Source organism: Microbacterium sp. SA156 (assembly GCF_049065455.1).
Classification (GTDB): domain Bacteria; phylum Actinomycetota; class Actinomycetes; order Actinomycetales; family Microbacteriaceae; genus Microbacterium; species Microbacterium barkeri.
This window is the reverse complement of the sequence record NZ_JBAKGU010000007.1, coordinates 1-112313: the sequence shown is the minus strand read 5'-3', so window position 1 is coordinate 112313 and position 112313 is coordinate 1. Positions and strand designations below refer to the sequence as shown.

The window sequence follows — 112313 nt, the reverse complement described above, 5'->3', positions numbered from 1 at the left end:
CGACGAGCTGCTGCGCGGGGCGCTCGCCCTCGGGCGCGAGCCATGCGGTGGCCGAGTAGTTGAGGTACGGACCGCCGTCATGGCTGAAGCTGACGCGGTGCGTGAACTCGCCCTCGTAGTGGGCATCCCCGACGCGGTAGTCGATGACGCCCGTCCCCTCCCACACTCCGATGAGCCAGGAGAGCGGGACGAGGTCGGCAGGCAGGTCGGTCGGAATCTCGATCACGAGGCTCCGCCCCGGCTCAGCGCTGGCCGCGGAAGAGGTTGACGATCACTGCGCCGGAGCAGAAGGCGATCGCGAGACTCGCGAGGCCCAGCAGGCCGACGAAGAACAGTTCGAGGGCGACGAGATCCATGGCACCACTCTAGTCCTCCCGGCGCGCCCCGGCGACCGCGCTGAGCTCAGCCGGGGACGATCGCGGCGAGCGCGAAGATCGCGGAGACGACGCCCATGATCCCGACCCCGCCGACCGCCGCGGCGGCGACCCGCGAGATGAACCCCTCGGCGCGACCGAGGCGCAGCTCCGCCGCGAAAGCGACGAGGAGGGCGGCGCCCGCGCCGACGGCGAACCATCCGAACCGATCGGCGGGCGCCACGAAGATGCCGATCGCGATCGCGACCACGCCGGCGAACGCCCAGGTCACGGCCAGGCCGACCGGGAATCTGCGCGGGACGAGGACGGGTTCGGTCACGCCCTCCATCATCGCCGATCGCGGGCCCGGACGACAGGATCCACGGTGGCGTGCCGCGCGCGCAGGCGTCTCGCCGCACTTTCGGCTGCCCCTATCATCGGAAGCACGGCGTGGCACCCGCCGCCGGCGAAAGGACCTCGCTTGGCTCAGCTCCTCGTGCTCAGCTCCGCCCCCGGCGGAGCCTCTGCGCTGCCCGCACTCGAGCTCCTCAGCCACCGCGTGCGACAGATCCCCGCGGAGGCCGCTCAGCTCGTGAACGCACCGAGCGCTGACGCGATCTTCCTCGACGCGCGCACCGACCTCGTCGGCGCGAAGGCGCTCTGCAAGATCCTGAACACGGCGGGCATCGACGCACCCCTCGTCCTCATCGTCACGGAGGGCGGCCTGACGGCCGTCTCCCCCGACTGGGGCGTCGACGACGTCATCCTCGCGACGGCCGGCCCCGCCGAAGCCGATGCGCGCATCCGCCTCGTGGTGGGGCGGCGCACCGCGGAGGAGACCTCGAGCCGCGTCCAGACCTCGGGCATCACGATCGACGAGGCCTCGTACTCGGCCAAGGTGCACGGGAAGCCGCTCGACCTCACGTACAAGGAGTTCCAGCTCCTGCACTTCTTCGCGACCCACCCCTCGCGGGTGTTCACGCGCGAGCAGCTGCTGAGCGAGGTGTGGGGCTACGACTACTTCGGCGGCACCCGCACGGTCGACGTGCACGTTCGGCGCCTGCGCGCGAAGCTCGGCGACCTCGAGCAGCTCATCGGCACCGTGCGGAACGTCGGCTATCGGTTCAACGTCTCGGAGGACGACGAGGACGCGCCGGCGCAGGGAGCGCGGAAGGCCTGACGCGCCGCCCGTTCACACGCGCGACACCCGCGGGTGCCAGGATAGGCACATGACGGATGCGCCCCTGGTCGACCCCGGCTTCGACACCGAGGACGACGACTTCGACGAGATCGTGGAAGCCCCCGATGCGAGCCTCCCCGAGCATCGCTTCATGGACCGCGAGCTCAGCTGGCTCGCGTTCAACAACCGCGTGCTCGAGCTCGCGGAGGACCCGGCGCTCCCGCTCCTCGAGCGTGCGAACTTCCTCGCGATCTTCGCGAGCAACCTCGACGAGTTCTTCATGGTCCGCGTCGCGGGCCTCAAGCGGCGCATCGTGACGGGCCTGGCCGTCCCGACGAACGTCGGAACGGCGCCCGCGAAGGTGCTCTCCAACATCTCCGAGCTCGCGCACGAGCTGCAGGCGCGCCACGCGGCCGTCTGGAACGACGACCTCAAGCCCGCGCTCTCCGAGGCCGGGATCGACTTCGTCCGCTGGGACGAGCTCACCGACAGCGAGCGCGCCGACCTCTACGAGTACTTCCAAGCGCAGGTCTTCCCCGTGCTCATGCCGCTCGCGGTCGACCCGGCTCACCCGTTCCCGTACATCTCGGGCCTCTCGCTCAACCTCGCCATCCGCATCCGCAACGCGCGCACGGGGCGCGAGGAGTTCGCGCGTCTGAAGGTGCCGCAGATGCTCCCCCGCCTCGTGCAGGTTCCCGCGAAGGACGACGCGCCCGGCAGCATCCGCTACCTCGCGCTCGAGGACCTCATCGCCGAGAACCTCGCCGACCTCTTCCCCGGGATGGAGATCCTCGACCACCACGCGTTCCGCCTCACGCGCAACGAGGACGTGACGATCGAGGAGGACGAGTCGGAGAACCTCATCCAGGCGCTCGAGGCGGAGCTGCTGCGCCGCCGGTTCGGCCCGCCCATCCGCCTCGAGATCACCGAGGACATGGACGACGTCACCCTCGACCTGCTCATCCGCGAGCTCGACATCTCTGAGCAGGAGGTCTATCGCCTCCCGTCTCCGCTCGACCTCCGGTCGCTCTTCAGCCTCGGGAAGATCGACCGGCCCGAGCTGAAGTTCAAGCCGCACCTGCCCGTGACGCCGCTCGCCTTCCAGCCCGCCGACGCGGACTCGAAGCACGCGCGCGCCGACATCTTCGGCGCCATCCGCAAGGGCGACGTGCTCGTGCACCACCCGTACGAGTCCTTCGCGACGAGCGTGCAGGCGTTCCTCGAGCAGGCCGCGCGCGACCCGCACGTGCTCGCGATCAAGCAGACGCTCTACCGCACCTCGGGCGACAGCCCCATCGTGCAGGCGCTCATCGACGCGGCCGAGGCCGGCAAGCAGGTGCTCGCGCTCGTCGAGGTCAAGGCGCGCTTCGACGAGGCCAACAACATCGAGTGGGCGCGCAAGCTCGAGAAGGCGGGCGTGCACGTCGTCTACGGCCTCGTCGGGCTCAAGACCCACTGCAAGCTCGCCCTCGTCATCCGCGAGGAGAAGGGCCTGCTGCGCCACTACACGCACGTCGGCACGGGCAACTACAACCCCAAGACGAGCCGCATCTACGAGGACCTCGGCCTCTTCACGTGCGACCCCGATGTGGGGCGCGACGTCACCCGCCTGTTCAACGAGCTGAGCGGGTACGCGATCGAGAAGAAGTTCAAGCGTCTCCTCGTCGCGCCGCTCCACCTCCGCAAGGGCCTCCTGCGGCTCATCGACCGCGAGCGCCGCAACGCGCTGGCCGGCAAGCCCGCGCACGTGCGCATCAAGGTCAACTCGATGGTCGACGAGCAGATCATCGACGCGCTCTACCGCGCGTCGCTCGCGGGCGTGCAGGTCGACGTCTGGGTCCGCGGCATCTGCAGTCTCCGCGTGGATCTGCCCGGCGTGAGCGACAACATCCGCGTCCGCAGCGTGCTCGGCCGCTACCTCGAGCACGCGCGCATCTTCGCGTTCGCGAACGACGGCGACCCCGAGGTCTACATCGGCAGCGCCGACATGATGCACCGCAACCTCGACCGCCGCGTCGAGGCCCTCGTCCGGGTCGCGAAGCCGCAGCACATCAAGGAGCTGCAGGCGTTCTTCGACCTCGGGATGGATGACGCGAGCGCGACCTGGCACCTCGGCGCCGAGGGCGTGTGGACGCGCCACCACCTCGATGAGAACGGCAAGCCGCTCGCCGACGTGCAGGATAAGACCATGGCAGCGATCCAGCGACGACGGCGTCCGCGCGCGACTCGATGACGTCAGCGCATCGACCCGTGTACGCCGCGGGGTGCGTGGTGTGGCGCGAGCTCGACGGCGAGCTCCTCGTCCTGCTCGTGCACCGCGGCAAGTACCGCGACATCTCCCTCCCGAAGGGCAAGCTCGATCCGGGAGAGATGCTCGCGGAGACCGCCGTGCGCGAGATCCACGAGGAGACGGGCCTGCGGGTGTCGCTCGGCCCTTCTGTGGGCCAGTCGGTCTACATCCAGCCGTCCGGACGCGAGAAGATCGTGCACTACTGGGCCGCCGAGGCGACGCAGGAGGCGATCCGCGCCAGCACGTTCGTGCCGAACAAGGAGATCGCCGGGCTCGAGTGGGTCACCGTCGGCGCGGCGCGCAAGCGCCTCAGCTACCCGGTCGACCAGGACATCCTCGATCGCTTCGAGCGGCTGCGCCGCGCCGCGAGCCTCCGCACGTTCCCGGTCGTCGTGCTGCGGCATGGGAAGGCCGTCGCGCGCGACGAATGGGGCGGCGAGGACGCCGCCCGTCCGCTGCAGACCCGCGGCAAGGAGCAGGCGAAAGCGATCGTCGGGGCGCTGCGCGCGTTCGGCGTCCGCAAGATCGTCTCGAGCGACGCCGAGCGGTGCGTGAAGACGGTGACGCCGCTGTCGAAGGCGATCGGCCGCCGGATCGTCGAGACACCGCTCATCAGCGAGGACGCATGGGATGCCGGCACGGCGGATGCCCGCGAGGTCGTCGGCCGCCGGGTGCGGTCGGGCAAGCCCGCCGTCATCTGCAGCCATCGGCCCGTGATCCCCGCGCTCATGCGGGAGCTGGCGCTCGCGACCGGGACCGTCCACGGGCCCCGTCTCGAGAGCGCGGCGGGCCTCGACCCCGGCGCCTTCGCGGTCGTGCACCTCTCGGCGACGAACCCCGGGGCGGGCATCGTCGCGATCGAGACGCACGCTCCCGGGGTCTGACGGCGTCTAGAATCGTCCGGTGACTCAGAAAGCGCGCCTCTACTCGGGAATGCAGCCGTCGGCCGATTCGCTCCAGATCGGCAACTACATCGGGGCTCTCCTGCAGTGGCGCGACATGCAGGACACGTACGACGCGTTCTTCTCGGTCGTCGACCTGCACGCGCTCACCCAGCCGAACGACCCGGCCGAGCTGCGCGAGAAGACCCGCCGCACGGCCGCGCAGTACATCGCGGCCGGCATCGAGCCGTCGCGGTCGACGCTGTACGTGCAGTCGCACGTGCGCGCGCACGCCGAGCTCGCCTGGATCCTCTCCACGATCACCGGCTTCGGCGAGGCCGGCCGCATGACGCAGTTCAAGGACAAGTCGCAGCGCTACGGCGCCGACGCGACGAGCGTGGGCCTCTTCACGTATCCCGTGCTCATGGCCGCCGACATCCTGCTCTACCAGACGCACGTCGTCCCGGTCGGCGACGACCAGAAGCAGCACGTCGAGCTCACGCGCGACCTCGCCGAGCGCTTCAACGCGCGCTACGGCGAGACGTTCCGCGTGCCGGAGCCGGTGATCCAGGCCGAGACGGCGCGCATCTACGACCTGCAGAACCCGTCGGCGAAGATGTCGAAGTCGGCGGAGTCGCACGCGGGCGTGCTGTGGCTGCTCGACGACGTCGACGTCACGGCCAAGAAGATCATGCGCGCCGTGACCGACAACGACGGCGTCGTCGCCTACGACCGCGAGGGCAAGCCGGGCGTCTCGAACCTCCTCACGATCTACGCGGCTCTCACCGGCCGTCAGATCCCCTCGATCGAGGACGAGTACGCCGGCCGCGGGTACGGCGACTTCAAGAAGGGCCTGCGCGACGTCGTCGTCGCCGAGTTCGAGCCGGTCCGCGCGCGGGCGCTCGAGCTGCTCGACGACCCCGCCGAGCTCGACCGCGTGCTCGCCGTCAACGCCGAGAAGGCCGCGGCCGTCGCCGACGAGACCCTGAGCACCGTGTACGACCGCGTCGGACTGCTGCGCCGTGCGTGACCCGCTGATGCTGCGGACCGCCCGCCTGACCCTCACGCCGCCGACCGAGGACGACGTCGAGGCCATCCACCTCGCCTGCCAGGACACCGAGGTGCAGCGGTGGACGAACGTGCCGTCCCCCTACACGCGGGAGGACGCCGAGCAGTTCGTCGCGCTCTGCGCCGAGCGGCGCAGCGCCGGCGAGGAGATCACCTGGGCGATCCACGACGCCGAGGGTCTCGTCGGGATGATCGGCCTGCACCGGATCGGGGACGGCTCGGCCGAGCTCGGCTACTGGATCTCCGCCGACGCGCGCGGGCGCGGCTACGGCGCCGAGGCCGGCTGCGCGGTCGTCGACTTCGCCCTCGGCCCCATGCGCCTCGAGCGGATCGAGTGGCACGCGGTCGCCGGGAACGAGCCGTCCGCCCGCCTGGCGCGCTCGCTCGGGTTCCGGTTCGAGGGCACGCGGCGCCGCGGCATCCGCGCCTCCGCCGAGCGCGAGGACGCGTGGATCGCGGGCCTCGTGGCGAGCGACGACCGCTCCCCCGTCGAATGGCCGGTGCTCGAGCCGAGGACCGCGTCGCTGTCGATCCGCCGGCGCCGTCGGCGGCCCATCCGCGTCTCCGGTCCGCGCACGGCGGCCTCGTCCGCTCTGCGCTGAGGGCTGCCGGGACACAGCGCAGGAGTACTCTCAGCCCGCGCCGCCGACGGCCGCGTGATCCCGCGTGCCGGCAGCCTCTGCGCGGACGGATCTCCTGCGTTCTGTCCCGCCGGTCCGCTCAGCGGCGAGCGCGCAGGAGCCCGCGGACCGCGGCGACGAGCACGTGCCGCTCCTCGAAGACCGTGATCGCCGTGACCCGGACGCACGCGTAGCCGCGCGCGGCGAGCGCGAGGTCGCGGCGGCGGTCCTCCAGCTGTGCCGCCCAGCTCTCGTGGAACGCCTTGCCGTCGCATTCGACGACGATCCATCCGTCGACGAGCAGGTCGACGCGGCCGACCCCGTCGATGCGCACCTGGAGGTCGATCGACCGGCCGAGCACGCGGAGCGCCAGGCGCGCGAGCGACTCGGCGCCGGATTCCGCCCGGCCGTCGATGAGCGGACGCAGCGCGGCGCAGCGCGCAGGGAGGAGCGCGAACAGCGCGTCGATCTGATCAGCGCGGATCACCCCGAGGTGGAGTGCACTGTCGATCGTGGCCACGGCGTCGCGCGGATGCTGGCAGCGCACGGCACGCGCGACCGATGCGACGGGGTCGGCGAGGAGGTCGTGGTCGGGCGCCGGGTCGTCCCGCCAGTGCACGACGACGCCGTGCACTGCCGCGAGGCGCTTCTCGCGATCCTCGGGCGATGCGAGTCGACCGCTGCGCGGATCCACCTGGATGTGCAGTCCTCCGCGCTCGCGCACGAAGACGCCCCGCTCCCGCATCGCCGAGACGCAGTCCAGTCGGCCGCCGACCCGCGCTGCCCGAAGGATGTCCTCCGACTCCCCGCGTTCGACGTACACGTCTCGCCGGACGCGCACGTACTCGCCCTCCGCGACCCTGCGCCAAATCGCCCGTCGGCTCATCCCCCGCGCGCGCAGCGCGGCGAAGGAGAACGACCTCGGCGACCTCCGCGCGTTCTTCCGCGCTTCGGCGGTGCTGCCTCCTGCCATGACGGCATCGTGCCCGCGGCGACAGCGGTGGGGAGACGCGAGAGTCGGACCTGTGGAGATCTTCACCCCAACACGCCGTCTGTGCACGACGCGTCGGCGCGGGGAGCGGGACACAACGCAGGAACTTCGCGCGCGCAGCCGCCGACGAGGCGAGGATTCTCGGGGGCCGCTGCTCGCCGCCCCGCAGAAACTCCTGCGCTCTGTCCCGGGCTACGGCCGCGCCCGGCCCGGGCCCCTACACGACGCGGTATTTGAAGCCGACGTGCGAGGCGACGAATCCGAGGCGCTCGTAGAAGCGGTGCGCCGCGACGCGCGCGGAGTCCGAGGTCAGCTGCACGAGTGCGCAGCCGAGCGCCGGCGCCGCGTCGTCGACAACCCACCGCATCATCGCCGAGCCGACGCCCGATGAGCGCAGGTCGGAGCGCACGCGAACGGCCTCGACGAGCAGCCGGGTCGCGCCGCGACGGGCCATTCCCGGGATGCGGGTGAGCTGGAGCGTCCCGATGAGGGCGCCATCGGCGGACTCCGCGACGAGCAGCGCGTTCGCGGGGTCGGCCTGGATGGCCGTGAGCGCGGCCGCGTAGGCGGGGCGGTCCTCCTCCGCGGCGACGTCGCCGCGCGCGGCGCTCACCTCGTCGTCCGCGAGCAGCGCCATGAGCGCGTCGAGATCCTCCTCGCGGGCCGCGCGCAGCGTCACCTCCCCCAGGCGGGACTCGAGGACGACGGGCAGCAGCGCGAGGTCGGCGATCACGGATCCAGTGTCGCATCGGCGTCGCCCTGTCCAGCCCGTGACGGATGTCTGTGCGCGGTGCGAGGATGGCGGCATGCCCGAGATGCCGGAGGTGGAGGGGCTCGCGCGCTATCTGCGCGAGCGCACGTCGGGGCGCACTGTCGTCAAGGCTCAGGTCGCCGCGATCGCGGCGCTCAAGACGTACGATCCTCCGATCGACGCGATCGTCGGCGCCCGCGTGCGCGACGCGCAGCGCCACGGCAAGTTCGTCGACCTCGAGCTCGAGGGCGGTCTCCACCTCGTCTTCCACCTCGCGAAGGCCGGATGGCTGCGCTGGCACGAGACGCTGCCGGCGACCGTGATCAAGCCGGGCCGCTCGCCGATCGCCCTGCGGATCGGGTTCGACGACGGCTCGGGCTTCGACCTCACCGAGGCCGGCACGAAGAAGTCGCTCGCGGTGTACGTCGTCCGCGCGATCGGCGACGTGCCCGGCATCGCGCGCCTCGGCCCCGATCCGCTGGGCGATGGCTTCGACCGCGACGCTCTCGCCGGGCTGCTGCGCGGGCGCCGCACGCAGATCAAGGGGCTCCTGCGCGATCAGTCCGTGATCGCGGGCATCGGGAACGCCTACTCCGACGAGATCCTGCATGCCGCGCGGATGTCGCCCTACGCGCTCGCGGCGAACCTCGACGACGCCGAGGTCGACCGTCTCTACGACGCGCTCCGCGCGACCCTCGCCGATGCCGTCGCGACGGCCTCGGGCAAGCCGCCGGCCGATCTCAAGGACGCGAAGCGGCGCGGGATGGCCGTGCACGCGCGATCGGGCGAGGCCTGCCCCGTCTGCGGAGACACCATCCGCAGCGTCTTCTTCGCCGACACCGACTTCCAGTACTGCCCGACGTGCCAGACGGGCGGCAAGGTCCTCGCCGACCGTCGGCTGTCGCGCCTGCTGAAATAGGGCGACGCATACGCCGCCGGGAATAACGGCGCACGGTCGCGGTTGATTATGCTGAGTGCACAGAACGTGCTCCGGGGTCGGTGAGAATCCGAACCGGCGGTGACAGTCCGCGAACCCCCGTCCTGATGGCGGGGGCCGATCCGGTGGGATTCCGGAACCGACGGTGATGCAGGCGCAGCCTGCGAGTCCGGATGAGAGGCAGCACGTGACGTCGCCCGTCGAGGGCGCCGTTCGCGAACCCCGGGGTGCCTGCAGGAGGTTCGGATGGCGTTCAGCGACGCGGAGCAGCGGGCGATGGCCCGCGCGCTCGAGCTCGCGCGCCGCGGGCCGCGCAGCCGGAACCCGCAGGTCGGCGCGGTCATCCTCTCCCCCGCCGGCGATGTGATCGCCGAGGGCTGGCACCATGGGGCCGGGACCGCGCATGCCGAGGTCGACGCGCTCTCGCACCTCGCCCCGGGCGCGGCCCGCGGCGCGACGGCGGTCGTGACGCTCGAGCCGTGCAACCACACCGGCCGCACGGGCCCCTGCTCGGAGGCCCTCATCGCCGCGGGCGTCGCGCGCGTCGTGTACGCACTGGACGACCCGGGCGATGTCGAGAGCGGAGGCGGCGATCGCCTCCGCGCCGCGGGCGTGAGCGTCGAGAGCGGCCTCATGGCGCCCGAGGCCCATGCGCTTCTCGACTCGTGGCTGACGGCGCGACGACTCGGCCGCCCCCACGTCACGATCAAGTGGGCCCAGAGCCTCGACGGCCGCGCGGCCGCGGCCGACGGCACGAGCCAGTGGATCACGGGAGCCGAGGCGCGAGCGGATGTCCATGTCCGGCGGGCGCAGGCCGATGCGATCGTCGTCGGGTCGGGCACCCTGCTCGCCGACGACCCTGCTCTCACGGCCCGCGACGGCGACGCCCTGCACCCCGCGCAGCCCGTCCCCGTCGTGATCGGCACCGCCGACATCCCCGACGGAGCGGCCATCCGCCGCCATCCGCATGAGGCGATCCACTACCGCACGCGCGATCTGCGCGCCGTTCTCGACGACCTCCACGAGCGCGGGCTCCACCGCGTGTTCGTCGAGGGCGGGCCGACGCTCGCGAGCGCGTTCCTCGCTGCGGGACTCGCCGACCGCGTCCTCGTCTATCTCGCGCCGACCCTCCTCGGCGGTCCGCGGCTCGCGCTCGGCGAGATCGGCGTCCCCACCATCTCCCGGCAGCGGCGCCTCGCCGTCGAGCAGGTCGACACTCTCGGCTCCGACCTCCTCGTCGTGGCCCGCCCGGCCCCCGAAGCCCCCGAAGGAGGCAGCTGACATGTTCACCGGCATCATCGAGGAGATCGGCCGCATCACGGCGATCGAGCCCTCCGGCGACGGCGTGCGCCTCACGCTCCACGCCCCGCGCGTGATCGAGGACGTGCACCACGGCGACTCGATCGCGGTGAGCGGCGTGTGCCTCACGGTCGTGGACTGGACGGACGAGGGCTTCACGGCAGACGTCATGAAGCAGACGCTCGACATGTCGACGCTCGACGCGGCGCGGACGGGCACCCCCGTCAACCTCGAGCGGGCGACGGCCTCGGGCGGCCGGCTCGGCGGCCACATCGTGCAGGGGCACATCGACGGCACGGGAACCGTCGTCGACGTCCGGCCCGGCGAGCAGTGGCGCGTCGTGCGCATCGCGCTCCCCGCCGAGCTCGCGCCCCTCGTCGTCGACAAGGGCTCGATCGCGGTCGACGGCGTCTCGCTCACCGTGAGCGCCGTCAGCCCCGCCCACGAGCCGACGCCGTGGTTCGAGGTGTCGCTCATCCCCGAGACGCTCGAGGCGACGACCCTCGGCGAGCGCCGCATCGGCGACGCCGTCAACCTCGAGACCGACATCCTCGCGCGCCACGTGCAGCGGCTGCTGTCCTTCGGCGCGCAGCAGGCGACCCCCGCGCCCGTCCGCGCGGCCGTCGCGACCGCCCAGCGCGAGGCCGGGACGGGTCACGAGTCGTCGTTCGCGACGTACGACGTTCCGCCCGCCGACTTCGTCATCCTCCGCTCCACCCCGGAAGGAGGCTCGCGATGAGCCTTGCCAGCCAGCTGTCGACCATCCCTGAGGCGCTCGAGGCGCTCCGGGCGGGCCGCCCCGTCCTCGTGGCCGACGACGAGAACCGCGAGAACGAGGGCGACGTCATCCTCTCGGCGCAGCTCGCGACACCCGAGTGGATCGCCTGGACCGTGCGGTACTCCTCGGGCTTCCTGTGCGCCCCCATGCCCCAGGACTGGGCCGACCGCCTCGACCTCGCGCCCATGGTGGCCGTGAACGAGGACGCGCGGTCGACCGCGTACACGGTGAGCGTCGACGCGGCCGAGGGCGTCACCACGGGCATCAGCGCGCACGATCGCGCCCGCACGGTCAACGTTCTCGCCGACCCCGAGTCGACGCCGACGAGCATCATCCGCCCCGGCCACATCCTGCCCCTGCGCGCCGTGCCCGGCGGCGTCCGCGAGCGCTCGGGCCACACCGAGGCCGCGGTCGACCTCATGCGCCTCGCGGGCCTCGCACCCGTCGGCGTGATCGGCGAGGTCGTGGCGGAGGACGGCGACATGATGCGCCTCCCCGGTCTCATCGAGCTCGGACAGCGCGAGGGGCTCCCTGTCGTCACGATCGAGCAGCTCATCGCCTACCTCGAGGAGAACGACCCGTCGGCGGAGCCCGTCACGCCGTTCCGCCGCCAGGTGAGCCTGCGCGCGGACTCCACCGTCCCGACCTCGCACGGCGTCTTCCGCTTCCTCGCGTACAAGGACCGGATCACGGGCACCGATCACCTCGCGGTCGTCAAGGGCGACCTCACCGACGACGCGCCGCTCGTGCGCGTGCACTCGGAGTGCCTCACGGGCGAGGCGTTCGGCTCGCTCAAGTGCGAGTGCGGCCCGCAGCTCGACGCCGCGCTCGACGCGATCGAGCAGGACGGCGGCGTGGTCATCTACATGCGCGGGCACGAGGGTCGCGGCATCGGCCTCATCAACAAGCTGCGCGCCTACGCGCTGCAGGAGCGCGGCCTCGACACCGTCGACGCCAACACGGCGCTCGGACTCCCCGCCGACGCGCGCGACTACGCGGCGGCCGCGGGCATCCTCGCCGATCTCGGCGTCGAGCGCATCCGCCTCCTCACGAACAACACCGACAAGGTCAGCCAGCTGCGCGCCCTCGGGCTCGAGGTCGTCGAGCAGGTGCCGCTGATCGTCGGCGTCGGACCCAACAACCACCAGTACCTCGAGACGAAGCGCGACCGGATGGGTCACGTGATCGGCGAGGAGGCGCTCGCCGCGGCGGTCGCCCAGATGCACGAAGGAGCAGAGAAGTGAGCGGCAAGGGAGCACCCGAGAAGGGCGGCATCGCGGCGGAGGGCCTGCGCGTGACGATCGTCGCGGGCACGTGGCACGACGAGATCACCGACGGGCTCATCGCAGGGGCGCAGCGCACCCTCGACGCGGCGGGCGCCGAGTCGACGCTCGTGCGCGTGGCGGGCTCGTTCGAGCTCCCGGTCGTCGCGAAGGCGGCGCTCGAGGCGGGCGCGGACGCGGTCGTCGCCCTCGGCGTCATCATCCGCGGGGGAACGCCCCACTTCGACTTCGTCTCGAACGCCGCGACGGATGGCCTCACGCGCGTCGCGCTCGACACCGGCAAGCCGGTCGGCTTCGGCGTGCTCACCCTGGACGATGAGCAGCAGGGCCTCGACCGCGCGGGCCTGCCTGGCTCGAAGGAGGACAAGGGCGCAGAGGCGGCCGACGCGGCGCTGCGCACGGCGCTCACGCTGCGCGCGCTCCGCGGCTGAGGGCGACCTTCCTTCTACATATCGTAGAAAACCCGTAGGGTGTGCTCATGGAGATCCTGCGCAGCATCGTCATCGTCATCCACCTCGTCGGCTTCGCGACGCTCTTCGGCTCGTGGCTCGTCGAGGTCGCGAACCGGCGGACGCACGTCACGCGGCTCATGCACTGGGGGCTCGCGATCGCCGGTCTCGCGGGTCTCGCTCTGGCCGCCCCGTGGGGCGTGGACGGCGACCTGAACTACGCCAAGATCGGCGTCAAGCTCGTCGTGCTCCTCGTGATCGGCGCGCTCCTCGGCATCCTCTCCGCACGGCAGAAGCGCGGCGCGCAGACGCCGCCCGCGCTGTTCTGGATGGTCGGCATCCTCACGCTCGCGAACGCGACGATCGCGGTCATCTGGTGACCGCACCCGAGCCCTCGGGCCGCTGAGCATTCCGCCCACCGGCTCCGGCATGCACGACGGCCCCTCTGCGCACCTTTCGCGCGAGGGGCCGTCGCGGTCTCCGTATTGCTGAGGGCGCGTAGACTTGACGATCGCGTCCGCGCGTCGAGACGGCCATCCAGCCGGCGACGACGCCGACGCCGTCTCCCCGGCGAGCGCCCTCCGCGCCGCCGTCTTCCCTCCGGACAGGCATCTCCATGACATCCACCGCAGCACAGAGCCCCGACGCCCCCGCCGCCGCCACGCCCGCGAACACGCGCGGCCGCGTCATCACCGCGAGCCTCGTCGGCACGACGATCGAGTTCTACGACTTCTACGCCTACGCGACGGCGGCCGTCCTCGTCTTCCCTGCTCTCTTCTTCCCGACGGGCAACGAGACCACGGCGCTGCTCGCGTCGTTCGCGACCTTCGGCGCCGCGATGCTCGCGCGCCCGGTCGGGGCGATCGTCTTCGGCCACTTCGGCGACCGGTTCGGACGCAAGGCGACCCTCGTCGCATCGCTGCTCACGATGGGCATCGCGACCTTCCTCATCGGCCTGCTGCCGACGTACCAGCTCATCGGCGCGTGGGCAGCGCTCCTCCTGCTCATCCTGCGGCTCGCGCAGGGCTTCGCGCTGGGCGGCGAGTGGTCGGGCGCCGCGCTCGTGGCGACCGAGAACGCGCCCGCCGGCAAGCGCGCCCTCTACGGGACGTTCCCCCAGCTCGGCGCGCCGATCGGCTTCATCATCGCGAACACCCTCTTCCTCGTGATCAACTTCGCCCTGCCCGGCGAGGGTGGCCTCGCATCGGAGGCGTTCCTCGCGTGGGGCTGGCGCATCCCGTTCCTCTTCTCCGCCGTCATGGTGATCATCGGCCTCTGGGTCCGCCTCAAGCTCGTCGAGTCGGACTCGTTCACGAAGGCGGAGAAGACCGGCGCGATCCAGAAGTTCCCGCTCGGCGCGACCGTCCGCACGCACTGGCGCCCGCTCATCCTGGGCACCTTCTACATGCTCGCGACGTACGTGCTCTTCTACCTCATGACGAGCTTCACGCTCGCGTACGGCACCCGCCCGGCGACCGCCCCCGAGGGCGTCGACCCCGCGACCTTCGTGCCTGGGCTCGGGTTCACGTACGTCGACTTCGTGCTCATGCAGATCATCGGCGTCGTGTTCTTCGGCCTCTGCACACTGCTCTCGGGACCGCTCGCCGACTCGGTCGGACGCCGCCGCCTCCTCATCTGGGTCACGACCGCGATCATCGTGTTCGGCCTGCTCTTCGTCGTCTTCCTCCTGCCGCAGGGCCAGGAGAAGTTCACAGGTGCGCTCGTGCAGGCGTTCCTCATCTTCGGATTCCTCCTCATGGGCATGACGTTCGGGCCCATGGGCGCGCTGCTTCCCGAGCTGTTCCCGACCAACGTGCGGTACACCGGCTCGGCCGTGTCGTACAACGTCGCGTCGATCCTCGGCGCCGCCGTGGCGCCCTCGATCGCGCTGGGTCTGTGGGCCCTCGGCGGCGGCAACCCCTGGCTCGTCGGCGTGTACCTCGCCGCGGCCGGCGTGCTCACGCTCGTCGCGCTCCTCATCGGCAAGGAGACGAAGGACGTCGACCTCGACGACGACGCGGCGGTCGCAGCGGCCTCGCGACGCTGAGCCGATGCGCGGGGCGGTTGCCTAGGCTGGCTGAGGTGCGCTCGGCGATCCCCCGCGCACCTCGGAAGGAGACCCCGTGAGCCAGACCGCCCCGCGCGCACGCCGCTCGCTCTTCGCGCGACCGCGTGCAGAGGAAGGACCGCGCGCGTCGTTCCGGCAGCTGCTGCCCTTCCTCCTGGAGCACCGCGGCGTGCTCGTCGTCGTCGCGGTGCTGAGCATCGTCGAGGCGGTCGCGACGCTCGTCCAGCCGCTCCTCATCGGGCAGGTGATCGACCGCGTCCAGGCCAGCTCGCCGCTCGGGTGGCTGCTGTGGGCGCTCGTCCTCCTCGTCCTCGCCTCGAGCGCCGTGGGCGCGTACCAGCACTACCTCCTGCAGCGCACGGGCACCGCGGTCGTCCACTCGAGCCGCCGCCGCCTCATCGCGCGCATCCTCCACCTCCCGGTGAGCGAGTTCGACGCGCGGCGCACCGGCGACCTCGTCTCGCGCGTCGGCACCGACACGACGCTGCTCTACGCCGTCCTCACCCAGGGCCTCGCCGACAGCGTGGGCAACGCCCTCCTGTTCGTCGGCGCCCTCGTGGCGATGCTCTTCATCGACCCCGTGCTGCTGCTGACGATCGTCGGCGTCATCGGCGTCTCCGGTGCGGCCGTCGGGCTCCTGTCCGGTCGCATCCGCGCCGCATCGGCCGCGCAGCAGGAGCGCGTGGGCGAGCTCTCGAGCGGCGTCGAGCGCGTGATCGGATCCATCCGCACCATCCGCGCGGCGGGAGCGACCGACCGCGAGCAGGAGTCGGTCGGCGCGATGGCGACCGCCGCGTACCACGCCGGCATCCGCGTCGCGAAGGCGTCTGCGCTCGTCGTCCCGGTCGCGGGCATCGCGATGCAGGTCTCGCTGCTCGTCGTGCTCGGCGTCGGCGGCATGCGCGTCGCATCGGGAGCGCTCACGATCGCGAGCCTCGTCACGTTCGTGATGTTCCTCTTCCTCCTCATCATGCCCCTCGCCTCGGCGTTCGGGGCCATCGCGAGCGTCGGCCAGGCGCTCGGCGCGCTCGGGCGCATCCAGGAGGTCCTCGACCTCCCCACCGAGGACGCCGACGACCGCGTCCGCGCCGACGCCGCGCCGGCGACCCCGCGCGGCGGCAGGACGGACGCGCGAGAGCAGGACCCCTCCGCGGGAATCCTCCTGCAGCGGGCGGATTCTCCTGCAGCGGATGGCACGGGCGCGACGGCAGCGGATGGCACGGGCGCGACGGCAGCGGATGGCGCGGCGCCGGCGATCGCCTTCCGCGACGTGCGCTTCGCCTACCCCGCGGCCGCGGTCGCGGCACGCGAGGAGGCGGCGCGCGAGGCGCAGCGGGCGATCGAGCGCGCGCACCTCGAGGCGGGGCCGCTCGACGAGGAGGCGGCGCAGGCGCCGAGCGAGGCCGACCGCGAGGTGCTCCGCGGCGTCTCCTTCGAGGTGCCACACGGCGCGCGCGTGGCCCTCGTCGGCCCGTCCGGCGCGGGCAAGTCGACCATCCTCTCGCTCATCGAGCGCTTCTACGACCCGACGGGCGGCGCGGTCCTCCTCGACGGCGTCGACATCCGCGACCTGGCCCGCGCCGAGCTGCGGTCGCATTTCGGATACGTCGAGCAGGACGCGCCGACGCTCGCCGGCACTCTCGCCGACAACCTCCGCCTCGCCTCGCCCGACGCGAGCGACGCCGACTGCGACCGCGTGCTGCGCGCCGTGAACCTCGGCGAGATCGTCGACCGCAGCCCTCTCGGGATCGACACCCCGGTGGGCGAGGACGGCGTCATGCTGTCCGGAGGCGAGCGCCAGCGGCTCGCGATCGCCCGCGCGCTGCTCGCGGCTCCGCCCATCCTGCTCCTCGACGAGTCGACGTCGTCCCTCGACGGCGTCAACGAGCAGAGGATGCGCGAGGCGATCGACGCGGTCGCCGAGGGGCGCACGCTCATCGTGATCGCGCACCGCCTCTCGACCGTCGTCGACAGCGACCGCATCGTCGTGCTCGATCGCGGCCGGGTGATCGGCCAGGGCACGCACTCGGAGCTCGTCGCGAGCGTGCCGCTCTACCGCGATCTCGCGAAGCACCAGCTGCTCGTGTGAATCGCCTTCCCCGATGTCGGCGGCCACGGGCAGGATGGGCGGCATGGATCTCCCCGCCCTGCGGCGAGCGCGCCTGCGCCACCACCGGCTCGTCGCTCCCGCGCGCACACCCGTCGACGCCGCCCGCCATCTGACCGCCACCCAGTCCCAGGACTTCTGGGGCGGCCGGCTGGCTCTCGCCGCACGGACGCGCGGCGCAGGGGTGTCGGCCGTCGACCGCGCCTACGACCGCGGCGCACTCGTGCGCGCGTGGACCCAGCGCGGCACGCTGCACACCGTCGCGGCCGAGGACCTCGGCTGGATGCTGTCGGTCACCGCCACGCGGATGCTGCAGGCCGACGCGAAGCGGCTGCGCGACCTGGGCATCGCCGACGACGACATCGCGCGCGCCGAGACGCTCGCCGTGGGCGCCCTGCGCGGCGGCGGCCGCCTGACCCGCGCGGAGATCGCCGCGGTCTGGGAGTCGGGCGGCATCTCGACGGCCGGTCAGCGCGGCTACCACCTCATCGTCACGCTCGCGCTCCACCGCGTCCTCGTCTGGGGCCCCGTCCTCCATCGCGACGGTGTCGAGCCGCGCGAGCAGCACCTCGTCCTCGCCGAGGAGTGGATCCGCGAGTCCGCATCGCCCGCCGACCCGCTCGCCGAGTTCTTCGCGCGCTACATCGCGGGGCACGGACCGGCCACGGCGCGCGACTTCGCCTGGTGGGCCGGGCTCCCGCTCACCACGGCACGCGCGGCCGCTGCCGCCGCGGCGGATCGGGTGAGGGTCGTCGGGGACGCCGACGAGCCGCTCTACGCGTCTCCCGCGCCGCCGCGCACCGCTCCCGACGCCGCGCGGACGTTCGCCCTGCCGACGTTCGAGGAGTTCTACATCGCCTACGCCGACCGCACCGTGACCGCATCCCCCGAGGCGCTCGCGGCCGCAGGTCCCGGCGCCAACGGCATGGTGCGGCCCCTCATCGTGCACGACGGCGAGATCGTCGGCGTGTGGAAGCCGCCCGCGATGGCGCAGCGGGCAACGGGCGACGCGCAGATCGAGCTCTTCGCCGACGCTCCGATCGACGCATCCGACGCGCGCACCGCGGTCGACCGGGCCATGGCCATCCTGCGCGCGTGAGCCGAGCATGAAGCGGCCCGCCCCGGATCGGAAGGGGGCGGGCCGCTGGGGTGCGTCACCCGGCGTGCGGTCCGGGTGGACGCGGCGGAAGGCCGTCTGTGCGGATCAGGCCTTCGCGGACTCGAGACGCTCGCGAAGAGCCGCGAGCTGCGCCCGCAGCGCGGTCGGGACGCGGTCGCCGAACGTGTCGTAGAACTCCTCGGTGAGCGCCGCCTCGGCGAGCCACGACGTCGGGTCGACCTCGAAGAGCTCCTCGAGGTCGGCTGCGGGCACATCGATGCCGTCGAGGTCGAGGTCGGCGACGACCGGCAGCAGGCCGATGGCGGACGGCACGGCCTCGACCTCGCCCTGCAGGCGACGGATGATCCAGTCGATCACGCGCGAGTTCTCGCCGAACCCGGGCCAGAGGAAGCGGCCGTCGGCGCCCTTGCGGAACCAGTTGACCTGGAAGATCCGCGGGAGCTGCTCGGCCTTGCCGCCCATCTCGAGCCAGTGCCCGAAGTAGTCGGCCATGTTGTACCCGCAGAACGGCATCATCGCGAACGGGTCGCGACGCAGCTCGCCCACGGTGCCCTCGGCCGCCGCGGTGCGCTCCGACGAGATCGTCGACCCGAGGAAGACGCCGTGCTCCCAGTCGAACGCCTCGACGACGAGCGGGACGTTCGTCGCGCGACGGCCCCCGAAGAGGATGGCATCGAGCGGCACCGCCTCCTCCCAGTCGTCCGCGATCGACGGCGCCTGATCGGCGGCCACGGTGAAGCGCGAGTTCGGGTGGGCGGCCGGGCGGCCCGCGTCGGGAGTCCAGTCCTGACCCTGCCAGTCGATGAGGTGCGCGGGCGTGTCGTCCGTGAGGCCCTCCCACCAGACGTCGCCGTCGTCGGTCAGCGCGACGTTCGTGAAGAGCACGTTGCCCCACAGCGTCTCGACCGCGGTGACGTTCGTCGACGCGCCCGTGCCGGGTGCGACCCCGAAGAACCCGGCCTCGGGGTTGATCGCGTGGAACCGGCCGTCGGCGCCGGGGCGGATCCACGTGATGTCGTCGCCGAGGGTCTCGACCTTCCATCCGGGGATGGTGGGGCGCAGCATCGCGAGGTTCGTCTTGCCGCAGGCCGACGGGAACGCCGCGGCCACGTGGTACGCGCGGCCGGCGGGGTCGATGACGCGGATGAGCAGCATGTGCTCGGCCATCCAGCCCTGGTCGCGCCCGAGCACCGAGGCGATCCGGAGCGCGAAGCACTTCTTCGCGAGGATGGCGTTGCCGCCGTAGCCCGAGCCGAACGACCAGACCTCGAGCGTGTCGGGGAAGTGCACGATGTACTTCTCGTCGTTGCACGGCCACGCGACGTCGGCCTCGCCCGGCTCGAGCGGGGCTCCGACGGTGTGCACCGTGCGCACCCAGTCGGCGCCCTCGGCGATGAGGCGCGTGACGTCGTCGCCGACGCGGGTCATGATCTCGATCGACGCGACCGCGTACGGGCTGTCAGTGACCTGCACGCCGATCTGCGAGATCGGACCGCCGACCTTGCCCATCGAGAACGGCACGACGAACATCGTGCGGCCGCGCATCGAGCCGCGGAACAGCGGGTTCAGGGTCTCGCGCATCTGCGCGGGGTCGGCCCAGTTGTTCGTGGGGCCAGCGTCCTCCTCGCGCTCCGAGCAGATGTACGTGCGCGACTCGAGGCGCGCGACGTCGCCGGGGTGCGATCGCGCGAGGAACGAGTTCGGGCGCTTCTCGGCGTCGAGCGGGATGAGCGTGCCGGAGGCCACCATGTCGGCGATGAGCGCGGCGTTCTCCTCCGCGGAGCCCGAGACCCAGTGGATGCGATCGGGCTGGGTGAGACGGGCGATCTCGTCGACCCACGCGGCGAGCTCGCGCATGCCGGCGCCGTCGTAGGCGGGCCGTGCGCCGAAGCCGGCGAGGGCGTCCGTCGTGTGAGGGGCGAGGGGTTCGGCGATTGCCATCAGAGCTCCTTGTGGGTGAGACGTGGTCGCCATGCCAGGTTCTCTCGGTTCTGCCGCTCTTTTCGGCCATCCGAAGTCGAAAGAATGATGGATCTTTAGCTATCATCAAGGAATGCCTGCGATGAGCGATCAGAAGACCGGCCTCGAGCTCAAGACCCTCGGCCACCGCATCCGCCATCACCGCGTGCAGCGGGGGCTGACGCTCGATGAGCTCGGCGCGCTCGTCGGGGTCGCCGGAAGCCAGCTGAGCCTCATCGAGAACGGCAAGCGCGAGCCGAAGCTGTCACTGCTGCAGGCCATCGCCGACGCCGTGGACACGAACGTCACCGACCTCATCTCAGGAGAGCCGCCGAACCGCAGGGCCGCCCTCGAGATCGAGCTCGAGCGGGCGCAGTCGAGCCAGGTGTTCCGCCAGCTCGGCATCCCGCCGATCAAGGTGACCAAGGGTCTCAGCGACGAGACCATCGAGTCGATCATCGGCCTGCACCGCGAGCTGCAGCGCCGTGAGAACGAGGCGATCGCCACTCCGGAGGAGGCGCGGCGCGCCAACACCGAGCTGCGCCTGCGGCAGCGCGCGGCCAACAACTACCTGCCCGAGATCGAGGAGCTCGCCGAGCGCCAGCTGCGCGCGGCCGGCCACACCTCGGGCGCCCTCAAGCACCGCACGGTGAGCATCATGGCCGAGCAGCTCGGCTTCGAGCTCATCTACGTGAACGACCTGCCCTCGTCGACGCGCTCGATCACCGACCTCGAGAACGGCCGCATCTACCTGCCCCCGGCGTCGATCCCCGGCGGCCACGGTCTCCGCTCGATGGCTCTGCAGGCCATGGCTCACCGGCTGCTCGGGCACGAGCGGCCCACCGACTACGCCGACTTCCTCCAGCAGCGGCTCGAGATCAACTACTACGCCGCGTGCTGCCTCATCCCGCAGACCGCCGCGGTGGCGTTCCTCGAGCAGGCGCGCAAGGACCGCAATCTCGCCGTCGAGGACTTTCGCGACGCGTTCGGCGTGACGCACGAGGCGGCGGGCATGCGGATGACGAACCTGCTCACGACCCACTTCGGCATGCGGCTGCACTTCCTCAGGGTGGGGAGCCAGGGCCAGGTGGAGCGCGTGTACGAGAACGACGGCCTGCCGCTGCCCGAGGATGTGACCGGCGCGATCGAGGGCCAGATCGTGTGCCGCAAGTTCGCGGCGCGCAACGCCTTCGAGCAGCAGAACCGCACGACCGAGCACTACCAGTACACCGACACCCCGGCCGGCACGTTCTGGTGCGCGACGCAGACGGGCTCGCGCAGCTCGGGCGAGTTCTCGATCACGGTCGGCGTCCCGTTCGACGACGCGAAGTGGTGGCGCGGTCGCGAGACGCAGGTGCGGGCGTCGTCGAGCTGCCCCGACGAGTCCTGCTGCCGGCGGCCGCCGAGCGTCGCGGAGTCGCCGTGGCGCGGCAAGGCGTGGCCGAGCGCGCGCGTCCACACGCACATCTTCTCGCCGCTGCCCCGCGGCGCCTTCCCGGGCGTCGACGACCTCGAGGTCTACGAGTTCCTCGACCGCCACAGCGAGCACTGACCTCCCCCCGCCCCCCTTCTGCATGTCTCACTCGCCGTGGTTTCGGCGGCCCCATTCACACGCCGGGTGAGACATGCAGAACCTGGACGGGGTCATCCCGGAGGAGGACCCTGGGATGACCCGGGTTCATCCCCCAGCGGGATGTGCGCGACGCCCCGCCGGGCGGAAGCTGGAGCAGTACCAGCCGCCGACCCGAGGAGCCGTCATGCCGGCCACCGCCATCCCCTCGCCCTCGCAGCCCCCGAGCGCACCGCGCCGCACGGGGCTCGTCGACCCCGCGTACAGCGCCCTGCGCATCGCCGCGGGCTCGCTCGTCTTCCTCGGCACGGAGTCGACCGTGTCGGTGAGCACGCTGCGCCTCGCGGGCGAGCCATCCGCCTCGTAGCCGGCGAGCGGCCTGCGTGGCAGGCTGAGGCCATGAAAGCGTGGTTCATCCGGCTCGTCTGCCTCTACCTCTTCGACGTGCTCGTGCTCGCGGTCGTCGGATGGCTCGTCCCGTTCGTCTCCGTCGGCTGGGCCGCGTGGTGGGCGGCTCTCGTGCTCGCGCTCGCGACGATCTGGCTCAAGCCGCTCCTCGCACGGATCTTCCGCGGCGCCGCGTCCTCGCTCGCGCGGAGGGCGCGCATCGGCGAGAAGCTCGTCCAGTACCTCGCGACGTTCCTCGTGCAGCTGGTCATCTGGATGCTCGTGGTCGCCCTGTCGGACGTCGACGTGCGCGGCTGGTTCTGGGGCTACGTCCTCCCGCCGCTCTATCTGCTCGTCGCATGGGTCGTGTACGACCTCATCGACGACCGCGTCGAGCGCCGGGCGACGCGGATGCTCGACGACGCCCGGGCGCGCATCAAGCGCCGCGGATGATCCTCACTCCCCCGTCAGACGGGCCTTGAGGTCCTTGCGGAGGATCTTGCCCGATGCGGACTTCGGGATCGCGTCGACGAACTCGACCCGGCGCAGCTTCTTGTAGGGCGCGACCTGGCCGTTGAGCTCGGCGAGCACGGCGTCGGCGTCGGGCTCGCCCTGCGGGACGACGAAGGCCACGGGCGCCTCGTCGCCGTCCTCGAGCGGCTCCCCCACGACCGCCGCATCCGCGACGCGGTCGCTCGCGAGCAGGAGCGCCTCGAGCTCCGCGGGCGCCACCTGGTAGCCCTTGTGCTTGATGAGCTCCTTGAGCCGATCGACGATGAACACGGCCCCGCTCGCGTCGTATGCGGCGATGTCGCCCGTGCGCAGCCATCCGTCCTCGGTGAGGCATTCGGCCGTCGCCTGCGGGTTGTCGAGGTACCCGAGCATCACCTGCGGCCCGCGCACCCACAGCTCGCCGGAGCGCGAGCGCCCCTCCTCCGGCACCTCGATCACCGCGTGCGTCTCGATGTCGACGATCTGCGCCTCGGTGCCCGGCACGGCGGGCCCGATCGACGAGAGCGGGACGCCGTCGCTCGCGCCGCGGACCATGGCGTGCGAGACGGGGCTGAGCTCGGTCATGCCGTAGCCCTGCAGCACCTCGACGCCGAGACGGTCGGCGACCGCGCGGCCGAGTCGCTCGTCGAGGGGCGCGGCTCCCGAGAAGACCGTGCGCAGGGCGCTCAGGTCGTACTGGTCGACGAGCGGGTGCTTCGCGAGGGCGACCGCGATCGGCGGGGCGATGAACGCGTAGGAGACGCGGTGGTCCTGCAGGACGCGCAGGAACTCCTCGAGATCGAACCTCGGCATCGTGACGAGCGTCGCACGCGCGCGCAGCGCGAGGTTCAGGAGCACGGTCATCCCGTAGATGTGGAAGAACGGGAGCACCGCGAGCAGGCGCTCCTGCGGCGACACGTGCAGTCGCGCGACGCACTGCTGCACGTTCGCGACGAGGTTGCGGTGCGAGAGCATGACCCCCTTGGGCAGGCCCGTCGTGCCCGACGAGAACGGGATCACGGCGACCTGGCTCCGCGCCTCCGGGGTCACGTCGGGGGCGGGATGGCCCTCGGCCAGCAGGTCGCGGAGGGTCGGGAACGCGTCCCACCCGTCGAGGACGACGATGCGCTCGGCGGGGATGCCCGTCGCCTGCGCCGCGGGCACCGAGCCGGGCGCGAGCGGCGAGACGGTCACGTGCGCGACGGCCCTGGCCATCCGCAGCTGCTTTTCGATCTCGCCCGGCGTGAAGAGCGCGTTGACCGTGGTCGCCGTCGCGCCGGCGCGAAGGATGCCGTGGAAGGCGATCGCGAAGGCCGGGGTGTTGACCGCGTGCAGCGAGACCACGTCCCCGGGGCCGATGCCGCGCGCGGCGAGCGCGCCCGCGAAGGCGTCGATCGCGTCGACGAGCGCTCCGTAGGTCAGGGTGTCGCCGGTCCGGCCGTCGATGAAGGCGACGAGGTCGCGCTCGTCGTCGCGGAGATCCGCGAACAGGAGGTCGTAGACGGGTGCGTCGGGAATGGTGAGCTCGGGCTCCGGAGCGTGCATGATGGCCTCTCGTCCCCTTCAGGGCCGCCCCTCCGACGGCCCCCTCCGGTCGCCGTCGACCGGATGCGGGGAGTCTCTCACGAAGAACCCCGGCCCGACGAGAGCGGACCGGGGTTCGTGTCGGCGGACGCGACTCAGGCGAGGGAGCGCTCGGCCGCCTCGACGACGTTCGTCATGAGCAGCGCCACGGTCATCGGGCCCACGCCGCCGGGGTTCGGCGACAGGAAGCCCGCGACCTCGGCGACGTCGGGGTGCACGTCTCCGAAGACCCGCTGCTTCCCGGTCTCGGGGTCGGTCTCGCGCGTGACGCCCACGTCGAGCACGGCCGCGCCGGGCTTGACGTCCTCCGCGCGGATGAGGTGCTTGACGCCGGCTCCCGCGACGATGACGTCGGCCTCGCGCAGGTACGGCGCCATGTCGGGCGTGCCCGTGTGCACCTGGGTGACCGTCGCGTTGACGTCGCGCCGCGTGAGGAGGAGCCCCATGGGGCGGCCGATCGTCACGCCGCGGCCGACGACCACGACGTGCTTGCCGTTCAGGTCGTACCCGTTGCGCACGAGCAGCTCGATGACGCCGCGGGGCGTGCACGGCAGCGGGGTGGCGATCGGCGCGTTCACGTTGAGCACGAGACGGCCGAGGTTCGTCGGGTGCAGGCCGTCGGCGTCCTTCGCGGGGTCGATGCGCTCGAGCACGGCGTCCGTGTCGATGTGCTTGGGCAGCGGCAGCTGGACGATGTAGCCGTGGCACGTCGGATCGGCGTTGAGCTCGTCGATCAGCGCCTCGACGTCGGCCTGGGTCGCGTCAGCCGGCAGCTCGCGCTGGATCGAGTTCATCCCGATCGCCACCGACTGCTTGTGCTTCATGCCGACGTACAGCTGCGACGCGGGGTCGGCGCCGACGAGCACGGTCGCGATGCCGGGCGTGACGCCCTTCGCCGCGAGGGCGGCGACCCGCTCCGCGAGCTCCGCCTTGATCGCGGCCGCGGCCGCCTTGCCGTCGAGAATCTGTGCGGTCATCCGTCTTCGTCTTCCCTCGTTCGTGGGTCAGAACCCGTCGAGACTAGTGCCCGTCGTCGAAGCCAGCGCGGGGAGCGCTGGCTTCGACGACCAGGGCTAGTCTCGACGGATCGGGGCGCCTCAGACGCCCGCGTAGCCCTGGCCGACCTGCTCGAGGCCGGGGTAGAGCGGGAACGCGTCGGCGAGCTTCGCGACGCGCTCGCGCAGGGCGTCGACGTCGGCGCCGGGGAGCAGCGCGAGGGCGATGATGTCGGCGACCTCGGTGAACTCGGCGTCGCCGAAGCCGCGCGTCGCGAGCGCGGGCGTGCCGATGCGGAGGCCCGACGTGACCATCGGCGGGCGGGGGTCGTTCGGGACGGCGTTGCGGTTGACCGTGATGCGGATGTCGTGCAGGAGGTCCTCCGCCTCCTTGCCGTTGATCGCGGCGTCGCGCAGGTCGACGAGCACGAGGTGCACGTCGGTGCCGCCCGAGCGGACCGCGATGCCCGCGTCCTTCACGTCCTGCTGCGAGAGGCGATCGGCGAGGATGGCCGCGCCGCGGACGGTGCGCTCCTGACGATCCTTGAACTCGGGCGTCGCGGCGAGCTTGAACGCGGTCGCCTTGGCGGCGATCACGTGCATGAGCGGGCCGCCCTGCTGACCCGGGAAGACGGCCGAGTTGATCTTCTTCGCGATGTCGGCGTCGTTCGTGAGGATGAAGCCCGAGCGGGGGCCGCCGATCGTCTTGTGCACGGTCGACGAGACGACGTGCGCGTGCGGGACGGGGCTCGGGTGGACGCCCGCGGCGACCAGGCCGGCGAAGTGCGCCATGTCGACCCAGAGGTACGCGCCCACCTCGTCGGCGATCTCGCGGAACGCGGCGAAGTCGAGCTGGCGGGGGTACGCCGACCAGCCGGCGATGATGACCTTCGGCTTGTGCTCGAGGGCGAGGCGGCGCACCTCGTCCATGTCGACGAGCGAGGTCTCGGGGTTCACGCCGTAGGCGACGATGTCGTAGAGACGGCCGGAGAAGTTGATCTTCATGCCGTGCGTGAGGTGGCCGCCGTGGTCGAGCGAGAGGCCGAGGATGGTGTCGCCGGGGCGGGCGATCGCGTGCAGCACAGCCGCGTTGGCGGTGGCGCCCGAGTGGGGCTGGACGTTCGCGAACTCGGCGCCGAACAGCTCCTTGGCGCGGGCGATCGCGAGCTCCTCGGCGACGTCGACCTCCTCGCAGCCGCCGTAGTAGCGGCGGCCCGGGTAGCCCTCGGCGTACTTGTTCGTGAGCACGGAGCCCTGCGACTGCAGCACCGAGACGGGCACGAAGTTCTCCGACGCGATCATCTCGAGGAAGCCGCGCTGGCGATCGAGCTCGCGCTGCAGCACCTCCGCGATCTCCGGGTCGACCTCGGCGAGGGGGGCGTTGAACAGCGGATCGGTCATGGCGATCTCCAGACGACAGACGAAAAGGGGTCATCGCATCGGCCCAGGCGTGCGGTCGAATGCCGTCTCGGTCGCTTCCCGGTGGTGCACCACCTCAACGCCAGTCGCGACGCGAACAGCATAGCCGACCCGAGTCGGATGGCCGCGGTCGGGTGGATGTGGGAGGGTCGGGAGCATGGGGACCGTGATCCACTCGACGCTGCTCGTCTCCGACCGCCGCGCGGAGCGCGACGGCTGGATCCGCTTCGAGGAGGGACGCGTCTCGTCTCGCGGCGACGGAGACGGATGGCGCGCCGCAACGCAGACGGGCGATGTCGTCATCGACGCGGCCGAGATCGCGGGCGACGGCGCCGTGCTCACGCCGGGGCTGATCGACCTGCACGGGCACGGCGGTGCGGGCGCCGCCCACGAGGACGGGGCGGACGCCATCCGGACGGCACGCGCTCTGCACCGGGCGCACGGCACGACGCGAGCGGTCATCTCGCTCGTGACCGCCTCCGTCGACGACCTCGAGGCGCGCGTCGCCGCCATCGGGCGCCTCGCCCAGCACGAGGACGACATCCTCGGCAGCCATCTCGAGGGGCCGTTCCTCGACCCCGGCCATCACGGCGCGCATGACCCCGAGCTCCTGCGCCACCCCGACGCCGACACGGTCGCGCGCCTGCTCGCTGCGGGCGAGATCGGCGGAGCCCAGACCATCCGGCAGATCACGATCGCCCCCGAGCTGCCCGGCGCGATCGACGCGATCCGCGCCATCTCAGCGGCGGGGGTCATCGCGGCGATCGGGCACACCGACGCCGACGCCGACGCGACCGCGGCGGGCGTCGACGCCGGTGCGACGCTCGTGACGCACGCCTTCAACGCGATGCCGGGCATCCACCACCGCCGGCCGGGGCCCATCCCGACCGCCGCGCGCGACGACCGGGTCGTGCTCGAGCTCATCGCCGACGGCGTGCACGTCGCCGACGCCGTGATGCTCATGCTGCTCCGGGCCGCGCCGGGCCGGGTCGCGCTCGTGACCGACGCGATGGCGGCGACCGGCATGGCCGACGGCGACTACGCGATCGGCGCCCTCGACGTGGTCGTCGAGCAGGGCGTCGCGACGGTGCGCGGCACCGACACCATCGCGGGCTCCACGCTCACGCAGGACGTGGCGCTCCGCCGGGTCGTCGGGCTCGGCGTCCCGCTGCCCGACGCGGTCGGGGCGCTCACGGCGACGCCCGCCAAGGTGCTGCGCCGCGACGACCTCGGCACGCTCCGCACCGGGGCGATCGCCGATGCGGTTCTGTGGAGCCGCGAGCTCGAGGTCGCGCGAGTCTGGACCGCGGGCGCCGTGCGCTGAGGCGTCCGGAGAGAGATCAGGGGCCCGGACCCCTCCCCCGAGTGTCCGAGCCCCTCGTCGCGAGCGGCGATGCCGCCTCGCGAGACCTCCGACCCGAAGCTCCCCAGCAGCTGGGCGGAACGTCCCTCACCGCATGAGACGGCGGTGGGGCGGTTTCATTACGCGACTTCCGAGAAATTTGTCGAACTCCGGATGTGACCGTGCCATCGGGCGGAAAATCCCCCGTGAATCCCTACATCGGGGTGGCGGAGCCGCCCGATCCGCGGGAGGATGTTCACCGGCCTGACGACCCGACGTCGGCCGCACGCGCACCCGCCGCCACCGATGCGACGAGGGGTGTGCCCACCGACACGGACCCGCACCTATGACCACAGACGACGAGAACCTCAGCGACGGCGAGGCGCCGGCATCGGCGACCCCCGACGCGGATCTCGTCCTCCGCACCCGCTCGGGCGACCACGACGCGTTCGGCGAGCTGTGGCGGCGCCACTACCGATCGGGCATCGTCGCCGCGCGGTCGATCACGTCGAGCCTCGACGCCGACGACCTCGTGCAGGAGTCGTACGCGAAGATCTTCCAGTCGATCCAGCGCGGCAACGGGCCGACCGGCTCGTTCCGCGCCTACCTCTTCACGACCATCCGCAATGTGGCGGCGTCGTGGGGCCGCGCGCGCACGGAGGCGACGAGCGACGCGCTCGAGGAGGTCGAGGACCCGGAGTCGACCGAGGAGGCCACGGACGAGGCGCTCGACCGCAGCCTCACCCACACCGCCTTCCGCAGCCTGCCCACGCGCTGGCAGGAGGTGCTCTGGTACACCGAGATCGAGCAGATGAAGCCCGCGGAGATCGCACCGCTGCTCGGCATGAAGGCGGCCGCCGTCTCGCAGCTCGCGTTCCGCGCCCGCGAGGGGCTGCGCGAGGCGTGGATCCAGGCGCACATCGCCTCCGTGGAGGACGGGTCCGCGCACGCCTGGACGATCGAGCGCCTCGGCGCGTACACGCGCGGCAACCTCGGATCGCGCGACCAGGCCAAGGTCGACGCGCACCTCGGCGAGTGCGCGCGCTGCGCGATCGTCGCGTCGGAGGCGAAGGAGGTCGGCAGCCGACTCGCGCTCGTGCTCCTGCCGCTCACGATCGGCGTCACCGGCACCGCCGGCTACCTCGCCTCGCTCCAGCGCGACGAGTCGGCGCTCGTGGCGCTCGCGGCCATGCCGTCGTCGGTGTACGAGGGCGCTGTGGCGGTCGCGGGCGGAGCCGTCGGCGCCGGAGCGGCGACCGGCGCGGCAGCGGATGGCGCCGCCAAGTCGGTCGGGTTCGCTGCGGCGGGCGGCGGATCAGGTGGATCCGGAGGATCGGCCGGCGGGTCGGCGTCGAGCTCCGCGTGGACGATCGGCGGACTCGTCGGCGCCGGGATCGCGGCGGCCGCGGTCGCGGGTACGGTACTCGCGGCGACGCTGACGGGCGGCTTCGCGGGATCCGCGAACGAGGCCGCGTCGGCATTCGAGGACGCGGCGCAGCCCGACGCGTCGATCGAGGCCTCCGACGAGCTGCTCGCGCAGACCCCGGCCCCCGAGGAGCCGATCGCTCCCCCGGTCGATGAGCCCGCGCCATCCGCTTCGCCGACCCCGACGCCGACGCTCACTCCGGCGCCGGCTCCCGAGCCGAGCGCCGAGCCCCAGCCGTCGGCCGAGCCTCAGCCGTCGGCCGAGCCCACGCTCGAGCCGCAGCCGACCGCCGAGCCGGAGCCGTCAGAGGCGCCGTCGCCCGAGCCGAGCGCCGAGCCCCAGCCGACGGCCGAGCCTCAGCCGACCGTCGAGCCCCAGCCGACAGCCGAGCCCACGCTCGAGCCGCAGCCGACCGCCGAGCCCGAGCCGTCAGAGGCGCCGTCGCCCGAGCCGAGCCCGTCGGAGGAGCCCGCGCCGAGCCCATCGGACGAGCCGTCGCCCGAGCCGACGCCGCAGCCGTCGGAGCCCGCACCGGAGGTCGAGAGCCCCGCGCCCATCGGCTTCGAGCGTGCGTCCGTCGTCGATGCACGCGAGCGCATCGTCCAGGTGGACGTGACCGGCGAGCCCGGTGAGCCCGTGGCCGTGACCGAGTCGAGCTCCGCGCCCGCTGCGGCCTCTGCGATGCTCCTCCTCACGGCGGCCGACGCGGATGCCCTCGCGGAGGGCGAGTTCTCTGCCGACGGCGTCGCGGAGCTCCAGTTCGCCCTCACCGCCGTCCAGGTGATGGACGACGTCACGCTCGAGATCGCCTATCGCGACGTCGAGGGCGAGTCGTTCGTCGCGTCGCTGTCGACGCTGGGCGTGCGCGATCCGCTGCTCGAGGCCGTCGAGCCCGAGCCGACTCCGACTCCGACGGTGACGCCGACCGCGAGCCCGACGCCCACGCCGGAACCGACGCCGACTGAGACGCCGGTGCCCCCGAAGCGGATCGACATCGGCGCGGCGGTCGATGTCGACAAGAACGCCGGAACCGTCGAGTTCGCCGTGACAGGCGAGGTCAGCAAGCAGGTTTCCGTGTACGTCAACGGGTCGACCTCGTCCGACGACTCGCGAACGCTCGATGCTGAGGGGAAGGCCACGCTCACCATCGCGCTCGGCCCGGGCGAGGTCCGAGACGATCTGCCGATCGAGGTGCGCTATCGGGATGGCGCCCTCGCGGGCCTCGAGGACCGCACGACGCTGGGCGAGCTGATCGATATCGAGGATGTGGCGATCGACGATCCGCTGCAGCTGAGCGCTCTAGGCGACGATGTCGACAGCACAGCGACGCTGGTCGTGAGCGGGGAACCCGACGCGCGGGTCGAGGTGTTCCTAGCGGAACGGCGGCTCGGCACAACCCAATTGGCGGGCGGGACGTCGACCATCGTCCTTCCGCTCACGCGGGAGGACGTGAGGTCCGACGTCGCCGTCGTCGCCCGCTACGCGGCAGCGCACGCCGTCGCGCCTCCGGTCGAGAACACCGTTCGCGAGCTGAACCTCAGCGGGCTCCTGGACGCGTCGCTGCAGGTTGGCACGCCGAATGTCGATCCCGAGCGTGAGAGGTTCACGGTCGTGCTCCCGCTCGTCGGCGAGCCGGGCGAGAGTGTCGTCGTCGACGTTTATGGAACTCGGACGGTCGTCCCCCTTGCGAATCCTGGTGGGAACGCCGTGTTCGCTTTCGAGCCGCAGCTCTCCGAAGACGGCCTCGCGCTGAGCGATCCGATGGCTCGGGTGACGCTTAGCTACGCCCGCCAGGAAGTGTGGGGCAATGGCGCATCGGAAACGCTTGCATCGCTCGGCGTTGAGGAACTTGTCGCTCCACCGACCCCGCTCACAATCGAGTCCGCCACGAGCGGGCTGCCCACCGACCCCTTCGACGCCGACGCACTCCTCCCTGTGACCACGACGGTTGAGATCACGGGCAGGCCATACTCCGCCGCTCGATTGATCTACTCCGGCGACGCTGTGTGGCGCGGGGTGCTCGACGGATACGGTAGGGCAACGGCGAGCTTCACGAAACCGGCGGGCGAACTTCTTCTCGATGTGGTCGCGCAGCAGGACACCATTCAGTCCGAGTACGAGGACACAGCACATGGTGACGCATCTCAGCCTGTGCGCTTGTCTTCGTTCATCTCGACTCTGACCATCCCACTCCTCTGACCCGGCTACCCTCGTCGGAGTGACGGACAATCCCTACGGGCCCGAGTGGGTGCGGCACGATGCGACCGCGGCCGACGGCATCCGACTCGCGTACTGGACCGCGGGGCAAGGCGCACCGCTCGTGCTCATCGCGGGTCAGGCGGTCGATCACCGGTCGTGGCAGATCGTGGGGCCGGGGCTCCTCCGCGATCGGCAGATCGTGATCTTCGACCACCGCGGCATCGGCGACAGCGAACTGGGCGAGGCCGAGCGCTTCACGACGCGGCTCTTCGCCGACGACATCGTGCACATCCTCGACGATGCGGGCATCGAACGAGCGGACGTCGTCGGGCATTCGATGGGCGGCCGCGTCGCGCAGTGGCTCGCGATCGACCATCCCGAGCGCGTGCGCAAGCTCGTGCTCGTCTCGACATCGGCCGGTGACGCGCACGGCCCGCGGCGTTCCGACGAAGCCGACCGCGCCATCCGCTCGCGCGACCGGAAGGAGGTCGCGTCGGTCTTCTGGGACGAGGCGCAGGACGACCTGGTGCGGCTCCTCGCCGTCGGCCGCGACCGCACCGCCCTCGCCCGGCACCACCGCGCCAGCCGCGCGCACGACACGCTCTCCGACCTGCCGCACATCACGGCCCCGACGCTCGTGCTGCACGGCGAGCTCGACGCCCTGACGCCGGTCGAGAACGCCCGAGCCCTCGACGCACGCATCCCGGGCGCGCGTCTGACCGTGATCAAGGGCGCCAAGCACGGCGTGCTGCTCGACGGCGGGATCGGGATGCAGATCGCCGACCGGTTCCTGCGCCGCCCGCTGCGCTCGGCCCTGCCGGAGGCACCGGCCGACCGGTAGCGTCGAGTCATGGTCACACCTCTTCGCATCGCCGTCACGGGCGCGGCCGGTCAGATCGGCTACAGCCTCCTCTTCCGTCTCGCGAGCGGCGGTCTCGGCGACCGCCCGGTCGAACTCCGCCTGCTCGAGGTCACGCCCGCGCTGCCGAAGGCGGAGGGCGTCGCGATGGAGCTCGTCGACTGCGCGTTCCCCCTTCTCTCCGGGATCGACATCACCGACGATGCGCGGCGCGCGTTCGACGGAGCCGACCTCGCGCTCCTCGTCGGCGCCCGCCCGCGCACGGCCGAGATGACCCGCGGCGATCTCCTCTCCGCCAACGGAGCGATCTTCACGGCCCAGGGTCAGGCGCTGAACGACGTCGCAGGCGACGACATCCGCGTGCTCATCACGGGCAACCCCGCGAACACCAACGCGCTGATCGCGCAGCGGAACGCGCCCGACATCCCGGCCGAGCGCTTCTCGGCCCTGACCCGTCTCGACCACAACCGCGCTCTCGCGCAGCTGGCGCTCAAGACGGGCGCGCCGGTGTCGGAGATCTCGCGCATGACGATCTGGGGCAACCACTCCGCGACGCAGTACGCCGACCTGTCGCACGCCGTGGTGTCAGGCCGGCCCGCGCTCGAGCTCGTCGACCGTCCGTGGGTCGAGAGCGAGTTCCTGCCGACCGTCGCGAACCGGGGCACGGCGATCATCGAGGCGCGCGGATCGTCGTCCGCAGCGTCCGCGGCGAGCGCCACGGTGGATGCCGCGCGCGACTGGCTGAACGGCACGGCCGAAGGCGACTGGACCTCGATGGCGGTCGTCTCCGACGGGTCCTACGGCGTGCCCGAGGGACTCGTGTCGTCCTTCCCCGTGCAGACGGAGAACGGCGGATGGCGGATCGTGCCCGACCTCGAGATCGACGGCTTCTCGCGCGCCCGCATCGACACGTCGGTCGCCGAGCTCGCCGACGAGCGCACGGCCGTGCGCAAGCTCGGGCTCATCCCGTCCTGAGTTGATGGTGGTTCCTCCCGAGACGAGCGGGGCGCGGCCCCCGGAGGCGGGCGGGCGCTGGCGAAGCTCCGTCCTCACCGGTCCTCGTGGCAGACGCCTGTGCCTGGAGCTCGCCGCACGCGACGACGCGGTGTGGTCGGCGCTGTTCGAGGCTGCACGTTCGCGCGACAAGGGCGAGGTCGCCCTGCGGCCCACGAGCGATCTCGCTGAAGCCATCGAGCGAACGCAGCGTTCCGGCTGGACAACGGAGGAGCTCGCGAGTGCGCTGGTCACGAGCGTCGACTCGGCAGTGTACTGGCAGCCTCCGCGGACGGAGGACGACGTCGCCGGGCTCGAAGGCGTCCGCGCCTCGCTGCGTGCAACCGCCGACGAGGTGGAACGCGCGGCACCGTCGTGGTGGTCATCGCCCCGACGGCACATCCAGTGGACGATCGACTGGCAGGATGCGGGCGGCCCTGCGCCTCCCGCACGCCCGGCCGCCGATGCACTGCGTCGCTGGCGTGCGCATGTGCTCGCCGATGAGGAGCGTGCGCGTCGAGAGCGCCCGACGGAGCTGGCCGCGCCCCTGAGCGGCGAGTGGGATTCCATTCCTCGTGATGTTCTTGCGACCACGGGCGAGATGGACGACGGCGTGCCCGCGGGCCTGCGCCTCGTCGAGGACTTCCTCGGGTTCGAAAGCGCGACGGCGATCCCCGCAATCGGCGATGGTCGGACGTACGAGATCGCGCGGGAGGAAGACTGGACCGAGCTCTGCCGCCGATACCCGCTCGACGTCACCGCGTCGCGTCGACACGACTGGTTCCGCGCCACCGGTCGCGATGGCCGCTGGCTCATCCCCGATTGGTCCCGTGTCGCGTCCGATTGGGACGCCGTGCATCTGACGGTCGAGTGCTACCTGACGTCGGCGACGCGTCCCATCGCCGTCGACGCAGAGTGGGCGAGCGTGATCGCCGGGTGGACGCCCGACGTCACCTTCTGGCTCACCGACAGCGCGAGCGTCGGGGAAGGCGGCCGCGTCGACTGGCGTGTCGACGCGGGAACGGCCCCGTACACGTGGTCGCGGATCTGACATGACGCTTCCGCTGCCCTCGCCCGCCCGACACGGGGGCGGGCAGGGCTTTCATCCTCAGCGCCGGCGGCTGTTGCCGAACAGACCCCGGATCACGCTGTTCACGAGCGTCGTCGCCGCCGATCCGATGACGCGCTCGACCACGCGGTCGCTGCTCGACCGCGTGGTGCGCCGCGTCGTCGTGCGGCTCTTGGTCGACTTCAGCAGGCGGTCGTACTCCTGCTGCGCCTTCTTCTCGATCGCGGCCTTCTGCTTCTCGTACTCGGCGTCGGCCTTCGCCTTCTCGAGTGCCTTCTCCTCGGCCTCCGCGGCCTCGGCGGCGGCGTTCATCTTCGCCGTGAGCATCTCGTACGCGGATTCGCGATCGACGGGCTCGCCGTACTTGGGCAGGAGCGTCGACGACGCGACAGCCTGCTCCACGACAGCGGCGGGCGACGCGTCCATGAGCCCCTGCGGTGCGCGCACGCGCGTCCACGCGACGGGCGTGGGCGCACCCTTCTCGCTCATGACGGTGACGATCGCCTCTCCGGTGCCGAGCTCCTGCAGCACCCGCTCGAGGTCGTAGCCCGACTTCGGATACGTCCCGACCGTCGAGCGGAGCGCCTTCGCGTCATCCGGCGTGAAGGCGCGCAGCTGGTGCTGCACGCGGGAGCCGAGCTGCGCGAGCACGTCGCCATCGACATCCTTCGGGGTCTGCGTGACGAAGAAGACGCCGACGCCCTTCGAGCGGATGAGCCGCACCGTCTGCGTGATCGCCGCGAGGAAGTCCTTCGACGCGTTCTTGAAGAGCAGGTGCGCCTCGTCGAAGAAGAACACGAGCTTGGGCTTGTCGACGTCGCCGACCTCGGGCAGCAGCTCGAAGAGCTCGGCGAGGAGGTACATGAGGAACGTCGAGAACAGCTCCGGTCGATCGGCGACGCCCGGCACCTCGAGCAGGGAGACGATGCCGCGGCCATCCTCGGCCGTCCGCAGGAAGTCCTGCACATCGAACTCGGGCTCTCCGAAGAAGACGTCGGCGCCGCCCTCGGCGAACGTGATGAGCTCGCGCAGGATGACGCCGGCAGTCGCCGACGACAAGCCGCCCAGCCCCTTGAGCTCGGCCTTACCCTCGTCGCTCGTGAGGTACTGCAGCACCGCGCGGAGGTCGGCGAGATCGACGAGCGGCAGGCCCTTCTCGTCGGCGTAGTGGAAGACGAGCCCGAGGCTCGACTCCTGCGTGTCGTTGAGACCGAGCACCTTCGACAGCAGGAGCGGCCCGAAGCCGGTCACCGTCGCGCGCACGGGCACGCCCGTGCCGATCCCGCCGAGCGCGAAGTACTCGACCGCCGCCGCCTCGGGCTTCCAGTCCTGGCCGATGCCCTTCGTGCGGGCGAGAAGCTTGTCACTCGGCTCCCCCGGCGTCGCCATGCCCGTGAGGTCGCCCTTGATGTCGGCCGCGAACACGGGCACGCCCTTCGCGGCGAGCTGCTCCGCGAGCCCCTGCAGAGTGCGGGTCTTGCCCGTTCCCGTCGCTCCGGCGACGAGGCCGTGCCGGTTGAGCATCGCGAGCGGGATCCGGATCTGCGCGTCGGCGAGCGGCTCCCCGTTCACGAGGGCGCCGATGTCGAGCGTCTCCCCCTCGAAGGCGTAGCCGTCGACGATGCGCTGCACGTCGCCCGCGTCGAGCGGCCCGTCAGACGCCGCGGGCTTCGCGGGTTCCTCGGATGGCTCGGGCTCGGGCTCCGCGGATGGCTCGGTCTCCGGCGCGGACTCGGGCTCGGGCTCCGCGGATGGCTCGGTCTCCGGCGCGGACTCGGGCTCGGGCTCCGCGGATGGCTCGTCCGCGGCGGACGGCTCGTCCGCGTCCTCGGCGGCCGGCTCGGCATCGTCCTCGGCGGCCGGCTCGGCGCCATCCGCCCCTCCGGCACGTGCCGCGGCGGCTTCTGCGGCGGCGAGCTTCGCGCGGGCCTCCGCGGCCTTGAGAGCGGCTTCGGCGGCCGCGGCCTCCGCGCGCAGTCTCTCGAGTTCGGCGGCAGCGGCGTCAGGAGCGTTCTCGGGGCTCATGGCCACAGCCTAGCCAGCGCGGGTCGCCCGACGCGGGACACGACGCAGGAACTCCCGGGGCCCGGCGCGCGCTCACCCCAGGATCACGCGGGCAGCAGGCTCCGCCTCCGACCGGACTCCTGCGCTGTGTCCCGCCCTACGACCGGGCGAGCCTCTCCGACTGCTCCCGCCGCTCGGCGATGCGGTCGCGATCTCGCAGGAGACGCGCGTTCAGCAGCGCGGCGACGATCAGCGCCGCCCCGGCCCCGACGAGCGCGCCGCCCGCGGTGTCGCTCGCCCAGTGCGCCGAGAGATACGTGCGCGCGAACGCCATCGAGAGCGTCCAGATCACCGCGACCGTGGCCATCCACCATCGCGGGAAGAGCACCCACAGGGCGAACACGACCGTGGCGGCATTGGCCACATGCCCCGACGGGAATGAACCGTGGTCGACGACGACGAGGATGTCCTCGGGGCGCTGCCGCGAGTAGAGCTGCTTGAGCAGCTGCACGAACCCCGCGCTGGCGGCAGTCGCGACGAGGAAGTACAGGGCTCCCCATCGGTGGCGCGTCGCGAGGAGGAAGGCCCCGATCCCGAGCGGGAAGACGAGGATGGCCCACCACCCTCCGCCGATCCGGTCGAGGAGGAGCGAGAACCACAGGCGGACGCCCGCATCGGCCTCAGGCAGCACGCCTGCCCACCACGTGTCGATCGGGAAGGGATCGCGGTGCAGCACCGTGGCCCAGCCGAGCAGCGCGGCCGCCGCGATGAGCCCGATCCCCCACCACAGCATGGCCCGACGCGACATCCCCATCGCCCCATTCTGCCCACGCCCGCGCCGTTCGGGCGCAGGCGTGCGGTCAGTCGGCGAGGAGGCCGAGCGAGCGCGGGCGGACGACGAGCCAGAGCGAGAGGACGGCGATGGCCGAGCAGCCGAGCATCACCGAGGCCATCGTGGTGCCCGTGATGCCGGAGGCCGCCGAGATCACGCCGACGAGCGGCGAGATGACGCCCGCGATCCCGTTGTTCGTCGCGCCGAGCACCGAGGCCGCCGTGCCGGCCGCCTCGGGGTGCCGGTCGAGCGCGAGCACCTGTGCGCAGGGGAAGGTGAAGCCGCACGTCGTCATGAAGACGAACAGCGGGATGACCACGCCCCACACGCCGAGCCCGAGCTGGTCGCCGACGATGATGCCGGCGGAGGCGAGCACGAGCACGGCGGTCGCGTACGCGAGCACCCACTGCGGCCCGAACCGCGCCGCGAGACGGGCCGCGACCTGGTTGCCGATCACGAGGCCGACCGAGTTCGAGGCGAACAGCAGGCCGTACTGCACCTCGGTGAAGCCGTACGACTGCTGGAACAGGAAGGACGACGCCGACAGGTACGAGAAGAGGCCCGAGAACGTCATCGCTCCGATCACGAGCACGCCCAGGTACACACGATCGGTGAGCACGACGCGATAGCGGTGCCACACGGACACCGTCTCGTGCGAGATGCGGTCGGAGGCGGGGCGGGTCTCGGGCAGCGCGAAGATCGCGCACAGGAGCATCACCGTGCCGTACGCGGCGAGCACGAGGAAGATCCCGTGCCAGGGCATGACCGTGAGCAGCGCTGAGCCGATGAGCGGCGCCACGACGGGCGCGACCCCCGTCACGAGCGCGAGCCGCGACAGCATGATGACGAGGCGGCGCCCGCCGAACAGGTCGCGCACCATGGCCATCGCCACCACGCCGCCCGCGGCCGCGCCCATCCCCATCAGCACTCGCGCGGCGCCGAGCAGCTCGAGCGTGGGCGCGAAGGCCGCCGCGAGGCTCGAGAGCACGTGCAGCGCGGTCACGATGAGCAGCGGAACCCGCCGGCCGAACTTGTCGCTCAGCGGACCCACGACGAGCTGGCCGAGCGCGAAGCCGATCATCGTGCCCGTGAGCGTGAGCTGGATGGCCGCGCTCGTCGTCTCGAAATCGCGCTCGAGCAGGGGGAACGCGGGCAGGTAGAGGTCGATCGTGAACGGGCCGAGCGCCGTCAGCGCGCCGAGCAGGAGGACGTACGCGAGGCGCCGGCCGCTCGAGAGCGCGTCACCGCGATGCGTGCGCGGCATCTCCCCCGCTGCCGCGCGCGCGGCATCGGGCAGCGGAATCGTCCCCGTGGGCACCGGGATGAGGCCCGTGGCGGTGGGGATGCTGCCCGTGTGCGGGTGGTGCCCGTGCTCGTCGCGCGGGGAACGGTCTTCGTGAGTCATCGTGAGCGTCGCTGCTTTCGCGGACGAGGGGTGCGGAGAAAGAAAGAAGTCCCAGACGACGCCCGGAGGATCCGCGCGAAGGGGACGCCCTCAATCCTAGGGTCGAGGGGGACGGGCAGCGCAAGGCGGAAGCCCAGGTTCCCGGCCCGATTCTCCCAGCGGCGCGCGCATTCAGCCGCATAGGATCGGAGCGTGTCGACGCAGAAGCGCCCCCAGAAGTCCAGCGGCAACCCCGCCCGCCAGGCCGAGATCGAGCAGACGGTCAAGCAGCAGCGCGAGGCCCGGCGTCAGGAGAAGCTCGCCGAGTACCAGCGGCAGCTCAAGAAGCGCCAGCGCGGGAAGCTCGTCTGGTGGACGGTCGGCACGGTCGCGGCGGTCGCCGTGATCGGTGCGATCGTCGCCTCGTTCGTCTTCACGCCGCGTCCGAATGTCGCCGAGTACGGCATCGGCGGCGACGGGGCGGAGATCGAGGGGGTCGAGACCTTCTCCAACACGAACACGCACGTCGAGGGCACCGTCGAATACGAGCAGACCCCTCCCGCGGGCGGCCCGCACAACGTGTACTGGCTGAACTGCGGCGTCTACAGCGAGCCGCAGCAGAACGAGAACGCGGTGCACTCCCTCGAGCACGGCGCGGTGTGGGTCACGTACGACCCCGAGCTCGTGAGCGACGAGGAGCTCGAGACCCTCAAGGGCTACCTGCCGTCGAGCTACGCGATCCTCTCGCCGTACCCCGACCTCGGGACGCCGGTCGCCGTGAGCGCCTGGAACGCGCAGCTCAAGGTCGACTCGGTCGACGACGAGCGCATCGCGGAGTTCTTCGAGGAGTACTGGCGCAACCAGAACGTGCCGGAGCCGGGCGCCGCGTGCACCGGCGCCATCGACGGCCCCGGCAAGCTCAGCTGAGCATGACGGAGTCCGACCGCCCGACCGCGCGCACGGGCATCCCCTGGCCGCTCGTGGTGATCGCGGTCGTGCTCGTGGCGGGCCTCGCGTTCGCGATCGGCCGCTTCACGACGTTCGACGACCTCTCCGACGCGACCGGCTCGGGCGGCGGGCCGAACGCCGCGGACGCCGGCTTCGCGCGCGACATGCAGGTGCATCATGCCCAGGCCGTCGAGATGGCGATGATCGAGTACCGCGCGACCGACGACGACGAGCTCCGCGCCCTCGCGTACGACATCGCGACGGCTCAGGCGGCGCAGCGCGGCGAGATGTACGGATGGCTCGTGGCGTGGGGCCTGCCCCAGGCGGGCGACCCGCTCATGTCATGGATGTCGGGAACCGGACACGATCACGGCGCGAGCGCGACGGCATCCGCCGAGGAGCTCGAAGCGGCGATGGGGATGGCCACGGCCGAGGAGATCGACCGGCTCGCGTCGCTCGAGGGCTCTGCTCTGGACTGCCTCTTCCTCGAGCTCATGATCCGTCACCACGCGGGCGCGATCGAGATGACGGACGCCGTCGTGGAGCTCGGCAGCGATGAGCGCGTGATCCAGACCGCGCGCAGCATGGGCCAGGGCCAGACGGCCGAGATCGCGGCCATGCAGTCGATCCAGACGCGCCTCGGCTGCACCGGCTGAGCGTCGCACCGCATGACGAAGGGCCCGCCGTGCGGCGGGCCCTTCGTCATGCGGGTCACCCCTTCGCCGAGCCCGCCAGCAGGCCGCGGACGAAGTAGCGCTGCAGGAACAGGAACACCAGCAGCGGCACGATGATCGCGATGAACGCGCCGGCGGTGAGCAGGTGCCAGTCCTGACCGCGCGACCCGGTCATCTGCGCGAGCAGCTTCGTGATCGGCGCCACGTTGCCGTCCGCGAAGATCAAGGCCACGAGCAGGTCGTTCCAGACCCACAGGAACTGGAAGATCGCGAACGACGCGATCGCCGGCATGCTCAACGGGAGCACGATGCGGAAGAAGATCTGCCCGTGCCCCGCACCGTCCACGCGGGCCGCCTCGATGACATCCGCCGGGATCTGCGCGATGAAGTTGTGCAGCAGGAAGATCGCGAGCGGCAGGCCGAAGATCGTGTGCGCGATCCACACCTGCGCGTAGCCCGACGACCCCACCGCCTGGATGACCGGGACCCCGAACAGCTCTCCGCGCGAGAACAGCTGCAGGAGCGGGATGAAGGCCATCTGGATCGGGACGATCTGCAGCGCGAACACGAGCACGAACAGCAGGTTCTTGCCGCGGAAGTCCATCCACGCGAACCCGTACGCCGCGAGCGTCGCGATGATGAGCGGGATGATCGACGCCGGGAGCGTGATCGCGAAGGAGTTCACGAACGAGCCCAGCATCGTGAGGCCGCCCGTCGAGGTGTTCAGCGCCTCGACGTAGTTGTCGAACGTCCAGCCCCAGTTCTGGAAGACCGTCCACCATCCGGTCGTCTGGATCTCCACACGCGGACGGAACGACGACACGAACACGCCGAACGTCGGGATGGTCCACAGCACCGCGATGACGAGCGCGGCAACCGTGGCCCACGGGTTCGTCAGGCGGCGCTTGGTGTCGCTCAGCGCGCGCTTCCTCGACGGCTTGCCCGCCGTCGTCACGAGCTCGGTCGCGGTCATCAGCGCACCTCCCTCTGTGCCTTGAGCTGTCGCGCGTTGTAGATGACCAGCGGGAGCACGAGCACGAACAGGATCACGGCGTACGCCGCGGACCGTCCGGCCTCGAAGCTGCGGAACTGCGAGTACATCTCGTTCGCGAGCACCGAGGTGTTGTTCGCGCCCGCGGTCATCGTGCGGACGATGTCGAAGATCTTCATGGACGCGATCGCGATCGTCGTGAGGACCACGATCAGGGAGGGCCGGATGCCCGGCACGACGACGTTCATGAAGCGCTCGTACGCGTTGGCTCCGTCGAGCTCAGCCGCCTCGAGCTGCTCGGTCGGCACGCCCTTGATCGCGGCCGACAGCACGACCATCGCGAATCCGGTGTAGATCCACACGAACACGACGATGAGGAACAGCGTGTTCCAGGGCTCCACCTGGAGGAACGGGACAGGGCTGCCGCCGAACCAGACGATGATCTGGTTGACGAAGCCGATCTGCTCCGCGTCGGCGGGCCGGGCCGTGTACATGAAGCGCCAGATGATCGACGCGCCGACGAACGAGATCGCCATCGGCAGGAACACGAGGATCTTGTAGACCTTCTCCCCGCGCGTCTTGTCGATGAAGTACGCGTAGACGAGGCCCACGACCGTCGACACGATCGGGGCGATGAGCACCCAGACGATCGTGTTCACGATCGTGCGGATGCCCTGCGGCTGCGTGAAGATCCAGATGAAGTTGTCGAGTCCGATGAAGCGCGATCCGCTCGCATTGAACATCGACTGCCCGAACGTCTGGATGACGGGGAAGACGAGGCCGACGAGCAGCAGGATCAGGGCGGGCGCGAGGAATCCGACGAGCTGGAACAGATAGCCGGCTCCCTGCTTCGACCGGTAGTCGAGCCAGAAGAACAGCAGGCCGAGGACGCCGGCCGCGATGATCGCCCACCAGTAGGACTGGAGCATCCACATCACGGCCAGGGGCAAGAGCACGCACGCGGCGAGCCGGATGTACGTGTACACCCGGCCCGCGCGCGGCGCGATCTCGATGAAGAAGAGCAGGATGCCGACCGCGAGCAGGAACACCCCGATGATGATCGGGATCTCCAGCCACGGCGAGAGCGTGCTCAGCCAGTCGAGAAACGCTTTCATGTCCGGCCGTTACTCTTCCGGCCAGCCCGATTCGATCTGCTCCAGGACGTCGTCGGTCGAGGCGCCGTTCACCCAGTCGCGCATGCCCGTCCAGAACGTGCCGGCGCCGACTGCGGAGGGCATGAGGTCGGATCCGTCGAAGCGGAACGTCGTCTCCTCGTCCTGGAGGATCTCGATGGCCGCCTTGAGGATCGGGCTCTGCGCGTTCTCAGGGTCGAGCCCGTTGTTCGCGCTGATCACGCCGCCGAGCGAGACGCGGGAGTTCGCCCACTCGGGGCTCGACAGGTACTCCTGCACCTTGACGACGTTCTCGTCGTCGCTGAACGCGCCGACGATCTCGCCGCCGCCCGTGATCATCTGGCCGGCGCCCGCGTCGACCGGGGGCAGCATGAACGCCCAGACATCGCCATCCTCGCCGACCTCGCCGCCGGCCTCGACGATGAAGCCGTCGAGGAACGACGCCTGGTGGGTCAGGAGGCAGTCGCCCGAGACGAGCGCGTTCGCGACGTCGCCGAAGGGCGTCGAGCCGATCGAGGCCACGTCGCCGAAGCCCGCGTTGACGTAGTCGGGGTTGAGGAGGATCTCAGCCGTCGCGTCGAAGGCCTCCTTGATCTGCGGGTCGGTGAAGGGGACCTCGTTCGCGACCCACTGGTCGTAGACGTCGGGGCCGGCCTGGCGCAGGACGAGGTCCTCGATCCAGTCGGTGCCCGGCCATCCGGTCGCGGCGTCGGACCCGAAGCCCGCGCACCACGGCGGCTCACCCGTCTCGTCGCGGATCTGCTGCGTGAGGTCGAGCAGGCCCTGCCAGTCGGTCGGAACCTCCCACCCGTTCTCCTCGAACACACCGGGCTGGTACCAGATCCAGCCCTTCGCGTTGGCCATGAGGGGCGCGCCGTAGATCGTGCCATCGTGCGAGGCGTAGGTCTCCCAGTCCTCCGCCCAGTACTCGCGGAGGTTCGAGACGACGCCCTCGGGCGCCTCCATGAGGTAGCCGCGGCTCGCCATGTCGGACAGCAGGCCCGGCTGCGGGAAGATCGCGAGGTCGGGCGGGTTGCCGCCCTGCGCGCGAACGGCGATCTGCGCCTCGAACTCCTGCGAGCCCTCGTACACGATGTCGATGCCGCTCTCCTCCTCCCAGTCCGCCCAGGACTGCTCGAGGAGCTCCGCTTCCGCGTCGACGATCGTGCCGTAGACCGTGACCTGGGCGTCTCCGCCGTCGCCACCGCCCCCGTCTCCGCCGCCATCCGATGCTCCGGGGCCGCTCGTGCATCCCGCGAGAGCGAGACCGGCGATCCCCAGCCCGCTCGCCGCGAGGAGGATCCGCTTGCGTCCTGCAGTCTTCATCGTCTGCTCCTATCTCGAGCATCTTCTCTGTGGAAAGGCTGTGCCCTCCAAGCTAGGAGCCATAGGAGCGCTTCCACAATCACTTGACAGTCACGGACCCGTAACGTCCGCAGACGCACGAAGGCCCCGGGACGAACCCGGGGCCTTCGCGAAGAAGCTTCGAGAAGAAGACTTACTTGAGGGTGACGGTCGCGCCGGCGCCCTCGAGGGCCTCCTTGGCCTTGTCGGCCGTCTCCTTGTTGGCGCCCTCGAGGACAGCCTTGGGAGCGCCGTCGACGACAGCCTTCGCCTCGCCGAGGCCGAGCGAGGTGAGCTCGCGGACGACCTTGATGACCTGGATCTTCTTGTCGCCGGCAGCCTCGAGGATGACGTCGAACGAGTCCTTCTCCTCCTCGGCCGGAGCGTCGCCGCCCGCAGCCGGGGCGCCAGCGGCCGCAACGGCGACCGGGGCAGCAGCGGTGACGTCGAAGGTCTCCTCGAAGGCCTTCACGAACTCGCTGAGCTCGATGAGCGTGAGCTCCTTGAACGCGTCGAGCAGCTCTTCGGTGCTGAGCTTCGCCATGATGTTTCTCCTACTTTTTCGGGGTTTCGGGGTTGCTTCCGCGCAGCCTGATCAGGCTGCGGTCTCCTGCTTCTCGCGCAGCGCCTCGACCGTGCGAACGGTCTTCGACAGCGGCGCCTGGAAGAGGGCGGCAGCCTTCGACATCGAGGCCTTCATCATGCCCGCGACCTTGGCGAGCAGGACTTCGCGGCTCTCGAGGTCAGCGAGCTTGCTGACCTCCTCAGGGCTGAGGGCGGTGCCATCGAAGTAGCCGCCCTTCACCACGAGAAGAGGGTGTGCCTTGGCGAAGGCGCGCAGACCCTTGGCGACGGCGACGGGGTCGCCGTGCACGAAGGCGACGGCCGACGGACCCTTGAGGTCGTCGTCCAGCGCCGTGATCCCCGCGTTGTTCGCGGCGATCTTGGTCAGCGTGTTCTTCACCACGGCGTACTCCGCGTCCTGACGGATCGCGTTGCGGAGCTCCTTGAGCTCGGCAACCGTCAGACCGCGGTACTCGGTGAGCAGAACGGCGGTCGAGCTCTCGAACTGCTTCGTGAGCTCGGCGACCGATGCTTCCTTCTGCGCCATGGCCACTCCTTGATTGTCCTGAGGTGCTCCACGGAGGTGGGGCACCGGCCGCGCCACCCACCCCGAACATGAGAAAGAGCTCCGGCGCAAGCGCACGGAGCTCGGTTCCCGTTCTCACGGGATTCGTTCGTGACACCTGCGCGGGCCCCTGCAGTGCAGAGCTTCGATCGTCACGTGCTTGCGCACACGGCGATGACCGGCGGTCTTCGGCTCGGACCAGCGTACCCGAACCGAGAGCCTGGACCAAATCGACGGAGCGCACCTTCCGCACCGAGTCCGCCGAACCCGCATGTCCGGTCGGGACGCCGTCAGGGGGCGGGGTTAGGGTCGAGAGGTGACCCCCGAACTCGCCGCCCGGATCGTCGCGGACTCCCGCGACAGGGTGGCCTGGCTCCGGGCGCGGTCGCAGGGCATCACCGCGACCGACATCGCGACGATCACGAGCGAGCGGGTCATCCCCCGCGCCGCCGAGCAGAAGCTGCGCGGCTCGTCGTTCGGCGGCAACGCGTACACCGACCACGGCCGGCGCCGAGAGCCCGAGATCGCCTCGTGGGTCGCCGCGACCCACGGCATCCAGCCGTCCAGCGCCCTCTTCCACGCGACGATCGAGAAGCGCCATCTCGCAACCCCAGACGGGATCGCCGTCGACCAGAGCGGCCGCATCCTGCTCGCCGAGATCAAGACGACGAACAAGACGTGGCGCACCATCCCGCGCTCGTACCTCCGCCAGGTGTGGTGGCAGCAGCACGTGCTCGGCGCCGAGCGGACGCTCTTCGCCTGGGAGGAGCACCGCGACTTCCAGCCGCTGCACGACGAGCCGAAGTGCGTGTGGATCGACCGCGACGACGCGGAGATCTCGCGGCTCGTGAAGCTCGCGACCGCCCTCATCGACGAGCTGTACCGACGCACGACGGGCAATGAGCCGCCGCGCCGGCCCGAGGCCGCCGCGACCGCGCCGCTCACTCCGCGCGAGCGCGCACTCCAGCGCTCCGCGTATCGGGCGCTGGCCCTCGCCGACTGACGCGCCGCGTCGCGCGCCCGGCTGGCGGGCATGTCTCATCCGCCCCGCCGCGCCATGTCTCACCCGGCGCCGTTATAGACGCCTCATACCGTCAGCAAGCGAGACACGCACCTCACGCCGACGCAGCATGTCTCATCCGCAGCCGCTATCGGCACCCCATACCCACACCAAGCGAGACACGCACCGGTACCGGAACCAGGCATGTCTCACCCGCCGCCGTCATCGGCACCCCATACCGGCACCAAACGAGACACGCTCCGCTCGCCCACGCCAACACCACACACGCACCGACATCCGGGAATTAGTTGCGGTTTGTCAACGTTCTCGATATCGTTGACTTTCTTCAACTTCTGCATGCCGACGCTGTCATGCCAACCCGGACACGATCGCGAAAGGTGCGTATGAGCGCGCAACCCACCCCCGCACAGGCGCCCGCGGCGCGGATGTCCCGCCGCCAGGTGCTCGAGGCCCTCTCGGGCCTCCTCCTCGCCATGTTCTGCTCCATGGTCTCCACGACCGTGGTCGGCACCTCGCTGCCCATCATCGTCCCCGCGCTCGGCGGCACCCAGGAGTCCTACACCTGGGTCGTGACGATCACCCTCCTCACCACGGCGATCTCGACCCCGATCTGGGGCAAGCTCGCCGACCTCGTCAACCGCAAGACCCTCATGCTCATCGCCCTCGCGGTCTTCGTGCTCGCGAGCGCGGGTGCCGGCATGTCCACGAGCGCCGAGATGCTCATCGCCTTCCGCGCCCTCCAGGGCCTCGGCGGCGGCGGTCTGGCCGCACTCAGCCAGGTGCTCATGGCCGACATCATCAGCCCGCGCGAGCGCGGCAAGTACATGGGCCTCTTCGCGGGCGTCATGGCTGTCGCGACGGTCGGCGGCCCGCTGCTCGGCGGCGTCATGACCGACACGATCGGATGGCGCTGGAACTTCTACGTCGGCGTCCCGCTGGGCATCATCGCGTTCGCCGTGCTCCTGCGGACGCTGCGGATCGAGCAGATCCGCGCGGCGAAGGTGCGCATCGACTACCTCGGCATCGTGCTCCTCAGCGTCTCGGCCGGTGTGCTCCTCGTCTGGATCACGAACGTGTCGGACTACGGATGGATCAGCTGGGAGACCGCATGGATGGTCGGCATCGCGCTGATCGCGGCCGTCGCGTTCGTGCTCGTCGAACTCCGCGTCGCCGAGCCGCTCATCCCCCTCACCCTCTTCCGCAACCGCACCTTCACGCTCGCGGTGCTCGCGTCGATCTCGATCGGCGTGGCGATGTTCGGCACCTCCGTCTACCTCGGCCAGTACATGCAGATCTCCCGCGGCTACGGCCCGACCGAAGCGGGTCTGCTGACGATCCCGATGGCGGCGGGCATGCTCGTGGCGTCGGCCGTCGTGGGGCAGCTCGTCACGCGCTTCGGCCGCTGGAAGAGCTACCTCGTCGTGGGCGCCGTGCTCATGATCGCGGGCACCGGCCTGCTGTCGACGCTCGCGTACGACACGTCGCTGTGGCTCGTCGGCACGTACATGTTCCTGCTCGGAGCGGGCACCGGCATGACCATGCAGAACCTCGTCCTCGTCGTGCAGAACACGTCGAAGCCGCAGGAGATCGGCGTCGCCAGCTCGGGCGTCAACTTCTTCCGCACGGTCGGCGGCACCGCCGGCGTCGCCGTCATGGGCTCGGTGCTGGCGGCGAGCATGACCCAGCAGCTGACGGATCGCGCACAGGAGATCGGCGCCGCCGTGATGAGCCTGGGCGAGCAGGGCCAGGCCATCCTCGCCCAGCTCCAGTCGGGCGCCCTCCCGGTCACGCGGGACATGCCCGAGGCCATCGCGGTCATCATCGAGGACGCCTCGGCTCAGGCGATCTCGCACGCATTCCTCATCGGCGTGCCCCTGGCCGTCCTGAGCCTCGTGGCGATCGCCTTCCTCCCGAACAAGCCCCTCACCCGGCAGAACAACATCGAGCGGATGCGCGCGCAGCGTCTCGAGGGCGATCTCGCGGTCGCGACCGCCGAGACGGGCTCCATCCCCGTGCACGTCGCAGATGACGGCGACGCGTCATCTGCGCGCAGCCGCTGAGGCGATCCGAGAGAATGATCCCGTGACCGCCGACATCGCCCAGGACGCCGCGCCCCCGCGCGGACCCGGGCTCCCGCTTGCGGGGACGACGCCCGCCGAGGGCGTCTCCCCCGAGCAGGCGGAGGCCATCAAGTCGGTCGAGGCCGAGTTCAGCGAGCTGATGACGCACGTGCGGCGCATCATCCACGAGAACGCAGACCGCGTGTCCCCCGGGCTCAACCCCGGCGCCTACAAGGTGTTCACCGCGATCGTCCGCCACGGCCCGCTCAAGGCGTCGACGCTCGTCGAGCGGATGATGCTCGACAAGGGCCAGCTGAGCCGCACCGTGAAGGACCTGCAGGATCTCGGCCTCATCGCCCGCACACCGGATCCGAGCGATCGACGGGCGCACCTCCTCGAGGCGACCCCGCTCGGCATCGCGCGCCTCGAGGAGGCCCGCTCCCACCACGAGAGCCTGCTCTACGACACCCTGCTCGCCTGGGATGTCGAGCGCGTCCGCGACCTCGCGGGCCTCCTCCACGCACTCACCAACGGGACGACGCCCGACCCGCGCTGAGCGTCAGGCTCCATTCGTGAAGGTGCAGTTCGCGCCCGCGATCAGAGGGGTCACGTCGACGTGGACGGTGGAACGTTCGGGCGAGCTCCACTCGACACCTCCCGTCGGCGTCCAGTAGGTGCGTGCATGCACGGAGAAGTCCGCGCCCAGGAGTCCGCCGAGGAGACCGGTGAGAACCGAGCGTGGGAAGGTCGTCGTGTAGATGCCATCCACGGGGCCGGTCTGCGTGAACGTCTGGGACGTGGTGCCGTCATTGATGGCCCATCGCGCTGTGGTCTGCGTCGTCGGCCCATACGGAGCCGTCGTCCGAGGCCAGCGCCACTGGACGACGAGCGTATCGGCGAGCAGGCTCACGGCAGGGTTCCGGCAGACGGTCACGGCGGTCACCTGGGGCGGCCGCAGGCGCAACGCCGTCAGCGTCGCGTTCGCATGCTCCGCGTCCGTGAAGGCCGCGTCGGTCGTCGTCGCAGCAGGCGTGAGCACGGCGACCCCGAGCGCGGCGGCGAGGGCGAGTGCGGCGATCCGCCTGCGGAGCCGGGTCATCGCGGCGACCTCCGTGCGCGGCGGCCGCGGGCGAGCGCGGCGACGCCTCCGCCCAGCAGCACGGCTCCCGCCGCAAGCAGGAGCGGTGCGGCAGATCCGCCCGTCGGCGACAGGTCGCGCTCGTCGTCCTGATCGACGAAGACCTCGTCACCGGCCGCGCGCACGTGGACCGAGACCGCCGCTTCGGCCGATTCGACGGCCGAGGGCGCCAGGCCCACGTCCAGCCGTACGAAAACGGGTTCCTCGGTGCCCGAGCTCCGCAGCCAGTCGGTGTGCCCGTCGAGCGGCAGCGCCCAGTCGGCGCGCAGGACCTCCGCCCCCTCAGGGCACTCCGCCCCCTGCCAGGCGACGCCGCACGTGGCGATATCAGCGACCAGGTCGAGCCCGCCCGTGCCGCGAACGCCGATGTCGAGCGTCCCGGGGTCGGGCGCGTCCACGGAGATCGCGAGCGTCCACGCGACGCTCTCGCCCGGCTCGAGCCGCGCCATCCGCTCCCAGTCCGCCGTTGACTCGATCCGGATGTGCTCGCCCTCGATCACCCGCGTCGTCGGAGCGGCGACGGCCGCCGTCGGCAGCGCGACGGCCGCGACGACCGCCGCGAGGCAGAGAGCTCGACGCGGGGTCATCCGGTCCCCCTACCGTCAGGCGCGGGCTCTTCCCTCGCGCGCTCGGTGCCATCCGCCCGACGGGGCCAGAAGGCCCAGCCGACGAGCAGGGCCGCCCCGATCGAGAGCCCGCCGAGCACACGCGGATCGCCGAAGGACGCGATGACCGGCGCGATCCCGGGCACGGAGAAGAGCACGATCCGCGCCGTGGTGATCGCGTACGGCGCGACGTCGTCCTGCTCGTTCGCGTCGCCGCGCATCGTGATCACGCGCTCGTCGGCGCTCGCCCCCGGGTTGATCGAGGTGATGCGGTGCGTCACGGGCAGCTGGCCCTCGCGGTCCACGGTCACGACGTCGCCCACGTCGAGCGACGCGGCCGGCACACGCTGCACCACGGCGACGGAGCCGGAGGGGATGATCGGAGCCATCGATCCCGTGCGGAACATGATGAGCGTGATGTCGAAGAGGTACGCGAGCACCACGAGCACGATGCAGACCGTGCCCGCGAGCGCCGCGAGGCTCAGGAGCACGTCGCCGAGGAAGCGCGCGGGCGTCCGCCGACGGATGCCCTGGGCCCGGCGGGCGCGGGCGTCGCGACGCGTCTGCGGAGGAGCGCTCATGCGAGGACGCTCACGAGGACGTCGCCGTGAACTGCCACGTCGGCGTCACCGAGGCTCCCTGCGCCGCGTTGGGCGCGGTCGACGGGAGCGTGACGGCGAAGCAGTAGTTGACGGTGCTCGCTCCGTTGGCAGACAGGCTCTGCGAGGACGCAGCGTCGGCACCGAGGGGCGAGCCCGACGGGATCACGGTCGCGGTCGATGCTCCGAACGTCGTCGCGTCGCACTGCGCCGCGGGAACCGTGCGGACGCCGTACGTGAGGTACTGACCGAGCCCTGTCGTGGCGTTGCTATCGGTCGCGGTGAGGAGGACGCTGCCCGCCACCGAGGGATTCACCGTGCGCACACTGAACAGCGCGTACGTCGTCGTGCCGGGCGTCATCGCGGTCGGCGCGACCTGGAAGTTCAGGACCGCGGCCGCGCCCGCACTCGCGTGCTCGGTGAAGGTCGTGCCGTTCGTCGCACCCACGATCCCGAACGTGCCCGCCGTGAGCGTCGCCGTCGTGTGCTCGGTGTCGTTCCACGCCGCCAGCGTCGCGGCGGCGCCGATGCCGAGCACGACGCCGCCTGCCAGCACCGCCCGCAGGCGGCGCCACCGCAGCGCCCGCCGCCGCGCGTCGCGCGTGGCCTTGCGCGCCACGGGACTACTCCGACGTCGCCGTGAACGACCAGGTCGCCGTCGCGTCGCCGCCCTCCTCGAGCCCCGCCCCGGCCGTCACCTCGAAGCACAGCTGCACGGCCGCACCGGGCGCCGCGTCTCCCGCGGTGAGCGCCACGTCGGCACGTGCCGTCAGCGCGTCGAGCGTCGCGCCCGATGCGACGAGCGTGCCCGTCGCGGTCGCCGCGCTGCAGGTCGCGTCGGCGGCGATCACGTACACCTCGTACGACAGGTTCGCCGCGTTCGCGCCCGTGGCCGCGACGGTGTCGGCGACGAGCGTCGCGTCGGAGGTCGTCGTGTCATCGAGCCGCACCCAGAACGGCGCGTAGACGACGTCGGTCGGCGACAGGTTCTCGGCGAGCGGCAGCGTGAAGGCGAGGGCCGCTCCGGGTGCCGTCTCGTGGTCCGCGTAGCCGTCCGTCGCGCTCGTCGTCGAGCCCTCCAGGTTGAACGCGCCGGCCCCGAAGGTCCCCGTCGCGAACTCCGAGTCGTTCCAAGCGGCCAGCGTGACGGCGGCGCCGACGCCGAGGACGAGTCCTCCGGCGAGGACGGCGAAGACCTTGCGGCGACGGGTGTCGGTCGTGCTCATGTGTGCCCCCTTGTGGTGCTGCGCGTGCGGATATCGGTATTCACGCGGTTCCAGCGTCGCACATGAAACACCGCGCGCATAGCCCTCAGACTGGGGGCCGGACACCCACGTGCGTCCGGGGGCGGGGACGACGAAGGCCCCGTCCGGAGACGGGGCCTTCGCAGGATGGGCGTGTTACGCGATCGCGTTGACGTCCAGCGGGATGCCGGGGCCGAACGTGGTCGACACGGCGCCCTTCTGGATGTAGCGGCCCTTCGAGCTCGACGGCTTGAGGCGGACGATCTCCTCGAGCGCTGCGCCGATGTTCTCGTTCAGCTGCTCGGCCGAGAACGAGGCCTTGCCGACGACGAAGTGCACGTTGGCGTGCTTGTCGACGCGGAACTCGATCTTGCCGCCCTTGATCTCCTCGACGGCCTTGGCCGTGTTGGGGGTGACGGTGCCGGTCTTCGGGTTGGGCATGAGGCCACGGGGGCCGAGCACCTTGCCGAGTCGACCGACCTGGCCCATAAGCTCCGGCACGGCGACGGCCGCGTCGAAGTCGGTCCAGCCGGCGGCGACCTTCTCGATGAGCTCGGCGCCGCCGACCTCGTCCGCACCGGCGGCGATGGCGGCCTCGGCGGCCGGGCCGTTGGCGAAGACGATGACGCGGGCGGTCTTGCCCGTGCCGTGCGGCAGGATGACCGTGCCGCGGACCATCTGGTCCGCCTTGCGCGGGTCGACCGAGAGCTTGAGCGCGACCTCGACGGTCGAGTCGAACTTCTTCGAGCCCGTCTCCTTCGCGAGCGCGACGGCCTCAGCGGGCGTGTAGAACTTGCCGGCCTCGATCTTCTCGGCGGCGGACTGGTAAGCCTTGGACTTGGTAGCCATGTTCGTTATCCCCCTCAGTCCTCGACCGTGATGCCCATGGAGCGGGCGGTGCCGGCGATGATCTTCGAGGCGGCCTCGAGGTCGTTCGCGTTGAGGTCGGGCTGCTTCGTCTTGGCGATCTCGGCGACCTGCTCCTTGGTGAGCTTCGCGACCTTGACCGTGTGCGGCGTGGACGAGCCCTTGGCGACGCCTGCCGCCTTCTTGATGAGCTCGGCTGCCGGCGGAGTCTTCAGCACGAACGTGAAGCTGCGGTCCTCGTAGACGGTGATCTCCACGGGGATGACGTTGCCGCGCTGCGACTCGGTCGCCGCGTTGTACGCCTTGCAGAACTCCATGATGTTGACGCCGTGCTGACCCAGGGCGGGTCCGATCGGCGGCGCCGGGTTGGCTGCACCGGCGTTGATCTGAAGCTTGATCAGGCCGGTCACCTTCTTCTTCGGTGCCATTTCCTCTTCCTCTCATCGAGTGGATGCCGGATGCATCCGCTCTCCCGCGCATCCGGCGGATCCGGATGGCGGTGTGTCGGCGCGCGCGAAAGCGCACGCAAACCACACAAGTCTACCGGATTCGGCGACGCCGCGCAGCACGCCCGAACGGCGAACGCCCCGCTGGCTGAGCCGACGGGGCGTTCGCGACGCGCGAAGCGGGTCAGATCTTGGTGACCTGGTCGAACGAGAGCTCGACGGGCGTCTCGCGCTCGAAGAGCGACACGAGCACCGTGAGCTTGCCGCTCTCGGGCTTGATCTCGCTGATCGAACCGGGAAGGCCGGCGAACGAGCCCTCCTTGATCGTGATCGTCTCGCCGATCTCGAAGTCGACCTCGGCCGGGATGACGCGAGCGGGGGCCGCCTGGCCCTTCTTCGACGCGCCCTTCGCGGCCTGCGCCTGCGCCTCCTTGAGCTCCGCGAGCGGCTTCAGCATGTTGAAGGCCTCTTCGAAGCGGAGGGGCGTCGGGTTGTGGGCGTTGCCCACGAAGCCCGTGACGCCCGGCGTGTGGCGCACGACCGACCAGGTGTCCTCGTTGAGCTCCATGCGCACGAGCACGTAGCCCGGGATGCGCACGCGCGTGACCATCTTGCGCTGGCCGTTCTTGATCTCGACGACGTCCTCCATCGGGACCTCGACCTGGTAGATGTCGTCCTCGACCTCGAGCGTCGACTTGCGCTGCTCGATGTTGGCCTTCACCTTGCGCTCGAAGCCCGCGTACGAGTGGATGACGTACCACTTGCCCTCGAGCGAGCGCAGCTCGCGGCGGAACGCCTCATAGGGGTCGTCCTCGGCGTCCGACTCCTCGTCGTCGGCGTCGTCGCCGACCTCGGGGCCGTCGTACGGTGCGACCTCCTCGGCGGCAGCCGCCGCGGCCTCGTCAGCCTCCTCGGCCGCGGAGTCCGTGAGGACCTCGGCAGCGGCCTCGACCTCAGCGGCCTCGTCGATGTTCAGTGCGTCGTTCACGATCGCGTCGGCCTCCGGGTCGTCGATGTCGATGTCCTCGTCAGAGTCCTCGTCGAAGTCGCCCTCGACGTGCATGGCGTTGTGCTCGGCGGACGAGCTCGAGCGCTCCTCCTCGGCGAGGACGTTGCCCTCCTGGGCCTCGTCCTCTTCGCTCGACTGCTCAGCAGCCGTCGCCAGGTCGACGTCGTCGGCATACTTCTCAGACACGTGGTTTCTCTTCCGTTCCGGACGCCGAGAGGCGTCACGCAGACTTGCTCTCTCCATTGTGGCGCGGAGAGGGCATGCGCGTCATCCGACCGGCTGGATCAGCTCGGGACGCCGAAGACCACCGTCGTGACCCACGAGAACAGGTAGTCCAGGCCGTACACGAGGGCCATCATGATCACCACGAACCCCAGCACCACGGCGGTGAACTTCAGGAGCTCCTTGCGCGTGGGAGTGACGACCTTGCGGAGCTCGGCGATCACCTGGCGGATGAAGATCACGATGCGCGCGAAGAAGCCTGCCTTCTTGCCGCCGGTCGTGCCAGCCGCCGCGACGATCTCGCCGCCCGAAGCGTCGTGGGCCATGGGTTACCTTTCGTGAGTCAGCTGTCGCTGACGCGCAGGGCGGACAGGAATCGAACCTGCAACCTGCGGTTTTGGAGACCGCTGCTCTGCCAATTGAGCTACCGCCCTAGAGATCGTGCGATCTCAGGAATGCCCCTCCCCAACTGCCGTCGTGCACGAGGCACAGCGGAAGAATGCAGAGGAGCACTGCTTCATCCAGCATACGGCATGCCGATGGGCACCGCGAACCGAGGCGCGCCGTCCGCTCAGCGCGCGTCCGCGTGCGCGCGCGGCGCGTGGGCTTCCAGGAACGCGTACACGTCGGTCGTGTCGACGCCCGGGAAGGAGCCGGTCGGGAGCGTCGCGAGCAGGGTGCGCGGCGTCCGCACGTTCGGCCACGCGCCATCCCGCCACGCGGACTCGAGCTCGGCGGGCGGACGCCGACAGCAGGTCTCGACCGCGTGCCGCGACACGCCGCGCTGGGGCGTGTCGCGCCCCACGAACCACTTCGTGTCGTCGAAGCGCACGCCGACGCTCACCGAGTGCGCGCCCTGGCTCGAATGCTCCACGCGCGCCGTGCACCAGTAGGTCCCGTTGCCCGTGTCGGTGTACTGGTAGTACGGGTTGAACCGGTCGTCGACGTCGAAGACGACGCGGCTCGTCCAGAGCCGACAGCACAGCTGCCCCTCGATCGACCCGAGGCGGTCGGTCGGGAAGTTGACGTCGTCGTTCTCGTAGGCCTTCGTGATCGTGCCCGACTCGTGCACCTTGAGGAAGTGGACGGGGATGTCGAGGTGCCGGGTCGCGAGGTTCGTGAACCGATGGGCTGCGCTCTCATACGACACCGCGTAGGCGTCCCGGAGGTCCTCGATGGAGATCGCGCGTCGCGTCTTCGCGTCGCGCAGCACGGGCACCGCGTGATCCTCCGGGATGAGCAGGGCGCCGGTCAGGTAGTTCTGCTCGACGCGCTGCCGCAGGAACTCCCGGTAGTCCGAAGGCGCCGAGTGCCCGAGCACCCGGCTGGCGAGAGCCTGCAGCACCGCCGTGCGCGGGTCGCCGCTCACCCGGTCGGAGAGGTAGAGCCGCCCGTGGCGGAGGTCGGCGACGCTGCGCGTGGTCTGCGGGAGGTCGGGCACGTAGTGGAGCGTGAAGCCGAGATGCGCCGCGATGTCGCTCGCGGCGCGCTGCGTGAGCGGCCCTCCCGGGTGGTCGATCGCCGCGAGGAGCTCGCGCGCCTTCTGCTCGAGCTCCGGGAAGTAGTTGTCCTGCCGTCGCATGAGACGGCGCAGCTCGACGTTCGCTCGGCGCGCCTCCTCGGGCGTCGCCGAGCGCTCGTCATGCAGGCGGTCGATCTCGCCGGTGAGGCGAAGGATGGCTCGGAGCACGTCGTCGGGGACGGCCTTGGGAATGCGGAAGGGCTCGATCCCGAGGGTCTGCATGCGCGGCGAGCGCAGCGCCCGCTCGAGCGCGATCTCCATGCCCGCCCGCTCGTCGAGCGCGTCGGCCTCGAGCAGCGCGTCGATGCCCACGCCGAGCGCCCTCGCGATCGTGCGCAGCATCGACAGGCGCGGCTCGCGCCGCCCGTTCTCGATCATCGAGAGCTGGCTCGGTGCGCGCCCGACCGCCGCCGCGAGCGCATCGAGCGTCATGCCCCGCTCGGCGCGGAGCTGACGGATGCGGCGCCCCACGGCGAGCGCGTCGGGCCCCTCCTCTTCGACTTCTTCTGCGGCGACCATGCGCCGATGATGCCACACGACATCCGATCTGCAGAAGATCTCGCAAAATTCTCCCGACGAACCGTCCCTGAATCGCTCGACTTTCTCGGATCGTTGTGTTCACGACAGCACGCGGCACCCGCCGCTCACCACGAGGAGCACGATGATGAGCACCCCCGAAGAGAACACGACCGCCGGTCGCCGCCCGGGCGACCAGACCCAGACGGCCGAGGAGCTCCGCCTCGAGTGGAGCGCCGACCCCCGCTGGAACGGCATCACGCGCGACTACACGGCCGAGGACGTCATCCGCCTGCGCGGCACCGTCCGCGAGGAGGCGACCCTCGCCCGCCGCGGCGCGGAGGTCCTGTGGGAGCGCCTGACCTCGGACGAGTACATCCGCGCGCTCGGAGCACTCACCGGCAACCAGGCGGTCCAGCAGGTCCGTGCAGGGCTCAAGGCGATCTACCTCTCCGGATGGCAGGTCGCGGCAGACGCCAACCTCTCCAGCCAGACCTATCCCGACCAGTCGCTCTACCCGGCGAACTCCGTTCCGGCCGTCGTGCGTCGCATCAACAACGCCCTCCTCCGCCAGGACCAGCTCGAGCACGCCGAGGGCGAGGTGACCCGCGACTGGCTCGCTCCCATCGTCGCCGACGCGGAGGCCGGTTTCGGCGGCCCGCTCAACGCCTACGAGCTGGCGCACGCGATGATCCAGGCGGGCGCCGCCGGCATCCACTGGGAGGACCAGCTCGCGAGCGAGAAGAAGTGCGGGCACCTCGGGGGCAAGGTCCTCGTGCCGACGCAGCAGCACATCCGCACGCTCAACGCCGCGCGGCTCGCGGCCGACGTCGCGGGCGTGCCGACCATCCAGATCGCGCGGACCGATGCCCTCGCAGCCGACCTCCTGACGAGCGACGTCGACGAGCGCGACCGCGCGTTCACGACCGGCGAGCGCACGGACGAGGGCTTCTACCGCGTACGCAACGGCATCGAGCCGGTGATCTCCCGCGGGCTCGCCTACGCTCCGTACGCCGACCTGCTCTGGGTCGAGACGGGGACCCCCGACATCGAGCTCGCCCGCGAGTTCGCGGCGGCGATCCACGCCGAGCACCCCGGCAAGATGCTCGCCTACAACTGCTCGCCCAGCTTCAACTGGCACCGCGCGCTGTCCGACAGCCAGATCGCGTCATTCCAGGAGGAGCTCGCCGAGCTCGGCTACCGGTTCCAGTTCATCACCCTCGCCGGCTTCCACGCCCTCAACCACTCGATGTACCAGCTCGCGCGCGGCTACGCCGAGCGCGCGATGACGGCCTACGTCGAGCTGCAGGACGCCGAGTTCGCCGCCGAGGCCGACGGCTACACCGCCACCAAGCACCAGCGCGAGGTCGGCACCGGCTACTTCGACCACGTGTCGACCGCCCTCAACCCCTCGAGCGCCACCCTCGCTCTCGTCGGCTCCACCGAGGCCGAGCAGTTCCACTGATGCCGCACCCGGCTCAGGCCATCCGCTTCTCTTCCCTTCAGGAGTCATCATGACCATCACCGACATCGCCCCGCCCGCCGCCGACGAGCGCTACCGCGCGCGCACCGCCCCGTCGATCGAGGTCGCCGGCCGCCTCCACAAGCGCTTCGAGGAGATCCTCACCCCCGAGGCGCTCGCGTTCCTCGCCCAGCTGCACGAGCTCTTCGCAGGCGCGCGCTACGACCGTCTCGCCGATCGGATGCGGCGCGGCTACGAGATCGGCAACGGCCGGGACCCGCGCTTCCGCGAGGACACCGCGCGCATCCGCGAAGACGCCTCCTGGCGCGTCGCGGGCCCCGGGCCGGGTCTCGAGGACCGACGCGTCGAGATCACCGGCCCGACCGATCCGCGCATGACGATCAACGCGCTGAACTCGGGGGCCCGCGTGTGGCTCGCCGACCAGGAGGACGCGACGAGCCCGACCTGGCGCAACGTCATCGGCGGGCAGCTGTCGCTGCGCGACGCAATCCGCGGCGACCTCTCGTACACGAGCCCGGACGGCCGCCGCTACGAGGTCACCGCCGAGCGCACGCCCACGATCGTGATGCGACCCCGCGGCTGGCACCTCGAGGAGCACCACCTGCTCTTCACCGACCGCCACGGGCGCACGATGCCCGCTTCGGGCTCGCTCGTCGACTTCGGCCTCTACGTCTTCCACAACGCCGAGCGGCTCATCGCCGACGGCGCAGGCCCCTACTTCTACCTGCCGAAGATCGAGTCGGCGGAGGAGGCGCGCCTGTGGGACCACGTCTTCTCGTTCTCGGAGCAGTACCTCGGCATCCCGCACGGCACGATCCGCGCGACCGTGCTGATCGAGACGCTGCCGGCCGCGTTCGAGATGGAGGAGATCCTCTACGAGCTGCGCGACCACTGCGCGGGGCTCAACGCGGGCCGCTGGGACTACATCTTCTCGATCATCAAGACCTACCGCGGCCGCGGATCGCGCTTCGTGCTGCCCGACCGGAACGAGGTCACGATGACGGTCGACTTCATGCGCGCCTACACCGAGCTCCTCGTGCAGACGTGCCACCGACGCGGCGCGTACGCGATCGGCGGCATGAGCGCGTTCATCCCCAACCGCAGGGACCCCGAGGCGAATGCGCGGGCGATGGAGAAGGTCGCGGCCGACAAGAAGCGCGAGGCAGCGGACGGCTTCGACGGCACCTGGGTCGCGCACCCCGATCTCATCCCCGTCGCCCAGGCGGAGTTCGACGCCGTGCTCGGAGACCGGCCGAACCAGCTCGAGCGCACCCGCGACGACGTCAGGGTGCGCGAGCGCCACCTGCTCAACCTGTGGATCGGGCGCGCGATCACCGACGAGGGCGTCCACGGGAACGTGTCCGTGGCCATCCGCTACATCGAGGCCTGGTTGCGCGGGCTCGGGGCCGTGGCGATCGACGGCCTCATGGAGGACGCGGCGACGGCCGAGATCTCGCGCTCGCAGATCTGGCAGTGGATCCGGCAGGAGCAGGTCACCGAGCAGGGCACGCCGATCACCCGCGAGTACGTGTCGGAGCTCGTCGACCGGGTGCTCGGCGAGGTCGAGCGCTCGGAGGGCGACCGCTTCGACGAGGCGGCCGAGGTCTTCCGCGACGTGGCCCTGAGCCCGACGTTCCGTGCCTTCCTCACGACGAAGGCCTACGCCGACCATCTCGTCGAGCGGGACTGACGTCCTGCGCCCGTGCGAGTCGGAGCCTCGGGCCTCCGGCTCGCACGGGCTTGACCAGGGCGAAGGAACGGCCGAGTTTTCGCCCCCTCGGCGAGCGGCGCGCCCGCGTCGCGCCGACTACGCTGGGGGCGTGACCGACCGCGCACCGCTCTCTCGCAAGCTCTCCGCCATCGCCGAATCCGCGACCCTCAAGGTCGACGCCAAGGCGAAAGCCCTGAAGGCCGAGGGCAAGCCCGTCATCTCGTATGCCGCCGGCGAGCCCGACTTCTCGACGCCGCAGTTCGTCGTGGACGCGGCGGCCGAGGCGCTCCGCAACCCGGCGAACTTCCGCTACACCCCCGCCGCGGGTCTCCTCCCGCTGCGCGAGGCGATCGCCGCGAAGACCCTCCGCGACTCGGGCCTCGAGGTGTCGCCGAGCCAGATCGTCGTGACGAACGGCGGCAAGCAGGCCGTCTACCAGGCGTTCCAGGCCGTCGTGAACCCCGGCGACGAGGTGCTCCTGCCCGCGCCGTACTGGACGACGTACCCCGAGGCCATCCGTCTCGCCGACGGCGTCCCGGTCGAGGTCTTCGCGGGAGCCGACCAGGAGTACAAGGTCACCGTCGAGCAGCTCGAGGCCGCGCGCACGGAGCGCACGACCGTCCTCGTGTTCGTTTCGCCCTCCAACCCCACCGGCTCGGTCTACACCGCCGAGGAGACCGCCGCGATCGGCCAGTGGGCGCTCGAGCACGGCATCTGGGTGATCACCGACGAGATCTACCAGAACCTCGTCTACGAGGGCACGCGCGCCGTGTCGATCGTCGAGGCCGTCCCCGAGCTCGCCGGGCAGACCCTGCTGTTGAACGGCGTCGCGAAGACGTACGCCATGACCGGATGGCGCGTGGGCTGGATGGTCGGGCCCTCCGACGCGATCAAGCTCGCCGCGAACCTCCAGTCGCACCTCACGAGCAACGTCAACAACATCGCGCAGATCGCGGCGACCACCGCACTCAGCGGACCGCAGGACGAGGTCGAGGAGTTCCGCACGGCGTTCGACCGCCGTCGCCGCCTCATCGTCTCGGAGCTCGCGAAGATCGAGGGCGTCACCGTGCCGAATCCGCTCGGGGCGTTCTACGCGTACCCCGACGTGCAGGGCCTGCTCGGCCGCGAGTGGAAGGGGCGCCGCATCGAGACGTCGCTCGAGCTCGCCGACTTCATCCTCGACGAGGCCGAGGTCGCCGTCGTGCCGGGCGAGGCCTTCGGCCCGAGCGGCTACCTGCGCCTGTCGTACGCGCTCGGCGACGACCAGCTGCTCGAGGGCGTCCAGCGCCTCCAGGAGCTCTTCGCGTAACACCCCGTCGGTCGGCCCACCACGGCCCACGAGACTAGCCCCCGTCGTCGAGACCGGCGCTCCGAGCACCGGTTTCGACCACGGGGGCTAGTTTCGATGATGTAGGGGGGCGGACGGCTACAGCTCGACACCCACGAGGACGGGCTCGGGCTGCAGCACGATGCCGAACTCCGCCGCCACGCGGCTGCGGATGAAGCGCGCGAGCTCGGCGATCTCCCCGCCGGTGGCGCCGCCGCGGTTCGTGAGCGCGAGCGCGTGCTTGGTCGACACGCCCGCGCGCGAGCGCGGCAGGCGGAAGCCCTTCTCGATGCCCGAGTGCTCGATGAGCCACGCCGCGGGCACCTTCACGTCGGCGCGCGTGCTCACCACGCGCGGCAGGGCCCCGTCGTAGGACTCGAGCGGGATGACGACGACCGGGTCGAGATCCGGCTCGACGGGCCACCGCGGGCACTCGTCGGGCAGTGTGCGCGCGACCGACTCGGGCAGGATCGGGTTCTGGAAGAACGAGCCCGCGCTGTGCGTGTCGGCGTCGGGGTCGTCGAGGACCATGCCCTTGGACGCCCGGATCGCGAGGACGTGATCGCGGATCCACGCCAGCGAGACCGCCGCGTCCTCCGCGACGCCGAGGGCGCTGCGCAGCCGCGCATCGCGGATGGGCCGCTCGCCCGTGCCGACCTGCTCGAGCTCGAGCGTGAGCGAGAGGATGACCGCCTCCCGCTCGGGCACGGACCCGTAGTGGCGCTTGAGCACCGACGTGCGCGGGCCGAGCGCGAGGTCGGCGGCCGGCACCGTCGACACCTCCCCCGTGGACGCGTCGATGAGGTCGACCTCGACGAGCGTCTGGACGATCTCCTGCCCGTAGGCGCCCACGTTCTGGATCGGCGCGGCCCCCGACGTGCCGGGGATGCCCGACATCGCCTCGATGCCCGCGAGCCCGTTCGCGACCGTCCAGGCGACGAGCTCGTCCCAGTTCTGGCCGGCCTCGACGCGCAGCCGGACGCGGCCCTCGCGTGCGCCGCCGACGACCTCGAAGCCGCGGGTGAGGATGCGGACGACCGTGCCGGGGAACGGCTCGTCCCCCATGAGCAGGTTCGACCCGCCGCCGAGGACCATCCACTCTCCGTCGTCGCTCCACACGTCGCGCAGGGCCGCGACGAGCTCGTCTCGCGTGTGCGCGTCGATCATGCGCTCGGGCGCGGCGCCGACCCGCAGGGTCGTGAGCTGCGAGAGGGGGATGGGTGCGATCTCGCTCATGCGCGGCGCACGCGCACCTGCGTCTTGCCGAGCACGGTCGTGTCGGCGTGCGTCACGGTGAGGTCGATGCGCACGGTGTCGTCGGCGATCTGCCCGACCTTCGCGACGACCGAGACGTCGGCGCCGGTCTCGGCGTCCACGACGACGGGGCGCGTGAAGCGCACGCCGTACTCGGCGATCCGGCCGGTGTCGCCGAGCCACTCCGCGATCGTGCCGACCGCGAGGCCCATCGTCAGCATGCCGTGTGCGAGTACGCCGGGCAGGCCCACCGACTGGGCGACGTCGTCACGGTAGTGGATCGGATTGAAGTCGCCGGATGCCCCGGCATAGCGCACGAGGGACTCGCGCGTGAGGTGCACGGTGCGCTCGGCGACGACCTCGCCGACGGTGAGCTCAGACATCCGCGCTCTCCTCTCCCCCGACGAGCAGGACCGACGTCGCCGTGACGACGTGGCGCCCCTCGGCGTCGACGATCTCGGCGTCGCTCGTGATCATGGCGTTCGAGCCGACCGAGCGGATGCCCGTGACGGTCAGCTGCGCCGTGAGCTCGTCGCCCGCGACGATCGGGCGCGTGTAGCGGAAGCGCTGCTCGGCGTGGATCGTCCGCTCGAGCGCGATGCCGCTGTCGGGCTCGCCCAGCAGCTGCTGCAGCGTGTGGTCCTGGACGACCATCGCGAAGGTCGGCGGCGCGACGACGTCGGCGTAGCCGAGCGCGCGCGCGGCTTCCGGGTCGCTGTGCTGCGGCGCGTCGGCGAAGACGGCGCGCGCGAACTCGCGCACCTTCTCGCGACCCACCAGATACGGGGGCGTCGGCGGGAACTCTCGTCCGACCAGTTCGGGGTTCACAGGCACCCGGCCATCCTAACGAGGCCGCCTCCAGGCGCGGTCGCTAGACTGCCGCACGTGTCCCATCGTGTGAGCCCGCGTCGCGGGCGTGAGGAGGTCGTCGGCGCCGCTCGCGCCGACGACAGAGCCTGAGCCGTCGCCGCGCCCCTGCGCGGCCCGTCGCTCCGGCGCGCCCTTCTACGGCGTGCCGTGCTCTCGCCATCCGCGCGAGACTCACCACTCCCGCGAGACCGCGACCCGCTCGCGAGACCTCCTGCACGGCAGGCGGCCTCGCCATCGGCCGGAGTCCCGCTGACACACGACGCCGCGCACGCACGCGGCCGCCTTCGAGGACATGACATGAACACCCTGACCGAGCGCGACATCCGCGCCTCCTTCGTCAACGCCTCCCGCAAGGAGGTCTCCGATCTGACCCTCCCCGTCGACTTCGCCGAGCGCGACTTCGATCGGCTCGACTACCTCGGCTGGGCCGACCCGAAGCTCCCCCGACGCGCGTACGTCGTCGCGGAGCTCGGCGGGCGCCCCGTGGGCGTGCTCCTGCGCCAGGCCGAGCAGCGCACGGGCGCCCGCGCCCTGTGCTCATGGTGCGAGGACGTGACCCTGCCGAACGACGTGCAGTTCTTCGCGGCGCGCAAGACGGGCCCCGCCGGCCGCAAGGGCGACACGATCGGCACCCTGGTGTGCGCGAACTTCGGGTGCCCCGCCGCGGTGCGGAAGCTCCCGCCCCTCGCCTACCAGGGCTTCGACCGCGAGGCGGCGCGCGACGAGCGCATCCGCCGTCTCGGCGAGCACGTCCGGGCGTTCATCCGCGCGCTCGGCGTCGAGGGCTGACGCCGCCGGGGTCACCCCTTCGCGCGCGCGGCGCGGATGGCCTTCTGGGCCATCTGCGCCGCGATCACGACGAGGAAGACGGCGAAGAGGATGTTGCCGACCTGCGGGTCGACGAGGTTCGCGACCCACGTGCCGAGCGGCGCGGTCGCGCAGGCCGCGAGGCCCACGCCGACGGCGGCGGCGACGTCGACGTTGTGCTTGCGGATGTTCGCCACGGTGCCCGAGAGCGACGTCGGGATCATCATGAGCAGCGACGTGCCCTTCGCGACGAGGTCGCTCATCCCGAAGAGCAGCATGAGGACGGGCACGACGACGATGCCGCCGCCGACGCCGATGAGCCCCGACACGATGCCGGTCACGAGGCCGAGCACGACGAGGCCCGCGCCGCTCCAGACGTCGATCTCGAGCACGGCGTCGCGCGAGGGCACGATGAGGAAGAGGCTGATCATGACGACGACGAGGAAGCCGACGAAGATCCACCGGAGCACGGGCTCCGACAGCGCGTGGAGCATCCGCACGCCGATCTGCGCGCCGAAGACGGCGCCCGCGGCGATGAGCAGCGCCGCGATCCAGTCGACGTCGCCGTTCACGGCGTAGGAGATGACGCCGACGATCGCCGTCGGGATGATCGCCGCCGACGACGTGCCCGCGCCCAGGCGCTGCGTGAAGCCGACGAGGAGCACGAGCAGCGGGACGATGACCGTGCCGCCGCCCACGCCGAAGAGCCCGGACAGGAAGCCCGCGAGCGCGCCGATCCCCACGAACGCCGCGATCGCCCCCGCGCCGCGGCGGCGCGCCTCGGTCACTGCGCCGACCCGATCGCCGACACCGCGCCATCCCTCGTCATCCGTCCGTGAGCCATCCGTCCACGCTACCAACGGCATGTTTCCGGCGATGACGCGCGGGGCGCGCGCGGCGTCAGCTCAGCGCGCGGACGAACACCGCGGAGTCGCGGGCGCTCTCGACGCGGGTGAACCCCAGGCGCGGGTAGAACGCGAGCGCGCCCGTGTTCGCGGGATCCGCGGCGAGGTGCACGCCCGGCACCCCGCGCTCGCGCAGCGCGTCGAGCAGGGTCTCGACGAGGCGCCGCCCCCACCCCTGTCCCTGCAGCTCGGGCAGCAGGTCGATGTGGAGGTGCGCGGGATGGGCGGCGAGATGCGGCTGGGCCTCGGGGCCCCGGCGATGCGCGTACCGGAGGAGGTCGGCTTCGCGCCCGGGACGATCGCCGGGGTCGGGGAACCGCGCGGCGCGCGGCGGCCACCACGTGTCGCGGAACCAGGTCTCGAAGGCGGTCGTGTCGGGCGCGCACACGATGTAGCCGGCCGCGCGCCCTCCCGACTCGACGACGAGGGCGAGATCGGGGTGGCGGTCGACGTACGGATACAGGAAGAGCTCGGGCCACAGCTCGTCGTCGCCGAGGAGGCCGGTCGCGTCGCCGCCCGCGTCGGCGGTGCGCACGCACACCTCGCCGAGGGCGGCGCGATCGGAGGGGCGGTACGGACGCATCAGCGCGGCGGATTCGCTCACGACCGCCAGGCTATCCCGCGCGGTAGCCTCGCGAGGTGCCCGTCCGCCTCGTCGCCCCGGGCGTCGCGTGGCTCGCGGCGTCCGACGCCGCCCTGCCTGCCCTGTCGTCCGCCGACGCAGAGCGCGCGGCGGCGCTGATGGCTCCGCGGCGCGCACGGTTCCTCCGCGGGCGCGCGGCCCTGCGCGCGCTGCTCGACGAGCGCGCGGTCGTCGAGCCGGCACGCTGCCCCGACTGCGGCGCGCGGCACGGTGCTCCCGAGGTGCGGGCGGATGGCGCGCGCCTCTTCGCGAGCACGTCGCACGCGGATGGCGGATCGCTCGCGGCGGTCTCCCGCCGCCGCGTGGGGGTCGACGTCGAGACGGCGAGCGCTCTGCGCGTGCCGCCGCCCGTCCCGGTGCCGCCCGGGGAGGATCCGCTGCGGCACTGGACCAGGGTCGAGGCCGTGCTCAAGGCGGATGGCCGCGGCCTGCGCGTCGATCCCGCCGCGGTCGCGCTCGCCCCGGCGGGCGACGGATGGCGCGCGGAGCTCGAGGGGGCCGTCTACGACGTGCGCGACCTCGCGATCGACGCCGCGCACGTCGCGGCGATCGCGGTGTCTCAGTCGTCCTGACGCGCTGGGCCCGCTGCGCGGCCGGACCGGCGCGGCGGCAGCTCGGGCAGCGCGCGCTCGTGCAGCCATGGAGCGAGCACGGGGTCGGCCATCCGCTCGAAGTCCGCCGACGCGGCGACCCCGTGGCGGTGGTTCGCGGTCCACGCCCGCACGAGATCGAAGAACGCCGGATCGCCGATCGTCAGACGCAGGGCGTGCAGCGCGAGCGCGCCGCGCTTGTAGACCCGGTCGTCGAACATGAGGTCGGGCCCCGGGTCGCTCAGGAGGAGGTCCTGCGGGAGCTGACGCAGCCGCGCGTGGTGCGTGCGTGCGAGCTCGTCGGCCGAGGGGCCGCCCTTCGCCTCGGACCAGATCCACTCGGCGTAGCACGCGAAGCCCTCGTTGAGCCAGATGTCGCGCCACTGCCCGACGCCCACGCTGTTGCCGAACCACTGGTGCGCGATCTCGTGGGCGACGAGGCGCTCCGATCCGCCGCGCCCGTCGATGTGATTCGCGCCGAACACGGCCATCCCCTGCGCCTCGAGCGGGATCTCCAGCTCGTCCTCGGTGACCACGAGACGGCACACCGACATCGGGTAGGGCCCGAAGGCCCGCTCGAACGTCTCGAGGATGCGCGGGACGACCGCGAGGTCCGCGTCGACGCGCGCGGCGAGTGCGGGCGGATGCACCGCGGCGACCGGGACCCCCTCGGCCGTCTCGGCGATCTGGCGGGAGACGTAGCGCCCGATCTGCACCGTGACGAGGTAGGCCGACGTCGGGGTGTCCTCCGCGAAGACGTGCGTCGTCCGCCCCGCGCGTGTCGTCGTCGACACCCGGCGCCCCGTCGCCTCGACGCGGTGGTTCTGGTCGCACGCGATCGCGATCCGGTACCGCGCCTTGTCGGCGACGCGGTCGTTGCACGGGAACCAGGTCGGCGCGCCAGTGGGCTGCGAGGCCACGAGCACGCCGTCCTCGAGCTCCTCCCAGCCGATCGGGCCCCAGGGAGACCGGCGCGGCCGCGGCGAACCCGCGTAGTCGATGCGGACGTCGAGAGGGGTCCCGGCGGGGAGCTCCTCCGACAGCGTGACGCGCACGCGGCGCTCCGACTGACGCATCTTGGCGACCTTGCGCCCGCGCACCTGCACGTTCGACGCGCGCAGCCCCACGAGGTCGAAGGACAGCACCGAGGTGTCGGCGAGCGTGACGAGGGCGATCTCGGCTCGCCCCGCGAGACGGTTCGTCGCGATGCGGTAGTCGAGGTCGACGTCGTAGCGCTCGACGCGGTACCGCGTGTCGCCGCTGCGCGGCACGTACGGGTCGGCGCCCAGGCCGGCCGTCACGAGGCGGTCGCCTGATAGGCGCGCACCTTCACGGCTCGCCACGGCCCGATCGGGTTGCCGCTCCAGCGGCTGCCGACGGGCACGGCCTCGCCGCGCATGACGAGCGAGGCAGGGCCGACCGTCGCGTGCGCGCCGATCGAGGCCGCCGGCAGGATCACGCTGTGGGGGCCGAGGGTCGCCCCCGGCTCGAGCGTCACGGTGTCCATGCTCATGATTCGATCATGGAACAGGTGGGTCTGCACGACGCACCCGCGGTTGACCGTCGCGCCGTCGCCGAGCGTGACGAGGTCGGGCTCGGGCAGCCAGTAGCTCTCGCACCACACGCCGCGGCCGATGCGCGCGCCGAGCGACCGCAGCCATGCGCCGAGCGCGGGCGTGCCCGACGCGGGCCGCGCGAACCACGGCGCAGCGAGCATCTCGACGAAGGTGTCCGAGACCTCCGTGCGCCACACGAAGCTCGACCAGAGCGGCTGCTCCCCCGCGCGGATCGGCCCGACGATGAGCCACTTGGCGGCGGTCGAGACGAGCGCGGCGACCGCCCCGGCCGCGAGCATGACGACGCCCGAGAGCAGCAGGGTGACGACCACGCCGAGCAGCTGGGCGAGCGCATAGAGGGCGAACAGCACGCCGAGCCCGAGACCGCACGTGATCACGACGGGCACGAAGCGGCACAGCTCCCACAGCGTGCGGGCGACGCGCAAACGGACGGATGGCCGGAAGGTGCGGCTCTCGTCGACCTCGGCGACGACGCGCCGGAGGCGGACGGGCGGCGACCCGAGCCAGCTGGAGCCGGCCTTGGCCTTCATGGGCGCGACCGACAGCACGGCGACGAGGCCGTCCTTGGGAACGCGGTGGCCGGCCGCCGCCATCCCCGAGTTGCCGAGGAACGCCCGCTTGCCGATCCGCGCGGGCGCGACCCTGAGCCATCCGCCGCGCAGCTCGTACGAGGCGACCATCGTGTCGTCGGCGAGGAACGCGCCGTCGTCGATCGTCGTCATCGACGGCAGGAGCAGAACCGTCGACGCCTCGACGTTGCGCCCGACCTTCGCGCCGAGAAGCCGCAGCCACACGGGCGTGAACAGGCTCGAGTAGATCGGGAAGAGCACGGTGCGCGCGGCGTCGAGGAGGCGCTCGATGCTCCAGGCCTGCCACGCCGGCACGCTGCGGATGGGATACGTGCCCTCGCGCAGGCCGATCGAGAGCAGCCGCACGAGCACGACGACCGCGCCGGCGAAGACGAGGCCCGTCACGACGACGGCCGGCACGAGGAGCGCGAACGCGGCGAGCGCGGCCTCCGCGAGGTCGTCTGCCCCGCGCATGCCGAGCGCGAGCACGAGGCCGCCCGCGGCGAACGCGACGATCGGCAGGAGCGCGAGGCCCATCGACGACAGCGCATAGAGCGCCAGGTGACGACGCGGTGCGGGCGGGCGCTCCTGCGGCCATCCCCGCGTCGCGGCGCCCGCCCGGACGGCAGGCGAGCCCGACCAGTGCTGCCCCGCGCGCACGCGGCCGAACACGGCGGATCCCGGGCCGACCTCCGCGCCCTGGCCGATCTTCGTTCCCGGAGCGAGGGTGCTGCGCGCGCCGATCGTCGCGCCGGCGCCGATGCGGATGCCGCCGATGCGGACGGTCTCGCCGTCGATCCAGTACCCCGACAGGTCGACCTCGGGCTCGATCGCGGCGCCCGAGCCGACCTCGAGCATGCCCGTCACGGGCGGCATGGTGTGGAGGTCGACGTCGCGGCCGATCTTCGCGCCGAGGGCGCGCGCGTAGTAGGTGACCCACGGCGCACCCGCGAGGCCGACCGGGTCGATCTGGTCGGTGACCTTCTCGGCGAGCCAGAGGCGCATGTGCGTCGCGCCCCCGCGGCGGTAGTCGCCCGGCCGGAGTCCCGCGAGCAGCACCCGCGCGAACAGCGCGCCCAGCGCCATCCGCCCGAACGGCGTCGCGAAGACGATGAGCCCGAGGAGCGTCCACCACCAGTCGATGACCGGGAGGGCCTCGAACCCGGGGACGAGCGACAGGAGAGTCGAGGCCGTGAGCGCGTACACGAGCCAGCGGGCGCCGGTGAGGATGAAGAGCGGGATCCCGACGAGCGACTGGGTCCACTGCGTGAGCCGGGGCGTCGGCGCGGGCGTGCTGAACCCGCCGGCGGCCTCGGGGTCGACGGTGTCGAGCGCGGCTTCGGCCATCGCGGCGAGACGCGGGTGGCTGTACACGTCGGCGACCGTGAACTCGGGCGCGGTCTCGCGGATGAGCGTGACGAGCTGCGCGGCCGCGAGCGACCCGCCGCCGAGGTCGAAGAAATCGGCGTCCGGATCGGCGACGGGGATGCCGAGCACCGCCTGCCAGTGCGCCGCGAGCCACGCGACGTCGGCGTCGAGGTCGGAGGCGTCGGGGTCGCCCGCATCCGCGAGCGGCCACGGCAGCGCGGCCTTGTCGACCTTGCCCGATGTGCGCGTCGGCAGCTCGTCGATGACGGCGAGGGTGGGGATGAGCGGCGCGGGCAGGCGCTCGGCGAGGCGCGAGCGCGCGTCGGCGCGGTCGAAGCCGGCATCGGCGACGAGGTAGCCGACGAGGATGTCGACGCCGGCCGCGGTCTTGCGGACCGCGACCGCGGCGCCGCCGACGCCCGGGAGGTCCTGGAGCGCGGCCTCGACCTCGCCCAGCTCGATGCGGCGCCCGCCCACCTTCACCTGGTCGTCGACGCGGCCCTGGAAGAGGAGCCCCTCAGGCTCGAAGCGCACCATGTCGCCCGAGCGGTACGCCCGCTCCCACCCGAGAGTCGGCATGGGCGCGTACTTCTCGGCGTCCTTGGCGGGGTCGAGGTAGCGCGCGAGGCCGACCCCGCCGATGATGAGCTCGCCGGGCTCGCCCGCCGCGACCGGGCGGCCGTCGGCGTCGACGACGGCCAGCTGCCATCCGTCGAGCGGAAGGCCGATCCGCACGGGCTCGTCGGCGCGCATGAGCGCCGCGCACGCCACGACGGTGGCCTCGGTGGGCCCGTAGGTGTTCCAGACCTCGCGGCCCTCGCCGACGAGGCGGGCGACGAGCTCGGGCGGGCAGGCCTCGCCGCCGAAGATGAGGAGGCGCACGTTCTCGATCGTGTCGGCGGGCCACAGCGCGGCGAGCGTCGGGACGGTCGAGACGGCCGTGATGCCGTGGCCGAGCAGCCACGGGCCGAGGTCGGATCCCGAGCGCACGAGCGAGCGCGGGGCGGGAACGAGACACGCCCCCGAGCGCCACGCGAGCCACATCTCCTCGCACGACGCGTCGAAGGCGACGGAGAGGCCGGCGAGCACGCGGTCGCCGGGCCCGAGCGGCTCGTCGGCGAGGAACAGGCGCGCCTCGGCGTCGACGAACGCCGCGGCCGAACGGTGCGAGACCGCGACGCCCTTCGGGGTGCCCGTCGAGCCCGAGGTGAAGATGATCCAGGCGTCGTCGTCGAGGCCGGGACGCTGGTCCTCGGCGGGCTCGGCGACCGGGGCGGGCGGGTCGGCGGGCTCGGCGACCGGGGCGGACGCATCGGTGGGCTCGAATCGCCCGCCGCCCGTGAGGACGCCGCGCACCTTCGCCTCGCCGAACACGAGGTCGGCGCGCTCCTGGGGGTCGTCCGCGTCGACGGGCACGTACGCGGCTCCCGCGGCGAGCACCGCGAGGATCGAGACGTACAGCTCCGCCGTTCCCGAGGCCATCCGCACGCCGACGCGGTCTCCGCGGCGGACCCCGTGCGTCCGCAGGCGCTGCGCGACGGCCCGCACCTGCGCGAGCAGCTCGCGGTAGCTGAGCGCTCCGTCGGCGTCCTCGATCGCGGACGCGTCGGGATGCGCCGACGCGGTCTCCTCGAGGATGTCGACGAGGGTGCGCGGGGGTGCGGCACTCTCGCCGCGATCGAGCACGGCGCTCTGCGCCGCCGCGGTGTCGGTCAACCTGTCTCCATCCGTGGCGTCGCCGGGTGCGCCGCCATCGTCGTGGGGTCAGGTTACCGATCGGTGAACGACCGCCGACCGGCGCGGGGCCGCACGACGACGGCCGGGCGCGTCGCGCCGATCAGCGCGGCAGGCGCGCGCGCAGGGAGTCGATGAGGATGGCGGCGCCGAGCTCGAAGGACCGCGCGGCGCGCGCCTCCCCGCGCACGCCGCCCTCGAGAAGGCGCCCGAGGGTGCGGGTGTCGCCCTCGGGGCGCCAGACCTCGTCGGGCGACGCGAGATCGAGGCCGAAGCCGATCGCGAAGGCGTCGATCACGGCGATGATCGTGAGGACCTCGTCCTCGGGGAAGCCCGCCTCCACGAGCACGGTCGCGAGGTCGTCGTACGACGCGATGAGGTCAGGGTTGGTGATCGTCCGATCGACGAGCAATGGGACGAGAGCCGGGAAGTCGGCGTACATGCGGCGCTGGGCGCGCAGCACCTCGAGCACGTAGTCGTCCCACGGCACGCCCTGCGGCTGCACGCGGTACGACGCGATGAGGCGCCCCCGCATGAGCTCGAGGATCGCGTCGGCGCCATTGGCGTGGTTGTAGAGCGACGAGGGCCGCACGCCGAGGCTGCGCGCGATCGCATTGACGCCGAACGGCTCCCCCGCTCGGGCCAGCGCGAGCCCCGCGTCGCCGATGATCTCGGGCGACAGCAGCGGTGTGGACGGCCTGGCCATACGCTCCCCTCTCCGCCGATCGGAGCACGATCGCCGCCCGGGGGTTTCGCGCGGCGTCTCTTCCCTGCATAATAACGAACATCGTTCGTTGACGAACACCATTCGTTAAACGGCCGAGCCGCACCACCCGATGCCGGCCCGCACATCCGCTTCCGCGCACAGCGCCGTGCCCCCTCTGGAGTTCCCATGTCAACCATCGACCTGACGAGCCGCGTGCCCCTGCGACTCCCCACCGCGACCGCGACATTCGCGATCGGCATCGCCGGCTACCTCGGCGTCAACCTCTCGCCGTACATGATCACGGCGGCCCAGTCGGGCCTCGGCATGGACGTCCTCGCGGCGAGCTGGCTCGCCACCGCGACGCTCCTGCTGACCGCCGTGACCGGCCTCGCCATCGCCCCGCTCTGCGCGGGAGCGCACCGTCGCACCGTCGCCCGCGGCGGCCTCGCGCTCGGGCTCCTCGGCTTCGGCGCAGCCGCCCTCGTGCCGGCCCTCATCCTGCCGGGGCTCCTCGCCGGCGGCGTCGGCGCGGGCGGCGCAGTCGCCGCCTCGGGGGCCGCTCTCGCGGCGTTCCGCAACCCCGATCGCGTCGCGGGCTTCAACGGGCTCGCCAACCGCGCCGTCATCACCGTCGTGCTCGCCGTGCTCCCCCTCATCGGGCTCGCGCCGATCGACGTGTTCGGCGCGCTCGCGCTCTTCTGCCTCATCGGGCTCGCGGTGTCGCTCTGGCTGCCGGCCGCGCCCGTGCTCGAGCCGCACGCCGGCGCCGCCGTCGCCGAGGCCATGCCGATCGAGATCCCGCCCACCGGCGTGGTGCGCACTTCGGTGCCGCGCTCGCGCACCGTCACGATCGCCGGCTTCGCCCTGCTCGTCACGTTCGCGCTCTGGGCCGCGAGCGAGGACTCGCTGTGGGCGATGGCGGGAGTCATGGGCGCCGAGCAGGCGGGTCTCACTCCCGAGGGCCTCGGCATCGCGCTCAGCGGAGCGACGGCGGGCGGGCTCCTCGGCTCGATCCTCCTCATGATCGTCGGCGACCGCCTCGGCCGCGCCGTGCCGCTCGCGACCCTGCTGCTCGCGGGCGCCGCCCTCAAGTTCGCCGAGGGCTTCATGGCCGACCAGACCGCGTTCATCGTCGTCTTCATCGCGTGGAACACGATCTACGCGATCGCCTTCATGTACTTCGTCTCGACCTCGGCGGCCCTCGACGCGGACGGCCGCTGGTCGGGCCCGCTCCTCGCGGTCTACCTCGTCGGCTCGGCGCTCACGCCCGTGATCGGCGCCGCCCTCGTCGGCGCGCTCGGATACCAGGGCTTCACGACCGCCCTCTCCATCGCGAGCGTCGTGCTCGCCGTCCCCGCGGGCGCGATCGCGCTCCTGTCCACGCGGCTCGAGCGAGCCGCACGCACCGCCATCCCGGAGAACGCCTGATGACCCGCACCCTCTACCGCAGCGCCCGCATCTTCACCGCCGACGAGCCCGCCTGGGCCGAGGCGCTCGTCGTCGACGGCGACACGCTCGCGTACGTCGGCGACGCCAGCGGCGCGCCCGCCGCCGATGCGACCGTCGACCTCGGCGGCCGCCTCGTCCTGCCCGGATTCACCGACGCGCACACCCACCTGCTCATGACGGGCGAGGCGCTCGGGCAGGTCGGTCTGACCGACGCCCGCACGCTCGGTGAGATCCAGAGCCGGCTCCGCGACGCGCGCCCGGGTGCCGACGGCGTGCTGCGCGGGCGCGGGTGGCTCTTCGACGCGATCCCCGGCGGCGCGCCGACCGCCGCGATGATCGACGAGGCCGTCGCCGACATCCCCGTGTACCTCGACGCGAACGACTACCACTCGTGCTGGGTCAACACCGCGGCGCTCGCCGAGCTCGGCATCACGCGGGACACGCCCGACCCCATCGGCGGCCGCATCGAGCGCGACGCCGACGGCGAGCCGACCGGACTGCTCTACGAGACCGCGGCCGTGCAGTACGCGTGGGCGCATCGCGACGCGACGGCGACCGACGCGCAGCGCGACGCCGCGGTCGAGCGCGTGATCGGGGCGTACCTCGCGACCGGAGTCACCGGGGTCGTCGACATGGCGTTCGACGACTTCGGGCTCGAGGCGTTCCGACGCGCGGCTGAGCGGCGCGGCGGCACGCTGCCGATCCGCGTGGCCGCGCACTGGTTCGTGACGAACACGGGCGACGATGCGGAGAACGTCGCGCAGGTCGCCCGCGCCGCCGAGCTCGCTGCCGCGACGGCGTCGCCGTGGCTCCGGGTCATCGGCATCAAGCTCATCCTGGACGGCACGATCGACGCGTGCACGGCGGCCATGGGCCATCCGTACGCCGACGGCACGAACGCCGAGCCGATCTGGCCGGCCGAGCGGCTCGGGCCCGTGGTCGATGCGGCGGATGCCGCGGGGCTGCAGATCGCCATGCACGCGATCGGCGACCGCGCGAGCACGATGGCACTCGACGCGATCGAGCACGCGATCGCCGCGAACGGGGAGCGTCCGCGACGCCACCGCATCGAGCATCTCGAGTACGCGGCGCCCGGCACGGCCGAGCGGATGGCGCGCCTCGGCGTCACGGCGTCGATGCAGCCGGTTCACGCGGATCCCGCCATCTTCGCCAACTGGGCGGCTCAGCTCGACGACGAGCGCGTCGAGCGCGCCTTCGCCTGGCCCGAGTACGAGGACGCGGGTGCCCTTCTCGCCTTCTCGACGGACGCGCCGACGGCGCCGCACGCGTCGCTCGCGAACATGTACGTCGCCACGACGCGCGCGTCGGCGCTCGACGCGTCGGTGCCGGCCGTGCACCCGCAGTTCGCGCTGCCGCTCGACCGCTCGATCGTCCACGCGACGCGCGACACGGCGGCGTCGATCGGCGACGGCGGATGGCGTGGGCGCCTCGTGCTGGGAGCCGCGGCCGACTTCGCGGTGCTCGACACGGACCCCTTCGCCGCCGGGCCGGAGGCGCTCCTCTCCGCGCGCGTCGTCACGACCGTCGTCGCGGGCCGCATCGCATACGAGGCCTGACCCACCACCCTCTCTGCATGTCTCACTCGGCGCGGGATACGCCTCGGCATTCCCGCGGCGAGTGAGACATGCAAGCCTTCCGGTGAGACGTGCAGGCGTGCGAGCGGGACGCGCGGGGTCGTTCAGCGGACGCCGAGCATGGCCTCGGCGGCGCGGAGCAGCAGCTCGGCGCGCTCTGCCGCGCCGCCCCACCGCACGAGGGCCTGCGCGTTGAGGCCGTCGATCATCCCAAGGAGCTGCCAGGCCGCTGCAGACGGGTCCTCGACGCGGAACGACCCATCGGCCGCTCCCGCCTCGATCACCTCGCGCAGCAGGCGCGCCCACGCGTCCATCTGCTCGCGCACCGCTGCGGCGAGCGGATCGCTGCGGCGTCCGAGCGCCCACGCCTCGACCCACACCGCCGTGACGTCGTCGCGCGTCCCGCTGAGGAGGGTCTCGATGAGGGCGCGCAGCGCATCCCGCGGGGCCTCCCCCGCGACGAGCTGGGCGACCTCGGCGAGCTCGTCGCCCACGATGCCGGCGAAGGTCGTCGCGACGAGCTCCTCCATGGCCGGCGCGTAGTGCGCGACGAGCGCAGGGGTCACGGATGCCCGAGCGGCGATCGCGCGGAGCGTCACGGCATGCAGCCCATCGGCCAGGGCGATCGCGCGCGCCGCCGCGGCGATCTCGGCGCGGCGCTCGGCGGGCGCGCGGCGCGGCGCACGTCGGCGAGGGGGCGCCGCTTCGCTTGACATGTCCCTCACCCTAGCGCCAGAATCAGGTTATTGATCACACGATCAATACACGAGAGGATCGATGATGACCTGGCGGATGCCCGCAGAGACGGATCGGCACGAGCGCACCTGGATGGCGTTCCCCCGAGAGGGATTCACCCTCGGCGACACCGACGCCGAGCGCGAGGCCGGCTACGCGGCGTGGAGCGCGGTCGCGCACGCCGTCGCAGAGTTCGAGCCCGTCACGATGGTCGTCGACCCGAGCGAGGTCGCGCGCGCCCGCCGCATGCTCTCGTCGCACATCGAGCTCCTCGAGGCGCCCCTCGACGAGTTCTGGATGCGCGACGTCGGCCCGACCTTCGTCGTCGACGACACGCGCCCGGGCGCCCTCGGCGCCGTCGACTGGACCTTCAACGGGTGGGGCGCGCCCGCGTGGGCGGAATGGCGCCTGTCGGCGCAGCTCGGACGCATCGTGGGCCGCGCCGCGGGCGCGGAGATCGTCAGCTCGGCGCTCGTGAACGAGGGCGGCGGCATCCACGTCGACGGCGAGGGCACCGTGCTCGCGACGGAGACCGTGCAGCTCGACCCGCGTCGCAACCCGTACGCCGACAAGGAGCGCGTCGAGGCCGAGTTCGCCCGCACGATCGGTGCGGCGAAGGTCGTCTGGCTGCCGCGCGGGCTCACGCGCGACTACGACGAGTTCGGCACCAACGGCCACGTCGACATCGTCGCGACGCTGACCTCCCCCGGCGTCCTCCTGCTCCACGATCAGCGCGACCCCGACCATCCCGACCACGCCGTGACGCGCGAGCTGCGCGCGCATCTCGCCCAGCAGACCGATGCGGCGGGCCGCGCCTTCGAGATCGTCGATCTGCCCGCGCCCGCGACGCTGCGCGACGACGAGGGCTTCGTCGACTGGAGCTACGTCAACCACCTCGTCGTGAACGACGGGGTCATCGCGTGCGGATTCGGCGAGGACGAGGCGGATGGCCGCGCGCGCGACATCCTCGCGGAGGTCTACCCGGGCCGCACCGTCAAGACGGTCGACGCCCGCGAGATCTTCGCGCGCGGCGGCGGCATCCACTGCATCACGCAGCAGCAGCCGTCGGTGGGGGCGCTCTGATGATCGACGTGCTCGAGGCGTCCATCGCCGACCTCCAGCAGGCGCTCGCGCAGGGCCGCGCGACCGCGGTCGAGCTCGTCGAGGCCTACCTCGCCCGCATCGACGCCTTCGACGCCCCCGGCACCGCGACCGCGCTCAATGCGGTCGTCGTGCGGAACCCCGATGCCCGCGACGAGGCACGCGCGTCCGACGCCCGTCGCGCGGCCGGCCGCCTCCTCGGTCCGCTGGACGGCATCCCGTACACGGCCAAAGACAGCTACCTCGTGAAGGGCCTCACGGCCGCGTCGGGCAGCCCGGCCTTCGCCGATCTCGTCGCCCAGCGCGACGCGTTCACGATCGAGCGGCTGCGCGCATCCGGCGCGATCTGCCTCGGTCTCACGAACATGCCCCCGATGGCCAACGGCGGCATGCAGCGCGGCCTCTACGGTCGCGCTGAGAGCCCGTACAGCGCCGAGTACCTCACGTCGGCGTTCGGGTCGGGCTCGTCGAACGGGTCGGGCACGGCGACTGCCGCGAGCTTCGCGGCGTTCGGCCTCGGCGAGGAGACGTGGTCGAGCGGGCGCGCGCCCGCATCGTGCAACGCGCTGTGCGCGTACACGCCCTCGCGCGGCGTCATCTCGGTGCGCGGCAACTGGCCGCTCGTGCCGACCATGGACGTCGTCGTGCCGCACACGCGCACGATGGCCGACCTGCTCGCGGTGCTCGACGTCGTCGTCGCCGACGACCCCGAGACGTGCGGCGACTTCTGGCGCGTGCAGCCGTGGGTGCGGATCCCCGCGGCGTCCGCCATCCGCCCCGCCTCCTACCCGGCGCTCGCCGACGGCGCCTCGCTGCGGGGCAAGCGCCTCGGCGTGCCGCGCATGTACATCAACGCCGATCCGGACGCCGGCACGTCGGACGACCCCGGCATCGGCGGCCCCACCGGGCGCCGCATCAGCACGCGCGAGTCCGTCATGGAGCTGTGGCGGGCCGCGCGCGCCGACCTCGAGGCGGCCGGAGCGACCGTCGTGGAGGTGGACTTCCCGCTCGTGTCGAACTACGAGGGCGACCGGCCCGGTGCGCCGAAGATCACGACGCGCGGGCTCGTCACGCCCGCGTACCTCCACCGCGAGATCGTCGACCTGTCTGCGTGGGCGTGGGACGACTTCCTGCGCGCGAACGGAGATCCGGTCATCCCGTCGCTCGACGTGGTCGACGGCGCGCAGATCTTCCCGCATCCCGCGGGCGCGCTGCCCGACCGCTACACGGGCTTCGACGACGACATCGCGTCGTACCCCGCGCACGTCCGCGAGCACCCGGTGGCTTCGATGACGGACATCCCCGAGCTCGAGAGCGGCGTGCGCGGCCTCGAGGAGACCCGCCGCGTCGACCTCGAGCAGTGGATGGACGACCTCGGACTCGACGCCGTCGTCTTCCCCGCGATGGCCGACGTCGGCCGCGCGGACATGGACGTGAACCCGGAGTCCGCCGACCTCGGCTGGCGCAACGGCGTGTGGGTCGCGAACGGCAACCTCGCCATCCGCCACTTCGGCGTGCCGACCGTGACCGTTCCGATGGGCACGATGTCGGACATCGGGATGCCCGTGGGCCTCACCTTCGCCGGCCGCGCGTACGACGACGCGGCGCTCCTCGCGCTCGGCGCCGCGTTCGAGGCGACGGGCGCGCGCCGCACGATGCCGCCGCGGACGCCCGCGCTCTGACGCGGCGCTGACGCGCGAGAGCCCCGGATGGCCGTGGTGGCCATCCGGGGCTCTCGCGTTTCCGGCGGGGGGCAGCCGCGGGGCGGATCCGCCCGCCCGACCCGGCTCAGCCCACCCGGATGAGCTTCTTGTTGACGAACTCGTCGGCCGCGAGGAGGCCGAGCTCGCGCGAGGTGCCGCTGCGCTTGACGCCGCCGAAGGGCAGCTCGGCGCTGTCGGCGAGCACGATGTTGATGTACACCATGCCGGCCTCGATGCGGTCGGCCACGCGCTGCGCCTGCTCGGCGTCGGTCGTGAACACGTACGAGCCGAGGCCGAACGGGGTGTCGTTCGCGAGACGCACGGCCTCGTCCTCATCGGCGACCCGGTACACGACGCCCGCGGGGCCGAAGAGCTCCTCGCGGTAGACGTCCATCTCGGGCGTCACGTCGGTGAGCACGGTGCCGGGGAAGTACGCGCCGTCGCGCTTGCCGCCCACGACGAGGCGCGCGCCCTGCTCGACGGCGCGGTCGATCTGCTCCTGGAGGCGCTCCGCGGCGGCGAGCGACGAGAGCGGCCCGAGGACCGTGTCCTCCTCGAGCGGGTGGCCGACCTTCGCGGCCTCCATGGCGGAGGAGAACTTCGACAGGAACTCGTCGTACAGGCCGTCGACGACGATGAACCGCTTGGCGCCGTTGCAGGCCTGGCCGTTGTTGTCGAGGCGCGCGTCGACCGCGGCCTGCACGACCGCGTCGAGGTCGTCGGCCGAGAGCACGATGAACGGGTCCGACCCGCCGAGCTCGAGAGCCACCTTCTTGAGGTGCTGGCCCGCGAGCGCGGCGACGGCGGAGCCCGCACGCTCCGAGCCGGTCACCGAGACGCCCTGGACGCGCGGGTCGGCGATGATCGTCGCCGCCTGCTCGTTCGTCGCGTACACGTTGACGTAGGCGCCCTCGGGCAGGCCCGCGTCGCGGAAGATCTCCTCGAGCGCGGCCGCCGACTCGGGACACTGCGGGGCGTGCTTGAGGATGATCGCGTTCCCGATCACGAGGTTCGGGCCCGCGAACCGCGCGACCTGGTAGGTCGGGAAGTTCCACGGCATGATCCCGAACAGCACGCCGAGCGGGGCGCGGCGGATGACCGCGCTCCCCTCGCCGAGGATGTCGATCGGCTGGTCGCGTGTGATCGCCTCGGCGTTGTCGGCGTAGTAGTCGATGATGTCGGCCGAGAAGTCGACCTCGCCGAGCGCGGCCTCGAGCGGCTTGCCCATCTCGCGCACGATCGTCGCGGCGAGGGCGTCGCGGCGCTCGCGGTGCAGGGCGGCGGCACGGCGGACGGCCGCGGCCCGGTCGGCGACCGAGAGCGCCGCCCAGGCGCGGGCGCCCTCGCTCGCGCGGGCGATCGCGTCCTGGATCTGCGCGTCCGTGAAGGTGTCGTACTCGGCGACGGTCTCGCCCGTTGCGGGATCGACGACGGCGTAGTCGCTCATGATGTTCCTCTCGTGGCGTTCAGTCGTTGGGGATGAGGGTGTACTTCGTCGACAGGTACTCGTGGATGCCCTCGAGCCCGCCCTCGCGTCCGACGCCGGACTGCTTGACGCCGCCGAACGGAGCGGCCGCGTTCGAGACGACGCCGGCGTTGAGACCCATCATGCCGGTCTCGAGGCGGTCGATCATCCGGTGGCCGCGAGCCAGGTCCTGCGTGTAGACGTACGACACGAGGCCGTACTCGGTGTCGTTCGCGAGGCGGACCGCCTCGTCCTCGTCGGCGAAGGTCGCGATCGCGAGGACGGGTCCGAAGATCTCCTCGCGCAGGATGGCGCTGCCTGCGGTGACTCCGGTGAGCACCGTGGGCGCGTAGAACGTCCCGGGGCCGTCGAGCTTCTCGCCGCCCGTGAGCACCGTGGCGCCGCGGTCGGTCGCGTCCGTCACGAGCTCGTCGGCCTTCGCGACCGCGTCGGCGTCGATGAGCGGGCCGATGGCCACGCCGTCCTCGGTGCCGCGGCCGATCCGCATCGCCTGGACGCGCTCGGTGACCTTGGCCGCGAAGGCGTCGGCGATGGACTCGTGCACGATGAAGCGGTTGGCCGCGGTGCACGCCTGCCCGATGTTGCGGAACTTCGCCGCGAGGGCGCCCTCCACGGCCTTGTCGAGATCGGCGTCCTCGAAGACGACGAACGGCGCGTTGCCGCCGAGTTCCATCGACACGCGCAGCACGCCCTCTGCGGCCTGCGCGATGAGCTGGCGGCCGACCTCGGTCGAGCCCGTGAAGGACAGCTTGCGCAGACGCGGGTCGGAGATGATCGGCGCCGAGACGCGACGCGACGACGCCGACGTGACGACGTTCACGACGCCCGCGGGCACGCCGGCCTCGACGAGGAGCTGCGTGAAGAACAGCGTCGTGAGGGGCGTGAGCTGCGGGGGCTTGATGACGACCGTGCAGCCGGCGGCGAGCGCGGGCGCGATCTTGCGCGTGGCCATCGCGAACGGGAAGTTCCACGGGGTGATGAAGAACGAGGGGCCGACGGGGCGCTGCGACACGACCATCCGGCCGGTGCCCTCCGGGTTCAGGCCGTAGCGGCCCGTGATGCGCACCGCTTCCTCGCTGAACCAGCGCAGGAACTCGCCGCCGTAGACGACCTCGCCGCGCGCCTCGGCGAGCGGCTTGCCCATCTCGAGCGTCATGAGGAGGGCGATGTCCTCCTTGCGCTCCTGCACGAGCTCCCAGGCGCGGCGCAGGATGTCGCTGCGCGTGCGGGGCGCGGTGGCCGCCCAGGCGTCCTGCGCGGCGACCGCGGCGTCGAGGGCGCGCGTGCCGTCCTCGGCGGTCGCGTCCGCGACGCGGGCGATCACCTCGTTCGTCGAGGGGTCGTGGACGTCGAAGGTCGCGCCCTCGGGGGCGTCGACCCACTCGCCACCGATGAACAGACGGGTCGGCACCGAGGCCAGCAGGGCGCTCTCGCGGTCGTTCGTCATGTCGGTTCCTTCCGGGTGAATGGTCGGTGAGGTCGGTTCAGCGGCGGGTGCCGCGGAGGCTGGGCGGCGCGTCCATGGTCAGCACGCTGCCGCGGAAGAACGCGGGCTCGCGCGCCGCCTGCCACAGCATCAGCGCGATGCCGATGACGATGACGGCGATGCCGAGGATGAAGACGAGGCCGATGCCGCCGATCTGCGAGCCGCTTCCGTAGGCCGGGTCCATCGTGTCGATGAGCGTCGTCACGAAGAGGATGGCCAGGATGATCCCGCCGACGAGCGGGAACAGCAGCATGAAGAAGACGTTCCGCACGGAGTCGAACCACTGCCGGCGGAAGTACCAGACGCACGCGAAGGCGGTCAGCCCGTAGTAGAAGCAGATGAGCATGCCGAGCGCGAGGATGGTGTCCCACAGGGTGTTCTCGCTCACGAAGCGCATCACGGCGTAGAACACGCTCGTCACGATCGCCGCGACGATCGTCGAGTATCCGGGGCTGAAGAACCGCGGGTGCACGGAGCCGAACTTCTTCGGGAGCGCTCCGTAGTGGCCCATGGCGAGCATCGTGCGGGTGGGCGACGCGAACGTGGCCTGCAGCGACGACGCCGAGCTCGTGAGCACCGCGAGCGAGACGAGGAAGCCCAGCGAGCCCATGATCGGGTTCGACAGCGCGAAGAACACGTTCTCCTGGATGTCGGGGTTGCCGAGGCCGAGCTCGCCGTCGCCGACGCCCGCGAACATCACCATGCCGATGCCGAGGATGAGGTACAGGAACACGACCACGAGCACGACGACGGTGGCGGCGCGGCCCGGGGTCTTCTCGGGGTTCTTCGTCTCCTCGTTCATCGTGAGGACGAGGTCCCATCCCCAGAAGATGAAGATCGACAGCGACAGGCCGGCGACGGCCGCGCTGAACGAGGGGACGGCGAACGGGTTGAACCAGTTCGGGTCGAACGGCGTCGGGTCGAACGCGTCACCCGACGCGGCGCGCGTGATCGCCGTGATCGCGAACACCACGAGCACGACGACCTGGAAGCCCACGAGCACGTACTGGAGGCGCTGCGACGTCTGCAGGTCGCGGTACGACACCCACGTCGCCGCGAGCACGAACAGGAGGCAGACGCCCACGTTGATGAACGGGTTCCGCGTCAGCTCCGCGATCTCGGCGTTGCCCGTGATCTGGCTGATCAGGAGGAAGAGGAAGTCGACCGCGATGCCCGCGAGGTTCGACAGGACGAGGATGGTCGCGGCGATCAGGCCCCACCCGGCCATCCAGCCGATCCACGGACCGAAGGCGCGCGTCGCCCACGTGAACGAGGTGCCCGAGTCGGGCATGACGCGGTTGAGCTCGCGGTAGCCGAAGGCGACGAGGAGCATCGGGATGAAGCCCACGATGATGATCGCGGGCACCTGCGTGCCGACCTCGGAGGCGGTCGGGCCGATGGCGGCCGTGAACGTGTAGGCGGGCGCCACGGTGGAGACACCGAGGACGACAGCGCCGATCAGCCCGAGCGTGCCGGCGCTCAGGCCCTTGCTCGAGATGCCGGTGGTGACGGGATCAGACACGACGGTGTGCGGGTTCTGGCTCATGCGCTCAGGATTCTTCAGGCGCGCGGGTGCGCGAGACGACGATCATCGGGACGGGCAGCTCGTGCAGCATCTTCGCTGCGGTCGAGCCGAGGAACAGGAAGCGGGGGCGTGCGAGACGGCTCGAGCCGACGAACACAACCTCGCCCGGCTGCCAGGCGAGGCGGGTGACGGCGTCCTCGATCGAGTCGCCCTCGGCGACGACGACGTCGACGGGCACATCGGCCGGGAGCTCAGCGCGCGCGGCCTCGAGAACGGTGTCGGCGTGCGAAGCGCCGACGACGCGGATGGCGGACGTCTGCACGCCGGCGGGGAGGTCCACGGTGACGAGCGAGACGAGACGCAGGGGCACGCGAGCCGCCGCGGCGAGCGCTGCGGCATCCTCGAGGAGGACGTCGGCGCCCGGGCGCGTGCCGATCGCCACCGTCACGCGGTCGAGCGGCGCCGTCACGTCGACGGACCCCGCCGGCGCGAGGACGACGGGGATGTCGGACGAGTGCAGCAGCTCGTTCGCCACGGACCCGAGGCGGTGGCGGCCGCGGAGGCCGCCGTCGGCGGCGCCGACGACGATGTGCGACGCGCGGAACTCGCGCGCGGCGGCGAGGAGGCCCTCCCCGAAGGACTCGGCCGTGCGCACGTGCGCACGGTGGTCGAGGCCTTCGGGGAGCGAGGCGGCCGCGTCGCGCAGCCACTCGCGCGCCTGCGCGCGGACGTACTCGTCGTAGGACGCGTCGGGCGGCGTCAGGGCGTTGCGGCCCTCGGCCGGCAGCACCATGACGATCTCGACGCTCGCGCCGGTCGCGGCGGCGAGACGGCCCGCGAGCGCGACGGCATCCGCGCCCGCGGGGGTGGCGGTGTAGCCGACGACCAGCGCCGCGGTCATGAGCGGGACCGCTCGATGATGTCGGCGGCGGCGATGCGGCCCATGCGGATCGCTCCGTCCACGTGCTGGTAGCCGAGACCCGCGAGGTCGCTGCAGGCGAAGTGGATCGGGCCGACGGGCGCCGACTGGTCCTTGCCGTAGCGGTGCAGGCCGCCGAGGTCGAAGCTCGCCGCGTACGCGCCGCGCGTCCACTCCTCGGAGCCCCAGTCGCTCTCGTAGTACACGACGGGGTTCTTCGCCTCGGGACCGTAGTAGTGCGAGATCGACTCGAGGATGCGCTCCTTGCGCTCCTCGGCCGAGAGCTCGAACACGCCGTCGGCGTTCTTGTCGGACACGAAGCCCACGAGGGTGCCGCGCTCGTCGCCGTGGTTGGTGTTGTCGTACGCCTCGTGGCACAGCTCGTACGGGCTGAAGGCGGTCGCCGAGAGGCCCTGCTCGCGCCAGAACGGCCGGTCATACACGGCGTGCACCTTGATGACGAAGCCCATCGACAGGTGCTGGTGCAGCTGGTGCTGACGGCGCGGCAGCGCGGGCACGAACGAGATGCGGTCGTAGAGGACCGGCGCGTGCGCGAGGATCGCGTACTTGGCGCGGACGGTGATGCCGTCGGCCTCCGCGATGACGCCGTCGGCGCCCCACCGGAGCGTGCGGACGGGCGCGTTCAGGTGCACGTCGTCGCCGAGGCGCTCGGCGAGCAGCTGCGGCACCTGCTGCAGGCCGCCCACCACGCGCTTGTCGAGGATGAAGTCGGCGTCGACGAGGTTCGAGAAGCTCCCGGCGCTCGCCGCCATGTGCAGGGCCTGCAGAGCCGAGAACGCGTGGGCGGGCTTGGTGAGCATCGCGCCCGCGATGAAGAGCGCGATGTTGTCGCGCGCCTCCTGGTCGTCGGTCTCGCGCGCGAGCCAGCCCTCGAACGAGATCGTGTCGAGCGCCTCGGCGTCGGGGTGCTCCCACGGGCGCGCGGGGTCGATCTCGGCCGTCAGGCGGTCGAGCTTCTCGATGAGCTCGACCATGACCTTCTCGGTCTCGGGCGCGACGGGGAAGATCTCGCCCGTGAAGCGGGTGAGCTTGCCGTCGGCGTCGACGTAGACGCTCTCGCCCTCGCGATAGCGGCTGTAGGTCTCGAGACCGAGCTCGGCGATCGTCTCCTTGAGCGCGTCCTGGTCGGGCGACACCCACTGGCCGCCGATCTCGAGCATCGCCCCGTCGACGACGTCGGTCCACAGCCGGCCGCCGACGCGGTCGCGCGCCTCGAGCACGGCGACCGACAGACCGGCCTTCTTCAGCTCGTTCGCCGCCGTCGTGCCGGCCGCTCCCGCGCCCACGATGACGACGTCGCGTGTGATCTCCGTCATGTCGTTCTCCTTCTTCCGGTCGTCCGTCAGGCCGCGGCCAGCGCGTCGGCGACGACGCCGAGACCCTCGGCGAGCAGCGCGTCGTCGATCGAGAGCGGGGGCAGGAACCGGATGACGTTGCCGTAGGTTCCGCAGGTCAGGACGATGACGCCCTGCGCGATGGCCGCCTTCGCCACCGCGGCGGTGAGCGCCGCGTCGGGCTCGCCCGTCTCGGCGTTAACGAACTCGACCGCGATCATCGCGCCCAGGCCGCGGACGTCGCCGATGCGCGCGTCGCCCGCCTGCAGCTCGGTGAAGCGGCCCTTGATGAGGTCGCCGATCTCCCGCGCACGGGAGATGAGGTCGTCGTTCTCGAACACGTCGATCGCCGCGAGCGCGGCCGCGCACGCGATGGGGTTGCCGCCGTAGGTGCCCCCGAGCCCGCCCGCGTGCGAGGCGTCCATGATCTCGGCGCGTCCCGTGACGGCGGCCAGCGGCAGGCCGGCCGCGATGCCCTTGGCGGTCGTGATGAGGTCGGGGACGATGCCGAAGTGCTCGCTCGCGAACATCGCGCCCGTGCGGCCGAAGCCGGTCTGCACCTCGTCGGCGATGAAGACGACGCCGTTCGAGCGGCACCAGTCGACGATCGCGGGGAGGAACCCGTCGGCCGGGACGATGAAGCCGCCCTCGCCCTGGATGGGCTCGATGATGACGGCCGCGAGGTTGTCGGCGCCGATCTGCTTCTCGATCTGCGAGATCGCGCGCTTCGCGGCCTCGGCGCCGGACAGGCCGTCGCGGTAGGGGTACGACAGCGGGGCGCGGTACACCTCGGGCGCGAACGGGCCGAAGCCGCTCTTGTAGGGCATCGACTTCGCCGTGAGCGCCATCGTGAGGTTCGTGCGGCCGTGGTAGCCGTGGTCGAACGCGACGACGGCCTGGCGCCCCGTGTGCTTGCGCGCGATCTTGACCGCGTTCTCGACGGCCTCGGCGCCGGAGTTGAACAGCGCGGACTTCTTCGCGTGGTCGCCCGGGGTGAGGCGATTGAGCGCCTCGGCGACGGCGACGTACGACTCGTACGGCGAGACCATGAAGCAGGTGTGCGTGAAGGCGGCGACCTGGGCCTGCACGGCCTCGACGACCTTGGGGTGCGCGTTGCCCACCGTCGTCACGGCGATGCCGGAGCCGAGATCGATGAGCGAGTTGCCGTCGGCGTCGACGACGACGCCGCCGCCGGCCGCGACGGCCGAGATGGGCGCGGTGTGGCCGACGCCCGCGGCGACCGCATCGGCCTTGCGCGCGAGCAGCTCCTGCGAGCGCGGGCCGGGGATCGAGGTGACGAGGCGGCGCTCCTGAGGCAGGGCCGGGCCGCCCACAGCGGTGGCGAGGGTAGAGGTGGTCATGCCGCGAGCGTACGACCGGGCCCGAAGTCGCTGCATTCGCCGTGCGGTACAGAATCGATGCATTCGCTATACGCTCTGTACACGATGTCTCAGCCCGCACCATCCGCCCCCACGCTCCGCGCCCTGCTCTCGCGCGGCGACCTCGCCCTGCGCCTCGCGTCCGCGTCGCACGGCGCGCTCGAGCAGCCCATCCGCTGGGTGCACAGCTCGGATCTGGCGGACCCGACGCCCTTCCTCGCGGAGGAGATGGTGCTCCTCACGACCGGGACGCAGTTCTCCGGAGACGACGCCGCGCAGTACGAGGAGTACGTCCGCCGGCTCGCGCATCGAGGCGTCGTCGCACTCGGGTTCGGCACCGAGGTCGCCCGCACCGGCATCCCCGAAGCGCTCTCGGCCGCGTGCGAGGCGCACGGCGTGCCGCTGTTCGAGGTGCCCTACCGCACGCCCTTCATCGCGGTCGCGCGCGCGGTCGCCGAGGCGATCGCCGCCGGAGCATACGCTCGGCGCACCTGGGCGCTGTCGGCGCAGCGGGCGGTCGCCCTCGCCGCCCTGCGGCGGGATGGCCTCGGCTCGGCGATCTCCGAGCTCTCGCGGCAGCTGGGCGCATGGGTGGGACTGTTCGACTCTGCGGCGGCCCCCGTGCGCGCCTCGGCGCCGCTCGAGACCGCGCTGGCCGAGCGCGTGCAGCAGGAGTGCGAGACGATGCTCGCGCGCGGGGCGAGCGCTGCCGCGGTGATCCGCGTCGGCGGCCGCTCGTTCACGCTCCAGACGCTCGGACCGGGCGGCACGCTGCGAGGCGTGCTCGTCATCGGGGCCGAGGCGCTCGACGAGGAGGCTCGCAGCGTCGTCACGGCGGTCGTCGCGATGACGGGGTTCGCGCTCGAGCAGAACGAGGCCCTCGCGCGTGCCCGCGGCACGCTCCGCGCGGGCGTCGTGCGGGCGCTCCTCACCGGCGACACCGCGCTCGCGGGGGAGATCGGCGATGCCGCGTGGGGCGGCCTGCCGGCCGACCCGGTCGTCGTCGCGGTCACCGATGAAGCGCCGGATGCCCTCGCCGCGTTCCTCGAGCTGCGCGCGGGCCGCGAGCAGGGGAGCTTCTTCTTCGGGAGCGACCCCGAGGGCGGGATCGCTCTCGTCCACACGGCGGATGCCCCGCTCGCGCTCGACGAGCTCGCCGAGCGCTTCGACGTCGCGGTCGGGGTTTCGGAGCCCGGCCCCCTCGCGTCCTTCGCGGCGTCGCTCGACGAGGCGCGCATCGCGCGCGATCGAGGCGAGGGCGTCACGCGCTTCGCCGATGTCGCATCCGCCGGGGTGCTGAGCACCCTCTCCCCCGAGGCCGCGAACGTGGCGCGCACGGTCCTGTCCCCCATCGTGCGACATGACGATGTGCACGGCACCGCCATCCTCGACACGCTGCGGATCTGGCTCCTGCACGATGCGCGCTACGACGACGCCGCCCGGGCGCTCGGCGTGCACCGTCACACCGTGCGCACCCGCATCCGCCTCGCCGAGCGGCTGCTCGAGCGCGACCTCCAGTCGTTCGCGGCGCGCGCCGAGATCTGGGTCGCGCTGCTCGCGGCGCGCTGACGCTAGGGTGGCGGGATGCTGAGGCGGATGTCGACCACGCGCCTGGCAGCGCTCTCGCTCGTCCTGCTCGCGGTCGGCATCGCGCTCGTCGTCGCGGCGGGCGGTCCGCCGCGACTGCTGGGTGCCGTGCTCGCGCTCGTCGGGCTCGCGGGGCTCATCACGCTCGCCCTCCGGCTCATCGAGCGCCTCGGCTCGCGCGGCGACTGAGACGAGGCGCGCTCGAGGGCGCTTCACCGGGTCAGGCTCAGCGTGCCACCGGGTCCGTTCCGGACACGCCGAAGCCCTCGACCTCCCGGAGAGTCGGCCCCGCTTCCCAGTCGCCCGGAGTCGTGCAGGCCAGCGCCCCGCAGACGTTGGCCCTCGCCAGGCGAGCGGGGGCGTCCATCCCCGCGAGCAGCGCGCTGAGGTAGCCCGCGACGAAGGCGTCCCCTGCGCCGACCGTGTCGACGACGTCGACCGCGTGTCCGCGTGCCTCGACGCGCCCCTCGGGAGAGAGCAGTGTCGCGCCCTCGGCCCCGCGCTTGACGACCACCTCGCCGACGCCCCCAGCGCGAAGTCGGCCCGCACAGCTCTCCGCGTCGCCGCCGACGGCGAGGAGCATGAGCTCGTCCTCACCCCCGAATACGAGGTCCGCACGCTCGGCGATCGACCGCAGGACCGGACCGGCGGTCTCGGGCGGCGCAAGCGCTGACCTGTAGTTGACGTCGAAGGACACCGTCACACCGGCGTCCCGCGCACGGTCGATCGCGGCCAGGAAAGCCTCCCGCGCCGTCGCGGAGATCAGCGCAGTGATGCCCGAGACGTGCAGGAGCGCGGCCTCCTCGATCCATCCCGCCGGGAGGTCTGCGGGAGCGAGGCGGGAGCCTGCGGATCCCGCGCGGTAATAGCGCACGACCGTCGAGGTCGACGACGGCCGCTCCTTCACCATGAGCCCGGTGGGTGCGCCGTCGTCCACGACGGCGCGCACGTCCACGCCCTCCGCGCGGATCTCGCGCACGACCCGCTCGCCGAGCGCGTCGTCGCCGACGCGCCCGAGCCACGACGCATCGACGCCGAGGCGCCGGAGGCCGATCGCGACATTGCTCTCGGCGCCCCCGATGCCGCACGAGAGGTCGGAGAGGTGCCGCAGCGACCCGAGCTCGCGCGTGCGCATGAGCGCCATGGTCTCGCCCAGCGTCACCACGCGAGGAGCGCCGGCTCTCATCGTGCTGCCTCGGCGCAGGCCGTCACGAAGGCCTCCGCTCGAGCGCGGAGCGCTCCGAGATCCCCTCCGCGCAGCGCGTCGCCGAGAAGCGGACCGCCGACGCTCACGGCGACGGCGCCCGCCCGCAGCCACGCGGCCGCGCTGTCTCGGTCGACGCCTCCCGACGGCACGACCTGCATGTCGGGGAACGGCCCACGGAGGTCCTTGACGTATCCCGCGCCCACCTGGCCCGCGGGGAAGATCTTCACGGCCGAGGCCCCCGCGGACCAGGAGCTCTCGAGCTCGGTCGGCGTGAGCCCGCCGGGCACGAAAGGAACCCTGACGCGCGCTGCCTCCGCCAGGAGAGCGCTCGACGTGATCGGGGTGACGATGTAATCGGCCCCCGCTTCCGCCGCCCGCCGCAGCTGCTCGCGGTCGACGACCGTGCCGACGCCGAGGTCGGCGACGTCTCCGTAGCGCTCCCGCAGGGCCGGGAGTCGCTCGATCGTGCCTGGCGTCGTGAGCGTGAGCTCGACGCTGCGGACGCCCGCGCCGAGGAGCACGTCCAGCACGCGGTCGTACTCCTCGGCAGCCGATGCACGCATCACGACGATGAGGCGGGCTGCGGCGGTGCGCGACGGGAGCGGAATCCTCTGGTCACCAGTCATGAACGGTTCCGTCCGTGAGACGGTTCACGGGCAGATACGCCTTCGTGTACGGGAAGGCCGACGCCGCCTCCTCGTCGAGCTCGACGCCCAGCCCGGGAGCCTCGCCCGGGTGCAGGAAGCCGCCGTCGAGCGTGAACGACGTCTGGAAGACCTCGAGCGTCTCGGCGTTGTGCGGCATGTACTCCTGGATCCCGAAGTTGTGGATGGCGAGGTCCAGGTGGAGCGCCGCGGCCATCCCGACGGGCGAGATGTCGGTGGGCCCGTGGATGCCCGAGCGGATGCCGTAGATCGCTGCGAAGTCGAGGAGCTTCTTCATCGCGGTGATGCCGCCGGTGTGCGTCACCGCCGAGCGCACGTAGTCGATCAGGCGCTCGGTGACGAGGGTCTGGTAGTCGTGCACGGAGTTGAACACCTCGCCGATCGCGAGGGGCGTCGTGGAGTGCTGACGGACGAGGCGCAGCGCGGTCTGGTCCTCGCCCGGCGTGCAGTCCTCGAGCCAGAAGAGCTTGTACGGCTCGATGTCCTTCGCGAATCGCGCGGCCTCGATCGGTGACATGCGATGGTGGCCGTCGTGCAGGATCCGCAGGCCGGATCCGAAATCGGAGCGGATGCGCTCGAACACCCCCGGCATATGCGCGAGGTACGCCGCGGTGTCCCAGGACTCCTCGGTCGGGGCAGACGCCGCCGTCCCGTCTGCCGCGCGCTTGGCGGGCTCGTAGTCGTAGCGGACGCCCGGCCCCGAGGTCGAGACGCCGTAGATCTGCCCGAGCCCGGGTACCCCCGTCTGCACGCGGACCGCCGTGAAGCCGAGCTCCTGATACCCCGTGATCGCGTTCGCAAGAGCCTGGTAGTCGGTTCCTGAGGCATGGGCGTAGACGCGCACTCCCGCGCGGCTCGCACCGCCGAGCAGCTGGTAGAGGGGCATGCCGGCCTTCTTGGCCTTGATATCCCAGAGCGCCATGTCGACGGCTGCGATCGCGGCCATGGTGACAGGCCCGCGGCGCCAGTACGGCCCTCGATACAGGTACTGCCAGGTGTCTTCGATCCGGTTCTCGTCGCGACCGATCAGCGTCGACGCGACGTGATCGCCGAGGTACGACGCGACCGAGAGCTCACGGCCGTTGAGGGTGGCGTCGCCCCATCCCACGACGCCGTCGCTCGTCGTGATCTTCAGGGTGACGAAGTTCCGACCGGGGCTGGTGATGATGACATCGGCTCTTTCGATGCTCACGGTGTTCCTTTCAGCGGCGTTCGACGGGGGTCAGATGGCGTCGCGCGGGTCGGTGAGGTCGCGGCCGGCGACCTCCGGCATCCAGATGGAGGCGACGAGCGCACAGAGGGTGAAGAACACGAGCATCACGATGACCGGGATGAACGAGCCGGTCGCGGCGGAGACCCAGGCCGCGGCGATCACGGGGCCGGCCCCGGTTGCCGCGATCGCTGCGATCTCGCGTGCCATCGCAGTGTAGGTGTACCGGTTCCGGGCGCCGAAGATCTCGGGCAGCGTGAGGTTCTCGAGCGAGGCGAAGCTCATCACGGCGAGGTTGTGCAGGACCACATACCCGATGAACACCAGAGGCGTGTCCTTGCTGCTGATCATGAGCATCGTCGGAACGATCACGACGAGCGCGACCACGGCCCACACCATGTACATGCGCTTGCGGCCGAAGCGGTCGCCCAGCCAGCCCGAGAGCGGCACGGTGATGAAGGCGACGAGCGACGAGACGATGACGGCGTTCACGCCGATGGAGCGGTCGAGCAGGAGCACGACGGTGATGTAGCTGATCAGGTAGGTCTGGATCATCCCGGAGTTGCCGGCCTGGCCGAAGCGCAGGAGCAGCGCGATGATGAACGCCTTGATCGGCTTGCGGTTCATCGCCTCGAGGGTGCGGATGTCGCCGGTCTCGGTCGCGAGCCGGATCGTCTCCTGCTTGGACAGCGCCTGACCGTCGACGACATCGTCGCGCTCCTCGAAGACCGGGCTCTCCTTGAGGTTGAAGCGGACCCAGACGGCGAAGAGCATGATCACGACGCTGCCGATGAACGGGATGCGCCAGGCCCAGTCGATGACCTGCTGCTCGTTGAACGCGACGAGCAGCACGGCCCAGATCGCCGACGCGAGCAGCGTGCCGCAGTTCGTGCCGAGAGCGACGAGCGACGCGATGATTCCGCGACGCTTCGCGGGGGCGTACTCCGCGAGCATGACCCCGGCCCCGGAGATCTCGGCGCCGGCACCGAAGCCCTGCGCGATGCGGAGGACGACGAGAAGGATGGGCGCGAGGATGCCGACCTGCGAGTAGGTGGGCAGGACGCCGATCAACGTGGTCGCGAGGCCCATCAGCAGGATCGTGTAGAAGAGGACCTTCGTCCGCCCGGTCTTGTCTCCGAGGCGCGCGAAGAAGAATGCGCCCACGGGGCGGGCGACGTAGCCGACCCCGTAGGTGGCCATCGCGGCGACGACGGCCATCGCCGGGTCCTCGTCGGAGAAGAACAGGTCGGCGAAGACGAGGGCCGCCGCGAGCGAGTAGAGCTGGTAGTCCATGAACTCGAGCGCCGTGCCGAGCCAGCCGGAGATGGCGGCGCGCACGAGGTCGCGAATCGACCTCTTCGCTGCGGGATCGTGGACGTCGGTCACACGCTGTGCATCTGACATTCGGGTACTCCTTTGCACCGTTTGGTCGGACGGATGTCTGGGGGTGGGTTCGGCTGGGATGCGCCGTCGCGTCAGAGCGACAGCAGGACCTTCGCGGACGCGGATGAATCGCGAGCGGTCGTGAAGGCGGAGACCGCATCGGATGCGGGGACGACATGCGTGATCACGGCATCGAGGCGACTGTCTGCGGCGAGCATCTCGATGGTCTCGTCGATCTCGTCCGAGAACCGGAATGCGCCTCGCAGGGTGAGTTCCTTCGCCAGTGCGGGAGCGAGGTTCACCTCGATGAGGGCGTCGGGCAGCATCCCGACCTGGACGACGGTGCCCGCGCGCTTCGCAGCCCGAATCGCCTGGCTGAGCGAGACGGGTGCTCCGGAGCACTCGAACACCACGTCGTACGACTCGTCCGCGACGGCGTCCCGCCCGACGAGGAGCACTTCGTGTGCGCCCAGCGCCTGAGCGCGGGCGAGCGGCTCCTCGCGGAGGTCACCGGCGGCGACGGCTTCTGCGCCGGCGCGCACCGCCGCCGCGACAACGAGGAGGCCGATCGGCCCCGCGCCGGTCACGAGGACGCGCTTGCCCGCGAGATCGCCGGCGATCCGGACGGCGTGGAGTGCGACAGCGAGCGGTTCGGCGAGCGCGCCGCGCTCGAGGGACACGCCATCAGGAAGCGGCCGGACCATGTGCTGCTCGACGATGAGGTACTCCGCAGCACCGCCCTGTCGATGCGGCAAGGCAGCGGCGCTTCCGAGGTAATCGCCCCCGGGGCGCAGGTGGGGGCGCTCCTCGAGCCCCGCGACATCCGGCCCGAACCGGGCGGGGTGGACCGTGACCCGCGTCCCCGGCTCGAGCCGGCCGGACGGGTCGAGATCGACCTCGGCAGACAGCTCGTGCCCGGGTGTGAGCGGCTCCCGGATGGCGTACTCGCCATTCGCGCCAAGGAAGTAGTAGTGGAGGTCGGACCCGCAGATGCCGACGTAGCGGACGCGGAGCCGGACCTGGCCCGTCTCGGGCCGCGGATCATCCGCTTCCTCCCAGCGGATGTCCTCGCGGGCGTGGATCGCCAGTCGCTTCATCGGCTCGTCTCCTTGATCTGCTCGGACGCGGCGACCGCGTCTCGGATGGCGGCGGCCGCGCCGTGCTCCGTGATGGTGTGCAGCAGCTCCCCGACGCGCTCGATGAACTCGTCGTGCTCGGCGAGCTCCCCGCCGAACAGGTGCAGGTCTCCGATCGCCCGTCGGGCGACCTCCCGCGCACCGCGGGCATCGGCCGCGACCGCCGCAAGCCGCGCGCGAGCTCCGTCCTTCATCGCATGGGCCTGCGAACCCGGATCGAAATGCGGCATCGGCGCGAGGCACGCGAGGTACGCGGCGACGGTGAGGGCGATCAGGTGCGGAACCGTCCCTCCCTCCAGGGCGAGCACGGCCGGGGCGGGGATGCGCTGCCGCAGCTTGACCGAGCCGTCGGTGCCGACCTGGGCGGTCCGATGCCCGAGGGCGCTGTTGCTCCAGCGCTCGAAGAGCTGCTCCTCGTACGCGTCGAGGTCGACTCCGCTCGGCGCAGTGATCGAGGGCCCGTACTCACGGCGGAGCACGGCCCGCGCCGCGACCTCGATCTCGGGGTCGGCGATCGCCTCGGCGATCGTGTCGAGGCCGCGCAACGCGCCGAGGTAGGCGATCAGCGAGTGGGTGCCGTTGAGCAGGCGGACCTTGAGGTCCTCGTATCGGCCGACCTCGTCGGTGAAGACCGCTCCGCCGACCTCCCACGCCGGGCGTCCAGCGGCGAACCGGTCCTCGATCGCCCACATCGTGAACGGCTCGGCGGGAACCGGGACCTCGTCCCAGGCGCCCAGCCGCGCGGCCACATCGTGACGCAGCTGAGCCGTGGTCGCCGGGACGATCCGGTCGACCATGCTCGAGGGGAACGCGACGGCCTGGTCGAGGAACGCGAGTGCTTCCCTGCTCTCGCGCTCGGGAAGCGCCGCAAGAAACTCGCGGACGAGGCGCTCGGTGTGTGCGCCGTTCGATGCGAGGTTGTCGCAGCTGAGCACCGTGAGGGGTGCTCCGTCCGCCGCGCGGCGCTGGATTCCCCGCGCCAGCTGCCCGATGGTCGTGCTCGGGCGTCCGCCGCGGAGGTCGGCCGTGATCGCAGGATCGTCGACGTCGAGGTGGCCCGTGGAGGGCGAGTAGCTGTACCCGTTCTCGGTGACGGTGAGCGTCACGACGCGGATGGCCGGGTCTGCGAGGTGCGAGACGACGCGCTCCGGCTCGTCTCCGGCGACGAAGACGTCTGTGTGCACGTCCGGGGTGCTCAGCGACATCCCCTGCGGCGAGATCTCCGCGACCGTGTATCGCAGATCCTGGGCGCGCATGGCGTCGGCGATCGACCGCGAGCGGGAGGCGACGCCGACGATGCCCCAGTCACCTCCCTCCGCGGCGACCGCCGCTGCCGTGTACACGGCCTGATGCGCGCGGTGGAAGTTGCCCAGGCCGAGATGGAGCACACCCGCAGGTCGCGCGATCTGCCGGCCCTCGCGCCCCAAGCGCGGTCCGGAGGCGATCATGCCGCGTTCCCGCGGCTCGGGCGCCGGACGACGACGGGATCCTCTTCGATCGACATGAGAGCCATCCTGCAGTGTTTGTACAAGCTTGTCAAGTGCTTTCATTCACGTTTCATGGGTCATCATGGATGAGGCACTCCCAGAAGAAGGACCTCCGTGACCGCCACACTGACCGATGTCGCTCGCGCCGCCGGCGTCTCTCTCGCGACGGCATCGCGCGCGTTCGGCGAGCCCGATCGGCTTGCGCGCGCGACGCTCGAACGCGTCCTCGCCGCCGCTGCCGAGCTCGGTTACGCGAACGCGAACGCGAACGGCGGCGAGAGGGCTTTCGGCGCCCTGGTGCCCGACGTCGCGAGCCCCGTCTACGCGACGCTCCTCAAGGGGATCCATGCGCAGGCCTGGCACGGACGCCACCGAGTTGTGCTGTTCGACACGGACGAGGACGTGCACCGGGAGCGGGAGCAGATCGAACGCGCCCGCCGCCTGAACGGCATCCTGCTGTGCTCCCCGCGCCTTCCGGATGATGAGATCCGCGAGCTCATCGGCGACACGCCTGCCGTCGTCGTCAACCGCGTCATCGAGGGCGTGCCGTCGGTGGTCATGGACACCGAGAACGGGCCGCGACAGGCTGTCGAGCACCTGGCGGCCCTTGGTCACCGTCACATCGCGTACGCGGCTGGTCCGCGCCTGTCCTGGGCCGACATCCGCCGCGGGGACGCGATCGCGCGAGCCTGCGAGCGCCAGGGCGTGCGCCTTACGCGACTCAATCACCAGTCGGCGTCCATCCAGGGCGGCCGGGCAGCGGCGGCACCGGCACTCGCGAGCGGCGCGACCGCGGTGATCGCGTACAACGACCTCATCGCGCTCGGCATCGATGCGGGGATCGCGGATCTCGGCAGGAGCTGCCCCGAGGATCTCAGCATCGTCGGTGTCGACGACATCGAGATGGCGTCGGCCAGGCAGCCCGGGCTGACGACCGTGCGCCTTGCGATCGGCCGTTGCGGCTCGCTCGCCGTCGAGGTGCTGCTCGAGGCGATGTCGGGCGGCACGGCGCGCGAGCTCGCGAGCCTCGATTCGCAGCTCATCGTCCGAGGGTCCACCGCGCCGCCGCCATCGCCTACGCGAGATTCCTCCGCGCCGGCGGGCTGAGACGAGGCGCGTGAGCGCCGGCGCTTCACCGCGCCGCCCGCGGTGCGGGATGCTGTCGTCATGCGCCCGCAACGCCTCCCCTCCGGGATCGCCCGTCTCGGCCTTCCGCGGGATGTGCTGAGATCGAGCGGGGCCGACCGCGTGACGCACGTCGAGCTCTTCTTCGACCTCGTGTTCGTCTTCGCGCTCACCCAGCTCTCGAGCTACCTCTTCGATCACCGAGAGCTCCTCGGCGCGCTCGAGGGCGCCATCCTGCTCTGCGCCGTGTGGTGGACCTGGGTCTCGACGACGTGGGTGACGAACACGCTCGACCCGGCGAAGCTCCCCGTGCGCGTCGCGGTGATCGCCCTCGCATTCCTCGCCCTGCTCATGGCCGTGGCGACCAAGGAGTCGTTCGGCGACCGCACCTGGACCTTCGCCGTCGCGTATGTCGCCCTGCAGCTGGGCCGCACGGCCTTCATCGTGTGGGCGACGATGCGGCATGACCGTCGGATCGCGCACGACTTCACGTGCATCCTCATCTGGACCGCGGCGGGATCCGTGCTGTGGATCGTCGGCGCCCTCCTCCCCCTGCCCGCGCAGCTGCCCCTGTGGATCGCCGCCCTCGGCCTCTAGCTCGTCGGCACCGTTCTGGGGTTCCGCGTACCGGGATGGGGCGGCGTCTCCCTCGAGCGCTGGGACCTCTCCGGCGCGCACATCGCCGAGCGCACGTCTCTCTTCGTGCTCATCGCGATCGGCGAAGGCCTTCTCGTCACCGGCTTCGCCTTCGTCGCGAAGGAGTCATCGCCGGAGAGCGTGATCGCGATGGCCTGCGCATTCGTCACGGCTGCCGCGACCTGGTGGATCTACTTCGATCACGGTGAGCGGGTGGGAGCCGAGGCGATGGAGGAGTCGGATGCTCCCGGGCGCCTCGCCCGCATCGTCTACACCTGGGTGCACCTGCTCATCGTCGGCGGCATCGTGATGCTGTCGGTCGGCGACAAGCAGGCGCTCTCGCATCCGCACGAGCACGGTGCGGTCAGTGCGCTCACGACCACGACCGGTCCGTTCCTCTTCCTCGTCGGGACGGTGGTCTTCCGCAGGCTGCTCGAAGGGCGGATGCCCAGGGCTCAGCTCGCAGGAGCGGTCGCCATGGCCGGGGTGTGGGTCTTCGGGCTCTTCGCGAGCGCGCTGACGACCACGGTGGTCGTCACCGCCGTGCTCGTCGCGGTCGCCGCGGGCGAGACGATCGAACGCGTGCGCCGCGGTCGACGCGCAGGCGGCTGACGCGGGCGCACTTCTCCCCCGGGCGCCGTTCTGCCACGGCGCCCGCCTCACCGAGCGTCGTGCCCGGCGCCGAGGCGCTGCCGCCCGCGCCGGGTGTCGATCCTGCGCCGAAAGCCGCGCCCCTGCCTGCCCCGTCGGCGCCAATCGGCACACTCGCGCCCGGGACTCAACGCGGCCGCGACAGATCCGCGATCGTCGGCTACGCTGTCCGCGGCGGATGTTTGCGCAACCATGATGCGCCATCCGCTGTCACCCATGGCGCGACGCTGCGCCAGAATGGAGTACTGATCGATGAAGAGAGCACTCGGGATCGCGGTAGCGGCCGGCCTGCTGCTGAGCGGAGGCGTCGCCGCCAGCGCGACCGCCGCCCCGACGAGCGGACCCAAGGGGACGAGCGAGTTCCGCGGCGTCAACTGGGCCGACCCTCGCGACAACTACGCGGACGACGAGGTCGTGCCATCCGGTCTCAGCACCGCGGACGACTACCGGACGACGTATGAGAAGGCGTCGGACATCGTGTCGGAGTTCCGACACGAGCTGCGCGCGAACACCGTGCGCCTGCCGATCAACCCGTCCAGCGTCGGAACGGAGTGGTGGGACTCGTACCGCGGCGCGATCGACGCGGCCACCCGCCACGGCTTCGACGTCATCCTCAGCTACTGGGAGGCCGACAACGCGAAGGATGGCCGAGCCGACGACCCGGCTGCGTTCGATGAGATGTGGGACACGGTTGTCGACGCGTACGAGCGCAATCCGCACGTGTACTTCGAGGTGATGAACGAGCCGTTCGGCTACTCGCTCGACGAGTGGGTCGATCTGAACGTCGACTGGCTGGAGGAGCACTCCGACGTGCCCCGCTCGCGCGTGATCGTCTCGGGAACGGGCTACAACGACGACGTCACCGGCGTCGGCGCGGCCGAGGAGCTCGAGGGCACGCTCCTGTCGCTGCACTTCTACGGCTTCTGGGCGGATCACACGACCGAGGAGGAGTGGAAGCAGAACCTGCTGCCGCGGATCGGCGAGTACGGATGGCGCACGCTCGTGAGCGAGGCCGGCTCGCCGATGACGACGGGGCTGAACTACGGCAACCACACGGGCGACGTGTCCACGTCGTACCTCGGCGCGCTCACAGAGGTGACCCGCGACCAGGGAATGGGCGTCGTCTACTGGCCGGGCCTGCGCACGAACGACTCGTACACGCTCACCGAGCTCGTCGGCGACGGCGACCTCGAGGTGACGAACGAGTCCGGGCTCGCCCAGCTGCAGTGGGGCTGGGGCCTGCTGAAGGACGAGCAGCTCAACGACCTCCCGCCCGCCCCTCCCGGCGAGCCGATCGTGAGCGAGCAGCACGGCGTCTGCATCGACGTGCCCGGCGCCTCGTCCACCCCCGGGACGATGCTGGGCCTGTGGAACTGCAACGGCGGCGCGAACCAGTCGTTCCACGCGACGCCCGAGGGCGAGGTCACGGTCTACGGCGACATGTGCGTCGATGTGGCGGGCGCGCTCGCCGTCGGAAGCGGCCTGTCGATCGAGGACTGCTCCGGCGAGTCGACCCAGTTCTGGGAGTTGCGAGCAGACGGCACCATCGCGAGCCTTGCCGATCCGACGCTGTGCGTCGCGACCTCGGAGACGGAGTGGTCGCTCGCGCTCGAGACCTGCGACGCGACGAGCGCGACCCAGCGCTGGAGCCGCGGCTGACGCCATCCGATCGAGCCTGACGCCATCCGCGCGCGGCGCAGGCAGCGCCCCGGGAACGACCCGCGTCCCGGGGCGCTGCCGTTGGGCCTCGCATGTCTCACTCGCCGCGACCATCTGCCCGCCATTCCCGCGCGAAGCGAGACATGGATCCCGGTCGGCCGCCGGAACGAGGCGGGTCTGGGCCAGGTCACGGGACACGAGGCTCCAGCGACGAGGGCCTCGGTATGACGAGGGGCCCGCGACGGCGGCCCGGCATGACGAAGGCTCCGGAGAGGACGACGCTCGCGACGCGACGGGCTCCCGGACACGACGAAGCCCCCGCCGGAGCGGGGGCTTGATCTGTAGCAGGAGCGGGGCTTGAACCCGCGACCTCACGATTATGAGTCGTGCGCTCTCACCAACTGAGCTACCCTGCCGCGATGCATCCGTGGATGCTGCGAGCCCCGAGTCAGGATTGAACTGACGACCCCTTCCTTACCATGGAAGTGCTCTGCCACTGAGCTATCGGGGCGTGCTACCTTCAGCAGGCAACCAGAAGAGAATACCATCTCCGCGCGGCGACTTCGAACCGACGACCGCCGCGCGCGTCGGTCACTCCGCCGTGATCTCCGAGCCGAGGAGATCCGTGAGAGCGGCCTCCGCAGCGGCCTCCTCTTCCTTCGAGTAGCGCGTGTTCGCATGCTCCTGGAGCCACGGCAGCGGGTCGGTGGTCTTCCCGTTGATGATGATCTCGAAGTGCATGTGCGCGCCGTACGAGCGGCCCGTGTTGCCCGTGAGGCCGACGACGTCGCCGGTCTCCACGCGCTGGCCCTGCGTCACCTTCAGCGAGCCGTACTGCATGTGCGCATAGTGGCTCGTGACGACCTGGCCGTCGATGACGTGGTCGATGTAGACGGTCACGCCGTAGGCGCCACCCGACTCGGTCGCGATGCGCACGACGCCGTCGGCGATCGCCTGGACGGGAGCGCCGTCACCTGGTGTGAAGTCGACGCCCTCGTGCATGCGGCCCCAGCGCGGCCCGTAGCCCGAGCTCATGCTCGTGCCGACCGCGAACGGCCACTGGATGTCGGCCGACGCATCGTTCGTGAAGAACGCGCCGGCCGTGCTGATGCCATCCGCCGACGCGAGGGTCGGGAGGGTCTCTGCCGAGTACCCCTGGGCACGCGTGACATCGGCGTTCTGCACCTCGGAGGAGGCGACGAAGGCCTGGATCTCCTCATCCTCGAGGTCCTGCGCGTCGCTGCCTGCGGCGATCGAGACGGTGGCCGCCACGTTCGCGGCGCCGCCCTGCGCGAGGGCGCCGAGCGGCGTGGTCATGCCGACGGCGAGGAGGCCGATGACGCCCATCGCGCCGATCGACGCCGCAGCGGTCGCGACGCGACGGAAGGCGAGCCCACGACGCGGAGCGACGTGGGCCTCCTGCGCGGGAGCCTCCGGCGCAGGCTCGGGAGCCTCCGCGGCGGGAGCGACGGAGACGGGCGTCTCGCCCGTGAAGTGGAGGGCACGCGCGGCGGCGAGGAACTCGTCGTCCTCAGCCGTGGGGATGGCGCCGGTGGCGGGAGCGGAGCTCGCCACCTGCTCGGCGACCTTGAGGGCCTCGCCGAAGTCGGCGTCGCCGTCGTGGATGATCTCGGGGGCGGGGGTGGCCGAGGCGAGTTCACGCAACCGGCGACGCGTCAGCGGCGGCTCGGGAAGAGTCGTCTCCACATCGTCAGCACGCGTCGTCGCACCCTGCGGGTCTGGCATGGACGTCGCGCGGAGGTCGCGACGCGAGCGGCGCTGGGGCGCAGCTTCAGCCATGGGTGTGTCGAGCGGCAAGGAGGAGTGCTTTCCGTAGGTCGCTGCGGGGGAACAGCGAGAAACGTGATCGGGGCGATCGGTCACTCCGCAAGATCGGGCTGCGAAAGTAACGATCCGGTAACCAACGTAGCGGATGTTCTCTGGGAGCGCCATCCACGGCGGGAGGTTGGGGACGAATCTAACCGACCGAGCACCCTGTGCACGAATCGACGAGAACGCCCGACCCGCACTCAGCTGGCGAGCACCTCGACGAGCCGGTCGTACACGGCCGCACTCGCGGCGACCATCATCCGGCGACCCCAGGCGTCCGTCTCGAACCACCCGAGACGCCCGCCGGCCTCGGTCACGAGGAGCGAACCCGCCGCCATGTCCCACGGCTTCAGGCCGCGCTCGTAGTAGGCGTCCAGACGCCCAGCCGCCACGTACGCGAGGTCCAGAGAGGCCGCCCCCGCACGGCGGATGTCGCGCGCGATGGGCATGACGCGCCGCAGCTCGTCGAGAGCGCTCGCATGCGTCTCGGGGTCGTATCCGAAGCCCGTCGCGACGAGCGCGCCCGCGGGCGCCTCCGCCGTCACGGAGAGCCGCCGGTCTCCCACGAACGCGCCGTGCCCCCGCGCGGCGGAGAACATCTCGCCCAGAGCGGGCGCCGCGACCGCGCCCGCGATGACCTGCCATCCGAGCGGGTCGGCGGGCCCGGTCACCGCGGCGATGCTCACGCCGTAGGCCGGCTGCCCGAACGCGTAGTTGACGGTCCCGTCGATCGGGTCGACGACCCACGTCACCTCGGAGGCGCCGGTGCCACCGCCCGACTCCTCCCCCAGGAACCCGTCGTCCGGACGCGCCTCGGCGAGGCGGGAGCGGATGAGCGCCTCGACCTCGCGGTCGGCCTCGGTGACGATGTCGGCGAGGGTCGATTTGCTCGCGGCGATGGCCACGCCCTCATCGCGGCGGCGCTTCGCGAGCTCACCCGCCTCGCGGGCGATGTCGATGGCGAGGTCGCGCAGGTCGAGTTCGAGAGTCATCCCTCCACGCTATCCGCGCGCGCTGGCCGGATGGCGACGGCGCCGTGAACGGGCGGCTCCCGCCTTCAGCGGGGGCCGTCAGGACACGGGCGGGACGGGCGGGAGCGGCGGACGCGGCGGCACCTCGGCTTCGCCGGATGCGGCGGGAGTCTGCGGATAGGTCGGGTACCCGGTGTAGTACGCGTTCCAGTCGGGCGATCCGTCGGGCAGCACAGGAAGCGGCGTCACGCCGTCGTAGTACGTCGGCCACGCGGGAGGCGCGTAGCCCTGTGCCTGCGGATGGCCCTGCGGCTGCGCGTACGGCTGCGGCTGGACCTGCGCGTACCCCTGCGCGGAGGCCGGACCCATCGGGCGCGGCTTCCGCGGCGCGAAGAGGGCGTTGAGCAGCGGCAGGAGCGTCGTGCCGACGGCCGCGAGGATGGCGAGGGACACGACGATCCGCCAGTACAGTTCGCCGAAGTGGAAGCTGTCGGGGAACGTGAAGAAGAAGACGAGCATTCCGACGAGCACGACGAGGAAGACCGTCGTCGCGATCGCGATGATCCGCGTGAACGTCGTCACGTGGCGCTCGTGGGCTCGCCAGAAGAGGCGCTGGTGCAGCAGCGCGAGCTGGAGCACGCCGATCACGAGGACGAGGTGGAAGAACCGCTCGATCCCCTCCGCACCGTATCCGTACTCGAAGTAGTCGTCAGACTCCCACCCGCGGGGCACCACGTCGAGCCAGATCTTCACGGCGCCCACGAGCAGGACGACGACCCACGAGATCATGCTCGCGAGCGCGAACCAATCCGGACGCCGCGGCGCGAGGTTCGCGTCGAGCAGCACGACCCCGGCGAAGCCCGCCAGGAGGAGCACCGTGAGGAACGCCTTGCCGATGATGCCGTTCTGGTCGCCGACGAGCACCCACACCACGCAGATGAGGGCGGCCGCGATGAGCGCGCCGATCGCGATCCAGATGGCGCCCTTGATGAGCTTCGACATCGGACGATCGCCCGGCGCGACAGCCTGCTGCGGCTGATCGTGAGGCGGGTACGGTGCAGACATCTGGTCCCCCTTCGGCGGAGCCGGCGCTCCGATGTCGTCATCATTCCACGGCGGGCGGGCGCCCTCCCCGACCGTCGCCGAACCGTGAGCAACGCGCCCGAGAGGCGCTTGCCATCCGGCGATTTCACCTTGCCCGTCTCACGGGGTAATATCGTTACTCGCGCATCCGGTCGTCTGGTGAAAGTCGGGCGGGCGCGCACTGGCAAGTTGCCCGAGCGGCCAAAGGGAGCTGACTGTAAATCAGCCGCGTCATGCTTCGGGGGTTCGAATCCCTCACTTGCCACCCACGGAGAAGGCCCCCGCGAGAGCGGGGGCCTTCTCCGTTTCTCCCGCTCAGCCCAGGCAGCGCCCGGTGGACACCGCCTCGGTCGCTCCGGGAAGCGCGTCGAGCACGGGCTGCAGCTCGGCGTTCGACATCGCGTAGCCGATCTCCGGACGCGCCTCGTCGCGGGCGAAGACGACCCCGGCGACGGTTCCGTCCTCGCTGAGCAGCGGACCGCCGGAGTTGCCGGGGGCGACCTCCGCCTCGAGCGCGTAGATCGCCCGCTCGGTCGCGCGCTCACCGTAGATGTCCTCGATGAGCGCGGGGCCGCTCGCCGCGATGCCGGCCGAGACGGTGCGAAACGGCCCACCGTACGGGTATCCCTGCACGGCCCCGGCGTCACCCGCCTGCACGCTGTCGTCGAGCGCGAGCGGCGCGGCCTCGACGTCGACGGCGATCACCGCGAGGTCGTCGATCGGATCGAAGTACACGATCCGGCCGTCACGGGCCGGTTCGCCGGGAAGCTCGACCATGGGCGTCTCGACCCCCGCCACGACGTGGGCGTTCGTGACGATCCGGTCCTCGGCGACGACGAAGCCGGTTCCGCTGGGCCGCGTGCTGCAGGCGGCGGCCACGCCCGACACCCTGGCCACCGACTCAGCGGCCGCGGCGAGCGCGGGGTTCTCGAGATCCGCGCTGCCGGGGTCCGCCGCGTCGGGTAGGTCGCTGAGGAGCCCGTCGATCGTCGGCAGCACCGTCTCGCCGAGGATGGCCGAGCGGAGCCGCGCCATGGCCTCGGACAACGGAGCCGGAGTGAGCGCGTCGATGGTCCGCAGCAGCGACGAGGACGCGACCGACGACGACACGACGGGGATGCCGGCGGACGCGATCCCCGCTCCGGTGAGCGACACCGCGAGCGTGCCGGCGACGAGCCCGAGCGCGCCGCCGAGCAGCCGCTCGAGCGCGCGAAGGCGCAGCCTGTCAGCACCGCGCCGGATGACCCCGCCGATCGCGACCCCGAGGCTCGCGCCGAGCGCGAGCAGGAGGATCGCGCTTCCGATCACGGCCAGCCCGCGCCATCCCTCATCCGGCACGGCGGCGGCGACGAGGGGCAGGACCCACGGAGCCGCGACGCCCGCCGCGACGAGTCCGCACAGGGCGCCGAGCGCGGCGAAGAGGCCCGCGCGCAGTCCCGACAGGAGCGCGCCGAGGAGCAGCACGACGATCAGCACGTCGACGACCGAGGGCATGTCGTCCTCCTCCCCCACGCGTCGACCGCGTGTCGCCCTCAGGCTACGCACGGCACCTCTGCCTCGGCCGGGAGCGCGCTCGATGCGGCACGCGCGCTTCCGCCAGGAAGGTGCGGACCGGGACCCCCGCATCGCGCCCTCCGCCCCGATCCCGCGCGAGGATGGAATCCATCGACGCCCGTCAGGCGTCGACAGACCGCATCACAGGAGATCGCATGCTCACTGTCAACGCCTACGCGGCGCCATCCGCGACCGAGCCGCTCGTCCCGACCACCATCGAACGACGGGATGTCGGGCCGAAGGACGTCCTCATCGCCATCCGCTACGCCGGCATCTGCCATTCCGACATCCACACGGTCCGCGGCGACTGGGGACCGATCACCTACCCGCAGGTCGTCGGCCACGAGATCGTCGGCGAGGTCGTGGAGGTCGGCTCCGACGTCGTCAAGCACGCCGTCGGCGACCGCGTCGGGGTCGGCTGCATGGTCGACTCGTGCCGCGAGTGCGAGAACTGCCAGGCCGGCATGGAGAACTACTGCCTCGCCGGCAACACGCAGACGTACGCGTCGGTCGACCGCGACGGCACGATCACGCAGGGCGGGTACTCGACGCACGTCGTCGTCGACGAGGACTTCGTCCTGAAGGTGCCCGAGGCCATCCCGTACGAGGCGGCAGCGCCGCTGCTGTGCGCGGGCATCACGACCTACTCGCCGCTCGCCCACTGGAATGCGGGCCCCGGCAAGCGCGTCGCGGTCGTCGGCATGGGCGGTCTCGGCCACATGGCCGTCAAGATCGCCGCCGCGATGGGCGCCGAGGTGACGGTGCTCTCGCGCACCCTCGACAAGAAGGATGACGCCCTGCGCTACGGAGCGACGGATCACTTCGCGACCGCCGACCCCGCGACCTTCGCCGAGCTGCGCAACCGGTTCGATCTCATCGTCAACACCGTCAGCGCGCCGCTCGACCTCGACCGCTACCTCTCGCTGCTCCGTCTCGACGGCACGATGGTCAACGTCGGCGCACCGCCCGAGCCCCTCGCTCTGCACGTCTTCACGCTGTTCGGCAACCGCCGCTCGTTCGCGGGATCGAGCATCGGCTCGATCGCGGAGACCCAGGAGATGCTCGACTTCTGCGCCGAGCACGGCATCGCGCCCGAGATCGAGCTGATCCCGGCCGAGCAGATCAACGAGGCGTACGAGCGCGTGCTCTCGAGCGACGTGCGGTACCGCTTCGTCATCGACAGCTCGACGCTGTAGGTCAGGGCGGAAAGCGCCCGTTCCGGATGGTCGCGGCCGCGACACCGGGACGGGCGCCTTCTGCGGATGGGATGGTCGTCAGCGCGTGAGCTCGCGCACTGCCGCCACGACCGCGTCGGGGCGCTCGCTCGCGATGTAGTGCGCGGCGTCCTCGACCCAGATGGCCACGAGGTCGTCGGCGCGATCTCCGACATCATCAGTGCGGGCGGCGCGCATGATCGGGTCGCGAGCGCCGAGGAGGATGCGCGTCGGCACCGTCAGACGGCGCCCTCTTCCCAGCGCTGCCATCGTCATCATCCCCGGGAGCACGAGGCTGCGATACGTGCGCGCGAGTGCCCGTGCACGGACGGGGTCGCGCAGCGGCGCGAGGAAGCATTCGAGGTCGTCGACGTCGCACCCGCCGAGGCCGGGCGCATACCCCTCGATCATGTAGCGCACGAGCCGCTGCCGCCCGCCCGCGATCAGCCGGGGCCCGAACGGCGAGATGATCACCTGCTGGAACCAGGCCCGCCACAGCTGGAGCGCCATCTTCGGCGTGATCCCGCTCCACGGATGCGGGCTCCCGAGCGCCGTGAGGCTCGCGAGCCGATCCGGATGGTCGAACGCGAGACGCCAGCCGAGGAACGCGGAGTAGTCGTGCACGACGAGGTGCACACGCTCGATGCCGAGCGCGTCGAGCAGAGCGAGGACGTCCGCCGTCTGCTGGGCCTCGTCGTACCCGTGATCGGGAGCGTCCGACCATCCCGCTCCCCTCAGATCGGCCGCGATCACGCGATGATCGGCGGCCAGCTCGGGGATCACACGGCGGTACTCCCACCAGTGCTGGGGCGAGCCGTGCAGGAGGAGCACCGGCACGCCGGCGCCCGCCTCGGCGACGTGCAGCGCGAGCGCGTCGCCGTGCTCGTGCACCTGGACCATGCGATGCGTCACGTCGGCCAGGTCCGGCATGCGCAGTTCGAGAGCGCTCATGGCCGCATGTTACTACGATCGTAGTACCAACGCCATGACTACCCTGGAGCGCGATGGCACGCACGCGAGAGCTCGTCGTCGAGGCGGCGATCGCCCTCCTCGGCGAGGAGGGGATGCGCTCCTTCACGCATCGGAGGGTGGATCGGCGGGCGCGCCTGCCCGAGGGCAGCACATCGAACTACTTCCGCACCCGGGAGGCGCTTCTCGCGGGAGTCGTCGACGGCATCGTCGCGTCCGAGCTCGACACCGCCGAGCCCCTGCCCGGCGACCCCGACGCCTTCGTCGATGCCCTCGCCGGAATGGTCGAGTTCATCACGGGCCCCCGACGAACGCACACCATCGCCCGCCACGCGCTCTTCCTCGAGGCGTCGCACGACCCCGAGCTCAGCGCGAAGCTGTCGTCGTCGCGCGAGCGCTATGTCGCGGTCGTGTCCGACGCGGTCGCCCGGCTGGGCGCACGCGATCCCGACGCGGCGGCGGCCGCCGTGATGAGCGTGTGCGAGGGACTGATCCTGCACCGCATCGCCCGCGGCGACACGAGCGACCCGCGGCCGGCGATCGCGGTGGCGATCCGCGGAGCGCTCGCGGACTGAATCAGCGCGGGGCGAACCCGAGGATCCGGTCGTCCTCCGGGCGCGGCTCGCCGCGACCGTCGGTGTTGTTCGTCAGCACCCACAGCTCTCCGTCGGGCGTCACCACGACGTCGCGCAGGCGCCCCTCCTCGGCGACGAGGTGCTCGATCGAGGACGCCGGGTCGGCCAGCGGAACCTCGCGCAGGCGCTCGCCCCGCAGGTTGGCGATATAGAGGGTGTCGCCCGCGATCGCGATGCCGCTCGGGCTCGCGTCGGCCGGCGCCCACTGCTGCACGGGGTCGATCAGGCCCGCGCGACCGGCCGCGCCCTCGACGTCGGGCCATCCGTAGTCTCCGCCCGGCTCGATGACGTTGAGCTCGTCCCACGTGTCCTGGCCGAACTCGCTCGCGTACATCGTGCCGTCCTGCGCCCACGCGATGCCCTGCGGGTTCCGATGCCCGATGCTGTAGACGAGCGATCCGGGGAACGGGTTGTCGGCCGGCACGTCGCCGTCGGGCGTCATCCGGAGGATCTTGCCCGAGAGCGCCTCCCGATCGCGCGCGCTCGACCGATCGCCCGCATCGCCGACTGTGGCGTAGAGCATGCCGTCGGGACCGAAGGCGATGCGCCCGCCGTTGTGGTTGCCGGCGGCGGGGATCCCCGCGAGCACCTCCTGGCCCGGGCCGAACGCGAGCGGGTCGCCGTCGAGCGGAAAGCGCTCGATGCGGTTCTCCCCCGCCGCGGTGAAGTAGGCGTACAGCAGCCCGTCGTGCACCGCGATGCCGAGGAGACCGCCCTCGCCTCCCGCGCGGACCCCGGGGATGACGCCGACCTCGCGCACGCCGCCCTCGCTGTCGAGCTCGAGGATGCGCCCGCTGTCGCGCTCGCTCACGAGCGCCGTCGCGCCCAGGAACGCGACCGACCAGGGCACGTCGAGTCCCTCGGCGACCACGCGGCGCTCATCGAGCACGAGGGCGGATGGCTGCGGCGAGGGCTTCGCGGATGGCGCGCGTGACGGCGATCCGGAGTCCAAGGGCGCGGATGGCGATGGCGGGGTCGATGCGGAGCTCGCCGGCGCCGTCCGGCCCTCCCCGTTCGGAGGCGACGACGGCCCGCATGCGGCGAGCGCGACGGCCGTGACGGCGATCGCCACTCCTGCGACGATCCTGCGCGCCGACAGCCGGCCCCTGCGCGCCTCACGCGCCCTGGCCATCCGCTCGCTCATCGTCGGCCTCGCTCGCGCGTCTCCTGCTCAGCGCACGCGCGGCGTCCGCGTCGACCACAGCGCGAGGGCGACGAGAAGCGGCTGGAAGAAGAGGCGCGCGAAGCGCTTGCCGTCGGTGTCGAGTCCGAACGCGCTCCGGCGATGCCGCCACTGCGCGATGTTGCCCGGGAAGACGGCGACGAAGAAGAGTGCCGCGAGCGTGCCGACCCGGCGGCGTCGACGGCGGGCGAAGAGCAGCGCTGCTCCGAGACCGACCTCGACGACGCCCGAGGCCACGACCGTCGTGTCGGGGTCGAGCGGCACGAAGTCGGGCACCTGTGCGCGGAACTCCTCCCGCGCGACGGTGAGGTGCGCGACGCCCGCGAATGCGAGCGCCGAGCCGAGGAAGAGGCGGCCGATCGTGCGGATGGGCGTGCTCATGCGGCGAGTCTAGGCGCGCCAGCGGACGTCAGGCCGCTTCCTCCAGAACCCGCTCGACGAACGCCCGCGAGCGCCGCGCCGTGCCGTCGATCTTCATGTCGACGCTCGCGCGGTACTCGTTCGGGGCGAGCGGCAGCGCGAGACGCACGTTCTCGTGGCACGAGAGGTCGGCGCAGATGTATGTGCCGACGCTGTCGCCCTTCTGCCCCGCACGGCCCGCCTTGCGCGCCGTGAACATCGTCACCTGGTTGCCGGGCTGCATCGTGCGGCAGATGTTGCAGATGCCGTGTCGCGCGCCCGAGGTCGTTGAGGCCGCCCGCAGCACGACGCCGGTCGGCTCGCCGTCGATCTCGGCCACGATGTACCCGCGGCTGTGGGTGTGCGGATCGCGCCAGGCGAGGAAGTCGAGGTGGTCCCACTCGGTGAGCGGGAAGTCGTGGGGAAGCTCGACGAGCTCGAGCTCACGGTCGTCCGCGTTCACGAACGACTCGAGGACATCCTTCTCTGTCAGCGGGCGCATGGCCATCCTCCTCGCCGTGTTCTCGCGGGCCATTCTACGAAGCCCCGCGCCGCCCGGGATCGGGTGAGTAGGCTTTTCGACATGGCCGACAGCTCATTCGACATCGTCTCCAAGATCGACCGCCAGGAGGCGGACAACGCGCTCAACCAGGCACGCAAGGAGGTCGAGCAGCGCTACGACTTCAAGGGCACCGGCGCCTCCATCGAGTGGAGCGGCGAGGCCATCCTCATCAAGGCGGACAGCGAGGACCGTGCGAAGGCCGTGCTCGACGTCTTCCAGTCCAAGCTCATCAAGCGCGGCATCTCGCTCAAGAGCCTTGAGTCGGGCGACCCCGTCGCGAGCGGCAAGGAGTACCGCATCACCTCCACGCTCAAGGAGGGGATCTCGCAGGAGAACGCGAAGAAGATCGGCAAGATCATCCGCGACGAGGGTCCCAAGGGCGTGAAGTCGCAGATCCAGGGCGACGAGCTGCGCGTGTCGTCGAAGAGCCGCGACGACCTGCAGGAGGTCATCCGTCTCCTGAAGGCCGCCGACCTCGACATCGACCTCCAGTTCATCAACTACCGCTGAACCTGAGGGCTTCCTGAACCCGCGTCATGGATGGGCCGCTCGGCGGTCTCATCGACGGGGGCTCCGACGCAGGTCGGGTCCCTGCGGGGGCGGGGCTTCTGGGGAGCACCGCCTCCGCTCCGGGGGATGCGCGCAGGAATGCGGATCGGCCCGGCACCTCGAAGGCGCCGGGCCGATCGCGTCTCAGTCCCGCGGCGGCGTGGACGGCGGGTTCGCCGTGCCGCCCGGGTAGGACGGTCCCGATCCCGGCGAGCCGGGGTGCTGCGGCCCCGCATATCCCTGCTGCGGCGGATACGGCGCACCGGGTCGGGGCGCGAGCCCGCGCGCCGCGCGCTCCTCGTCCGCGCGCAGGATGCCGTTCTTCACGGCCGTCCGCATGATCAGGTACCCCACCCACAGCATGAGCGCCAGGATCCCGAGGTAGATGACGAGCCCCAGGATCATCATCCCCACGCCGAGCCCGGCCATCCATCCGTAGTCGTCGTTGTACATCGCGTCCCCCTTCATCCGCGGACTTGTCTGCAAGCACAGTATCGAGCGGCGGCCGCCCGCACATCAGGGAGAGGTGCCCCAGGCCGCGCTCAGCGCCGGATGCTAGAGTCGGGATCTGCGCGACCCGAGTGTCGCGCGTCGTCGTGTCTTGATCGCGCGGAGGGACTCCCCCGCCGCGCCTCGCGAACATCCTGCCGCGGCGAACGGATCCGGCATCCGCCGAGTTCGCCATCTGCCGTCGTGCCCCGCGATCAGCGTGTTCCCCTGCACGACGGCCCCTTCTCGAAAGCAGTCATCTGTGACCACTGCGACCACGCAGCCCGAGACCACCTTCGCCGACCTCGGCGTCCCCGCGCACCTCATCGAGGTGCTCGTCGCCGAGGACCGCCCGACCCCCTTCCCCATCCAGCGCGAGACGCTGCCCTCCACCCTCGCCGGCCGCGACGTGCTCGGCCGCGGCAAGACCGGCTCGGGCAAGACGCTCGCGTTCGCCATCCCGCTCGTCGCGCGCCTCTCGGCCGCGAAGCCGAAGCGCATCGCCGGGCGCCCGTCGGGCCTCGTCCTCGCCCCGACCCGCGAGCTCGCGACCCAGATCGCGCGCGTCGTCACGCCGCTCGCGAAGGCCTCCGGCCTCACCGTCGCCGTCGTGTTCGGCGGGGTCTCGCAGAAGCCGCAGGAGGCCGCGTTCCGCGCCGGCGTCGACATCGTCGTCGCCTGCCCCGGCCGCCTCGAGGACCTCATGAGCCAGGGCGTCGTCAACCTCGACCGCGTCGCGGTGACCGTGCTCGACGAGGCCGACCACATGGCCGACCTGGGCTTCCTGCCCGGCGTCACGCGCATCCTCGCGAAGACGCCTGCCGGCGGTCAGCGGATGTTCTTCTCCGCGACGCTCGACAACGGCGTGGACAAGCTCGTCGCGCGATTCCTCAAGGACCCGGTGCGCCACTCGATCGACCCGGCCGAGTCGCCGGTCCCCGCGATGACGCACCACGTCTTCGAGGTCGACGACGAGGACAAGACCGAGCTCGTCCGGACCCTCGCGTCGGGCGTCGCGCGCCGCATCCTCTTCACCCGCACCAAGCACCAGGCGAAGAAGCTCGCCAAGCAGCTCACGGCGCGCGGCATCCCCGCGGTCGACCTGCACGGCAACCTGTCGCAGAACGCCCGCGACCGCAACCTCGCGGACTTCTCGTCGGGCCGCGTCCGCGTGCTCGTCGCGACGGATGTCGCCGCGCGCGGCGTGCACGTCGACGGCGTCGACCTCGTGGTCCACGTCGACCCGCCCGCCGAGCACAAGGCGTACGTCCACCGCTCGGGCCGCACCGCACGCGCGGGCTCGGCCGGCGACGTCGTCACGGTCATGCTGCCCGCGCAGCGCCAGGACACCAAGCAGCTGCTGCGCAAGGCGGGCATCGCCGCGCAGCCGCAGCGCGTCACGCCCGAGAGCGCTGCCGTCACGGCCCTCGTCGGCGAGGTCGCTCCGCGCGTCGCACCGGTCCCGGGCGGCCCGGGGTCGGGCAATGCTCCCGCGCCGTCGGCTCCCGGCACGTCGCAGGGGGCGAACGCCCGCCGCAAGCGCGCGGCCCGCGAGGGTCAGGGCGGCCAGCAGCCGGCCGAGCGTCACGGATCCAGCCTACGGCTCCCCGCCGACATCGCGCTGTGACCCTCGATCGGCGCTCACGCGGCGAGGGCGGCCGCGATCGCGTCGTCGGCCATGCCGCGCGCGAGCAG

99 protein-coding genes, 4 tRNA genes, 2 pseudogenes and 2 riboswitches (1 of these 107 running past the window's edge) are annotated in these 112313 nt (G+C 71.5%); of the genes and pseudogenes, 46 read left to right on the top strand and 59 right to left on the bottom strand.

All coding sequences use genetic code 11. The annotated features are described in order from the left end of the window. Window positions 1-226 carry the 5' portion of an FABP family protein gene (locus ACOWU6_RS08680; protein WP_421075443.1) on the bottom strand. The gene continues 380 nt to the left of window position 1, outside the view, so only the first 226 of its 606 coding nucleotides appear in the window; it begins with the start codon at window positions 224-226; its stop codon lies off the left edge, out of view. Window positions 227-402: 176 nt separating this feature from the next. Next, complete coding sequence (locus ACOWU6_RS08675) at window positions 403-693, bottom strand: hypothetical protein (RefSeq protein WP_271173595.1); 291 nt, start codon at window positions 691-693, stop codon at window positions 403-405. A 141-nt stretch (window positions 694-834) separates the two neighbouring features. On the opposite strand from ACOWU6_RS08675, the gene ACOWU6_RS08670 reads away from it, so the two are divergent. Genes ACOWU6_RS08670 through ACOWU6_RS08650 form a run of 5 tightly spaced genes read left to right on the top strand, consistent with a single transcriptional unit; the run spans window position 835 to window position 6374 of the window. Beyond that, complete coding sequence (locus tag ACOWU6_RS08670; protein WP_421075442.1) at window positions 835-1533, top strand: response regulator transcription factor; 699 nt, start codon at window positions 835-837, stop codon at window positions 1531-1533. Window positions 1534-1582: 49 nt separating this feature from the next. Continuing rightward, window positions 1583-3766 (top strand): RNA degradosome polyphosphate kinase, encoded by a 2184-nt coding sequence (locus ACOWU6_RS08665; RefSeq protein WP_324014121.1) that lies wholly within the window; start codon window positions 1583-1585, stop codon window positions 3764-3766. After that, window positions 3763-4707: an NUDIX hydrolase gene (locus ACOWU6_RS08660; protein WP_271173598.1), complete on the top strand. Its 945-nt coding sequence runs from the start codon at window positions 3763-3765 to the stop codon at window positions 4705-4707. The genes ACOWU6_RS08665 and ACOWU6_RS08660 overlap by 4 nt, the downstream gene beginning before the upstream one ends. 19 nt (window positions 4708-4726) lie before the next feature. After that, the gene (trpS, locus tag ACOWU6_RS08655) at window positions 4727-5734 is read left to right on the top strand and encodes a tryptophan--tRNA ligase (protein ID WP_271173599.1); all 1008 of its coding nucleotides are present in this window, start codon (window positions 4727-4729) and stop codon (window positions 5732-5734) included. 7 nt (window positions 5735-5741) lie between these two features. Next, the gene (locus ACOWU6_RS08650; protein ID WP_421075441.1) at window positions 5742-6374 is read left to right on the top strand and encodes a GNAT family N-acetyltransferase; all 633 of its coding nucleotides are present in this window, start codon (window positions 5742-5744) and stop codon (window positions 6372-6374) included. A gap of 118 nt (window positions 6375-6492) precedes the next feature. Here the strand turns inward: ACOWU6_RS08650 and ACOWU6_RS08645 are convergent, their stop codons facing one another. Together ACOWU6_RS08645 and ACOWU6_RS08640 are read right to left on the bottom strand one after the other, a co-directional pair. Continuing rightward, window positions 6493-7365, bottom strand: a complete 873-nt coding sequence (locus ACOWU6_RS08645) for a hypothetical protein (protein WP_421075440.1) — start codon at window positions 7363-7365, stop codon at window positions 6493-6495. Between the two features lie 235 nt (window positions 7366-7600). Then, on the bottom strand, window positions 7601-8116 hold the full coding sequence (locus ACOWU6_RS08640; protein WP_271173601.1) for a GNAT family N-acetyltransferase: 516 nt from the start codon (window positions 8114-8116) through the stop codon (window positions 7601-7603). A gap of 73 nt (window positions 8117-8189) precedes the next feature. Here ACOWU6_RS08640 and ACOWU6_RS08635 point away from each other — a divergent pair, with 73 nt between their 5' ends. The 9 genes from ACOWU6_RS08635 to ACOWU6_RS08595 all read left to right on the top strand — a co-directional run bounded on the left by ACOWU6_RS08635 (window position 8190) and on the right by ACOWU6_RS08595 (window position 18154). Further along, window positions 8190-9053, top strand: a complete 864-nt coding sequence (locus tag ACOWU6_RS08635) for an Fpg/Nei family DNA glycosylase (protein WP_421075439.1) — start codon at window positions 8190-8192, stop codon at window positions 9051-9053. Between the two features lie 62 nt (window positions 9054-9115). Then, window positions 9116-9262, top strand: a riboswitch (FMN riboswitch). A gap of 55 nt (window positions 9263-9317) precedes the next feature. Further along, window positions 9318-10352, top strand: coding sequence for a bifunctional diaminohydroxyphosphoribosylaminopyrimidine deaminase/5-amino-6-(5-phosphoribosylamino)uracil reductase RibD (gene ribD, locus ACOWU6_RS08630; protein WP_421075438.1), 1035 nt, complete (start codon window positions 9318-9320; stop codon window positions 10350-10352). Between the two features lies 1 nt (window position 10353). After that, window positions 10354-11109 (top strand): riboflavin synthase, encoded by a 756-nt coding sequence (locus ACOWU6_RS08625; RefSeq protein WP_282979435.1) that lies wholly within the window; start codon window positions 10354-10356, stop codon window positions 11107-11109. Further along, window positions 11106-12392, top strand: a complete 1287-nt coding sequence (gene ribA / locus ACOWU6_RS08620) for a GTP cyclohydrolase II (RefSeq protein WP_271173605.1) — start codon at window positions 11106-11108, stop codon at window positions 12390-12392. Before ACOWU6_RS08625 ends, ribA begins: the two co-directional genes overlap by 4 nt. After that, a complete protein-coding gene (gene ribH / locus ACOWU6_RS08615) occupies window positions 12389-12862 on the top strand; it encodes a 6,7-dimethyl-8-ribityllumazine synthase (protein WP_271173606.1) in 474 nt (157 codons plus the stop codon). The genes ribA and ribH overlap by 4 nt, the downstream gene beginning before the upstream one ends. Window positions 12863-12909: 47 nt before the next feature. Further along, on the top strand, window positions 12910-13260 hold the full coding sequence (locus ACOWU6_RS08610; RefSeq protein WP_324014114.1) for a Fe-S protein: 351 nt from the start codon (window positions 12910-12912) through the stop codon (window positions 13258-13260). A gap of 236 nt (window positions 13261-13496) precedes the next feature. Further along, window positions 13497-14927 carry an MFS transporter gene (locus ACOWU6_RS08605; RefSeq protein WP_421075437.1) on the top strand — a complete coding sequence of 477 codons (1431 nt, stop codon included), beginning with the start codon at window positions 13497-13499 and terminating at the stop codon, window positions 14925-14927. A 76-nt stretch (window positions 14928-15003) separates the two neighbouring features. After that, on the top strand, window positions 15004-17037 hold the full coding sequence (locus tag ACOWU6_RS08600) for an ABC transporter ATP-binding protein (protein WP_421075436.1): 2034 nt from the start codon (window positions 15004-15006) through the stop codon (window positions 17035-17037). A gap of 43 nt (window positions 17038-17080) precedes the next feature. Beyond that, the gene (locus tag ACOWU6_RS08595; RefSeq protein WP_421075435.1) at window positions 17081-18154 is read left to right on the top strand and encodes a winged helix DNA-binding domain-containing protein; all 1074 of its coding nucleotides are present in this window, start codon (window positions 17081-17083) and stop codon (window positions 18152-18154) included. A 105-nt stretch (window positions 18155-18259) separates the two neighbouring features. Here ACOWU6_RS08595 and ACOWU6_RS08590 read toward each other — a convergent pair whose 3' ends face one another. Beyond that, a complete protein-coding gene (locus tag ACOWU6_RS08590) occupies window positions 18260-20116 on the bottom strand; it encodes a phosphoenolpyruvate carboxykinase (GTP) (RefSeq protein ID WP_421075434.1) in 1857 nt (618 codons plus the stop codon). 121 nt (window positions 20117-20237) lie between these two features. Between ACOWU6_RS08590 and ACOWU6_RS08585 the strand changes: the two genes are divergently transcribed. From ACOWU6_RS08585 to ACOWU6_RS08575, 3 genes are all read left to right on the top strand, one after another. Beyond that, on the top strand, window positions 20238-21686 hold the full coding sequence (locus ACOWU6_RS08585) for an XRE family transcriptional regulator (RefSeq protein ID WP_374727743.1): 1449 nt from the start codon (window positions 20238-20240) through the stop codon (window positions 21684-21686). A gap of 205 nt (window positions 21687-21891) precedes the next feature. After that, the gene (locus ACOWU6_RS08580) at window positions 21892-22071 is read left to right on the top strand and encodes a hypothetical protein (protein WP_282979442.1); all 180 of its coding nucleotides are present in this window, start codon (window positions 21892-21894) and stop codon (window positions 22069-22071) included. A gap of 32 nt (window positions 22072-22103) precedes the next feature. After that, window positions 22104-22544: a hypothetical protein gene (locus tag ACOWU6_RS08575; RefSeq protein ID WP_421075433.1), complete on the top strand. Its 441-nt coding sequence runs from the start codon at window positions 22104-22106 to the stop codon at window positions 22542-22544. A gap of 3 nt (window positions 22545-22547) precedes the next feature. Here the strand turns inward: ACOWU6_RS08575 and ACOWU6_RS08570 are convergent, their stop codons facing one another. The 3 genes from ACOWU6_RS08570 to glyA form a co-directional block, all read right to left on the bottom strand. Then, on the bottom strand, window positions 22548-24128 hold the full coding sequence (locus tag ACOWU6_RS08570) for an AMP-binding protein (RefSeq protein WP_421075432.1): 1581 nt from the start codon (window positions 24126-24128) through the stop codon (window positions 22548-22550). Window positions 24129-24262: 134 nt separating this feature from the next. Then, on the bottom strand, window positions 24263-25144 hold the full coding sequence (locus ACOWU6_RS08565; protein ID WP_324014106.1) for a bifunctional methylenetetrahydrofolate dehydrogenase/methenyltetrahydrofolate cyclohydrolase: 882 nt from the start codon (window positions 25142-25144) through the stop codon (window positions 24263-24265). Between the two features lie 120 nt (window positions 25145-25264). After that, window positions 25265-26563 carry a serine hydroxymethyltransferase gene (gene glyA / locus ACOWU6_RS08560; protein ID WP_324014105.1) on the bottom strand — a complete coding sequence of 433 codons (1299 nt, stop codon included), beginning with the start codon at window positions 26561-26563 and terminating at the stop codon, window positions 25265-25267. Window positions 26564-26597: 34 nt separating this feature from the next. After that, a riboswitch (ZMP/ZTP riboswitch) is annotated at window positions 26598-26681 on the bottom strand. A gap of 57 nt (window positions 26682-26738) precedes the next feature. Between glyA and ACOWU6_RS08555 the strand changes: the two genes are divergently transcribed. From ACOWU6_RS08555 to ACOWU6_RS08535, 5 genes are all read left to right on the top strand, one after another. Then, complete coding sequence (locus ACOWU6_RS08555; RefSeq protein WP_421075431.1) at window positions 26739-27905, top strand: N-acetylglucosamine-6-phosphate deacetylase; 1167 nt, start codon at window positions 26739-26741, stop codon at window positions 27903-27905. Between the two features lie 364 nt (window positions 27906-28269). Further along, window positions 28270-31548: a sigma-70 family RNA polymerase sigma factor gene (locus tag ACOWU6_RS08550; protein ID WP_421075430.1), complete on the top strand. Its 3279-nt coding sequence runs from the start codon at window positions 28270-28272 to the stop codon at window positions 31546-31548. 19 nt (window positions 31549-31567) lie between these two features. After that, complete coding sequence (locus ACOWU6_RS08545) at window positions 31568-32389, top strand: alpha/beta fold hydrolase (RefSeq protein WP_421075429.1); 822 nt, start codon at window positions 31568-31570, stop codon at window positions 32387-32389. 9 nt (window positions 32390-32398) lie between these two features. Then, the gene (locus ACOWU6_RS08540; protein WP_421075428.1) at window positions 32399-33382 is read left to right on the top strand and encodes a malate dehydrogenase; all 984 of its coding nucleotides are present in this window, start codon (window positions 32399-32401) and stop codon (window positions 33380-33382) included. A gap of 4 nt (window positions 33383-33386) precedes the next feature. Then, entirely contained in the window at window positions 33387-34451 is a 1065-nt protein-coding gene (locus ACOWU6_RS08535) for a hypothetical protein (RefSeq protein WP_421075427.1), read from the top strand. Window positions 34452-34508: 57 nt separating this feature from the next. Here the strand turns inward: ACOWU6_RS08535 and ACOWU6_RS08530 are convergent, their stop codons facing one another. The 3 genes from ACOWU6_RS08530 to ACOWU6_RS08520 form a co-directional block, all read right to left on the bottom strand. Beyond that, complete coding sequence (locus ACOWU6_RS08530) at window positions 34509-36494, bottom strand: helicase HerA-like domain-containing protein (protein WP_421075426.1); 1986 nt, start codon at window positions 36492-36494, stop codon at window positions 34509-34511. 136 nt (window positions 36495-36630) lie between these two features. Continuing rightward, entirely contained in the window at window positions 36631-37287 is a 657-nt protein-coding gene (locus tag ACOWU6_RS08525) for a phosphatase PAP2 family protein (RefSeq protein ID WP_271173624.1), read from the bottom strand. A 46-nt stretch (window positions 37288-37333) separates the two neighbouring features. Next, the gene (locus ACOWU6_RS08520; RefSeq protein ID WP_282979512.1) at window positions 37334-38569 is read right to left on the bottom strand and encodes a multidrug effflux MFS transporter; all 1236 of its coding nucleotides are present in this window, start codon (window positions 38567-38569) and stop codon (window positions 37334-37336) included. A gap of 333 nt (window positions 38570-38902) precedes the next feature. On the opposite strand from ACOWU6_RS08520, the gene ACOWU6_RS08515 reads away from it, so the two are divergent. Continuing rightward, on the top strand, window positions 38903-39616 hold the full coding sequence (locus ACOWU6_RS08515; protein ID WP_282979456.1) for a DUF3105 domain-containing protein: 714 nt from the start codon (window positions 38903-38905) through the stop codon (window positions 39614-39616). 2 nt (window positions 39617-39618) lie between these two features. After that, a complete protein-coding gene (locus tag ACOWU6_RS08510; RefSeq protein ID WP_421075425.1) occupies window positions 39619-40293 on the top strand; it encodes a DUF305 domain-containing protein in 675 nt (224 codons plus the stop codon). A 55-nt stretch (window positions 40294-40348) separates the two neighbouring features. On the opposite strand, the gene ACOWU6_RS08505 is transcribed toward ACOWU6_RS08510, so the two are convergent. The 5 genes from ACOWU6_RS08505 to rplJ all read right to left on the bottom strand — a co-directional run bounded on the left by ACOWU6_RS08505 (window position 40349) and on the right by rplJ (window position 44890). Then, window positions 40349-41284: a carbohydrate ABC transporter permease gene (locus tag ACOWU6_RS08505; protein WP_271173627.1), complete on the bottom strand. Its 936-nt coding sequence runs from the start codon at window positions 41282-41284 to the stop codon at window positions 40349-40351. After that, window positions 41284-42417, bottom strand: a complete 1134-nt coding sequence (locus ACOWU6_RS08500) for a carbohydrate ABC transporter permease (protein ID WP_271173628.1) — start codon at window positions 42415-42417, stop codon at window positions 41284-41286. The genes ACOWU6_RS08505 and ACOWU6_RS08500 overlap by 1 nt, the downstream gene beginning before the upstream one ends. Window positions 42418-42426: 9 nt before the next feature. Further along, complete coding sequence (locus ACOWU6_RS08495; protein ID WP_421075424.1) at window positions 42427-43761, bottom strand: ABC transporter substrate-binding protein; 1335 nt, start codon at window positions 43759-43761, stop codon at window positions 42427-42429. 172 nt (window positions 43762-43933) lie between these two features. Continuing rightward, on the bottom strand, window positions 43934-44323 hold the full coding sequence (gene rplL / locus ACOWU6_RS08490; protein ID WP_271173630.1) for a 50S ribosomal protein L7/L12: 390 nt from the start codon (window positions 44321-44323) through the stop codon (window positions 43934-43936). A 51-nt stretch (window positions 44324-44374) separates the two neighbouring features. Beyond that, window positions 44375-44890 (bottom strand): 50S ribosomal protein L10, encoded by a 516-nt coding sequence (gene rplJ, locus ACOWU6_RS08485; RefSeq protein WP_271173631.1) that lies wholly within the window; start codon window positions 44888-44890, stop codon window positions 44375-44377. 334 nt (window positions 44891-45224) lie between these two features. On the opposite strand from rplJ, the gene ACOWU6_RS08480 reads away from it, so the two are divergent. The 3 genes from ACOWU6_RS08480 (at window position 45225) to ACOWU6_RS08470 (ending at window position 48545) form a co-directional block, all read left to right on the top strand. Then, window positions 45225-45911, top strand: a complete 687-nt coding sequence (locus ACOWU6_RS08480) for a YqaJ viral recombinase family protein (protein ID WP_421075423.1) — start codon at window positions 45225-45227, stop codon at window positions 45909-45911. A gap of 401 nt (window positions 45912-46312) precedes the next feature. Continuing rightward, the gene (locus ACOWU6_RS08475) at window positions 46313-47989 is read left to right on the top strand and encodes an MDR family MFS transporter (protein WP_271173633.1); all 1677 of its coding nucleotides are present in this window, start codon (window positions 46313-46315) and stop codon (window positions 47987-47989) included. A 22-nt stretch (window positions 47990-48011) separates the two neighbouring features. Next, window positions 48012-48545: a MarR family winged helix-turn-helix transcriptional regulator gene (locus ACOWU6_RS08470; RefSeq protein WP_421075422.1), complete on the top strand. Its 534-nt coding sequence runs from the start codon at window positions 48012-48014 to the stop codon at window positions 48543-48545. Window positions 48546-48548: 3 nt separating this feature from the next. On the opposite strand, the gene ACOWU6_RS08465 is transcribed toward ACOWU6_RS08470, so the two are convergent. From ACOWU6_RS08465 to ACOWU6_RS08415, 11 genes are all read right to left on the bottom strand, one after another. Then, window positions 48549-49088, bottom strand: a complete 540-nt coding sequence (locus tag ACOWU6_RS08465; RefSeq protein WP_421075421.1) for a hypothetical protein — start codon at window positions 49086-49088, stop codon at window positions 48549-48551. Next, entirely contained in the window at window positions 49085-49714 is a 630-nt protein-coding gene (locus ACOWU6_RS08460) for a hypothetical protein (protein WP_421075420.1), read from the bottom strand. The genes ACOWU6_RS08465 and ACOWU6_RS08460 overlap by 4 nt, the downstream gene beginning before the upstream one ends. Then, window positions 49711-50313, bottom strand: a complete 603-nt coding sequence (locus tag ACOWU6_RS08455; RefSeq protein ID WP_421075419.1) for a signal peptidase I — start codon at window positions 50311-50313, stop codon at window positions 49711-49713. The genes ACOWU6_RS08460 and ACOWU6_RS08455 overlap by 4 nt, the downstream gene beginning before the upstream one ends. A gap of 10 nt (window positions 50314-50323) precedes the next feature. Then, the gene (locus tag ACOWU6_RS08450) at window positions 50324-50950 is read right to left on the bottom strand and encodes a SipW-dependent-type signal peptide-containing protein (protein WP_282979470.1); all 627 of its coding nucleotides are present in this window, start codon (window positions 50948-50950) and stop codon (window positions 50324-50326) included. 4 nt (window positions 50951-50954) lie between these two features. Then, window positions 50955-51557, bottom strand: coding sequence for a SipW-dependent-type signal peptide-containing protein (locus ACOWU6_RS08445; RefSeq protein ID WP_421075418.1), 603 nt, complete (start codon window positions 51555-51557; stop codon window positions 50955-50957). Window positions 51558-51731: 174 nt separating this feature from the next. Next, window positions 51732-52424, bottom strand: a complete 693-nt coding sequence (gene rplA / locus ACOWU6_RS08440; protein ID WP_271173640.1) for a 50S ribosomal protein L1 — start codon at window positions 52422-52424, stop codon at window positions 51732-51734. Window positions 52425-52438: 14 nt separating this feature from the next. Next, window positions 52439-52870: a 50S ribosomal protein L11 gene (gene rplK / locus ACOWU6_RS08435; RefSeq protein ID WP_271173641.1), complete on the bottom strand. Its 432-nt coding sequence runs from the start codon at window positions 52868-52870 to the stop codon at window positions 52439-52441. Window positions 52871-53072: 202 nt separating this feature from the next. Next, window positions 53073-54083 carry a transcription termination/antitermination protein NusG gene (gene nusG, locus ACOWU6_RS08430; protein ID WP_271173642.1) on the bottom strand — a complete coding sequence of 337 codons (1011 nt, stop codon included), beginning with the start codon at window positions 54081-54083 and terminating at the stop codon, window positions 53073-53075. Window positions 54084-54181: 98 nt separating this feature from the next. Further along, window positions 54182-54445: a preprotein translocase subunit SecE gene (gene secE / locus ACOWU6_RS08425; protein ID WP_271173643.1), complete on the bottom strand. Its 264-nt coding sequence runs from the start codon at window positions 54443-54445 to the stop codon at window positions 54182-54184. 35 nt (window positions 54446-54480) lie between these two features. After that, window positions 54481-54553: transfer RNA gene (locus ACOWU6_RS08420), tRNA-Trp, on the bottom strand. 137 nt (window positions 54554-54690) lie between these two features. After that, complete coding sequence (locus tag ACOWU6_RS08415) at window positions 54691-56160, bottom strand: helix-turn-helix domain-containing protein (protein ID WP_421075417.1); 1470 nt, start codon at window positions 56158-56160, stop codon at window positions 54691-54693. Between the two features lie 145 nt (window positions 56161-56305). Here ACOWU6_RS08415 and aceA point away from each other — a divergent pair, with 145 nt between their 5' ends. From aceA to ACOWU6_RS08400, 3 genes are all read left to right on the top strand, one after another. Beyond that, on the top strand, window positions 56306-57622 hold the full coding sequence (gene aceA, locus ACOWU6_RS08410; RefSeq protein WP_421075416.1) for an isocitrate lyase: 1317 nt from the start codon (window positions 56306-56308) through the stop codon (window positions 57620-57622). A 49-nt stretch (window positions 57623-57671) separates the two neighbouring features. Continuing rightward, the gene (gene aceB, locus ACOWU6_RS08405) at window positions 57672-59330 is read left to right on the top strand and encodes a malate synthase A (protein ID WP_421075415.1); all 1659 of its coding nucleotides are present in this window, start codon (window positions 57672-57674) and stop codon (window positions 59328-59330) included. Window positions 59331-59460: 130 nt separating this feature from the next. Then, on the top strand, window positions 59461-60660 hold the full coding sequence (locus ACOWU6_RS08400; RefSeq protein WP_271173647.1) for a pyridoxal phosphate-dependent aminotransferase: 1200 nt from the start codon (window positions 59461-59463) through the stop codon (window positions 60658-60660). 117 nt (window positions 60661-60777) lie between these two features. Here ACOWU6_RS08400 and ACOWU6_RS08395 read toward each other — a convergent pair whose 3' ends face one another. Genes ACOWU6_RS08395 through ACOWU6_RS08385 form a run of 3 tightly spaced genes read right to left on the bottom strand, consistent with a single transcriptional unit; the run spans window position 60778 to window position 62766 of the window. Then, window positions 60778-61914: a UDP-N-acetylmuramate dehydrogenase gene (locus ACOWU6_RS08395; RefSeq protein ID WP_421075414.1), complete on the bottom strand. Its 1137-nt coding sequence runs from the start codon at window positions 61912-61914 to the stop codon at window positions 60778-60780. Then, window positions 61911-62315, bottom strand: coding sequence for a MaoC/PaaZ C-terminal domain-containing protein (locus ACOWU6_RS08390; protein WP_421075413.1), 405 nt, complete (start codon window positions 62313-62315; stop codon window positions 61911-61913). The genes ACOWU6_RS08395 and ACOWU6_RS08390 overlap by 4 nt, the downstream gene beginning before the upstream one ends. Continuing rightward, the gene (locus tag ACOWU6_RS08385) at window positions 62308-62766 is read right to left on the bottom strand and encodes an FAS1-like dehydratase domain-containing protein (RefSeq protein ID WP_271173650.1); all 459 of its coding nucleotides are present in this window, start codon (window positions 62764-62766) and stop codon (window positions 62308-62310) included. Before ACOWU6_RS08385 ends, ACOWU6_RS08390 begins: the two co-directional genes overlap by 8 nt. Window positions 62767-63099: 333 nt before the next feature. Between ACOWU6_RS08385 and ACOWU6_RS08380 the strand changes: the two genes are divergently transcribed. Continuing rightward, window positions 63100-63591 carry an FBP domain-containing protein gene (locus ACOWU6_RS08380; protein ID WP_282979476.1) on the top strand — a complete coding sequence of 164 codons (492 nt, stop codon included), beginning with the start codon at window positions 63100-63102 and terminating at the stop codon, window positions 63589-63591. An 11-nt stretch (window positions 63592-63602) separates the two neighbouring features. Here the strand turns inward: ACOWU6_RS08380 and ACOWU6_RS08375 are convergent, their stop codons facing one another. Both ACOWU6_RS08375 and ACOWU6_RS08370 read right to left on the bottom strand, forming a co-directional pair. Next, window positions 63603-64397 carry a sulfite exporter TauE/SafE family protein gene (locus tag ACOWU6_RS08375; protein ID WP_421075412.1) on the bottom strand — a complete coding sequence of 265 codons (795 nt, stop codon included), beginning with the start codon at window positions 64395-64397 and terminating at the stop codon, window positions 63603-63605. 112 nt (window positions 64398-64509) lie between these two features. Next, entirely contained in the window at window positions 64510-65118 is a 609-nt protein-coding gene (locus tag ACOWU6_RS08370) for a GNAT family N-acetyltransferase (protein ID WP_421075411.1), read from the bottom strand. A 35-nt stretch (window positions 65119-65153) separates the two neighbouring features. On the opposite strand from ACOWU6_RS08370, the gene ACOWU6_RS08365 reads away from it, so the two are divergent. Next, window positions 65154-65729 carry a 4'-phosphopantetheinyl transferase family protein gene (locus ACOWU6_RS08365; RefSeq protein ID WP_421075410.1) on the top strand — a complete coding sequence of 192 codons (576 nt, stop codon included), beginning with the start codon at window positions 65154-65156 and terminating at the stop codon, window positions 65727-65729. On the opposite strand, the gene ACOWU6_RS08360 is transcribed toward ACOWU6_RS08365, so the two are convergent. From ACOWU6_RS08360 to ACOWU6_RS08350, 3 genes are all read right to left on the bottom strand, one after another. Beyond that, window positions 65717-67048, bottom strand: coding sequence for a M1 family metallopeptidase (locus ACOWU6_RS08360; RefSeq protein WP_421075409.1), 1332 nt, complete (start codon window positions 67046-67048; stop codon window positions 65717-65719). The genes ACOWU6_RS08365 and ACOWU6_RS08360 overlap by 13 nt on opposite strands. Continuing rightward, complete coding sequence (locus tag ACOWU6_RS08355) at window positions 67045-70977, bottom strand: Pls/PosA family non-ribosomal peptide synthetase (RefSeq protein ID WP_421075408.1); 3933 nt, start codon at window positions 70975-70977, stop codon at window positions 67045-67047. Before ACOWU6_RS08355 ends, ACOWU6_RS08360 begins: the two co-directional genes overlap by 4 nt. A 121-nt stretch (window positions 70978-71098) precedes the next feature. Then, entirely contained in the window at window positions 71099-71701 is a 603-nt protein-coding gene (locus ACOWU6_RS08350; RefSeq protein ID WP_421075407.1) for a TetR/AcrR family transcriptional regulator C-terminal domain-containing protein, read from the bottom strand. A 186-nt stretch (window positions 71702-71887) separates the two neighbouring features. On the opposite strand from ACOWU6_RS08350, the gene ACOWU6_RS08345 reads away from it, so the two are divergent. Both ACOWU6_RS08345 and ACOWU6_RS08340 read left to right on the top strand, forming a co-directional pair. Next, entirely contained in the window at window positions 71888-73129 is a 1242-nt protein-coding gene (locus tag ACOWU6_RS08345) for an MFS transporter (protein WP_421075406.1), read from the top strand. Then, window positions 73129-74727, top strand: a complete 1599-nt coding sequence (locus ACOWU6_RS08340) for an amidohydrolase (protein WP_421075405.1) — start codon at window positions 73129-73131, stop codon at window positions 74725-74727. The genes ACOWU6_RS08345 and ACOWU6_RS08340 overlap by 1 nt, the downstream gene beginning before the upstream one ends. Before the next feature lie 122 nt (window positions 74728-74849). On the opposite strand, the gene ACOWU6_RS08335 is transcribed toward ACOWU6_RS08340, so the two are convergent. After that, window positions 74850-75461 carry a TetR/AcrR family transcriptional regulator gene (locus tag ACOWU6_RS08335; protein WP_421075404.1) on the bottom strand — a complete coding sequence of 204 codons (612 nt, stop codon included), beginning with the start codon at window positions 75459-75461 and terminating at the stop codon, window positions 74850-74852. Window positions 75462-75525: 64 nt separating this feature from the next. On the opposite strand from ACOWU6_RS08335, the gene ACOWU6_RS08330 reads away from it, so the two are divergent. Together ACOWU6_RS08330 and ACOWU6_RS08325 are read left to right on the top strand one after the other, a co-directional pair. Continuing rightward, window positions 75526-76563 (top strand): agmatine deiminase family protein, encoded by a 1038-nt coding sequence (locus tag ACOWU6_RS08330; protein WP_421075403.1) that lies wholly within the window; start codon window positions 75526-75528, stop codon window positions 76561-76563. Beyond that, window positions 76563-78263 (top strand): amidase, encoded by a 1701-nt coding sequence (locus ACOWU6_RS08325; RefSeq protein WP_421075402.1) that lies wholly within the window; start codon window positions 76563-76565, stop codon window positions 78261-78263. Before ACOWU6_RS08330 ends, ACOWU6_RS08325 begins: the two co-directional genes overlap by 1 nt. A 106-nt stretch (window positions 78264-78369) precedes the next feature. Here ACOWU6_RS08325 and ACOWU6_RS08320 read toward each other — a convergent pair whose 3' ends face one another. Genes ACOWU6_RS08320 through gabT form a run of 6 tightly spaced genes read right to left on the bottom strand, consistent with a single transcriptional unit; the run spans window position 78370 to window position 86416 of the window. Next, the gene (locus ACOWU6_RS08320) at window positions 78370-79731 is read right to left on the bottom strand and encodes an NAD-dependent succinate-semialdehyde dehydrogenase (RefSeq protein WP_421075401.1); all 1362 of its coding nucleotides are present in this window, start codon (window positions 79729-79731) and stop codon (window positions 78370-78372) included. A gap of 19 nt (window positions 79732-79750) precedes the next feature. Next, the gene (locus tag ACOWU6_RS08315) at window positions 79751-81217 is read right to left on the bottom strand and encodes an NAD-dependent succinate-semialdehyde dehydrogenase (RefSeq protein ID WP_271173663.1); all 1467 of its coding nucleotides are present in this window, start codon (window positions 81215-81217) and stop codon (window positions 79751-79753) included. Between the two features lie 37 nt (window positions 81218-81254). Beyond that, window positions 81255-82802, bottom strand: a complete 1548-nt coding sequence (locus ACOWU6_RS08310) for an APC family permease (RefSeq protein WP_421075400.1) — start codon at window positions 82800-82802, stop codon at window positions 81255-81257. 4 nt (window positions 82803-82806) lie between these two features. After that, the gene (locus tag ACOWU6_RS08305; protein ID WP_421075399.1) at window positions 82807-83682 is read right to left on the bottom strand and encodes a universal stress protein; all 876 of its coding nucleotides are present in this window, start codon (window positions 83680-83682) and stop codon (window positions 82807-82809) included. Then, window positions 83679-85037, bottom strand: coding sequence for a flavin monoamine oxidase family protein (locus tag ACOWU6_RS08300; protein ID WP_421075398.1), 1359 nt, complete (start codon window positions 85035-85037; stop codon window positions 83679-83681). Before ACOWU6_RS08300 ends, ACOWU6_RS08305 begins: the two co-directional genes overlap by 4 nt. Before the next feature lie 26 nt (window positions 85038-85063). Next, window positions 85064-86416, bottom strand: coding sequence for a 4-aminobutyrate--2-oxoglutarate transaminase (gabT, locus tag ACOWU6_RS08295; protein WP_421075397.1), 1353 nt, complete (start codon window positions 86414-86416; stop codon window positions 85064-85066). A gap of 84 nt (window positions 86417-86500) precedes the next feature. Here gabT and ACOWU6_RS08290 point away from each other — a divergent pair, with 84 nt between their 5' ends. Both ACOWU6_RS08290 and ACOWU6_RS08285 read left to right on the top strand, forming a co-directional pair. Continuing rightward, window positions 86501-88003, top strand: coding sequence for a PucR family transcriptional regulator (locus ACOWU6_RS08290; RefSeq protein ID WP_421075396.1), 1503 nt, complete (start codon window positions 86501-86503; stop codon window positions 88001-88003). A gap of 27 nt (window positions 88004-88030) precedes the next feature. Next, entirely contained in the window at window positions 88031-88210 is a 180-nt protein-coding gene (locus ACOWU6_RS08285) for a hypothetical protein (protein WP_421075395.1), read from the top strand. Window positions 88211-88247: 37 nt separating this feature from the next. Here the strand turns inward: ACOWU6_RS08285 and ACOWU6_RS08280 are convergent, their stop codons facing one another. From ACOWU6_RS08280 to ACOWU6_RS08255, 6 genes are all read right to left on the bottom strand, one after another. Continuing rightward, a complete protein-coding gene (locus ACOWU6_RS08280) occupies window positions 88248-89207 on the bottom strand; it encodes a sugar kinase (RefSeq protein WP_421075394.1) in 960 nt (319 codons plus the stop codon). Next, the gene (locus ACOWU6_RS08275) at window positions 89204-89854 is read right to left on the bottom strand and encodes a bifunctional 4-hydroxy-2-oxoglutarate aldolase/2-dehydro-3-deoxy-phosphogluconate aldolase (RefSeq protein ID WP_421075393.1); all 651 of its coding nucleotides are present in this window, start codon (window positions 89852-89854) and stop codon (window positions 89204-89206) included. Before ACOWU6_RS08275 ends, ACOWU6_RS08280 begins: the two co-directional genes overlap by 4 nt. Beyond that, a complete protein-coding gene (manD, locus tag ACOWU6_RS08270; protein WP_421075392.1) occupies window positions 89844-91085 on the bottom strand; it encodes a D-mannonate dehydratase ManD in 1242 nt (413 codons plus the stop codon). Before manD ends, ACOWU6_RS08275 begins: the two co-directional genes overlap by 11 nt. A gap of 30 nt (window positions 91086-91115) precedes the next feature. Next, a complete protein-coding gene (locus ACOWU6_RS08265; RefSeq protein WP_421075391.1) occupies window positions 91116-92507 on the bottom strand; it encodes an MFS transporter in 1392 nt (463 codons plus the stop codon). Window positions 92508-92578: 71 nt separating this feature from the next. Further along, the gene (locus ACOWU6_RS08260) at window positions 92579-93583 is read right to left on the bottom strand and encodes an L-idonate 5-dehydrogenase (RefSeq protein WP_421075390.1); all 1005 of its coding nucleotides are present in this window, start codon (window positions 93581-93583) and stop codon (window positions 92579-92581) included. After that, window positions 93580-95070, bottom strand: a complete 1491-nt coding sequence (locus ACOWU6_RS08255) for a mannitol dehydrogenase family protein (RefSeq protein WP_421075389.1) — start codon at window positions 95068-95070, stop codon at window positions 93580-93582. The genes ACOWU6_RS08260 and ACOWU6_RS08255 overlap by 4 nt, the downstream gene beginning before the upstream one ends. 153 nt (window positions 95071-95223) lie before the next feature. Here ACOWU6_RS08255 and ACOWU6_RS08250 point away from each other — a divergent pair, with 153 nt between their 5' ends. The 3 genes and pseudogenes from ACOWU6_RS08250 to ACOWU6_RS08240 all read left to right on the top strand — a co-directional run bounded on the left by ACOWU6_RS08250 (window position 95224) and on the right by ACOWU6_RS08240 (window position 99180). Next, complete coding sequence (locus tag ACOWU6_RS08250; protein ID WP_421075388.1) at window positions 95224-96216, top strand: LacI family DNA-binding transcriptional regulator; 993 nt, start codon at window positions 95224-95226, stop codon at window positions 96214-96216. Between the two features lie 60 nt (window positions 96217-96276). After that, window positions 96277-97482, top strand: a pseudogene (locus ACOWU6_RS08245) (low temperature requirement protein A). A 291-nt stretch (window positions 97483-97773) separates the two neighbouring features. Further along, window positions 97774-99180 (top strand): ricin-type beta-trefoil lectin domain protein, encoded by a 1407-nt coding sequence (locus tag ACOWU6_RS08240; protein WP_421075387.1) that lies wholly within the window; start codon window positions 97774-97776, stop codon window positions 99178-99180. Between the two features lie 342 nt (window positions 99181-99522). Here ACOWU6_RS08240 and ACOWU6_RS08235 read toward each other — a convergent pair. The 5 genes from ACOWU6_RS08235 to ACOWU6_RS08215 form a co-directional block, all read right to left on the bottom strand. Next, window positions 99523-99596: transfer RNA gene (locus tag ACOWU6_RS08235), tRNA-Met, on the bottom strand. A 23-nt stretch (window positions 99597-99619) separates the two neighbouring features. After that, a tRNA-Thr gene (locus tag ACOWU6_RS08230) sits at window positions 99620-99691 on the bottom strand. Between the two features lie 80 nt (window positions 99692-99771). Beyond that, window positions 99772-100845 (bottom strand): M23 family metallopeptidase, encoded by a 1074-nt coding sequence (locus tag ACOWU6_RS08225; protein ID WP_421075386.1) that lies wholly within the window; start codon window positions 100843-100845, stop codon window positions 99772-99774. 365 nt (window positions 100846-101210) lie between these two features. Continuing rightward, complete coding sequence (locus ACOWU6_RS08220) at window positions 101211-102002, bottom strand: inositol monophosphatase family protein (protein ID WP_421075385.1); 792 nt, start codon at window positions 102000-102002, stop codon at window positions 101211-101213. 78 nt (window positions 102003-102080) lie between these two features. Further along, window positions 102081-103046: a hypothetical protein gene (locus ACOWU6_RS08215; protein ID WP_421075384.1), complete on the bottom strand. Its 966-nt coding sequence runs from the start codon at window positions 103044-103046 to the stop codon at window positions 102081-102083. A 201-nt stretch (window positions 103047-103247) separates the two neighbouring features. On the opposite strand from ACOWU6_RS08215, the gene ACOWU6_RS08210 reads away from it, so the two are divergent. Continuing rightward, a tRNA-Tyr gene (locus ACOWU6_RS08210) sits at window positions 103248-103329 on the top strand. A gap of 50 nt (window positions 103330-103379) precedes the next feature. On the opposite strand, the gene ACOWU6_RS08205 is transcribed toward ACOWU6_RS08210, so the two are convergent. Beyond that, window positions 103380-104558 carry a MarP family serine protease gene (locus ACOWU6_RS08205; protein ID WP_421075383.1) on the bottom strand — a complete coding sequence of 393 codons (1179 nt, stop codon included), beginning with the start codon at window positions 104556-104558 and terminating at the stop codon, window positions 103380-103382. Between the two features lie 215 nt (window positions 104559-104773). On the opposite strand from ACOWU6_RS08205, the gene ACOWU6_RS08200 reads away from it, so the two are divergent. Beyond that, window positions 104774-105814, top strand: coding sequence for an NAD(P)-dependent alcohol dehydrogenase (locus ACOWU6_RS08200; protein ID WP_421075382.1), 1041 nt, complete (start codon window positions 104774-104776; stop codon window positions 105812-105814). Window positions 105815-105892: 78 nt separating this feature from the next. Here ACOWU6_RS08200 and ACOWU6_RS08195 read toward each other — a convergent pair whose 3' ends face one another. After that, the gene (locus tag ACOWU6_RS08195) at window positions 105893-106783 is read right to left on the bottom strand and encodes an alpha/beta fold hydrolase (protein WP_421075381.1); all 891 of its coding nucleotides are present in this window, start codon (window positions 106781-106783) and stop codon (window positions 105893-105895) included. Window positions 106784-106836: 53 nt separating this feature from the next. Between ACOWU6_RS08195 and ACOWU6_RS08190 the strand changes: the two genes are divergently transcribed. Further along, window positions 106837-107376: a TetR/AcrR family transcriptional regulator gene (locus ACOWU6_RS08190; RefSeq protein WP_421075380.1), complete on the top strand. Its 540-nt coding sequence runs from the start codon at window positions 106837-106839 to the stop codon at window positions 107374-107376. Between the two features lies 1 nt (window position 107377). Here ACOWU6_RS08190 and ACOWU6_RS08185 read toward each other — a convergent pair whose 3' ends face one another. From ACOWU6_RS08185 to ACOWU6_RS08175, 3 genes are read right to left on the bottom strand one after another with little or no spacing between them, the layout of a single operon-like run. Then, a complete protein-coding gene (locus tag ACOWU6_RS08185; RefSeq protein ID WP_421075379.1) occupies window positions 107378-108568 on the bottom strand; it encodes a PQQ-dependent sugar dehydrogenase in 1191 nt (396 codons plus the stop codon). 39 nt (window positions 108569-108607) lie between these two features. Further along, complete coding sequence (locus ACOWU6_RS08180) at window positions 108608-109000, bottom strand: DoxX family protein (RefSeq protein WP_271173679.1); 393 nt, start codon at window positions 108998-109000, stop codon at window positions 108608-108610. 28 nt (window positions 109001-109028) lie between these two features. Beyond that, entirely contained in the window at window positions 109029-109520 is a 492-nt protein-coding gene (locus tag ACOWU6_RS08175; RefSeq protein ID WP_271173680.1) for an FBP domain-containing protein, read from the bottom strand. An 81-nt stretch (window positions 109521-109601) separates the two neighbouring features. On the opposite strand from ACOWU6_RS08175, the gene ACOWU6_RS08170 reads away from it, so the two are divergent. Beyond that, the gene (locus ACOWU6_RS08170) at window positions 109602-110090 is read left to right on the top strand and encodes a YajQ family cyclic di-GMP-binding protein (protein ID WP_271173681.1); all 489 of its coding nucleotides are present in this window, start codon (window positions 109602-109604) and stop codon (window positions 110088-110090) included. Between the two features lie 183 nt (window positions 110091-110273). On the opposite strand, the gene ACOWU6_RS08165 is transcribed toward ACOWU6_RS08170, so the two are convergent. Beyond that, window positions 110274-110597 carry a hypothetical protein gene (locus ACOWU6_RS08165; protein ID WP_271173682.1) on the bottom strand — a complete coding sequence of 108 codons (324 nt, stop codon included), beginning with the start codon at window positions 110595-110597 and terminating at the stop codon, window positions 110274-110276. Between the two features lie 283 nt (window positions 110598-110880). Between ACOWU6_RS08165 and ACOWU6_RS08160 the strand changes: the two are divergent. Further along, a pseudogene (locus ACOWU6_RS08160) lies at window positions 110881-112209 on the top strand (DEAD/DEAH box helicase); the annotation flags it as partial. Window positions 112210-112313: the final 104 nt, after the last annotated feature.

Coding starts and splice junctions, on each gene's coding strand:
- ACOWU6_RS08305 (WP_421075399.1), bottom strand. CDS start 83,682: ATGACCGCGGCGCTGGTCGTCGGCTACACCGCCACCCCCGCGGGCGCG.
- ACOWU6_RS08570 (WP_421075432.1), bottom strand. CDS start 24,128: ATGCACGCTCCGGAGCCCGAGCTCACCATTCCCGACGCACCCGTCTAC.
- ACOWU6_RS08165 (WP_271173682.1), bottom strand. CDS start 110,597: ATGAAGGGGGACGCGATGTACAACGACGACTACGGATGGATGGCCGGG.
- ACOWU6_RS08190 (WP_421075380.1), top strand. CDS start 106,837: ATGGCACGCACGCGAGAGCTCGTCGTCGAGGCGGCGATCGCCCTCCTC.
- ACOWU6_RS08185 (WP_421075379.1), bottom strand. CDS start 108,568: ATGGCCAGGGCGCGTGAGGCGCGCAGGGGCCGGCTGTCGGCGCGCAGG.
- ACOWU6_RS08500 (WP_271173628.1), bottom strand. CDS start 42,417: ATGAAAGCGTTTCTCGACTGGCTGAGCACGCTCTCGCCGTGGCTGGAG.
- ACOWU6_RS08205 (WP_421075383.1), bottom strand. CDS start 104,558: ATGCCCTCGGTCGTCGACGTGCTGATCGTCGTGCTGCTCCTCGGCGCG.
- ACOWU6_RS08550 (WP_421075430.1), top strand. CDS start 28,270: ATGACCACAGACGACGAGAACCTCAGCGACGGCGAGGCGCCGGCATCG.
- ACOWU6_RS08380 (WP_282979476.1), top strand. CDS start 63,100: ATGAACACCCTGACCGAGCGCGACATCCGCGCCTCCTTCGTCAACGCC.
- ACOWU6_RS08195 (WP_421075381.1), bottom strand. CDS start 106,783: ATGAGCGCTCTCGAACTGCGCATGCCGGACCTGGCCGACGTGACGCAT.
- aceA (WP_421075416.1), top strand. CDS start 56,306: ATGAGCACCCCCGAAGAGAACACGACCGCCGGTCGCCGCCCGGGCGAC.
- ACOWU6_RS08350 (WP_421075407.1), bottom strand. CDS start 71,701: ATGGCCAGGCCGTCCACACCGCTGCTGTCGCCCGAGATCATCGGCGAC.
- ACOWU6_RS08535 (WP_421075427.1), top strand. CDS start 33,387: ATGGTGGTTCCTCCCGAGACGAGCGGGGCGCGGCCCCCGGAGGCGGGC.
- ACOWU6_RS08590 (WP_421075434.1), bottom strand. CDS start 20,116: ATGGCAATCGCCGAACCCCTCGCCCCTCACACGACGGACGCCCTCGCC.
- rplJ (WP_271173631.1), bottom strand. CDS start 44,890: ATGGCGCAGAAGGAAGCATCGGTCGCCGAGCTCACGAAGCAGTTCGAG.
- ACOWU6_RS08530 (WP_421075426.1), bottom strand. CDS start 36,494: ATGAGCCCCGAGAACGCTCCTGACGCCGCTGCCGCCGAACTCGAGAGA.
- ACOWU6_RS08215 (WP_421075384.1), bottom strand. CDS start 103,046: ATGTCTGCACCGTACCCGCCTCACGATCAGCCGCAGCAGGCTGTCGCG.
- ACOWU6_RS08290 (WP_421075396.1), top strand. CDS start 86,501: ATGTCTCAGCCCGCACCATCCGCCCCCACGCTCCGCGCCCTGCTCTCG.
- ACOWU6_RS08525 (WP_271173624.1), bottom strand. CDS start 37,287: ATGGGGATGTCGCGTCGGGCCATGCTGTGGTGGGGGATCGGGCTCATC.
- ACOWU6_RS08390 (WP_421075413.1), bottom strand. CDS start 62,315: ATGTCTGAGCTCACCGTCGGCGAGGTCGTCGCCGAGCGCACCGTGCAC.
- rplL (WP_271173630.1), bottom strand. CDS start 44,323: ATGGCGAAGCTCAGCACCGAAGAGCTGCTCGACGCGTTCAAGGAGCTC.
- ACOWU6_RS08475 (WP_271173633.1), top strand. CDS start 46,313: ATGAGCGCGCAACCCACCCCCGCACAGGCGCCCGCGGCGCGGATGTCC.
- ACOWU6_RS08395 (WP_421075414.1), bottom strand. CDS start 61,914: ATGAGCGAGATCGCACCCATCCCCCTCTCGCAGCTCACGACCCTGCGG.
- secE (WP_271173643.1), bottom strand. CDS start 54,445: ATGGCCCACGACGCTTCGGGCGGCGAGATCGTCGCGGCGGCTGGCACG.
- ACOWU6_RS08335 (WP_421075404.1), bottom strand. CDS start 75,461: ATGTCAAGCGAAGCGGCGCCCCCTCGCCGACGTGCGCCGCGCCGCGCG.
- ACOWU6_RS08595 (WP_421075435.1), top strand. CDS start 17,081: ATGGATCTCCCCGCCCTGCGGCGAGCGCGCCTGCGCCACCACCGGCTC.
- ACOWU6_RS08175 (WP_271173680.1), bottom strand. CDS start 109,520: ATGCGCCCGCTGACAGAGAAGGATGTCCTCGAGTCGTTCGTGAACGCG.
- glyA (WP_324014105.1), bottom strand. CDS start 26,563: ATGACCGATCCGCTGTTCAACGCCCCCCTCGCCGAGGTCGACCCGGAG.
- gabT (WP_421075397.1), bottom strand. CDS start 86,416: ATGACCACCTCTACCCTCGCCACCGCTGTGGGCGGCCCGGCCCTGCCT.
- ACOWU6_RS08625 (WP_282979435.1), top strand. CDS start 10,354: ATGTTCACCGGCATCATCGAGGAGATCGGCCGCATCACGGCGATCGAG.
- ACOWU6_RS08180 (WP_271173679.1), bottom strand. CDS start 109,000: ATGAGCACGCCCATCCGCACGATCGGCCGCCTCTTCCTCGGCTCGGCG.
- ACOWU6_RS08340 (WP_421075405.1), top strand. CDS start 73,129: ATGACCCGCACCCTCTACCGCAGCGCCCGCATCTTCACCGCCGACGAG.
- ACOWU6_RS08610 (WP_324014114.1), top strand. CDS start 12,910: ATGGAGATCCTGCGCAGCATCGTCATCGTCATCCACCTCGTCGGCTTC.
- ACOWU6_RS08255 (WP_421075389.1), bottom strand. CDS start 95,070: ATGATCGCCTCCGGACCGCGCTTGGGGCGCGAGGGCCGGCAGATCGCG.
- ACOWU6_RS08460 (WP_421075420.1), bottom strand. CDS start 49,714: ATGACCCCGCGTCGAGCTCTCTGCCTCGCGGCGGTCGTCGCGGCCGTC.
- ACOWU6_RS08575 (WP_421075433.1), top strand. CDS start 22,104: ATGAAAGCGTGGTTCATCCGGCTCGTCTGCCTCTACCTCTTCGACGTG.
- ACOWU6_RS08660 (WP_271173598.1), top strand. CDS start 3,763: ATGACGTCAGCGCATCGACCCGTGTACGCCGCGGGGTGCGTGGTGTGG.
- ACOWU6_RS08605 (WP_421075437.1), top strand. CDS start 13,497: ATGACATCCACCGCAGCACAGAGCCCCGACGCCCCCGCCGCCGCCACG.
- ACOWU6_RS08445 (WP_421075418.1), bottom strand. CDS start 51,557: ATGAGCACGACCGACACCCGTCGCCGCAAGGTCTTCGCCGTCCTCGCC.
- ACOWU6_RS08315 (WP_271173663.1), bottom strand. CDS start 81,217: ATGACGAACGACCGCGAGAGCGCCCTGCTGGCCTCGGTGCCGACCCGT.
- ribD (WP_421075438.1), top strand. CDS start 9,318: ATGGCGTTCAGCGACGCGGAGCAGCGGGCGATGGCCCGCGCGCTCGAG.
- ACOWU6_RS08415 (WP_421075417.1), bottom strand. CDS start 56,160: ATGGTCGCCGCAGAAGAAGTCGAAGAGGAGGGGCCCGACGCGCTCGCC.
- ACOWU6_RS08220 (WP_421075385.1), bottom strand. CDS start 102,002: ATGACTCTCGAACTCGACCTGCGCGACCTCGCCATCGACATCGCCCGC.
- ACOWU6_RS08465 (WP_421075421.1), bottom strand. CDS start 49,088: ATGACCCGGCTCCGCAGGCGGATCGCCGCACTCGCCCTCGCCGCCGCG.
- ACOWU6_RS08565 (WP_324014106.1), bottom strand. CDS start 25,144: ATGACCGCACAGATTCTCGACGGCAAGGCGGCCGCGGCCGCGATCAAG.
- ACOWU6_RS08455 (WP_421075419.1), bottom strand. CDS start 50,313: ATGAGCGCTCCTCCGCAGACGCGTCGCGACGCCCGCGCCCGCCGGGCC.
- ACOWU6_RS08325 (WP_421075402.1), top strand. CDS start 76,563: ATGATCGACGTGCTCGAGGCGTCCATCGCCGACCTCCAGCAGGCGCTC.
- ACOWU6_RS08265 (WP_421075391.1), bottom strand. CDS start 92,507: ATGTCAGATGCACAGCGTGTGACCGACGTCCACGATCCCGCAGCGAAG.
- ACOWU6_RS08310 (WP_421075400.1), bottom strand. CDS start 82,802: ATGAGCCAGAACCCGCACACCGTCGTGTCTGATCCCGTCACCACCGGC.
- ACOWU6_RS08635 (WP_421075439.1), top strand. CDS start 8,190: ATGCCCGAGATGCCGGAGGTGGAGGGGCTCGCGCGCTATCTGCGCGAG.
- rplK (WP_271173641.1), bottom strand. CDS start 52,870: ATGGCACCGAAGAAGAAGGTGACCGGCCTGATCAAGCTTCAGATCAAC.
- ACOWU6_RS08665 (WP_324014121.1), top strand. CDS start 1,583: ATGACGGATGCGCCCCTGGTCGACCCCGGCTTCGACACCGAGGACGAC.
- ACOWU6_RS08510 (WP_421075425.1), top strand. CDS start 39,619: ATGACGGAGTCCGACCGCCCGACCGCGCGCACGGGCATCCCCTGGCCG.
- aceB (WP_421075415.1), top strand. CDS start 57,672: ATGACCATCACCGACATCGCCCCGCCCGCCGCCGACGAGCGCTACCGC.
- ACOWU6_RS08240 (WP_421075387.1), top strand. CDS start 97,774: ATGAAGAGAGCACTCGGGATCGCGGTAGCGGCCGGCCTGCTGCTGAGC.
- ACOWU6_RS08260 (WP_421075390.1), bottom strand. CDS start 93,583: ATGAAGCGACTGGCGATCCACGCCCGCGAGGACATCCGCTGGGAGGAA.
- ACOWU6_RS08330 (WP_421075403.1), top strand. CDS start 75,526: ATGACCTGGCGGATGCCCGCAGAGACGGATCGGCACGAGCGCACCTGG.
- ACOWU6_RS08345 (WP_421075406.1), top strand. CDS start 71,888: ATGTCAACCATCGACCTGACGAGCCGCGTGCCCCTGCGACTCCCCACC.
- ACOWU6_RS08540 (WP_421075428.1), top strand. CDS start 32,399: ATGGTCACACCTCTTCGCATCGCCGTCACGGGCGCGGCCGGTCAGATC.
- ACOWU6_RS08645 (WP_421075440.1), bottom strand. CDS start 7,365: ATGGCAGGAGGCAGCACCGCCGAAGCGCGGAAGAACGCGCGGAGGTCG.
- ACOWU6_RS08285 (WP_421075395.1), top strand. CDS start 88,031: ATGTCGACCACGCGCCTGGCAGCGCTCTCGCTCGTCCTGCTCGCGGTC.
- ACOWU6_RS08650 (WP_421075441.1), top strand. CDS start 5,742: ATGCTGCGGACCGCCCGCCTGACCCTCACGCCGCCGACCGAGGACGAC.
- ACOWU6_RS08555 (WP_421075431.1), top strand. CDS start 26,739: ATGGGGACCGTGATCCACTCGACGCTGCTCGTCTCCGACCGCCGCGCG.
- ACOWU6_RS08495 (WP_421075424.1), bottom strand. CDS start 43,761: ATGAAGACTGCAGGACGCAAGCGGATCCTCCTCGCGGCGAGCGGGCTG.
- ACOWU6_RS08200 (WP_421075382.1), top strand. CDS start 104,774: ATGCTCACTGTCAACGCCTACGCGGCGCCATCCGCGACCGAGCCGCTC.
- ACOWU6_RS08580 (WP_282979442.1), top strand. CDS start 21,892: ATGCCGGCCACCGCCATCCCCTCGCCCTCGCAGCCCCCGAGCGCACCG.
- ACOWU6_RS08585 (WP_374727743.1), top strand. CDS start 20,238: ATGAGCGATCAGAAGACCGGCCTCGAGCTCAAGACCCTCGGCCACCGC.
- ACOWU6_RS08505 (WP_271173627.1), bottom strand. CDS start 41,284: ATGACCGCGACCGAGCTCGTGACGACGGCGGGCAAGCCGTCGAGGAAG.
- ACOWU6_RS08320 (WP_421075401.1), bottom strand. CDS start 79,731: ATGAGCGACTACGCCGTCGTCGATCCCGCAACGGGCGAGACCGTCGCC.
- ACOWU6_RS08275 (WP_421075393.1), bottom strand. CDS start 89,854: ATGACTGGTGACCAGAGGATTCCGCTCCCGTCGCGCACCGCCGCAGCC.
- ribA (WP_271173605.1), top strand. CDS start 11,106: ATGAGCCTTGCCAGCCAGCTGTCGACCATCCCTGAGGCGCTCGAGGCG.
- ACOWU6_RS08170 (WP_271173681.1), top strand. CDS start 109,602: ATGGCCGACAGCTCATTCGACATCGTCTCCAAGATCGACCGCCAGGAG.
- rplA (WP_271173640.1), bottom strand. CDS start 52,424: ATGGCTACCAAGTCCAAGGCTTACCAGTCCGCCGCCGAGAAGATCGAG.
- ACOWU6_RS08300 (WP_421075398.1), bottom strand. CDS start 85,037: ATGACGGAGATCACACGCGACGTCGTCATCGTGGGCGCGGGAGCGGCC.
- ACOWU6_RS08520 (WP_282979512.1), bottom strand. CDS start 38,569: ATGCCGCGCACGCATCGCGGTGACGCGCTCTCGAGCGGCCGGCGCCTC.
- ACOWU6_RS08280 (WP_421075394.1), bottom strand. CDS start 89,207: ATGAGAGCCGGCGCTCCTCGCGTGGTGACGCTGGGCGAGACCATGGCG.